The organism is Acinetobacter sp. YH12219, assembly GCF_013417875.1.
In the GTDB taxonomy this organism is placed as follows: Bacteria; Pseudomonadota; Gammaproteobacteria; order Pseudomonadales; family Moraxellaceae; genus Acinetobacter; species Acinetobacter amyesii.
Window position 1 is genome coordinate 1 of the sequence record NZ_VPDC01000011.1, and the last position, 115,343, is coordinate 115,343.

At 40.6% G+C, this 115,343-nt stretch carries 93 protein-coding genes, 3 tRNA genes and 4 pseudogenes (1 of these 100 running past the window's edge); 42 read left to right on the forward strand and 58 right to left on the reverse strand.

Annotated elements, in window-relative coordinates; translation table 11 throughout:
- Positions 1-200: pseudogene (locus FTV04_RS08175) on the forward strand (IS5/IS1182 family transposase); the annotation flags it as partial.
- Between the two features lie 228 nt (positions 201-428).
- Here the strand turns inward: FTV04_RS08175 and groL are convergent.
- From groL to FTV04_RS08195, 4 genes are all read right to left on the reverse strand, one after another.
- Positions 429-2,063: a chaperonin GroEL gene (groL, locus tag FTV04_RS08180; RefSeq protein WP_078192965.1), complete on the reverse strand. Its 1,635-nt coding sequence runs from the start codon at positions 2,061-2,063 to the stop codon at positions 429-431.
- Between the two features lie 60 nt (positions 2,064-2,123).
- Positions 2,124-2,414, reverse strand: a complete 291-nt coding sequence (groES, locus tag FTV04_RS08185) for a co-chaperone GroES (protein ID WP_078189876.1) — start codon at positions 2,412-2,414, stop codon at positions 2,124-2,126.
- Positions 2,415-2,598: 184 nt separating this feature from the next.
- A complete protein-coding gene (locus tag FTV04_RS08190; protein WP_180003948.1) occupies positions 2,599-3,384 on the reverse strand; it encodes a metallophosphoesterase in 786 nt (261 codons plus the stop codon).
- The gene (locus FTV04_RS08195; RefSeq protein ID WP_180089220.1) at positions 3,365-4,303 is read right to left on the reverse strand and encodes a diacylglycerol kinase family protein; all 939 of its coding nucleotides are present in this window, start codon (positions 4,301-4,303) and stop codon (positions 3,365-3,367) included. The genes FTV04_RS08190 and FTV04_RS08195 overlap by 20 nt, the downstream gene beginning before the upstream one ends.
- Positions 4,304-4,717: 414 nt before the next feature.
- Here FTV04_RS08195 and FTV04_RS08200 point away from each other — a divergent pair, with 414 nt between their 5' ends.
- Positions 4,718-6,550, forward strand: a complete 1,833-nt coding sequence (locus FTV04_RS08200; RefSeq protein WP_078189879.1) for a phosphoenolpyruvate carboxykinase (GTP) — start codon at positions 4,718-4,720, stop codon at positions 6,548-6,550.
- An 80-nt stretch (positions 6,551-6,630) separates the two neighbouring features.
- Here the strand turns inward: FTV04_RS08200 and glpD are convergent, their stop codons facing one another.
- Positions 6,631-8,148, reverse strand: coding sequence for a glycerol-3-phosphate dehydrogenase (gene glpD, locus FTV04_RS08205; RefSeq protein ID WP_180089221.1), 1,518 nt, complete (start codon positions 8,146-8,148; stop codon positions 6,631-6,633).
- A 356-nt stretch (positions 8,149-8,504) separates the two neighbouring features.
- Here glpD and FTV04_RS08210 point away from each other — a divergent pair.
- The 3 genes and pseudogenes from FTV04_RS08210 to FTV04_RS08220 all read left to right on the forward strand — a co-directional run.
- Positions 8,505-8,681: pseudogene (locus FTV04_RS08210) on the forward strand (alpha-ketoglutarate permease); the annotation flags it as partial.
- A 289-nt stretch (positions 8,682-8,970) separates the two neighbouring features.
- Positions 8,971-10,290 carry an MFS transporter gene (locus tag FTV04_RS08215; RefSeq protein WP_180089222.1) on the forward strand — a complete coding sequence of 440 codons (1,320 nt, stop codon included), beginning with the start codon at positions 8,971-8,973 and terminating at the stop codon, positions 10,288-10,290.
- A 198-nt stretch (positions 10,291-10,488) separates the two neighbouring features.
- The gene (locus FTV04_RS08220) at positions 10,489-10,917 is read left to right on the forward strand and encodes a hypothetical protein (RefSeq protein WP_078193296.1); all 429 of its coding nucleotides are present in this window, start codon (positions 10,489-10,491) and stop codon (positions 10,915-10,917) included.
- A gap of 65 nt (positions 10,918-10,982) precedes the next feature.
- Here FTV04_RS08220 and FTV04_RS08225 read toward each other — a convergent pair whose 3' ends face one another.
- Positions 10,983-11,651 carry a methyltransferase gene (locus FTV04_RS08225; protein WP_180089223.1) on the reverse strand — a complete coding sequence of 223 codons (669 nt, stop codon included), beginning with the start codon at positions 11,649-11,651 and terminating at the stop codon, positions 10,983-10,985.
- Positions 11,652-11,914: 263 nt separating this feature from the next.
- Positions 11,915-12,763 (reverse strand): bifunctional methylenetetrahydrofolate dehydrogenase/methenyltetrahydrofolate cyclohydrolase FolD, encoded by an 849-nt coding sequence (gene folD, locus FTV04_RS08230; protein ID WP_078192972.1) that lies wholly within the window; start codon positions 12,761-12,763, stop codon positions 11,915-11,917.
- A 152-nt stretch (positions 12,764-12,915) separates the two neighbouring features.
- Here folD and FTV04_RS08235 point away from each other — a divergent pair.
- Together FTV04_RS08235 and FTV04_RS08240 are read left to right on the forward strand one after the other, a co-directional pair.
- Positions 12,916-12,989: transfer RNA gene (locus tag FTV04_RS08235), tRNA-Cys, on the forward strand.
- 10 nt (positions 12,990-12,999) lie between these two features.
- A tRNA-Leu gene (locus FTV04_RS08240) sits at positions 13,000-13,085 on the forward strand.
- A 130-nt stretch (positions 13,086-13,215) separates the two neighbouring features.
- Here the strand turns inward: FTV04_RS08240 and FTV04_RS08245 are convergent.
- The 3 genes from FTV04_RS08245 to FTV04_RS08255 all read right to left on the reverse strand — a co-directional run bounded on the left by FTV04_RS08245 (position 13,216) and on the right by FTV04_RS08255 (position 15,692).
- Positions 13,216-14,121, reverse strand: coding sequence for a YafY family protein (locus FTV04_RS08245; protein ID WP_180089224.1), 906 nt, complete (start codon positions 14,119-14,121; stop codon positions 13,216-13,218).
- Positions 14,122-14,260: 139 nt separating this feature from the next.
- Positions 14,261-14,461, reverse strand: coding sequence for a hypothetical protein (locus tag FTV04_RS08250; RefSeq protein ID WP_004782944.1), 201 nt, complete (start codon positions 14,459-14,461; stop codon positions 14,261-14,263).
- Between the two features lie 238 nt (positions 14,462-14,699).
- Positions 14,700-15,692: an NAD(P)H-quinone oxidoreductase gene (locus tag FTV04_RS08255; protein ID WP_180089225.1), complete on the reverse strand. Its 993-nt coding sequence runs from the start codon at positions 15,690-15,692 to the stop codon at positions 14,700-14,702.
- Positions 15,693-15,821: 129 nt separating this feature from the next.
- On the opposite strand from FTV04_RS08255, the gene FTV04_RS08260 reads away from it, so the two are divergent.
- Both FTV04_RS08260 and FTV04_RS08265 read left to right on the forward strand, forming a co-directional pair.
- The gene (locus FTV04_RS08260; protein WP_180089226.1) at positions 15,822-16,262 is read left to right on the forward strand and encodes an N-acetyltransferase; all 441 of its coding nucleotides are present in this window, start codon (positions 15,822-15,824) and stop codon (positions 16,260-16,262) included.
- A gap of 24 nt (positions 16,263-16,286) precedes the next feature.
- Positions 16,287-16,637, forward strand: coding sequence for a co-chaperone YbbN (locus FTV04_RS08265; RefSeq protein WP_180089227.1), 351 nt, complete (start codon positions 16,287-16,289; stop codon positions 16,635-16,637).
- Between the two features lie 17 nt (positions 16,638-16,654).
- Here the strand turns inward: FTV04_RS08265 and FTV04_RS08270 are convergent, their stop codons facing one another.
- The 6 genes from FTV04_RS08270 to cysD all read right to left on the reverse strand — a co-directional run bounded on the left by FTV04_RS08270 (position 16,655) and on the right by cysD (position 21,120).
- On the reverse strand, positions 16,655-16,915 hold the full coding sequence (locus FTV04_RS08270; protein ID WP_180089228.1) for a DUF2798 domain-containing protein: 261 nt from the start codon (positions 16,913-16,915) through the stop codon (positions 16,655-16,657).
- Positions 16,916-16,933: 18 nt separating this feature from the next.
- On the reverse strand, positions 16,934-17,245 hold the full coding sequence (locus FTV04_RS08275) for a DUF3861 domain-containing protein (RefSeq protein ID WP_180002281.1): 312 nt from the start codon (positions 17,243-17,245) through the stop codon (positions 16,934-16,936).
- A gap of 9 nt (positions 17,246-17,254) precedes the next feature.
- Positions 17,255-17,770, reverse strand: coding sequence for a PadR family transcriptional regulator (locus FTV04_RS08280; protein ID WP_180089229.1), 516 nt, complete (start codon positions 17,768-17,770; stop codon positions 17,255-17,257).
- Between the two features lie 255 nt (positions 17,771-18,025).
- Positions 18,026-18,292 (reverse strand): hypothetical protein, encoded by a 267-nt coding sequence (locus FTV04_RS08285; RefSeq protein WP_180089272.1) that lies wholly within the window; start codon positions 18,290-18,292, stop codon positions 18,026-18,028.
- Between the two features lie 147 nt (positions 18,293-18,439).
- The gene (gene cysN / locus FTV04_RS08290; RefSeq protein WP_180089230.1) at positions 18,440-20,053 is read right to left on the reverse strand and encodes a sulfate adenylyltransferase subunit CysN; all 1,614 of its coding nucleotides are present in this window, start codon (positions 20,051-20,053) and stop codon (positions 18,440-18,442) included.
- Positions 20,054-20,205: 152 nt separating this feature from the next.
- Entirely contained in the window at positions 20,206-21,120 is a 915-nt protein-coding gene (gene cysD / locus FTV04_RS08295) for a sulfate adenylyltransferase subunit CysD (protein ID WP_078189893.1), read from the reverse strand.
- Between the two features lie 321 nt (positions 21,121-21,441).
- Between cysD and FTV04_RS08300 the strand changes: the two genes are divergently transcribed.
- The 3 genes from FTV04_RS08300 (at position 21,442) to FTV04_RS08310 (ending at position 24,977) form a co-directional block, all read left to right on the forward strand.
- Positions 21,442-21,984 carry a hypothetical protein gene (locus FTV04_RS08300; RefSeq protein WP_111884395.1) on the forward strand — a complete coding sequence of 181 codons (543 nt, stop codon included), beginning with the start codon at positions 21,442-21,444 and terminating at the stop codon, positions 21,982-21,984.
- 465 nt (positions 21,985-22,449) lie between these two features.
- Entirely contained in the window at positions 22,450-23,088 is a 639-nt protein-coding gene (locus tag FTV04_RS08305) for a YqiJ family protein (RefSeq protein ID WP_180007473.1), read from the forward strand.
- A 176-nt stretch (positions 23,089-23,264) separates the two neighbouring features.
- Positions 23,265-24,977: a flotillin family protein gene (locus tag FTV04_RS08310; RefSeq protein WP_180011015.1), complete on the forward strand. Its 1,713-nt coding sequence runs from the start codon at positions 23,265-23,267 to the stop codon at positions 24,975-24,977.
- A 1,014-nt stretch (positions 24,978-25,991) separates the two neighbouring features.
- Here FTV04_RS08310 and sucD read toward each other — a convergent pair.
- The 9 genes from sucD to sdhC form a co-directional block, all read right to left on the reverse strand.
- Positions 25,992-26,882, reverse strand: a complete 891-nt coding sequence (sucD, locus tag FTV04_RS08315) for a succinate--CoA ligase subunit alpha (RefSeq protein ID WP_180089231.1) — start codon at positions 26,880-26,882, stop codon at positions 25,992-25,994.
- Between the two features lie 13 nt (positions 26,883-26,895).
- Positions 26,896-28,062 carry an ADP-forming succinate--CoA ligase subunit beta gene (gene sucC, locus FTV04_RS08320; RefSeq protein ID WP_078192988.1) on the reverse strand — a complete coding sequence of 389 codons (1,167 nt, stop codon included), beginning with the start codon at positions 28,060-28,062 and terminating at the stop codon, positions 26,896-26,898.
- A 181-nt stretch (positions 28,063-28,243) separates the two neighbouring features.
- Positions 28,244-29,674, reverse strand: coding sequence for a dihydrolipoyl dehydrogenase (lpdA, locus tag FTV04_RS08325; RefSeq protein WP_078189903.1), 1,431 nt, complete (start codon positions 29,672-29,674; stop codon positions 28,244-28,246).
- A 60-nt stretch (positions 29,675-29,734) separates the two neighbouring features.
- On the reverse strand, positions 29,735-30,952 hold the full coding sequence (gene odhB, locus FTV04_RS08330; protein ID WP_078192990.1) for a 2-oxoglutarate dehydrogenase complex dihydrolipoyllysine-residue succinyltransferase: 1,218 nt from the start codon (positions 30,950-30,952) through the stop codon (positions 29,735-29,737).
- 16 nt (positions 30,953-30,968) lie between these two features.
- A complete protein-coding gene (locus FTV04_RS08335) occupies positions 30,969-33,791 on the reverse strand; it encodes a 2-oxoglutarate dehydrogenase E1 component (protein WP_180089273.1) in 2,823 nt (940 codons plus the stop codon).
- A 795-nt stretch (positions 33,792-34,586) separates the two neighbouring features.
- Positions 34,587-35,294 (reverse strand): succinate dehydrogenase iron-sulfur subunit, encoded by a 708-nt coding sequence (locus FTV04_RS08340; protein WP_078189905.1) that lies wholly within the window; start codon positions 35,292-35,294, stop codon positions 34,587-34,589.
- A gap of 14 nt (positions 35,295-35,308) precedes the next feature.
- Positions 35,309-37,207 carry a succinate dehydrogenase flavoprotein subunit gene (gene sdhA, locus FTV04_RS08345; RefSeq protein ID WP_180007470.1) on the reverse strand — a complete coding sequence of 633 codons (1,899 nt, stop codon included), beginning with the start codon at positions 37,205-37,207 and terminating at the stop codon, positions 35,309-35,311.
- Between the two features lie 12 nt (positions 37,208-37,219).
- Entirely contained in the window at positions 37,220-37,585 is a 366-nt protein-coding gene (sdhD, locus tag FTV04_RS08350) for a succinate dehydrogenase, hydrophobic membrane anchor protein (protein ID WP_078189907.1), read from the reverse strand.
- The gene (gene sdhC / locus FTV04_RS08355; RefSeq protein WP_078192993.1) at positions 37,585-37,983 is read right to left on the reverse strand and encodes a succinate dehydrogenase, cytochrome b556 subunit; all 399 of its coding nucleotides are present in this window, start codon (positions 37,981-37,983) and stop codon (positions 37,585-37,587) included. Before sdhC ends, sdhD begins: the two co-directional genes overlap by 1 nt.
- A gap of 1,027 nt (positions 37,984-39,010) precedes the next feature.
- On the opposite strand from sdhC, the gene gltA reads away from it, so the two are divergent.
- Positions 39,011-40,288: a citrate synthase gene (gene gltA / locus FTV04_RS08360; RefSeq protein WP_078189909.1), complete on the forward strand. Its 1,278-nt coding sequence runs from the start codon at positions 39,011-39,013 to the stop codon at positions 40,286-40,288.
- A 334-nt stretch (positions 40,289-40,622) separates the two neighbouring features.
- On the opposite strand, the gene FTV04_RS08365 is transcribed toward gltA, so the two are convergent.
- The 5 genes from FTV04_RS08365 to FTV04_RS08385 all read right to left on the reverse strand — a co-directional run bounded on the left by FTV04_RS08365 (position 40,623) and on the right by FTV04_RS08385 (position 47,396).
- A complete protein-coding gene (locus tag FTV04_RS08365) occupies positions 40,623-42,131 on the reverse strand; it encodes a flavin-containing monooxygenase (protein WP_373688125.1) in 1,509 nt (502 codons plus the stop codon).
- A 128-nt stretch (positions 42,132-42,259) separates the two neighbouring features.
- On the reverse strand, positions 42,260-43,126 hold the full coding sequence (locus FTV04_RS08370; protein WP_180089233.1) for an SDR family oxidoreductase: 867 nt from the start codon (positions 43,124-43,126) through the stop codon (positions 42,260-42,262).
- A 12-nt stretch (positions 43,127-43,138) separates the two neighbouring features.
- Positions 43,139-43,996, reverse strand: coding sequence for a metal-dependent hydrolase (locus FTV04_RS08375; protein WP_180089234.1), 858 nt, complete (start codon positions 43,994-43,996; stop codon positions 43,139-43,141).
- Between the two features lie 335 nt (positions 43,997-44,331).
- On the reverse strand, positions 44,332-45,771 hold the full coding sequence (locus tag FTV04_RS08380) for a VWA domain-containing protein (RefSeq protein ID WP_180089235.1): 1,440 nt from the start codon (positions 45,769-45,771) through the stop codon (positions 44,332-44,334).
- On the reverse strand, positions 45,759-47,396 hold the full coding sequence (locus tag FTV04_RS08385; protein WP_373688124.1) for an AAA family ATPase: 1,638 nt from the start codon (positions 47,394-47,396) through the stop codon (positions 45,759-45,761). The genes FTV04_RS08380 and FTV04_RS08385 overlap by 13 nt, the downstream gene beginning before the upstream one ends.
- 30 nt (positions 47,397-47,426) lie before the next feature.
- Here FTV04_RS08385 and FTV04_RS08390 point away from each other — a divergent pair, with 30 nt between their 5' ends.
- Positions 47,427-47,939, forward strand: coding sequence for a hypothetical protein (locus tag FTV04_RS08390; RefSeq protein WP_180089236.1), 513 nt, complete (start codon positions 47,427-47,429; stop codon positions 47,937-47,939).
- A gap of 374 nt (positions 47,940-48,313) precedes the next feature.
- Complete coding sequence (locus FTV04_RS08395) at positions 48,314-49,939, forward strand: NAD+ synthase (protein ID WP_180089237.1); 1,626 nt, start codon at positions 48,314-48,316, stop codon at positions 49,937-49,939.
- A gap of 266 nt (positions 49,940-50,205) precedes the next feature.
- Here FTV04_RS08395 and FTV04_RS08400 read toward each other — a convergent pair.
- Positions 50,206-50,282 (reverse strand) — tRNA-Met (locus FTV04_RS08400).
- A gap of 167 nt (positions 50,283-50,449) precedes the next feature.
- Here FTV04_RS08400 and FTV04_RS08405 point away from each other — a divergent pair.
- The gene (locus FTV04_RS08405) at positions 50,450-50,866 is read left to right on the forward strand and encodes a hypothetical protein (protein WP_180063456.1); all 417 of its coding nucleotides are present in this window, start codon (positions 50,450-50,452) and stop codon (positions 50,864-50,866) included.
- A gap of 293 nt (positions 50,867-51,159) precedes the next feature.
- Positions 51,160-51,600, forward strand: a complete 441-nt coding sequence (locus tag FTV04_RS08410; protein WP_078189919.1) for a universal stress protein — start codon at positions 51,160-51,162, stop codon at positions 51,598-51,600.
- Between the two features lie 109 nt (positions 51,601-51,709).
- Here the strand turns inward: FTV04_RS08410 and FTV04_RS08415 are convergent, their stop codons facing one another.
- The 3 genes and pseudogenes from FTV04_RS08415 to FTV04_RS08425 form a co-directional block, all read right to left on the reverse strand.
- Positions 51,710-52,027, reverse strand: a complete 318-nt coding sequence (locus tag FTV04_RS08415; protein ID WP_180011029.1) for an MGMT family protein — start codon at positions 52,025-52,027, stop codon at positions 51,710-51,712.
- 332 nt (positions 52,028-52,359) lie between these two features.
- Positions 52,360-52,792, reverse strand: a pseudogene (locus FTV04_RS16805) (transposase); the annotation flags it as partial.
- Between the two features lie 122 nt (positions 52,793-52,914).
- Entirely contained in the window at positions 52,915-54,414 is a 1,500-nt protein-coding gene (locus tag FTV04_RS08425; protein ID WP_180007461.1) for a sodium:proton antiporter, read from the reverse strand.
- 219 nt (positions 54,415-54,633) lie between these two features.
- Here FTV04_RS08425 and FTV04_RS08430 point away from each other — a divergent pair, with 219 nt between their 5' ends.
- Positions 54,634-55,191 carry a hypothetical protein gene (locus FTV04_RS08430; RefSeq protein ID WP_180089238.1) on the forward strand — a complete coding sequence of 186 codons (558 nt, stop codon included), beginning with the start codon at positions 54,634-54,636 and terminating at the stop codon, positions 55,189-55,191.
- Positions 55,192-55,248: 57 nt separating this feature from the next.
- Here FTV04_RS08430 and FTV04_RS08435 read toward each other — a convergent pair whose 3' ends face one another.
- The gene (locus tag FTV04_RS08435) at positions 55,249-56,154 is read right to left on the reverse strand and encodes a neutral zinc metallopeptidase (protein WP_180059509.1); all 906 of its coding nucleotides are present in this window, start codon (positions 56,152-56,154) and stop codon (positions 55,249-55,251) included.
- A gap of 58 nt (positions 56,155-56,212) precedes the next feature.
- Positions 56,213-57,127: a DUF808 domain-containing protein gene (locus FTV04_RS08440; protein ID WP_180089239.1), complete on the reverse strand. Its 915-nt coding sequence runs from the start codon at positions 57,125-57,127 to the stop codon at positions 56,213-56,215.
- A 202-nt stretch (positions 57,128-57,329) separates the two neighbouring features.
- On the opposite strand from FTV04_RS08440, the gene trpS reads away from it, so the two are divergent.
- Entirely contained in the window at positions 57,330-58,343 is a 1,014-nt protein-coding gene (gene trpS / locus FTV04_RS08445) for a tryptophan--tRNA ligase (RefSeq protein WP_180007457.1), read from the forward strand.
- Between the two features lie 668 nt (positions 58,344-59,011).
- On the opposite strand, the gene FTV04_RS08450 is transcribed toward trpS, so the two are convergent.
- Positions 59,012-60,475 carry a capsule assembly Wzi family protein gene (locus tag FTV04_RS08450; RefSeq protein ID WP_180063451.1) on the reverse strand — a complete coding sequence of 488 codons (1,464 nt, stop codon included), beginning with the start codon at positions 60,473-60,475 and terminating at the stop codon, positions 59,012-59,014.
- A 179-nt stretch (positions 60,476-60,654) separates the two neighbouring features.
- On the reverse strand, positions 60,655-62,181 hold the full coding sequence (gene lysS, locus FTV04_RS08455) for a lysine--tRNA ligase (protein ID WP_180003896.1): 1,527 nt from the start codon (positions 62,179-62,181) through the stop codon (positions 60,655-60,657).
- 461 nt (positions 62,182-62,642) lie between these two features.
- On the opposite strand from lysS, the gene FTV04_RS08460 reads away from it, so the two are divergent.
- The gene (locus tag FTV04_RS08460; RefSeq protein ID WP_180089240.1) at positions 62,643-63,149 is read left to right on the forward strand and encodes a YqiA/YcfP family alpha/beta fold hydrolase; all 507 of its coding nucleotides are present in this window, start codon (positions 62,643-62,645) and stop codon (positions 63,147-63,149) included.
- A gap of 93 nt (positions 63,150-63,242) precedes the next feature.
- Here the strand turns inward: FTV04_RS08460 and FTV04_RS08465 are convergent, their stop codons facing one another.
- Positions 63,243-63,788 carry an adenine phosphoribosyltransferase gene (locus FTV04_RS08465; RefSeq protein ID WP_078189930.1) on the reverse strand — a complete coding sequence of 182 codons (546 nt, stop codon included), beginning with the start codon at positions 63,786-63,788 and terminating at the stop codon, positions 63,243-63,245.
- 527 nt (positions 63,789-64,315) lie between these two features.
- Here FTV04_RS08465 and rubA point away from each other — a divergent pair.
- From rubA to FTV04_RS08490, 5 genes are all read left to right on the forward strand, one after another.
- Positions 64,316-64,480 carry a rubredoxin RubA gene (gene rubA, locus FTV04_RS08470; protein WP_005179369.1) on the forward strand — a complete coding sequence of 55 codons (165 nt, stop codon included), beginning with the start codon at positions 64,316-64,318 and terminating at the stop codon, positions 64,478-64,480.
- A 77-nt stretch (positions 64,481-64,557) separates the two neighbouring features.
- Positions 64,558-65,736 (forward strand): NAD(P)/FAD-dependent oxidoreductase, encoded by a 1,179-nt coding sequence (locus FTV04_RS08475; protein WP_180089241.1) that lies wholly within the window; start codon positions 64,558-64,560, stop codon positions 65,734-65,736.
- Between the two features lie 58 nt (positions 65,737-65,794).
- Positions 65,795-66,733: an alpha/beta fold hydrolase gene (locus tag FTV04_RS08480; protein WP_218945492.1), complete on the forward strand. Its 939-nt coding sequence runs from the start codon at positions 65,795-65,797 to the stop codon at positions 66,731-66,733.
- A gap of 11 nt (positions 66,734-66,744) precedes the next feature.
- Positions 66,745-67,650, forward strand: a complete 906-nt coding sequence (oxyR, locus tag FTV04_RS08485) for a LysR family transcriptional regulator OxyR (RefSeq protein WP_180007453.1) — start codon at positions 66,745-66,747, stop codon at positions 67,648-67,650.
- Between the two features lie 1,050 nt (positions 67,651-68,700).
- On the forward strand, positions 68,701-69,312 hold the full coding sequence (locus FTV04_RS08490; RefSeq protein WP_180089242.1) for a response regulator transcription factor: 612 nt from the start codon (positions 68,701-68,703) through the stop codon (positions 69,310-69,312).
- A gap of 85 nt (positions 69,313-69,397) precedes the next feature.
- On the opposite strand, the gene ppk1 is transcribed toward FTV04_RS08490, so the two are convergent.
- Both ppk1 and mtgA read right to left on the reverse strand, forming a co-directional pair.
- Positions 69,398-71,479 carry a polyphosphate kinase 1 gene (ppk1, locus tag FTV04_RS08495; RefSeq protein WP_180010107.1) on the reverse strand — a complete coding sequence of 694 codons (2,082 nt, stop codon included), beginning with the start codon at positions 71,477-71,479 and terminating at the stop codon, positions 69,398-69,400.
- A gap of 146 nt (positions 71,480-71,625) precedes the next feature.
- A complete protein-coding gene (mtgA, locus tag FTV04_RS08500) occupies positions 71,626-72,303 on the reverse strand; it encodes a monofunctional biosynthetic peptidoglycan transglycosylase (protein WP_078193019.1) in 678 nt (225 codons plus the stop codon).
- Between the two features lie 78 nt (positions 72,304-72,381).
- Here mtgA and FTV04_RS08505 point away from each other — a divergent pair, with 78 nt between their 5' ends.
- Positions 72,382-73,206 (forward strand): rhomboid family intramembrane serine protease, encoded by an 825-nt coding sequence (locus FTV04_RS08505; RefSeq protein WP_180007451.1) that lies wholly within the window; start codon positions 72,382-72,384, stop codon positions 73,204-73,206.
- A 129-nt stretch (positions 73,207-73,335) separates the two neighbouring features.
- Here FTV04_RS08505 and FTV04_RS08510 read toward each other — a convergent pair whose 3' ends face one another.
- Both FTV04_RS08510 and FTV04_RS08515 read right to left on the reverse strand, forming a co-directional pair.
- Positions 73,336-75,837: an ABC transporter permease gene (locus FTV04_RS08510; RefSeq protein ID WP_180089243.1), complete on the reverse strand. Its 2,502-nt coding sequence runs from the start codon at positions 75,835-75,837 to the stop codon at positions 73,336-73,338.
- The gene (locus tag FTV04_RS08515; protein ID WP_180024091.1) at positions 75,834-76,565 is read right to left on the reverse strand and encodes an ABC transporter ATP-binding protein; all 732 of its coding nucleotides are present in this window, start codon (positions 76,563-76,565) and stop codon (positions 75,834-75,836) included. The genes FTV04_RS08510 and FTV04_RS08515 overlap by 4 nt, the downstream gene beginning before the upstream one ends.
- A gap of 11 nt (positions 76,566-76,576) precedes the next feature.
- On the opposite strand from FTV04_RS08515, the gene FTV04_RS08520 reads away from it, so the two are divergent.
- Positions 76,577-77,206, forward strand: coding sequence for an arylesterase (locus FTV04_RS08520; RefSeq protein WP_078189940.1), 630 nt, complete (start codon positions 76,577-76,579; stop codon positions 77,204-77,206).
- An 83-nt stretch (positions 77,207-77,289) separates the two neighbouring features.
- On the opposite strand, the gene FTV04_RS08525 is transcribed toward FTV04_RS08520, so the two are convergent.
- On the reverse strand, positions 77,290-77,904 hold the full coding sequence (locus tag FTV04_RS08525) for a carbonic anhydrase (RefSeq protein ID WP_078189941.1): 615 nt from the start codon (positions 77,902-77,904) through the stop codon (positions 77,290-77,292).
- Positions 77,905-78,239: 335 nt separating this feature from the next.
- On the opposite strand from FTV04_RS08525, the gene FTV04_RS08530 reads away from it, so the two are divergent.
- Both FTV04_RS08530 and FTV04_RS08535 read left to right on the forward strand, forming a co-directional pair.
- On the forward strand, positions 78,240-79,280 hold the full coding sequence (locus tag FTV04_RS08530) for an alpha/beta fold hydrolase (protein WP_373423622.1): 1,041 nt from the start codon (positions 78,240-78,242) through the stop codon (positions 79,278-79,280).
- Positions 79,281-79,326: 46 nt separating this feature from the next.
- Complete coding sequence (locus FTV04_RS08535) at positions 79,327-80,334, forward strand: hypothetical protein (protein WP_180059517.1); 1,008 nt, start codon at positions 79,327-79,329, stop codon at positions 80,332-80,334.
- A 37-nt stretch (positions 80,335-80,371) separates the two neighbouring features.
- Here FTV04_RS08535 and FTV04_RS08540 read toward each other — a convergent pair whose 3' ends face one another.
- Positions 80,372-82,567 (reverse strand): TonB-dependent siderophore receptor, encoded by a 2,196-nt coding sequence (locus FTV04_RS08540; protein WP_180089244.1) that lies wholly within the window; start codon positions 82,565-82,567, stop codon positions 80,372-80,374.
- Positions 82,568-82,796: 229 nt separating this feature from the next.
- Complete coding sequence (gene nfuA, locus FTV04_RS08545) at positions 82,797-83,435, reverse strand: Fe-S biogenesis protein NfuA (RefSeq protein WP_078189947.1); 639 nt, start codon at positions 83,433-83,435, stop codon at positions 82,797-82,799.
- 158 nt (positions 83,436-83,593) lie between these two features.
- Between nfuA and FTV04_RS08550 the strand changes: the two genes are divergently transcribed.
- From FTV04_RS08550 to FTV04_RS08555, 3 genes are all read left to right on the forward strand, one after another.
- Positions 83,594-84,211 (forward strand): rhomboid family intramembrane serine protease, encoded by a 618-nt coding sequence (locus FTV04_RS08550; protein ID WP_111884441.1) that lies wholly within the window; start codon positions 83,594-83,596, stop codon positions 84,209-84,211.
- Between the two features lie 247 nt (positions 84,212-84,458).
- Positions 84,459-84,638, forward strand: a complete 180-nt coding sequence (locus tag FTV04_RS16810) for a hypothetical protein (protein ID WP_257220991.1) — start codon at positions 84,459-84,461, stop codon at positions 84,636-84,638.
- 219 nt (positions 84,639-84,857) lie between these two features.
- Positions 84,858-86,408 carry a hypothetical protein gene (locus tag FTV04_RS08555; RefSeq protein WP_180089245.1) on the forward strand — a complete coding sequence of 517 codons (1,551 nt, stop codon included), beginning with the start codon at positions 84,858-84,860 and terminating at the stop codon, positions 86,406-86,408.
- Between the two features lie 162 nt (positions 86,409-86,570).
- Here the strand turns inward: FTV04_RS08555 and FTV04_RS08560 are convergent, their stop codons facing one another.
- The gene (locus tag FTV04_RS08560) at positions 86,571-88,190 is read right to left on the reverse strand and encodes an inorganic phosphate transporter (RefSeq protein WP_180026505.1); all 1,620 of its coding nucleotides are present in this window, start codon (positions 88,188-88,190) and stop codon (positions 86,571-86,573) included.
- A gap of 479 nt (positions 88,191-88,669) precedes the next feature.
- Here FTV04_RS08560 and metH point away from each other — a divergent pair, with 479 nt between their 5' ends.
- Complete coding sequence (gene metH, locus FTV04_RS08565) at positions 88,670-92,359, forward strand: methionine synthase (RefSeq protein WP_180089246.1); 3,690 nt, start codon at positions 88,670-88,672, stop codon at positions 92,357-92,359.
- A gap of 142 nt (positions 92,360-92,501) precedes the next feature.
- Here metH and FTV04_RS08570 read toward each other — a convergent pair whose 3' ends face one another.
- The gene (locus FTV04_RS08570; protein ID WP_257220992.1) at positions 92,502-93,755 is read right to left on the reverse strand and encodes an RES domain-containing protein; all 1,254 of its coding nucleotides are present in this window, start codon (positions 93,753-93,755) and stop codon (positions 92,502-92,504) included.
- 89 nt (positions 93,756-93,844) lie between these two features.
- Positions 93,845-94,209 (reverse strand): annotated as a pseudogene (locus FTV04_RS17005) (endonuclease domain-containing protein).
- A gap of 292 nt (positions 94,210-94,501) precedes the next feature.
- On the opposite strand from FTV04_RS17005, the gene dhaK reads away from it, so the two are divergent.
- The 3 genes from dhaK (at position 94,502) to FTV04_RS08590 (ending at position 98,922) form a co-directional block, all read left to right on the forward strand.
- Positions 94,502-96,232: a dihydroxyacetone kinase subunit DhaK gene (gene dhaK, locus FTV04_RS08580; protein ID WP_180089249.1), complete on the forward strand. Its 1,731-nt coding sequence runs from the start codon at positions 94,502-94,504 to the stop codon at positions 96,230-96,232.
- 224 nt (positions 96,233-96,456) lie between these two features.
- Positions 96,457-97,134 (forward strand): DUF421 domain-containing protein, encoded by a 678-nt coding sequence (locus tag FTV04_RS08585; RefSeq protein WP_180089250.1) that lies wholly within the window; start codon positions 96,457-96,459, stop codon positions 97,132-97,134.
- Positions 97,135-97,734: 600 nt separating this feature from the next.
- Positions 97,735-98,922 (forward strand): ammonium transporter, encoded by a 1,188-nt coding sequence (locus tag FTV04_RS08590; RefSeq protein WP_180089251.1) that lies wholly within the window; start codon positions 97,735-97,737, stop codon positions 98,920-98,922.
- Positions 98,923-98,998: 76 nt separating this feature from the next.
- Here the strand turns inward: FTV04_RS08590 and FTV04_RS08595 are convergent, their stop codons facing one another.
- Positions 98,999-99,697 carry an HAD family hydrolase gene (locus FTV04_RS08595; protein ID WP_180089252.1) on the reverse strand — a complete coding sequence of 233 codons (699 nt, stop codon included), beginning with the start codon at positions 99,695-99,697 and terminating at the stop codon, positions 98,999-99,001.
- A gap of 172 nt (positions 99,698-99,869) precedes the next feature.
- On the opposite strand from FTV04_RS08595, the gene FTV04_RS08600 reads away from it, so the two are divergent.
- A complete protein-coding gene (locus FTV04_RS08600; protein ID WP_180089253.1) occupies positions 99,870-100,577 on the forward strand; it encodes a phosphatase PAP2 family protein in 708 nt (235 codons plus the stop codon).
- Positions 100,578-100,607: 30 nt separating this feature from the next.
- Here FTV04_RS08600 and FTV04_RS08605 read toward each other — a convergent pair whose 3' ends face one another.
- The 5 genes from FTV04_RS08605 to FTV04_RS08625 form a co-directional block, all read right to left on the reverse strand.
- The gene (locus FTV04_RS08605; protein WP_180089254.1) at positions 100,608-101,933 is read right to left on the reverse strand and encodes an ATP-binding protein; all 1,326 of its coding nucleotides are present in this window, start codon (positions 101,931-101,933) and stop codon (positions 100,608-100,610) included.
- A gap of 19 nt (positions 101,934-101,952) precedes the next feature.
- Entirely contained in the window at positions 101,953-102,621 is a 669-nt protein-coding gene (locus tag FTV04_RS08610) for a response regulator transcription factor (protein WP_180089255.1), read from the reverse strand.
- Positions 102,622-102,624: 3 nt separating this feature from the next.
- A complete protein-coding gene (locus FTV04_RS08615; RefSeq protein ID WP_180089256.1) occupies positions 102,625-104,295 on the reverse strand; it encodes a phosphoethanolamine transferase in 1,671 nt (556 codons plus the stop codon).
- A gap of 140 nt (positions 104,296-104,435) precedes the next feature.
- Positions 104,436-105,572, reverse strand: a complete 1,137-nt coding sequence (locus tag FTV04_RS08620) for a porin (protein ID WP_180089257.1) — start codon at positions 105,570-105,572, stop codon at positions 104,436-104,438.
- 127 nt (positions 105,573-105,699) lie between these two features.
- Positions 105,700-106,986 carry an MFS transporter gene (locus FTV04_RS08625; RefSeq protein WP_180089258.1) on the reverse strand — a complete coding sequence of 429 codons (1,287 nt, stop codon included), beginning with the start codon at positions 106,984-106,986 and terminating at the stop codon, positions 105,700-105,702.
- Positions 106,987-107,153: 167 nt separating this feature from the next.
- On the opposite strand from FTV04_RS08625, the gene FTV04_RS08630 reads away from it, so the two are divergent.
- The 5 genes from FTV04_RS08630 (at position 107,154) to putP (ending at position 111,926) form a co-directional block, all read left to right on the forward strand.
- The gene (locus FTV04_RS08630; protein WP_180089275.1) at positions 107,154-107,789 is read left to right on the forward strand and encodes a 1-acyl-sn-glycerol-3-phosphate acyltransferase; all 636 of its coding nucleotides are present in this window, start codon (positions 107,154-107,156) and stop codon (positions 107,787-107,789) included.
- A gap of 61 nt (positions 107,790-107,850) precedes the next feature.
- The gene (locus tag FTV04_RS08635; RefSeq protein WP_180024072.1) at positions 107,851-108,774 is read left to right on the forward strand and encodes a patatin-like phospholipase family protein; all 924 of its coding nucleotides are present in this window, start codon (positions 107,851-107,853) and stop codon (positions 108,772-108,774) included.
- A gap of 99 nt (positions 108,775-108,873) precedes the next feature.
- Positions 108,874-109,353, forward strand: a complete 480-nt coding sequence (locus FTV04_RS08640) for an NfeD family protein (protein ID WP_180089259.1) — start codon at positions 108,874-108,876, stop codon at positions 109,351-109,353.
- A 16-nt stretch (positions 109,354-109,369) separates the two neighbouring features.
- Positions 109,370-110,224 carry an SPFH domain-containing protein gene (locus tag FTV04_RS08645; RefSeq protein WP_078189969.1) on the forward strand — a complete coding sequence of 285 codons (855 nt, stop codon included), beginning with the start codon at positions 109,370-109,372 and terminating at the stop codon, positions 110,222-110,224.
- 211 nt (positions 110,225-110,435) lie between these two features.
- The gene (gene putP / locus FTV04_RS08650; RefSeq protein WP_180055351.1) at positions 110,436-111,926 is read left to right on the forward strand and encodes a sodium/proline symporter PutP; all 1,491 of its coding nucleotides are present in this window, start codon (positions 110,436-110,438) and stop codon (positions 111,924-111,926) included.
- Positions 111,927-112,122: 196 nt separating this feature from the next.
- Here putP and FTV04_RS08655 read toward each other — a convergent pair whose 3' ends face one another.
- The 3 genes from FTV04_RS08655 to prpF form a co-directional block, all read right to left on the reverse strand.
- A complete protein-coding gene (locus FTV04_RS08655; protein ID WP_078193048.1) occupies positions 112,123-113,031 on the reverse strand; it encodes a polyprenyl synthetase family protein in 909 nt (302 codons plus the stop codon).
- Between the two features lie 130 nt (positions 113,032-113,161).
- On the reverse strand, positions 113,162-114,139 hold the full coding sequence (locus FTV04_RS08660; protein ID WP_180089260.1) for a GGDEF domain-containing protein: 978 nt from the start codon (positions 114,137-114,139) through the stop codon (positions 113,162-113,164).
- A 207-nt stretch (positions 114,140-114,346) separates the two neighbouring features.
- On the reverse strand, positions 114,347-115,343 hold the 3' portion of the coding sequence (gene prpF, locus FTV04_RS08665; protein ID WP_180089261.1) for a 2-methylaconitate cis-trans isomerase PrpF. It continues 194 nt past the right edge of the window; only the last 997 of its 1,191 coding nucleotides appear in the window; its start codon lies beyond the right edge, outside the window; its stop codon occupies positions 114,347-114,349.

Sequence of the window (115,343 nt, forward strand, 5' to 3'; positions counted from 1 at the left end):
TAGGCAGGACATTATGGAAAAAATGGTCAGGCTATCATCGCCGCAGTTTGGTGGAAACCAAGATGCATTGCATCAAATTATTAGGCGATAAATTAATGGCAAGAAGCTTTCCTAGTCAGGTGAATGAGATCCATGCACGTGTAGCAGTCCTTAACAGATTTACGGAATTAGGTCGCCCACTTACCCAAGTTACGCCTTAAATTTGGATCAATTAGGGGCGCTTTGCATTTCAAATCTTTGTGCAACAAAGCCGTTTTATTCACAAAAAAAGGAGTTTAAATACATATTACACATTTAATGTGTAAATAAAAAATAGCTAGGTGATTTTGTCTTTTCATGTGTGCAATCTCTACATTACAAAAACTACGCCATAAAAAAAACCCCGTATCTGACGATACGAGGTTTTTGAAGTTTGGGTACGCTGAGGTTTACATCATACCGCCCATACCACCCATGCCACCCATATCTGGCATTGCTGGCTTGTCTTCTGGGATTTCAGTGATCATACATTCAGTTGTAAGCATAAGACCTGCAACAGATGCAGCATGCTCAAGCGCAGAACGAGTCACTTTAGCAGGGTCAAGAATACCCATTTCTAACATATCGCCATACTCTGAAGTCGCAGCGTTGTAACCGAAGTTACCTTCACCGTTTTTCACAGCATTGATTACAACTGATGGCTCATCACCAGAGTTTGCAACGATTTGACGAAGCGGTGCTTCAATTGCACGACGTAAAATGTTGATACCAACATTTTGGTCATCGTTAGCACCAGACACACCTTCAAGTGCTTTTGCAGCACGTACAAGTGCAACACCACCACCTGCTACAACACCTTCTTCAACTGCAGCACGAGTTGCATGAAGTGCATCGTCAACGCGATCTTTCTTCTCTTTCATTTCAACTTCAGTTGCAGCGCCGATTTTGATTACAGCAACACCGCCTGCCAATTTAGCAACGCGTTCTTGAAGTTTTTCTTTGTCGTATTCTGAAGTTGATTCTTCAATTTGAGCACGAATTTGAGTTACACGTTCAGCAATTTGCTCTGCAACACCTGCACCATCAACAATTACTGTGTTTTCTTTAGAAACAGTAACTTTATGCGCTGTACCTAAGTGCTCAAGTGTAGTTTGGTCTAAAGACATACCAACCTCTTCAGAAACTACAGTCGCGCCAGTTAAAATCGCGATGTCTTGAAGCATCGCTTTACGACGATCACCAAAACCAGGTGCTTTAACAGCACAAACTTTGATAATGCCACGCATGTTGTTTACAACAAGAGTTGCAAGTGCTTCACCTTCAACATCTTCAGCAATGATAAGAAGCGGTTTACCTGTTTTAGCAACAGCTTCAAGTACAGCAATTAATTCGCGGATGTTGCTGATTTTTTTATCAACAAGAAGAATGTATGGGTTTTCAAGTTCAGCTGTTAGTGTATCTTGTTTGTTTGCAAAGTACGGGCTGATGTAACCACGGTCAAACTGCATACCCTCTACAACATCTAGAGAATCTTCAAAGCCTGAACCCTCTTCAACTGTAATTACACCCTCTTTACCGACTTTTTCCATTGCTTGAGCAATAAGTTTACCAACAGTGGTGTCAGAGTTCGCAGAGATCGAACCTACTTGTTCAATGGCTTTAGAGTCAGAAGCAGGTTTAGCAGTCGCTTTAATTTCAGCAACAACAGCTTTAACCGCGATGTCGATACCGCGTTTAAGATCCATTGGGTTCATACCAGCAGTAACTGATTTGATCCCTTCATTTAGGATTGCTTGAGCAAGTACAGTTGCAGTTGTTGTACCGTCACCCGCGATGTCATTGGTTTTTGAAGACACTTCACGAACCAGCTGAGCGCCCATGTTTTCAAATTTGTCTTTTAATGTGATTTCTTTAGCAACAGAAACACCATCTTTAGTGATGTGCGGCGCACCGAAAGAACGGTCGATGACAACGTTACGGCCTTTAGGACCTAAAGTCACTTTTACAGCATCTGCAAGTACATTTACACCCGCGATCATTTTTGAACGCGCTGAATCACCAAATTTTACGTCTTTAGCTGACATGGTTTACTCCAAAATTTTTAATATATTTTTCAAATCGAATTTGGTTCGAAAGTTCTGAGATTAGCCTTCAAGTACAGCTAAAATGTCAGACTCTTTCATTACAAGAAGCTCTTCGCCGTCAACTTTTACTTTAGTACCTGCATAAGCACCGAAAAGCACGTTGTCACCAACTTTAACGTCTAACGCACGAACACCGTTGTCAGTTACTTTGCCGTTACCTACAGCAATGATTTCACCTTGAGCTGGTTGTTCAGCAGCAGAAGTACTCAAGATTAAACCGCCAGCAGTTTTAGTTTCTTTCTCAACACGGCGGATAACGACGTTGTCATGTAAAGGACGAATCTTGCTCATTTCTAACTCCATAGACATTTAAAATGTCATTGATAACGATGTGAAGATGACTTCTTATTTCCTAGGTCATCGACAAAATTTTGATATGACACTTTTGTGGGGATGGAATAAAACGCTTCAAGGGCAAATTCTAAATTTTTTCATCTTTTTGTATTTTTTTTCTTCAAAATTTAAATTTAAATGGTTAAAGCTCATCTAAAACATGAGTGCTGAGATTTTCTTCAAATATTTTTAACTTTGAATGATAAAAATAATGTCGCACATTCATCTGCTCATCAATGACATTAAAACTGTTGGCAAGGTTCTCATGTAGGCGATATGACGTCGCTGTGCCTGCATGAATATCCCAAACGGGATGATCAACGCCTAAAGCATAAATTTGATTGAGGTCATAGCTGGCTGGAACATGTAAATGTCCATGCAATAAACCATTCAAACCGTGTTGACTCCACTGTTCGAGCGCCAAACGCCCTTGAACAGGACAATCTTTCACACCATGCGGGTCATTGGGCGGCGTATAAAAAGGTTGATGCGCTATGATTAATTTCACTTTATTGGGCGGCGCATGTTTAAGTAACTCGTCGACATAATGTATTTGCTCGAGCGACACATGCCCTCGCGTATGGTAACGACGACGAATACTATTGATCCCAATTAAGTAGAAATGCTCGGTTTCCAGTACATTTTCCATGGCACCAAAAAATAGTTGATAACGTGCAAAAGGACTAAAAACACGGTTCCATAAATGATACAGCGGAATATCATGATTCCCTGGCACAACGATATAAGGCAGCTTTAAGCTTTCTAAAAATTGCTTACATGCATAAAACTGACGATAGCGCGCACGTTGGGTTAAGTCTCCACTGGCAACCACGGCTTCGATACGATTTTCACGACAAAATTGCTGAATCGCGCGCATACACTCTGGCTTTTCAGTGCCAAAATGCAGATCAGACAGATGCAGTATCATGTGGCACCCGTATCTTTAAGGCTTGTTTTTGCACTCGAATTTTAAGCGGCGGTTTCATTTCTACAATCTCACCATCCACAGCAACGGTCATTTTTTTTCGTTGAGTATGTATCGTGACTTCATTAGCGGCAAAACTATACACATCTGGCGCATTGTCGATATTGCCACGGATCAACTGCCATAAAATTTTAAATAAAGTTTTCTTATCACTTTTTGCGACCACCACACCTGCAACTTTACCTGCTGCTGCATCTTTAGCAATTTGCAAATTTAAATCGGCCAATTGCAATTGGTTATTACCAAAAAAGATCAAAGGCGTTTTGACTGGATAAATATGATGATCAACTTCGATTTCCAATTTCAACTCTTTACGATCTCGAATCAGCACATCCAAACCTGAGGTATAAGCATGCAATGGGAAACGACCAAACTTCTGATTATAAAACTCTCTTTTTTGTATAAATAATGGATACAAGCCCAAACTGGCATTATTTAAATAGATATGTTCGTTGATTTGCGCCACATGCACCTGTCGATTAGTGCCTGTCGCAATCACCTGTGCTGCTTGAATTAAATCGAGAGGAATATTGAGTACCCGCGCCACATAATTAAATGTGCCCAAAGGTAAGACCCCCATAGGAATATCGGTATGCATCAACTGATGAGCAACAGCATTTAAGGTTCCATCACCACCTGCAGCAACCACAACCCCCAAATTATCAGGGTCTTGATGGCGTGCAAATACCTTGCTCATTAAAGTATCAAAACTCGCTTCCTGCCCAAGCTCAAATGACTGTATTTCGAAATTATGATCGGATAATATCCGCACAAGTTCCTCGTAGACTTCATCTTTGTTTGCAGCATGAAATCCTGATTTTTTATTATAGATAATAGATAAAGGCTTGGCTTGTTTAATCACTTTTTATACATCTTGGCCGCTTAGTATTGTATTTTGTCGAATTTAAGAGCAAATAATAGCGCCTTTATGTAAAAATCGAATTACCACCATTTATTTAATCAATAATAATTCTCAAATACAAATTACATGCAACTTTTTGTTTTTATTAAAAATAACTATATAAAATATTGTCCATCACGTTAATAAATAAAGTTAAAATACACAATATAATATGTTAAGTTATTGTATTTTATCTATATTTAATATAAATAGCATTAACTACCAAAAAAAATCTACCACTTCTTTAGTCTTATTTTTTTTATGATTTTATGCTTTAATACAGCCACTTTTTTTTTCATCTTTTATCTGCATGATGTATCCCATGATGCAGATTATACTTTGTACGGTTAGTACATTTTTGAGATAGGCCTCACCATGACCCAAGTGAACGCACCAGAATTCGTTCGTCACCCTAAGCTAATTGCTTGGGTGGAAGAAATTGCCAAATTAACCAAACCAGCAAAAATCGAATGGTGTGACGGTAGCGCAGAAGAATATCAACGTTATATCGACTTGATGATCGCTAACGGCACTATGCAAGAACTTAACCAAGAAAAACATCCTGGTTCTTACCTTGCTAATTCTGATCCTTCTGACGTTGCTCGTGTTGAAGGTCGTACTTACATCTGTTCTGAAAAACAAGAAGATGCAGGCGCAACAAACAACTGGGAAGCTCCAGCTGAAATGCGTGCTCGTCTGAATGGTTTATTTGACGGTTCAATGAAAGGCCGTACTTTGTACGTAGTTCCTTTCTCTATGGGTCCTTTAGGTTCTCATATTGCTCACATCGGTATCGAACTTACTGATTCTCCTTATGTTGCTGTAAGCATGTCTAAAATGGCTCGTATGGGTAAAGCTGTTTATGACGTACTTGGTACTGACGGTGACTTCATTCCTTGCGTACACACTGTTGGTGCTCCGCTTGAAGAAGGTCAAAAAGACGTTGCTTGGCCTTGCAACCCTGAAAAATACATCGTTCATTATCCAGAAACTCGTGAAATCTGGTCTTACGGTTCTGGTTACGGCGGTAACGCATTGTTGGGTAAAAAATGCCTAGCTTTACGTATTGCATCTTCTATGGGTCGTCAACAAGGCTGGTTAGCTGAACATATGCTCATCCTTGGCGTGACTAACCCACAAGGCGAAAAACACTACATCGCAGCTGCATTCCCTTCTGCTTGTGGTAAAACAAACTTCGCGATGTTGATTCCACCAGCGGGTTACGAAGGTTGGAAAATTGAAACTGTAGGTGACGATATTGCTTGGATCAAACCAGGTGAAGATGGTCGTTTATATGCAATCAACCCTGAAGCTGGTTTCTTTGGTGTAGCACCTGGTACAAATACCAAAACTAACCCGAACTGTATGGCAACACTTCACAAAGACGTGATCTATACAAACGTTGCTGTAACTGACAACGGTGAAGTATGGTGGGAAGGTCTTTCTAAAGAAGCACCTGCTAACCTAACTAACTGGAAAGGTCAGCCACACGTTGCTGGTGAAAAAGCTGCGCATCCAAATGCTCGTTTCACAGTTTCAGCTGGTCAATGTCCTTCTATTGATGCTGACTGGGAAAATCCAGCAGGTGTTCCAATTTCTGCATTCATCTTCGGTGGTCGTCGTGCAGACACAGTGCCTCTAATTTCAGAAGCATTTGACTGGGTTGACGGTGTTTACAAAGCTGCAACTATGGGCTCTGAAACAACTGCTGCTGCTGTTGGTCAACAAGGTATCGTTCGTCGTGACCCATTCGCAATGCTTCCATTTGCGGGTTACAACATGGCTGACTACTTCTCTCACTGGTTAGAGCTTGGTGAACAAGTTGCTGCTAAAGCTGAAGCTGCTGGCAACAAACTTCCTGGTATCTACAACGTGAACTGGTTCCGTCGTGATGCTGAAGGCAACTTCGTATGGCCTGGTTTCGGTCAAAACATGCGTGTTCTTGAGTGGATCATTGACCGTTGTGAAGGTCGTGCAACTGCTGTTGAAACTCCAATTGGCCGCGTACCGACTTACGAACAATTGAACTGGACTGGTTCAGACTTCACTAAAGAACAATTTGATCTTGTAACTTCACAAGACAAAGAACAGTGGATCAAAGAACTTGAGAGCCACACTGAATTGTTCAACAAACTTGGTGATCGTTTACCAAAAGCACTTAAAGCACGTCAAGACGAGCTTTTAGAAGCTGTAAAAAAATCTGCTTAATCCGCCTTTAATTTCCCTCTTTTAAAAGAGGGATTAAGGAAGATTTAAAAGACCGCTTGTGCGGTCTTTTTTTATATCTACTAAGCCACATCTTGAGCTTTTTGCTTTATTCGAATTGCCATTAAGTATTCATTCAAAGCATCAACTTCAGCTGCACTGAATTGCAAATAGAACTTTGTTCGTCTTTGCAAAATATCTTCAGAACTTCTCGCCCACTCCTGCTCGACCAAATAATCCACTTCTTGAGCATACAATCCATGTCCAAAGTTTTGACCCAATTCATCAATCGAAGTTAAATGATTCAGCAAAATCCAGACACGGGTTCCATAAGCATGCGCCCAACGACTGGCTAGACTGATCGAAACCCCTCGCACTTTTTGTTGGATTTCAACTACCAACTGCTCTACCGATTCTAAATTTTCCGCACCAGGCAATGTTGCATCAGCAGTCCAAGGTTTGGATCGATGATGAAAAACCGTTTTAAGTTGATCTAGCGCCGCTTCTGCAAGTTTTCGGTAAGTGGTGAGTTTGCCACCAAAGATTGAAAGTAATGCAGCCCCTTCTACATCGGTCAGTGCCAAGGTGTAATCTCGCGTGACTGCGGCTGGATTATCTGACTCATCATCACACAGCGGACGCACACCTGAATAAGTTGAAATGATGTCCGTTTGCGTCAATTGAGTTTTAAAGTGATCATTTGACACATCAAGCAAGTAATCGATTTCTTCCTGGCTTATCTTTACTCGATTTGGGTCTGCGTGATATTCACGATCTGTCGTGCCGATCAGTGTAAATTGTTCTAAATAAGGGATCGCAAAGACAATGCGATGATCATCATTTTGCATAATAAAAGCTTTATCACTGTCAAAGAGCTTTGGAACAATGATATGGCTACCTTGTATCAGCCGTATACCATAAGGTGACTCTTGCTTTAACCCCTGTTTTATAAAGTCAGCAACCCAAGGACCTGCCGCATTCACCAATACTTTAGCCTGCACATTTTGCAAACCCTTAGCATTTTTTAAACATACCTGCCAAATACCTCCCTTACTATATGCATTTAAACATTCTGTTCGAGTCAGAATCTGTGCACCATATTCGCGTGCTTGTATCGCATTGAGTACAACCAAGCGTGCGTCATCCACTGCACAATCGGAATATTCGAACCCTCGGGTAAATTTGGATGCTAAAGGACTATTTTCCAAGTCAAATTCAATACCATTTGAGCCTGCAAGCTGTTCTCGCTTACCCAAATAATCATAAAAGAATAATCCAGTACGAATCAGCCAAGCCGGACGTAAGTGCGGTTCATGTGGCATGATAAAACGCATCGGTCGAATAATATGAGGGGCTTTTTTAAGCAGAACTTCGCGTTCTGCCAGTGCTTCACGTACCAAACGAAATTCTTTATGTTCCAAATAGCGCAGACCACCATGAATTAATTTGCTACTTGCAGATGAAGTATGGCTCGCGAGATCGTCTTTTTCACAGAGCAAAACACTTAAACCCCGCCCCGCTGCATCACAGGCAATACCAACACCATTGATTCCACCACCAATGACCACCATGTCATATATTAATTGTTGTTGTGTATTCATCGCTCCCTCCCGCTATGTCTTTTTATTCAACAATGCTTCGTTTTCTTTGCTTTATTATTTTTCTCATTGATCATGCTTTTTTGATCAAGTACCTATTTTGATCAAGATATCTGTACGCTGAGTTTTTTATATCCTTCAATAAATGAGAAGTTATATTTTAAATGTACGTTTAAAAGCTTGCTGGCTCAAGCATGAAATCAATCATTTTAAAGTCAGAACCTATATTCAAAGCAAACATAATTACAAGCAGTTGATTTGTATTTTTTTTTCAACCTAATCTTTTTTAAAATTTTATTTCAAGCTTTTATATATTGCATGTTCAGCTGCAGAAGCCTTCAGTTTTGATGTACCCCGTTTATGCACTTACAGATACCATCTTTGGTGGTACTGCAGAATTTTTTGCCCTAAGTTTCAAAGAAGCTGGCTATGAGACATGGTTCTTCATCTATGTAACCATCATGATTTTTATTTCATTATTGGTCTACGTCTTTATGAAAGACACCAAACACCATTCCAAAATTCAAGAGCATTAATTCTACCCAATTAAGCCTCGGAGTTATTAATCATACTGATTAATAACAGAATATATTTCAAAGCAAAGCCTCAATTGATGAGGCTTTGCTGTTTTCATTTAGTCGTGAAAAATCTATCTGGTCAAAAAATTCGCATCTTATAGACTAAAGTCGCATGATTTTCTGCGACAACAGGAGTATAAATTAAATAAATATAGTTCCATCTCCCATTTCGACAAAATATATTGATTTAAACTTTTCCCAAAGAGTTTAAATGGATATGTTTTGCATTCATTCCTTGGAGAATGATGTGTCAAACTCATCTGAGCCAGTTGTTCCTGAACAATTGGATAGAAAAACTCGTGTCAAATCTATCCTCGGCGGATCTGCCGGCAACCTCGTTGAATGGTACGACTGGTATGTCTACGCTGCCTTTACCCTTTACTTTGCACCGCAATTTTTCCCTGACGGTGACAATACTGTAAAACTCTTACAAGCAGCTGCAGTCTTTGCACTCGGTTTCTTAATGCGTCCAATCGGCGCATGGGTCATGGGTATTTATGCGGACCGTAAAGGTCGTAAAGCAGGTTTGACGCTGTCTGTATCGTTGATGTGTGTCGGCTCACTGATGATCGCATGTGCACCAACCTATGATTCTGTAGGCATGCTCGCACCCGCTATTCTACTTTTAGCGCGTTTACTCCAAGGCTTAAGTGTTGGTGGTGAATATGGTTCTAGTGCGACCTATTTGACTGAAATGGCAGGTAAAAACCATCGTGGCTTCTTCTCAAGTTTCCAATATGTCACACTGATTTCAGGTCAGCTATTGGCACTTTGCGTTTTAATTATCTTACAACGCAATTTCTCAGAACAAGCTTTAACTGAATGGGGCTGGCGTGTTCCGTTCTTCATCGGTGCATTACTCGCTATTGTGGTGTTCTGGATTCGTCGCGGTTTAGTTGAAACTCAATCCTCTAAAGAAGCTCAAGAACAAGCTAAAAATGGTGGTCCAAAATCAGGTGCTTTAGCGTTATTTACCAAATACCCTAAACAAGCCTTCACTGTGATCATGTTGACTGCCGGTGGTACTTTAGCGTTCAACACTTTTACCACATATTTACAAAAATATTTGGTCAACACGTCTGGCTTTGAAAAAACCACAGCAACTGAAATTACCACTGCTGCAATTTTCATCTTCATGCTTTTACAACCTGCTGTCGGTGCGCTTTCAGACAAAATTGGTCGTAAGCCAATTATGATTACCTTTGGCGTGCTTGGTGTGCTGTTTACCATTCCAATTTTCAATGGTATCGGTTCTACGACTAACCCAACCACAGCATTTATGCTTTGCATGAGCGGTATGGTGATTGTCACTGGTTATACTGCGATTAATGCTGTAGTGAAAGCAGAGTTGTTCCCTGCACACATCCGTGCCTTAGGTGTTGCATTGCCTTATGCCATTGCAAATACACTCTTTGGTGGTACAGCAGAACTTGTGGCTTTGAGCTTCAAAAATGCAGGCCATGAAAACTACTTCTTCTACTACATTACATTCATGATTGGTTTATCTTTAATTACCTATGTCTTCATGAAAGATACTAAAAAACATAGCATGATCACTGACGATTAATTCGCTCAGCCCTGCTATTCCACTTAAGCTCATCAAAGCCTATTTTGATGAGCTTTTTTTATCTGCATTTCCATCTATTTAACGTTTCATCTGTATCAAAGATTTAATCAAACTTCTTTGGCTTTCTTGGTTTTCGCCATCGAGTCGACAGACGGACTATGGCATACTGAACATACAAATACACACGGCGAATGAATGATGAAAAATATTTACAAAGTTTTAAGTTTGGGTATTGTTGCAATGTCGATGGCTGCTTGCCAAAGCACTCCACGTGCTTTTAATGGTCAAACGGGCTTTCAAATAGAGTCCAAATCTGCAGATAGCGCAACACTTGCATATACTTTAGCGGGTCGCCAAAACCAACAACTGGATGCCAATAAATTACAACGTGCTTGCCAAAAAGTATTAAATACGCAAAAGACCTATAAATTACAAATCTTAAGCGTGAACGAAATTGCAAATCCTGCTTTGGAAAATACCCAGTACGGCCGTCAAATTGGTAATACACGTGCGAACTTCGGTCTGTCAAATACCCCAGACCTTCGTAACTCTGAAAACTTAGGCGCACGCGATGCACTCGATGCTCGCCCTGCCACCTTACGTGTGGTTCGTTATACTTGTTCTTAATCAAATTTGCTGTTCAAAAGACAAAAAAAAGACGCTTTGAGCGTCTTTTTTTATGGGTTCAATATTTATAGGGTTTTATAAAAACTCACATTTCGAAACTCAGGTGATTCATCCAAATCAGGCCATGTTGTTGCGCTACGTTCATCGAGTTTTTCATATTTAGGATGACTAAAGTTTTTCACACGACTGTCTGCCACCCACACTTCTGGAGCAAACTTTAAAAACTCATCCAAAAAGAAACGGTTGCATTGGTCATATAGCACATCTGCAGCCAATAAAATATCGACTTGTTCGGCTTTATACAGATCGTCCAAATATTCGAGTTCAACATTATTCAACTCTGCATTGGCACGGCAGGCATCTAGGCTCACTTGGTCGATGTCACAGCAGATCACGCGTTTCGCCCCTGCCATTTTCGCGGCAATCGCCACCACGCCTGAACCTGCACCAAAGTCCAACACCACTTTATCTTTGACATGATGCGGCTCTGCCAATAACCACTGCGCCATCGCAAGACCAGAAGCCCAGCAGAAAATCCAATACGGTGTGTCACTCCATATACGGCGAATGACTTCATCATCCAATTTATCGGTTGGAAATACAGGCGGTATCAACCATAAAGAAATGGGGGTTTCAGGCAACTGTTGTGCATGTAATTCACAATGCGGAATGACTTCATGCAGTGCTTTCAGTAAATGTTCAGGGGCTTTGGGGAATTGGAAAGTACAGCTCATATTAAGCCTTGGAGATGATTTTATTTGAATTTATAAACGTATTAGATATGCGACATCGTCATCTGCTGCTGTGCGAGACAGACCTTAATCGAATGAACACTGTTTCTGCGATACCATTAATCAAAAGACTGATTCTGTCGAGTTCAGCAGATGACAAATGGTTTTGGTTACTTTTGCCGAAACAAAAGTAACATACGAGCTTCTTACATTTTAGTCACAACGGTAAGACTCCGTTGTGACTTTAATATCTTTTTATTAAAAGATTAACCCAACGCTTTTTCAGCAGCTTCAACAGTTTGACGAATCAACGTTGTAATGGTCATAGGACCTACACCACCCGGAACAGGTGTATAAGCAGAAGCAACTTCTTCAATACCCACCAATTGGATATCACCTACACCGCCGCCATCACGTGGATGAAAGCCAGCATCAACAACCACTGCACCTGGTTTGATCCAATCTTTTTGAATCAATTCAGCTTTACCTACCGCACCTACAATAATGTCAGCTTGTTTAACAAAGTCAGCCAAGTTTTGAGTACGTGAGTGGCACGTAGTCACTGTCGCATTTGCTTCAAGTAACATTGCAGACATTGGTTTACCCAAAATTGCAGAACGCCCCACAACAACCGCATGTTTACCTGCGATTTCAATGTTGTTTTCTTTTAAAATGGTCATGATACCTGCAGGAGTCGCAGAACCATACGCAGCTTCACCCATTGCCATACGGCCGAAACCTAAGCAGGTCACGCCATCTACGTCTTTTTCAAGCGAGATCGCATCGAAACAAGCACGCTCATCAATTTGAGCAGGTACGGGGTGTTGTAACAAAATACCGTGAACATCTGGATTTGCATTCAATTTTTCAATTTCAGCAAGCAATTGCTCAGTTGTGGTTTCTTTAGGAAGCTCAACTTTTAATGAATCCATACCAACACGGCGGCAAGCATTCCCTTTCATACGTACATAAGTTGCAGATGCACCATCGTCACCTACCAAAATAGTCGCAAGAATTGGGGTACGACCAGTTTTCTCTTTTAGCGCTTCTACGCGAGTCAACAAGTCAGCTTCAATTTTCTTCGCCAATGCACGACCATCTAAAACTAATGCCACGGCACTTCTCCAAGTGATGATATGAATCAATTTTGCACATAATACATGATTATTTTAAATTTTTTACCTTGTATGCTGCTTTTATGCTCATACAGATGAATCTGCTATTGTTTTTTTTTCAGAGCTTGCTAATATACGCATCAACAAGACGTGGCGGGGTGGCAGAGTGGTCATGCAGCGGACTGCAACTCCGTGTACGCCGGTTCGATTCCGACCTCCGCCTCCAATCTTGTTAAGCCCGAGTGGTGAAATCGGTAGACACAGGGGATTTAAAATCCCCCGCCCACAAAGCGTGCCAGTTCGAGTCTGGCCTCGGGCACCATTCTTCTTCTATTGAAGATGGTGTAATAAAGAACCCAGCGAAAGCTGGTTTTTTTATGCCTGTAATTTGCTAAATCTAATTCTCAATAGAATTCTATAAGCATTCGCCAACCTGCTCTGCTTTCAAAATATTATCCAGCAGAGCGTAAATAACCTTCCAGATCCTGTTCCAGTTTTTCCTGAAAATGAATCGGCTCAATGATCTTTACATACGGTAGCCAGTAACGTACCAGTGGCAATAACTGCATTTCATGACGAATCTGACAACTAATTAACAATTCTCCAGACTCTGATTCCTGTTCGATCTGCTGTTCCGGAAATAAATGGCGCTCTTTAAAAAACACCGTGACTTCAGGTTGCACCTTCATCAAAACCTGCTGTTTTTGCTGGCCAAACCAGATGCTGTCTTCATCTGCCAGCATTTTCAAAACTTCAGGATCATGCTCAAAGCTTTCATTTTCAAAAACCAGTTTGACTTCCTGCAACTGACTTAAACGATAGGTTTTGAGCTCAGCTTCAGTGACACCGGCCAGATACCAGATGCCATGATGATGAATCAACCGGTATGGCTGGATGATCCGTGTTTGTTCGGAATATTGCAGCTCAACCTGCTGCCGTTTATAGATCGCCCCTGCAAGCAGCTTGAAATGCTCGGCAAACTGTTTGGCATCTTCAAAATAATAACCTTTTGCCGAAAATACCTGATTTGCCCGCTCATCCAGCAATTCACGAATAAAAGACATATCCAGTGCCGGATACAAGTCACTGATTCCAGACAACTGTGCAAAATTCTGGATATCCTGTAACTTGAAACGCCCTAAATATGAAGGCTCAAGATAATAGCGTTTGGTATTTTCATCCTGTATGAGCGGTAAATACGCATTCAGACGAACAAAATCACGTTCAATAGTACGGGTGCTGACCTGAAATTCTCGTGCCAGCTCCTGTACACTTAACTGATGCCCTATATTAAGTTTGGTTAAAATATTTGCCAAACGGTCTGCGAGGCGCTCATGCGTTGACGCATTGCCCTTCATAAATACCCTCTTCGTGCCGCTTGTGCAGCACAATGATTCATCTGCTTAGAATTTTTAAATTATGGGAAAATTATACAGCCAAATAAAAACGAGATTAGAGTTATTCACTTCAACTTAAGGCTAATAGGCAAGGTGTTTTTTAAGATTTTTTACGACGTTTGTAATGAGGTTTCGGTGCTGAGTGGCTCAGCCGTTCCATATAGCGTTCCAGATGCAACATGGCTTGATACAGCTTGTGTAAATCGGAACGAAGTAACTGATTACGGATAATCGCTTTATGCAAACGCTTCAATGCACGAAAGCCATGTTCATGCGTATAAGGGGTGGACACTATCTTCATAATATACTTCCTTTTAATACGTGACATTTCATCTAATACCAAACAATTTAGTCAGATTATATTTAAGCGCTAATTTACTCCTCAGTTTTGACAGGTTGTGTCGAATAATCGACACTTTTTACCGTTTTTTAAAATTTATATCCCTATTTCAAGCAATTAATTTAAATTAGTTATCTTTTTTTTATGCAAAATAAAAGCCAACAAATGTTGGCTTTTAGTATTTCTATCACAAGAATAATTAGATGATTTCCACCACAATCTTACCGATATGTTCACCCGTATCCATCGCTGCATGCGCATCCTGAATCTGGTCAAACTTGAAAGTTTTATAGATCATCGGTAAACATTCGCCTTTTGCCCAGAGTGGTGCCACATGCTCTTTCAGACCTTGGGCAATTTCAGCTTTCTCAGCCGTATTGCGTGCCCGCATGGTAGAACCAGTAATGGTCAAACGTTTCATCATAATTTGACCCAATTTTACCTCCTTAGCCTTAGCACCGCCCAGGAATGCGATATACACCAGGCGGCCATCGCGACGCAGCAGATTCAGGTTTTTCTCCAGGTACGGTGCACCTACCATATCCAAGATCACATCTACACCAGCATTATCCGTGGCTTCATTGATGACCTGCTCAAAGTCTTGGGTCTTGTAATTGATTCCTGTGGTCAGATGTGAAATCGCCTGGATTTTTTCATCACTACCTGCTGTCGCAAAGGTTTTGATGCCTAATGATTTGCACAGCATTAAGGCCGTGGTTCCGATTCCGCTAGTTCCGCCATGAATCAGTACAGTCTCTCCTGCCTTAGCCTTACCCATCTGGAACACATTTGCCCAAACAGTGAAAAAGGTTTCCGGAATCGCCGCAGCCTGTACAAAACTCACACCTTCAGGAATGTTTAAAGTCTGGCTTTCAGGCACGACGCAATATTCTGCATAACCACCGCCATTGGTCAGACCACAGACTTTGTCACCTACTTTAAACTGGCTTACTTCACTCCCGACTGCAACCACTTCACCGGCAACTTCCAGACCCGGTACAGGAGTCACGCCCTTAGGCATTGGATACAAGCCCTGACGCTGCAAGATATCCGGACGGTTAATCCCGAAAGCATGTACCTTAACCAGCACTTCGTCTGCTTTAGGTTCAGGGATGGCAACCGTTTCATAAGCGAGTTTCTCTACACCACCCGGTTCTGTAATGATGACTTGTTGCATGCTTTGTTGCGTCATGGATTCTTTCCCTAATATTCACGTTTCATATTTTTCGAACTTATTTGAACATAGAAATGCTATGGATTGAAGCAGCATGGACTTATGTATAATCAGCTGCCTATTTAGTAAATTGATATAAGACCATTGATGACAATAATTATAAAAGCGAAAACAGAGGATATCGACGCTATTCTTGAGATCTGGTTCCAGGCTTCTTTAAAGGCACATGATTTTATTCCGGCTGATTATTGGAAAAATCAGCTGCTTCCAATGCGGGATCAATACCTACCTCTGGCAGAAAACTATGTCCTTAAAGAAAATCATACGGTGCTTGGCTTTGTTTCATTATTAAAATCGGAAAATATATTAGCTGCACTTTTCATTGATCCTGAGCAGCAAGGTGCTGGCTATGGCCGCCGTTTAGTTAATTTCTTAAAACAGCAATGTAATCAGCTGCATTTAAATGTCTATGCTGCAAATACATCAGCAGTTCATTTTTACCAAAAGCAGGGTTTTAAGATGATCAATCAAGGAATCGATGAGAATACCGGTCAGGCTGAACTCACTATGAGCTGGTTTAAATCTTAATTTTGAAATGATGAGAGCAAATTCATGTCAGCAGTCATCCCCTACAATGAAGATAATTACAGTAACTTCGAATGGTTTGAAGGCTTTGCTGTGATCCGTTTCTATGCTGACTGGTGCAAGCCTTGTGTACAGAATTTTCCGGTTTTTGAGGAACTGGCAGCACAATATGCTGGGCATAACCCAGAAATTAAGTTCGGTAAAATCAATGTCGATCAATCACCGATTTTGACCTTACGCTATAATGTCTATGGCTTGCCTTCCACTCTAATCTTTAAAAATAGCCAGATTATTCATCGTATTGCGGGTGTGAAAAGCTTGTCTGAAATGAAATCTATTTTGTCTCAAGTTCTGAATAAGTCATCCGATTCCGACTGATTCGAATAAGCAATTTCTTATTTAGCAGATTGATCTGACATCTGCACAAACTGCATCAGGAATTTGCGTACCAGCGGCAATACAAGCAGAATCAGTGGAAATGCCACCAGCCATGACAGCCCCCAAGCATGTAACCATAGCGAGATAAACGCATCGCTCCAACCTTTATTCAGCAGCATATTAAAGCAGGAAATCGCACCGCTCATAATGCCGAAAAGGATTAAGGGCATTAACCAGTTCAGATGTTTTGGGTGAAATTTTGGGAGATTCTTTTTCATAAATGACCTTTAGAATACTTACTGTTCTTCACTTTGGGCTTTCACTGTCTGTTTTAAGGATTTCATAAACTGGGCAAATTGCGGCATGAATTCCTTGAAGAGTGGCAACTCTTTATTTTCCAGCATGACTTCACTAAACAGTTTTAAGCCAATAACAAATGCTTTGGTACTTTCCTCATCTAGCAACTGACTGGCTTGAAGTTTTTCCAGTATTTTAAAGATGTCATCGTGATTACCCACCTGAAACTGTAGCTCCTCAGTATAGGTTGATGGATTACCTTGGGCATCAGCCAGATGTTGAACAGTCACTTCATAGAGATGTTGTTTCATGTCCTGCTCCTACAGTTGACGGATATTAATTGCAGCCTGTTCAATCTGGGCAGCAATATCACTGATCTGCTCTGGACGAAGTTCATTTTGCAGTTTGAATCGTAGTGAAGCTTTCAGGCTTTCCATTGAATTATGGATATCGATATAGCGCTCATCTTCTTGAATGCGGCGACGGGTTTCAAAACGGCTAAGAACTCTTTGTAGAGTTTCCTGATTATCTTTCAGATGCTCACGACCTTTATCAGTAATGTGATATTGCTTACGTTCATCCACACTCATGATCACTTGGGTATATTGCTGTTCTTCAAGATAGTTAATTGTTGGGCAGATCGTACCTGTACTCGGCTTATAGTTCCCCCCGACCAAAGCAGCAACATCTTTGATAATGTCATAGCTGTATTTGGGTGCTTGGGCAATAAAATGCAGCACAAGTAGTTTCATTTCACCTGCTTCAAAAAGGCGTTTACGAGGTTTTGGAGAGTTTTTTCGCTCTTCTTTTAATGCAGTATCAGAAGTTCTAGACATACAAAAGATATATCTTAAATTTAATTAAGATATATCTTATCATAGATAATATTGAATTTATTTCAAGTGAAGCAATAAAAGTTAAATTTAAGAAGAAAAAATAGGCACGAAATACTTGTGAAAAACATCCTTCCTTATAAAGCCATTTTCTCAGTTGAGATTACAACAATTAACTGGGAACCTTTTGTATAGTTACTGTCTTATCTAAATGTATAAAAATAGATGATTTATAATCTTAGTCCCTTAACTTAAATTTTAACTTTTATATTCTCGTACCATCCGATCACTGACATCTTCCGGATAGCAAAGTGGTGCATAACCTCCAGCACGGTTATAAGCACTACGCTTGCCGCAACGACTACCATTACGCGCTGTATTGTATGGACAAGGACAATTTCCCGGATAGCTTTCAATCGACTGTTGAATAATCTTCTGTTTAATTGCTTCCGCACTTTGGCTACTCTGCTTGGCTTCAGCTCCAAAAGCTGCACATAGTCCAACTAGTAAGAATAATTTTTTTATACATCCCCTCCACCTGCGGAGCATTGTATAAAGCTACATATAAATTGAAAGATCACATTTTGAATAACCGAATGATTTTCAAACAATCAAAATTCAGGCAATAAAAAACCCGCCTTACAGCGGGTTTATCTTAAAATCAGTCCAGTCTTATAGGCGAACCAATTCCACAATTTTCTCAGCCAGTTCTTCAACTGCTTCTTGCGCGTAAGTCACATCTGTACCTTCTGCAAGGTCAGTAATGACTACTACACCCGTTTCACGAACCAGTGTAACCTGTTCAGCAGTCAGACCCGCTTTCGCAATTGCAACCACACCTTGCTGAATCAACAAGCTTTCAATTGCTTGCGCATTTTCAAGGGCTTTTGCAGTCACAGTTACCGCAGCAGGTTTTTGACCTAAACGTGCAGCACGCGCTTCAGCAGTTACAGGTTCGTTGTGTGCAGTCCATTCAACCGCAGATTCAACCATACCCGCACCAACAGTCACGTTGCTTAAACGGTCAATAAAGATGAATGAACCTGTGTAACGACTGTCTTGGTAACGGTCAAATACCACTGGCGCATCAAACTCAATCGTTACATCTGCAATCGCATTCAGTTCAAGCTGTTCAACTTCCGTTTTTTCCAGTGTGTTTACATTGGTACGGTAGTTGATTTTCGCAACTTTCGCAGGAATGGTTTGTGTACCAAACTTCACGTTATACAGTTTACCAACCACTAAAGGCGCATCTGTCATCCATACCACAGAGGCACGTGCAGAACGTGAAATGAGTGGCTGTTCGCCCGCTTTTACCAACACGTTACCGCGTGAAATATCAATTTCATCATTCAGTGTTAAAGTCACCGCTTGACCTGCAACAGCATGGTCTAAGTTACCGTCAAAAGTCACGATTTCTTTAACAGTCGAAGACTTACCAGATGGTAATGCAGTAATGGTATCGCCAACTTTCACTTCACCAAGTGCAATCGTACCGCAGAAGCCACGGAAATCGAGGTTCGGACGGTTGACATATTGAACTGGGAAACGGAATTCGTGCTTGCTCGTATCATGCGAAATTTCAACAGTTTCCAAAGTCTCCATTAAAGTCTGACCTTGGTACCACGGCGTATTTGGCGATTTGTTTACAACGTTATCACCATTCAACGCAGAAATAGGCGTGAAGATAATGTTCGCAGGTTTACGGTCGCCCAATTGGTTTACGAACTCATTGTACTCTGCTTGAATTTCATTGAAGCGCGCTTCAGAGAATTCAACCAAGTCCATTTTGTTCACTGCAACCACGATATTACGAATACCTAAAAGGCTCGCAATAAATGAGTGACGACGAGTCTGGGTTTGAACGCCATAACGCGCATCAATCAAGATAATCGCTAAATCGGCAGTAGACGCACCAGTTGCCATGTTACGTGTGTATTGCTCATGCCCTGGGGTGTCAGCAATAATGAACTTACGTTTTTCTGTAGAGAAATAACGGTAAGCCACGTCAATGGTAATACCTTGTTCACGCTCTGCTTGTAGACCATCGACAAGTAAAGCCAAGTCAGGTGCATCACCCGTTGTACCGACTTTTTTAGAGTCACGAGTCACGGCTTGCAATTGATCTTCATAAATCAATTTTGAATCGTAAAGTAAACGACCAATTAGAGTCGATTTACCATCATCCACATTACCGCAAGTCAGGAAACGTAGAAGGTCTTTATTTTCGTGTTGTTTTAAATACGCCAAGATGTCTTGGCTAATTAAATCTGATTGATGAGACATTGCTCAAAGCTCCACATATTCTTTTGAAATCGGTTTCTGAATCTTTTTAATCCCTCTAAATCTCCCTTTAAGAAAGGGAGACTTTGCTCCGTTCTTTCTCGGGAGTTCCCCCTCTTTCGTAAAGAGGGGGTTAGGGGGAGATTATGAGATTCTTAGAAGTAACCTTCCTGCTTTTTCTTTTCCATCGAACCTGCTTCGTCATGGTCGATCATACGACCTTGACGTTCAGATGTGGTGGCTAAAAGCATCTCTTGGATAATTTCCGGTAAAGTTGTTGCAGTTGATTCAACCGCACCTGTAAGTGGGTAACAACCTAAAGTACGGAAACGCACCGATTTCATTTGTGGCACTTCACCTTCGTTCAAACGCATACGCTCATCATCAACCATGATCAGAGTACCGTTACGCTCAACCACTGGACGTTCAGCAGCCAAGTACAAAGGAACCAATTTAATATTTTCGAGGTAGATGTATTGCCAAATATCCAACTCAGTCCAGTTAGACAATGGGAACACACGAATACTTTCGCCTTTATTTACTTTACCGTTGTAAAGATTCCAAAGTTCAGGACGTTGGTTTTTAGGGTCCCAACGGTGTTTGGTATCACGGAATGAGTAAACACGCTCTTTAGCACGAGATTTCTCTTCGTCACGGCGCGCACCACCGAAAGCCGCATCAAACTGATATTTATCAAGTGCTTGTTTTAAGCCTTGAGTTTTCATAATGTCAGTATATTTTGAGCTACCGTAATCGAACGGATTTACACCTGCGTCTTTACCTTCTTTGTTTTGATGCACGATCAAATCAAAGCCATGCTCTTTTGCCATGTTGTCACGGAAAGTAATCATGTCTTTAAATTTCCAACCCGTGTCTACATGCAGTAGTGGGAATGGAAGTTTGGCAGGATAGAATGCTTTTAAAGCAAGATGCAGCATGACCGCTGAATCTTTACCGATTGAATACAGCATGACTGGGTTTTCGAACTCAGCAGCAACTTCACGGATGATATGAATACTCTCAGCTTCAAGCTGTTTAAGATGAGTAAGTCTTTCCTCATTTAATGACATGGACAACACCAGCTTAGAATATGTGTACTTATTACACTTTTAAAGATATATATACATTATAGTGATTAAGCTTTCATAACGATTGCTTGTTTTGTGATATTGATATTCTTATTCGTCATATACAAATTGTCTGATACTGCTTATCAATTTTAATTAATTTAATACAATAGACTTATCAATTTCATTATTATTCTAGTCCGAGATCCGTAATTTTACGCAATTTTTTATCAATTAACTAATCGCTAAATCCTCTAAACAATCGGTATTCAAACTCGCTCAAAGTACCTAAAGTAGCTATATCACTCTCCAATAGTTATTGATATGCCATATAGTCACTATACGCTTGAAACCTTAAAGTCGCTGATTGAAGCAGCAGGTCTTGCTGGCTATATTTATCAGCATTCTTCACACATGCTCGTGCTCCAAGAAGCCTTGAATGATGACGGCAGCCCGCTGAATAACTTTATACAACATGAGCTGAGTGCTGACCAAATTGGCCTTCAGTTCGGCCTACGACTTTTGGACAATAAACTCGAGTTTTTGATTGGGGTGACTCACAGTAACCAAGATCGCGGCTACGAAATTGGCGCTGGCAATTTAAAGGCCGATCAACGTGCATTTAATCTGCTCTATGCTTTTTATAATTTTCCCAAAGCATTTCACTTAATCCATTTCCCGCTCGCAGCCAATAGCACCCAGTTAGAAGAAGAGATCGAAAAACAATTGTTTCAACTTGAAAGCATGGGCTTTTTAGACACTGCGATTAAAACCAATCCGATGGGCGAACAAGTGAAGTGGATGAAAACCTTTATTGTTCAAGCGGCTTTAGATATGAAAGTACGCATTCAAACTTCATTGTTATAAAAAGGGTTAAAGCTTACTAAAAAGCGCTCTATTGAACGCCAGTTCAAATCTTCATATGACATCGAAAGTCACGGCAAAGCCCTCAGCACTGCCGTGACGGTTATAAATTTACATTTCCTAACATTGTTTTCTGTGCCGTTTAACAGGCCATTTCTCTCCCTTGAGCACAACCACTTATATATCTGCAATTAGACTGAAAATTTGATTGATCACAATGACTTAAATCTTAAATGGGTAAAGCAGAAATACTATTAACTTTAGATTTAGATAATCCTGATTTAATTGATCAACTATTTTTAAAGAAAAACTTAGTAATAGCTCACATAAAAGCCGACTTTTTGTTAATCTGATCTGTAATTTTTTTACACAATTTCGACAGATAATGTTATTTTATTTACTGAAAAAAATTCAGCCAGAATTATTTTTTTTTGATTTTTTATAAGCATAAATATAGAGATAAATATAATGTGGGAATTGTTTACTCACCCGTCTAATATCGTGTTTAGCATCAGTCTCTGCTTAATGTTCTTGTTTGGACTTTTTGAGATTGTGTTAACAATTTTAGGGGGTGGTTCTCAAGGCTTCTTAGATCAATTCCTACCTGAGGATGTTGGTCATAATGCAGAGCTAGGTGTAGATGCCGATGCAGGTATCGTGACACGTGTGCTCGATTGGTTGTATTTGGGTCGTATTCCACTGTTTGTATGGCTCATCATTTTCTTATGTGTCTATAGTTTATTGGGCTTTGCTATTCAAGCCATCGTTAACCAAATGACCAGTATGATGTTCAGTGCATGGATTATTGCACCAGCCTGTATTTTTCTGTGCATGCCCTTCGTACGTTTTAGCGCAATGCTCATTGCCCGTATTTTACCCCAAGATGAAACCACTGCCATTTATAGTGATGAATTGATCGGTAGAACGGCCACGATCATTTTGGGTGATGCACGACCCCAGTCTCCTGCTCAAGCCAAAGTCAAAGATCAACACGGCTTGACCCATTATATTTTGGTTGAACCTGAACAAGATGAAATTTTCAGCCAAGGTCAATCAGTGGTTTTAACCCAAAAAACAAATGTAGGCTTTCAAGCCACCATGCTCTAAATTTTGAATGAATTGATGCTCGATCAGTTCTTCAAACAACATATAAATACATTTAACGCGTCATACGTTCAGCAAATCTCGAAGTCATGATGAGTCAACAAAATACTGATTTTTAAACCAAACTTGTTAGCACTTTAGAGGGTTAACTTGAACTACAACAAAAGAGATAAACGTCCATGTTAGACATTATTCCAAGCGGTATCCTTGTTTCAGTCGGGATAATTTTTGCCGCACTTATTTTTATTGGTTTTATTATTGCTCGACTTTATCGTCGCTCAAGTAAAGAAATTTCATTTGTGCGTACAGGCTTCGGCGGTGAAAAAGTGATTTTAGGTGGCGGTGCTATTGTGCTTCCTGTGCTGCATGAAATTATTCCAGTCAATATGAACACCCTACGTCTTGAAGTACGCCGTGCAGATGACCAAGCGCTGATTACACGTGACCGTATGCGTGTCGATGTGATGGCGGAGTTCTATGTCCGTGTGAAACCAACCGCAGATTCGATTGCTACCGCAGCACAGACTTTAGGTCAAAAGACCATGTCGCCAAATGAGTTAAAGAATTTGGTCGAAGGAAAATTCGTTGACTCTCTACGTGCAGTTGCCGCAGAAATGGCGATGGAAGAGTTGCATGAAAAACGTGTCGACTTCGTACAAAAAGTTCAGCAAGTGGTGTCTGAAGATTTACATAAAAACGGTTTGGAACTTGAAACCGTTTCATTAACTGGCTTAGACCAAACAGGCTTTAAATACTTCAACCCACAAAATGCGTTCGATGCTGAAGGTTTAACTAAACTGACAGAAACCATTGAAGACCGTCGTCGTAAACGTAATGCGATTGAGCAAGATGCAGATCTTGCAATCAAGACCAAGAACTTAGAAGCAGAACAAGCACGTCTACAAATTTTGCGTGAAGAAGAATATGCAAAACTGCAACAAGAACGTGAAATTTCAGTTCGTCGTGCAGAACAGCTTGCAGAAATTGCATCACAAGAAGCTTCGAAAAAACGTGAAGCCGAAGAAGCGCGTATTGCTGCTGAACGTGAAGTTGACTTAAAGCGTATTACTGCTGCACGTGACGTTGAAAATCAAAATATTCAAAAGTCACAAATTATTCAGCAAGCCCAAGTGGAACAAAAGAAAACCATTGAGTTGGCTGAGCAAGACCGTGCCATTGCTATTGCAGAAAAATCTCGTGCTGAATCTGAAGCTAAAGCGCATGCCGATCAAGCCCGTGCTCAAGCGGTAAAAGCCGAAGAAGAAGTCATTACCGTTCGTCAAATCCAACAAGCTGAACGTCAAAAAGCTGTTGAATTGGTCTCTGCGAAAGAAAAAGCGGAGAAAGATGCGATTGCCATTACTGTCGCGGCAGAAGCAGGTAAACAAGCAGCAGCAGATGATGCAGAAGCTATCCGTATTGCAGCTGAAGCCGAAGCTGAAAAAGTTCGCTTAAAAGCCAAAGGTGAAGCTGACGCAAAAGTTCTCTTGGCTCAGGCGATGGAAAAACAATACCAAGTTGATGCTGAAGGTACACGTGCAGTGAACGAAGCAAACAACGTATTGTCATCTGAACAGGTTGAAATGCAAATTCGTTTAGCGATGCTGAAATACTTACCTGAAATCATTCGCGAAAGTGTGAAACCAATGGAAAACATTGATGACATTAAGATTTTGCAAGTGAATGGCCTAAATGGTGGTCATGCAGGTTCTTGCCAAGGTGATGCTCACCACGAAGGCAGCGGTAATGTTGCCTTGTCAGACCAAGTGGTGAATAGTGCCCTACGCTACCGCAGCCAGGCCCCACTGATTGATAGCTTGATGAGTGAGCTTGGTATCCAAGGTGGCGATATTAACGGTTTAACTCAGAGCTTAAAAACCAGCAAAAACTAAGTTTTTGATTGAGATAGGGCTCCATCAAATCTCTTTATTCAGAAGTGATTGCTTGAGCAACACATTCTAAATGAATTAAAAAAGCAGTGTCCGCACTGCTTTTTTTATGGCTTAGATACTTGTACTTATGGGCATACAATCTCCCAAAGAAATGAACAACATTTTCTGTCTTATCAGAGCGCTTTTAATGGTTTCTGACATTTATATTTCGCATCACAGCCTGATGTTAAATCAATGAACAAATGGCGTATTTCATAAAAATACTCATTTAGAAGCTATAGAGCAAACAGCATAAAATTATGAAACAAAATATTTAAAATCAATTAATTGATATATCCTTCTCATCTTACAGAATAAGATATTTACTTCTATATATTCAGCTCGATAACATTTTGTTCTATCTATTGTTTTTATAAAACTTGGAAATTGCTTATTAAATTGAAAATAGGGCCTAACAAGGTTTTTGCACTTCAAACCATCAACTAAAAAATAATAGCTGACTATAGATGTATATGCTCATGTAGATTTTCTTAAAAAAATTTCATCACTGAGATAGCAAATTTCACCAATTTTAAAGCTCCCCCTTCTCATATTCCTGATCTACCATCCTTTGTATAAGGCTTGAGAAAATTACAAATAAAATAATTTCTATTGAAAATATTAGGCTTCATCCAAGTAAAAAAGCTCTTTGATGATAAAGATCCATTAAAAATCTCAATTAAATTAGTTATTTTCCCTAAAATCAATATACTGCACGCTATACGAAATTATTTTTAAAAATCATAAACCTATGACCATCCCCACAATCATCACATATTCGGATTATTATGTGTTCTTTACATTTCATAGTTATTGAACAACCAATATTCCATCCGTTTATGCAGCGTCACTGCACCCCAAAGCAGAACACATAGCCATGCCCTTATGGCTTTTGCATAGCGGCTGAAATACGCTTTTTTTGCGTAAAAAAAAAAGAGAATCCGAAGATTCTCTTTTGATGTTTAAGTATGGCGATTAAACCAAACCTTTGCCTTTCAGCACTTCGTACATGGTCGAGCCTAATTCTGCTGGGCTACGGGTATAGGCCATACCAGCTTTTTCAAAGGCTGCGAATTTCTCTTCTGCTGTGCCTTTACCACCCGAAATGATCGCCCCTGCATGTCCCATACGTTTACCTTTAGGTGCAGTCACCCCCGCGATATAACCGACAACAGGCTTGGTTACATTCGACTGGATATATTCAGCTGCTTCTTCTTCTGCTGTACCACCAATCTCACCAATCATAATAATCGCTTCAGTTTGCGGATCTTCTTGGAACAACTTTAAGCAATCAATTTGGTTCATCCCCGGAATTGGGTCACCGCCAATACCAATACAAGTTGACTGGCCTAAACCCAGCTTGGTCGTTTGCGCCACAGCTTCATAAGTCAAAGTCCCTGAACGCGAGATAATCCCTATTTTACCCGGTTGATGAATATGCCCCGGCATAATACCGATCTTGCACTCGCCCGGTGTAATAATTCCTGGACAGTTTGGACCAATTAAACGTGCATTATTGCCATAGGTTTCTAGATAACGTTTAGCTTTTAGCATATCGAGTGTAGGCACACCTTCCGTAATCACAACGATCAGCTCAACACCTGAATCAATCGATTCAATAATTGAATCTAGGACAAATGGTGCCGGTACATAAATCGAGGTTGCCGTTGCACCCGTTTCACGTACCGCTTCTTTCATGGTATTGAATACGGGCAGATTCAAATGTTGTGTACCGCCTTTACCCGGCGTCACACCACCGACCACTTTTGTGCCGTAAGCAATAGATTGTTCTGAATGAAATGTGCCGTTTTTACCGGTAAAACCTTGTACCAATACTTTAGTGTCTTTATTAACTAATACGCTCATGATCTCTACTCCCTTAGCCTTTTACCGCAGCAACAATTTTTTCTGCAGCATCAGCCAAGCCATTTGCAGAAATCAATTTCAAACCTGATTCATCAAGTAATTTTGCACCCAACTCTGCATTGTTCCCTTCTAAACGAACAACCACAGGTACAGTCACATTTACTTCTTGAACCGCTGCAATAATTGCTTCAGCAATCATGTCACAACGTACAATCCCACCAAAAATGTTGATTAATACACCTTGTACAGAACTATCGGCCAAAATGATTTTAAAGGCTTCAATTACGCGTTCTTTGGTCGCGCCACCGCCTACATCTAGGAAGTTTGCAGGTTGACCACCATAGAGTTTAATGATGTCCATGGTTGCCATCGCTAGGCCAGCACCATTGACCATACAACCAATATTGCCTTCTAAGGCAACATAGTTCAAATCAAATTCTGATGCTTTCAGCTCACGCTCATTTTCTTGCGTTTTATCGCGTAGTGCTGCGATTTCTGGTAAACGATACAAGGCATTCGAGTCGATACCAATTTTTGCATCCACACATAAAATCTCGCCATTTTCACGTACGGATAACGGGTTAATTTCAAATAAGGCAAAGTCATTTTCAATGAATGCTTGATACGCAGCAGACATGATTTTGACAAATTGATTCACTTGACCATCTTTTAGGTTTAAAGCAAATGCCACTTCACGCGCTTGGAATGGTAATAAACCTACTAAAGGATCAACTTCAACTTTAATAATTTTTTCTGGGGTTTCTTCTGCAACTTTTTCAATTTCCACACCGCCTTCAGTCGATGCCATAAAGGTCACACGGCGGCTAGAACGGTCAACCACAGCACCTAGGTACAATTCACGCTCTACAGGATAGACATCTTCAGACACCAAAATACCACTGACTGGCTGACCTAATGCATCTGTTTGATAAGTAACTAAGCGTGAACCGACCATTTGGTTCACATAATCAGTGGCTTCTTGCGCAGATTTTACCACTTTCACGCCGCCCGCTTTACCACGACCACCTGCATGGACTTGGGCTTTTAAAACTGCAAACTTACCACCCAGTTGCTCAAAAGCTTTGACTGCTTCTTCTGCGGTTGTTACAAATACGCCTTCTTGGACTGGCATACCATATTTTTTTAATAACGCTTTAGCTTGATATTCGTGTAGATTCATTGAACAACCTTTTACTCTTTTTTCGCTTTGTTATGACCCATTAAAGCCCAGACATCCGTCAAAGCAGCTTTAACCTTTTTTAAATCTTAAAATATTTCTTATCTTTATTTTTAGATGATTATTCAAATTAAAACAACCATCAGAAACAAAAAAGAGCGGCCTAAGCCGCTCTTTTTACATCTTATTTACGTTTACGTTGAATCGCGTGAATCGCACGTCCATCGACTGCAAGCGCAGCTTCGTGAACGACTTCAGAGAATGTCGGGTGACCGAAAGTCATTAACTGAAGGTCTTCAACACTTGATACAAACTCAAGTGCAATCATACCTTGGTGTACGATATCAGACGCTGCAGGTCCAATGACATGCATACCAAGTAGACGATCCGTTTTTGCATCAGCAACAAACTTAACAAAGCCTGCGTTTTCACCAGCAGCCATTGCACGACCATTCGCAGCAAAGCCAAATTGACCAGTCTTCACTTCATGGCCTTTTTCTTTCGCTTGCTCTTCTGTTAAACCAACCCACGCCGCTTCTGGGTGTGTGTAGATTACAGAGATGATTGTGTCGTAGTTCACTTGAGCAGCGTGACCGTGCATACGTTCAACAGCCATTACGCCTTCTTCCATTGCTTTATGTGCAAGCATTGGACCACGTACCAAGTCACCAATTGCGTATACGCCTTCAACCGAAGTTGCACACCAATCGTTTACTTCAACTAGACCGCGTTCAGTGAGTTTAATGCCTGAATCTTCAGCCAATAAACCTTCTGCATATGCTTTACGGCCAACACAAACGATCAATTTATCGAAAGTTTGAGTTTTGTCTTCGCCACCTTGCGTATACTTAACAGTAACTTCACGGCCATTTACTTCTGTACCAGCAACTTTAGCGCCAACACGGATATCAAGACCTTGTTTAGTCAATACTTTTTGGTAGTCTTTTGCCAAAGCTTTATCAGCCATTGGTAAGAATGCATCCATTGCTTCAAATACAACAACTTCAGCACCTAGACGACGCCAAACAGAACCAAGCTCTAGACCAATGACACCCGCGCCAATTACGCCAAGACGTTTAGGCACTTCTGGGAACTCAAGCGCACCAGTAGAGTCAACAATAATGTCTTGGTCTACAGGAGCAACAGGAATATTTACCGGTACAGAACCCGATGCAAGGATTACATATTTAGGTTCTAAAATTTGAGTTTCACCTTCGTGAGATACAAACTCAACTTTCTTACCTGCAAGTAATTTACCTGTACCTTTTAACCATTCGATACCATTGCCTTTAAGTAGGCCATCAATACCCATCGTCAATTGGTTAACAATTTTGTCTTTACGATCAAGCAGTTTTGCAAGATCAAATTTCACTTCACCTGTTGTAATACCGTGGTCATCTAAGTGATGAACGGTATCTTCATAACGGTGCGATGAATCAAGTAATGCTTTAGATGGGATACAACCCACGTTTAAGCAAGTACCACCTAAAGATGGTTTACCTTTATGAATACGTTTTTCAATACAAGCTACTTTAAAGCCTAATTGAGCAGCGCGGATAGCAGCCTCATAACCACCAGGACCGCCACCAATAACAACTAAATCAAATTGAGACATGTGTATCTCCAAAAATGGGCTTAGAGGATCGCTCTAAGCCCATTGCATTATTCTGAAGTATTAAAGATCAAGGATTAGCTTAGCTGGTTCTTCTAACAATTCTTTGATTGTTACAAGGAAGCCGACTGCTTCTTTACCATCGATTAGACGGTGGTCATAAGAAAGCGCTAAGTACATCATTGGCAAGATTTCAACTTGACCATTTACAGCCATAGGACGTTCTTGGATTTTATGCATACCCAAAATCGCAGTTTGTGGCGTATTTAAGATAGGTGTAGAAAGCAATGAACCAAAAGTACCACCATTAGTAATAGTGAAAGTACCACCAGTCATATCTTCGATACCCAATTTACCATCACGCGCTTTACCAGCGTATGCACGGATACCGTTTTCAACTTCAGCATAGTTCATGCGGTCAGTATCACGAAGAACTGGAACCACTAGACCACGGTCGCTTGATACAGCAACACCGATGTCGTAGAAACCGTGGTAAACGATGTCATTGCCATCAATCGAAGCGTTTACAGCTGGGTAGCGTTTAAGTGCTTCAGTTGCCGCTTTAACGAAGAATGACATGAAGCCAAGACGTGCACCATGACGCTTTTCAAAAGCATCTTTGTATTGCGCACGCATTTCCATGATTGGTTTCATGTTTACTTCGTTGAACGTAGTCAACATTGCAGTTTCTTGAGTTGCAGCAAGTAAACGTTCAGCAACACGCTTACGAAGACGAGTCATAGGAACACGTTTTTCGATACGTTCACCAACAGCAACGCTTAATGGCGCAGCAGCAGGAGCAGCTGGTTTAGCTTGATGGTTTGCAACATCTTCTTTAGTGATGCGACCGCCACGGCCAGTGCCAGCAACGTCAGCAGCAGCAATGCCAGACTCAGTCAATGCTTTACGCACTGCAGGAGCTTGATCAGCAACAGGTTGAGCACGTTCAACAACAGGAGCAGCGCCCGCTTGAGTTTGCGCAGCAGCTTGTTCTACTTTCTCTTCTGATTGAACAGCTTGAGTTTGAGCAGCGCCAGAAGCAGCACCTTCTTCAAAAGTCGCAATCACTTCGTTCGATAAAACTGTATCGCCTTCGTTTTTAACGATTGCAGAAATCGTACCGTCAGCAGGAGCTACAACTTCTAAAACAACTTTATCTGTTTCAATATCACAAATCACTTCGTCACGTGATACTGCTTCACCTGGTTGTTTGTGCCAAGTTGCAACTGTACCGTCAGCAACTGACTCTGGGAATACCGGTGCTTTAATTTCGGTTGCCATTATTAAGAATCTCCTGTTATTCAGCTACGATAGCTAAAGCATCATTTACGAGCTGAGCTTGTTGTTTTGCGTGCAAATATGGTGAACCACAAGCCGGTGCAGCAGAAGCTTCACGACCTGCATAACTAATACGAACTTGTTTGCCCGCTTTCATCACGTCGTCATACAGACGCGGAGCGATGAATAACCATGCACCTTGGTTCTTCGGTTCTTCTTGAGCCCAAACCAATTCTTTAACGTTTGGATATTGTGCAAGAACTTCAGCAAGACGTGCTTCTGGGTACGGATACAATTGTTCAATACGAACGATTGCTGTGTTGTTCAATTCTTTTTCACGACGTTTTTCAAGTAAGTCGTAGTAAACCTTACCACCACAAAGCACTAGACGAGTTACGTCTGATTTGTTGATGTTGTCGATTTCATCAATCACAGTTTGGAATGAACCATTTGCAAGTTCTTCTAATGTAGAGGTTGCAAGTTTGTGACGAAGAAGAGACTTCGGTGAAGTCACGATCATTGGTTTACGGATTGGACGAAGTGCTTGACGACGCATCGCATGGTAAATCTGCGCTGGTGTAGTCGGTGTGATCACTTGCATGTTTTCTTCAGCACATAGCTGTAAGAAACGCTCTAAACGAGCTGATGAATGCTCAGGACCTTGACCTTCAAAGCCGTGTGGAAGAAGCATAGTCAGACCGCATACACGTTCCCATTTCGTTTCGCCAGACGCGATGAACTGATCGATTACAACCTGTGCACAGTTTGCGAAGTCACCAAATTGCGCTTCCCAAATGACAAGGCTCTTTGGAAGAGTTGTTGCATAACCGTATTCGAATGCAAGAACCGCCATTTCTGACAATAAAGAGTCATAAATTGCAGTACGCGGTTGGTTTTCTTTCAAGTTACATAATGGAATGTAAGTTGAACCATCTACTTGGTTATGAAGTTTTGCATGACGGTGTGAGAATGTACCACGACCAACGTCTTCACCTGTTAAACGAACAAGGAAACCTTCATCTAGAAGAGACGCGTAAGCTAATGTTTCAGCAGCACCCCAGTTCAATGGCATTTCACCAGTCTGCATTTTCAGACGGTCATCAATCACTTTAGCAACCTGACGTTGCATCACGAAGCCTTCAGGAAGCTCGCGCATTTTCGCACCAAGCTCTTTTAGACGTTCGATTGGGAAAGTCGTATCCCATTTGTCTGTGTATTCGTGGCCTAGGTAAGGTTTCCAGTCCACAAACATTTTTGTATTTGGCTCAAGTACCAACGCATTTGCAACGTGTTTTCCTGCTTCAAGGTCAGAACGATACTGTTCAACCATTGCATCAGCAGAAGCACGATCAAGAACGCCTTCTTGTACAAGTTTGTCAGCATAAAGCGTACGAGTAGTCGCTTTTTTATTGATGATTTGATACATCATTGGCTGAGTTGCAGCTGGCTCGTCGGCTTCGTTATGACCACGACGACGGTAGCAGAACATATCGATTACAACGTCTTTACGGAATGTATGACGGAAATCGTGTGCCAATTGAGAAACAAATAATACAGATTCAGGATCATCACCGTTCACATGGAAGATCGGTGCTTGGATCATTTTCGCGATGTCAGTACAGTATTCTGTAGAACGCGCATCACGTGGGTCAGACGTTGTAAAACCAACTTGGTTGTTCACGACGATATGAACTGTACCACCCACGGTATAACCGCGAGTTTGTGACATTTGGAAAGTTTCTTGGTTTACACCTTGACCTGCAAATGCAGCATCACCGTGAACAATGATTGGTAATACATCATCACCACCGATATCTTTACGACGTACTTGACGTGCGCGTACAGAACCTTCTACTACAGGTCCAACGATTTCTAAGTGTGATGGGTTAAACGCTAATGCCAAGTGAACTTCGCCACCCGGAGTCATGACGTTTGAAGAGAAACCTTGGTGGTATTTAACGTCACCAGAGCCTTTTTTATGCAGAGATTTACCTTCGAACTCACCAAATAGGTCAGCTGGGTTTTTACCCATGATGTTTACAAGAAGGTTTAAACGGCCACGGTGAGGCATACCGATAACCACTTCTTTACAACCTACTGAACCCGCGCGTTGAATAAGTTCATTCACCATAGGAATGAAAGATTCACCACCTTCAACACCGAAACGTTTCGCACCAACGAATTTGTTACCAAGGTATTTTTCTAGGCCTTCAGCTGCAGTTAGACGTTCAAGGACGTGTTTCTTTTGGTCTGCAGTGTAGCCGAATTGACCACGAGTACCTTCAAGGCGTTGTTGAATCCAACGTTTTTCTTTGGTATCAACAATGTGCATGTATTCAACACCAATCGAAGCAGTATAAGTTGCTTCCATTGCTTGAACCATTTCACCAAGAGTTGCTTCAGATTTACCGATTGCAAGGTTACCTGTATTAAATACAGTGTCTAAGTCAGACTGAGTTAAACCGTGCGCAGCAAGATCTAGATCAGGTACGATTTCACGTTTTGCAAGACCTAGTGGATCTAATTTTGCGTTTTGATGACCACGGTTACGGTATGCAGCGATCAACTGTAATACACCGATTTGACGGCGTTCATGCTCAGAACTTACTGCACTTTGCACTACTGGCTGAACACGGCTTGAATTACGGCCTAATAATAGGAATTGCTCACGTACATTGCTGTGTGGTTGATCACCTTTCGGGAATTTATCGAAGTATTCACGCCAATCAGCCTCTACTGAGTCTGGAGCCGTTAGATACTGCTCATAAAGTTCTTCAATATACGCTGCACTGTCAGCGCTAAGTTCAGTGTCAAGACGCAGTGCGTCAGCAACTTCTTGCATTTGTGGACCCATTTCCTATTGCAAAACATTTCAGGATGCTTTTTAAGCGAACCCATGATTAGTAATGTCAAATTGGTAATATGACATTAGTCCCCATTAGGCTTAAGCCTTGAGGCGTTATCACTACATTAGGATTACCCAATGTGATTAATGAACAATAACGCCCTCAGCGGCATCATTACTCATTGAGAAATACCCGACATAAATCGGGCAATTTTTGCAAATCGTCTTAGAAAAAATAAAATTTGCACCATTATCTTTTCTAAAGCGACTTTATTAACATTTATATACCGTCTACAGCGCTTAAATTGTAGAAAAAATGTACCTAATTCAAAGTCATTTTTTACATATAGTGATGCTTTAAATGCTAACACGTTCGAGCATTTTCAATTGATTTTTTTGACACATACCTCTCATAAATTAGCGAAATACACTGTTTGTATTTTCATCTATGATATGGTGCTACATATAAAATGATCTTTCAATTAAGACAAAAGTCTACGTTCGATTTTTCCCTCATCTCATATACAAAAACAAAAGAGAGCTGACATTCCTATCCTCTCTCTTTTTACTACGTTACATAATAACATCTTCTAATCCTTTTGACAGACTTGAACGAGCGTTTCATCAATAAATAACCATTTATCTATCGCTTTATACCTTTAATTCACTACGTTTCTATTAAATCCATTTAAAGCAGTCAGCAATGACAGTGAATAACTTTCACTATCATCACTTTTATATATGACAAAAAAAGCGCACCCAATGGTGCGCTTCTTTTAACTGCTAAATCTATTAACCTAGATCTAAAAGCATATTACGGATGTGACCGATTGCTTTAGTTGGGTTAAGACCCTTAGGACATACAGATACACAGTTCATGATACCTTTACAACGGAACAATGAGAATGGGTCGTCAAGACGAGCCAAACGCTCTTGAGTTGCTGTATCACGAGAGTCAATGATGAAGCGATATGCGTTCAACAATGCTGATGGACCCAAGAACTTGTCTGGGTTCCACCAGAATGATGGGCATGAAGTTGAACAACATGCACAAAGAATACATTCGTACAAACCATCTAAGTGTTCACGCTCTTCAGGAGACTGCAAACGCTCTTTAGGAGGCGCAGGCTGATTGTTGATTAGGAACGGATGGATTTTATTGTACTGATCGTAGAACTGATTCATATCTACAACCAAGTCTTTAATAACTGGAAGACCTGGAAGTGGACGAATTGTAATCACTTCTGGTAAGTCGTTTAGGTTCCAAAGACACGCTAAACCATTTTTACCATTGATGTTTACACCATCAGAACCACAAATACCTTCACGACATGAACGACGGAATGTTAATGATTCGTCTTGTACTTTTAATGCTAGAAGCGCATCAAGCAACATACGGTGCTTGTCAGTCAACTCTAGTTTAAAAGTTTGCATGTACGGAGCTGCATCCTTATCAGGATCGTAGCGGTAGATATTAAATGTACGAGTACCTCTACTCATCTTACTTCTCCCAATTAGAATGTACGTGGTTTAGGCGGAATAGCATCTACAGATAAAGGCTTGTAACGTACTGGCTTGTACTCAAGACGGTTATCTACAGAGAACCATAAAGTGTGTTTCATCCACTCATCATCACGACGACCGTATGGGTAGTCAGCATGATCAGGTGGTAATTCAAAATCTACCACTGTATGCGCACCACGACATTCTTTACGTGCAGCCGCAGAAATCAGTGTCGCTTTCGCAACTTCATACAGGTTTTCAACTTCTAGAGCTTCAACACGCGCTGTGTTAAATACTTTAGATTTGTCTTTCAAGTGAATGTTACGTACACGTGGTTCGATCGCAAGAATCTGTTTCACACCCTCTTCAAGAAGTGCAGATGTACGGAATACACCAGCGTGATCTTGAACGATGTCACGGATTGCATCTGCAACTTCTTGAGCATTTTCACCAGAAGTTGATTCATCAAGATGACGAACACGATTCAAAGTTTTTTCAAGAACAGTTGTAGGAAGCGGTGCATATTCATCACCGTGGTGTTTAGTTACATAGTCAACAATATGTTCACCAGCAGCTTTACCAAATACAACCAAGTCAAGCAATGAGTTTGTACCTAGACGGTTAGCACCGTGTACAGATACACATGAACATTCACCAATTGCATAGAAACCTTTCACTGGTTTAGTGAAATCACGGTCACCCGCATTGTGTGAGTACACACCAGTTTCTTTATTGTAGTTCGCAACCAAAGCTTCAGTTTCACGAGATACAGGAACAACCACTTGACCATGAATATTTGTAGGAATACCACCCATTTGGTAATGGATTGTAGGTACTACAGGAATTGGCTCTTTAGTGATGTCAACGTTCGCGAATTTCTTACCAATCTCAAATACAGATGGAAGACGTTTCATGATTGTTTCAGCACCAAGATGCGTCATATCAAGCAAGATGTAGTCTTTCTTAGGACCACAGCCACGACCTTCTTTAATTTCTTGGTCCATTGAACGTGATACGAAGTCACGAGGTGCCAAGTCTTTAAGTGTCGGAGCATAACGTTCCATGAACGGCTCACCAGCATCGTTACGAAGGATCGCACCTTCACCACGACAACCTTCTGTCAACAATACGCCTGCGCCCGCAACACCTGTTGGGTGGAATTGCCAGAATTCCATATCTTGCAATGGAATACCTGCACGAGCTGCCATACCAAGACCGTCACCAGTATTGATATAAGCGTTAGTAGATGCACGGTAAACACGACCAGCACCACCAGTAGCGAACAATGTTGCTTTACCTTGGAATACTGCAATTTTACCTGTTTCTTGGTCAATTGCTGTCACACCAAGCACATCACCCTCTTCATTACGGATCAAATCAAGTGCGATCCATTCAACGAAGAATTGAGTACCCATTTTCACGTTGCTTTGATAAAGCGTATGAAGAAGTGCGTGACCTGTACGGTCGGCAGCAGCACATGCACGTGGAACTGGTTTTTCACCATAGTTCGCAGCATGACCACCAAACGGACGTTGGTAAATTGTACCGTCAGCGTTACGGTCAAATGGCATACCTAGGTGTTCAAGTTCATATACAACTTGCGGCGCTTCACGAGTCATGAACTCAATTGCGTCTTGGTCACCTAACCAGTCAGAACCTTTAACTGTGTCGTAGAAGTGGTAGTGCCAGTTATCTTCTTGCATGTTACCAAGAGATGCACCAATACCACCCTGCGCTGCAACAGTGTGTGAACGAGTTGGGAATACTTTAGTCAGTACAGCAACTTTCAAACCAGCTTGAGCAAGTTGGTAAGAAGCACGCATACCTGAACCACCACCACCAACGATGACTGCATCGAAAGTTTGGTGTGGAATATTTGTGTAATCTTCTTTAGGGGTTATAGCGCCCATGATATCTTCCTATCAATTTGCCCAAAAAATCTGGATCGCCCAAATCGCGTATGCAAATACTGCAACAATCACTGCAGAAGTCAGCACTAAACGCAGACCGTTTGCTGAAGGACCCATTTGACGAGTAGTCACATAGTCAGTGAATACTTGCCACATACCAATCCAAGCATGCGCAACAAGAGATAAGACAGACAATAAAGATAAAATCTTCATTGGTGTTGTCATCATAAAGCCATACCATTGCTCAAAAGTGAATCCGCTATTGCAAAGGATCCAGCCCAGTACAACAATAGTATAAACAGCCAATACAACGGCACTTACACGTTGGATAAACCAATCGCGTGAACCTGATCCTGTTAAACCTGTAGCACTTTTCATTAGAGAACAATCCATACAAATGCTGCAACAATACCGATTGCAGACAAGATCAATGAAATAGTAGCTGCGATACGACCACTTTGAAGTTCTTCAGCAACGCCAAGATCTGCAAATAGATGCTTGATACCACCGATAAGGTGATAAATTAAGCCGGCTACAAATACCCATACGACAAAACGCACAATAAAGCTATCAAACACAGCTTGAACTTGCGCAAAACCTTCAGGTGAAGATAGAGATTTGTCTAAAATCCAAAGAAGGACCGGTACGAGTAAAAATACGATAACACCTGATAGACGGTGTAAAATTGATGCAATAGCCACAGGGGATTTTAAGTTTACGTCTAAAACTTGACCCATGGACAAATTGACAGGTCTGTTGCTTTTCACAGCGGGCATCCTGTAAGTAAAAACTCCATCCGGAGTTTGTTGGAATTAATTCGTAGGAAAGCTAGCATAGTCAGACATTACAATATAATAAACTCTGCAGCTGTCTGATCTTATAAACGACAGGGAATTATAAAACGTGAACTTTCAAAACACAAACGAAGACAATTAGGAATTTTGCAAAATATCCTTAAATAAGAATCATTAACAATAACTTTTCTAAAAACAAATACCTTATTTATCTAAGAAAATCAGACTATCTTGTTGGTTTTAATCAGTTAAATGTAAATTTAACTTATTGTTTTTGTGTGTATATAGCGATTTAAACTTTTAGACTAAAGATGAACAAATCTAAATCTTTCTTTTCCCACTACATTTTAAAATCTTCCAACACATTCGCCAAGCCATAATCATAAAAATAAATGTGCATCATTTTCTCAAATGATAAAACTCAAAGATCATGAAACGAAATAAGAACTTAGTCTGTGCATAAAAATCTCAGCAACAGCAAATCTGTTTAATAAAACGCCATTTTTTACCTTTCAAATGACAAAAATGATCATTTATTAAGCTTTTAAAGGCGTTTAATTAACTATTTTTTAACCAAACGAACTTTTTTTTAAGGGCGATTAAGTCGTTTTAATTATGAATAAGAAAACAGCAATTTAGAGCCACAGATGTATGTAAGTTACGAAAATTATAATAATTTAATGAAATAGCGGTCTTGTAATTCATATTTGTTTCAGAGTTTTTAAGAATTAAAAATTGCTTACAATTAAGGCAATAGGCTTTTTTTAATCTGCACCTCCCCTGCAATTTGACTTATTATACTGCGTCGGCACTGTGATTTTACTCATTTTTTAAGCGGATGAATTGTGCTTCATTCCAAGGAATGATCCTCAATTTATATCCATAAGTATAATTGACAAAATTTCAGTTCCCTCTAATCTTAGAGCAAATTTTTGATCTGTCTGATTCTCGCATTAAAAGATTAGTACTGAGTCAGATAAAACATTCACCAGGACAGGAGATCTATTGAATGTCTGAAGCAACTGGCAAAAAAGCCGTTTTACAGCTTGATGGCAAAGAAATTGACTTACCAATTTACAGTGGCACTCTAGGCCCAGATGTAATTGACGTTAAAGATGTGTTGGCCGCAGGTCACTTTACTTTTGATCCTGGTTTTGTCTCAACGGCTGCTTGTGAATCTAAAATCACTTTCATTGACGGCGGTAAAGGTGTTCTTCTACACCGTGGCTACCCAATCGACCAGCTTGCTACTAAAGCAGACTACTTAGAAACTTGCTACCTTCTTTTGAACGGCGAGCTTCCTACTGCTGAACAAAAACAAGAATTCGATGCTAAAGTTCGTAACCACACTATGGTTCACGATCAAGTTGGCCGTTTCTTCAATGGTTTCCGTCGTGACGCTCACCCTATGGCGATCATGTGTGGTGTTGTTGGTGCGCTTTCTGCGTTCTATCACAACGGTTTCGATGTTGAAAACATTGACCACCGCGAAATCACTGCTATTCGCTTAATCGCTAAAGTTCCTACTTTAGCTGCTTGGACTTACAAATACACAGTAGGCCAACCATTCGTTTACCCACGTAACGATTTAAGCTACGCAGAAAACTTCTTGTACATGATGTTTGCTACTCCTGCAGACCGTGATTACAAAGTTGACCCTATTCTTGCTAAAGCAATGGACCGTATCTTCACGCTTCATGCTGACCACGAACAAAACGCGTCTACTTCTACAGTACGTCTTGCTGGTTCTACTGGCGCTAACCCATACGCATGTATCGCTGCGGGTATCGCGGCTCTATGGGGACCTGCTCACGGCGGCGCGAACGAAGCTGTTCTTAAGATGCTTGATGAAATCGGCACTGTAGAAAACGTTGCTCCGTTCATGGAAAAAGTGAAAACTAAAGAAGTTAAACTTATGGGCTTCGGTCACCGAGTTTACAAAAACTTCGATCCACGTGCGAAAGTAATGAAAGAGACTTGTGACGAAGTGTTAACTGCACTTGGTATCAACGATCCACAACTTGCTTTGGCTATGGAACTCGAACGTATTGCGCTTTCTGACGAATACTTCATCAAACGTAACCTATACCCTAACGTAGACTTCTACTCAGGTATCATCCTTAAAGCGATTGGTATCCCAACAGAAATGTTTACAGTAATCTTCGCTCTTGCACGTACTGTTGGTTGGATCAGCCACTGGTTAGAAATGCACAGCGCACCTTACAAAATCGGTCGTCCTCGTCAGCTTTACACTGGCGAAACTCAACGCGATATCCAAGGTCGTTAATTCGAAAGAATTGTGCGAATCTAAAAACCGTCCCTTTGGGGCGGTTTTTTTATGCAACTAGATTTATTTTGCGCTATTAAACACCCCCATCTGACTGAATTTTCCAACTCAATCATTAGATAAAACGATGCCTCACAAGCTATAAAGTATGGTGTTTATTGCTGAATGTATTTTAAATCGCCATTTTCTAGAAAGCCTCACACTGTTTCATCAGACATCATCATAAAAAAAGCCTAATTCCACGTAGAAATTAAGCTGTAAACAAAAGGTTTAAATATTGATGATGCTTTATTTTAGCTTATTAAGTTAAGTAACTTTTATTAAGCAACCTTCTCTAAGCAACCGTCTCATAGTCTGTCAAGTCCACCTGTTTTAGACGCTGCTTTAACTGTTTTAGTGACCACGGCCAAGCTGCAAAATTACGTCCATTGGCATCTAAGTAATAGCTCTTACAACCGCCACTATTAAAGACAGTAGTCTGTAAATGCGTCTGTACTTTTGCATTGTGATAGGCCAATACATTTGGCTTAATTTCAAGCCGTTGTATCTTCTCTTGTTTCATTTTTACTAAAGCATCAACGATATACCCAACCTGTGCTTCTGCAATCCCAATAAATGAGTCATAAACCAAAATATTTGGCCCAAGCACCAAGAAGGCATTAGGTACTTGCGCGATACTGGTACCCAAAAATGCTTCAGGAGAACTGTTTTTCCAAAGTTCTGACAATAACTCCCCTTTGGCATTTTTTACACGCTGCCCAATCGGCGGATGAGAAACTTCAAAACCTGTGCCCCAAATAATGACATCGACTTCATGACGTTCACCATTCGCAGCAATAACAGTATTACCTTCTATTTCAACTAAACCATGTGGTACAAGTTCGACATTGGCTTGCTGCAAAGCAGGATAATAGTTATTGGCAAATAAAAGACGCTTACAACCAATAGAAAAGTTTGGTGTAACTTTTTCACGTAATTCAGCATCTTGAATTTGTGTTTTTAACAACTGACGACCCAAATAATTCACAGGCTCTAAAAGCGAAGGATTACGTAGTCCTAAATTAATACCATTTAATATACCGGCCACACTTTTGCGCCAAGTTTCTTGTACTGTTGGAAAGCGGGTAATGATGCCTTTCGCACGGTCATTCAGTGGCAAATCTGCTTTTGGCAATACCCATGGTGCGGTACGTTGAAACACCACCACATTTTTGGCAATAGGTTGAATCTGAGGAATAAACTGAATCGCAGATGCCCCCGTACCAATCACCGCAATACGTTTATCTTTTAAGTCATAGGCATGGTTCCATCGCGCAGAATGGAACATTTCACCTTCAAAGCTTTCAATACCTTTAATTTTTGGAATTTGAGGTTCAGTAATCGGCCCAGTGGAAAAAATTACCGTTCTCGCCGCATACTTACCTTTGCTCGTCTCCAATTGCCATTGCTTTAATTCCTCATTCCATTCCGCTGCAATCAATTCACAGTTGAACTGAATGTTACGATAAAGCCCATGCTGCTCTGCCACATCCTCTAAGTAGTTCAGAATCTCAGGTTGCTTGGCAAATAAATGACTCCATTTATGACTCGGAGCAAATGAAAAAGAATACAAAGCCGAAGGAACATCACATCCACAACCTGGATAGGTGTTGTCTCGCCATGTACCTCCCACGCGATTGGCTTTTTCTAAAACCACATAATCTGTATAACCCCGTTTATTCATTTGATGAGCAGCAGCTAAACCTGATATCCCAGCACCAATTACAATGGTATCGTAGACACGCACTTGATTTTCTACGCTTGGTTTTTCTAGGCTAGGCTCTGACTCTGATTGATCTTGTATTGCTTTTTTTGCTTTGGCAGAAGACGTTACAGGACGACGTACATTAGTTTGCGTTGTTGCCTTTTTAGTTTGTGTTTTCTCTTGATCTAATGCTTTTACATCTTCATCATGTAATTGTGTCGGCATGTTCATGCTTTTGCTCCCGACTTTTTAATATAGTTGTTAAATATGGGATAACCCACCCCCAATAAGCGGGTATAGGTTTGCGGGGATAAACGCTTTAACCACCAAAATAATTTGGCATCAGGTTGCGGAATGGTATACAACTTCCCTGCATCTAAATTATTCAATGTCAAATTGACCACATCATGGCTCGTCGTAAATGCATGATTCATCAGCAATTGATCAGCTAAGCCTGAATATCGATTGGGCAAGCGTCCATTTTTCATAATATTGGTCGGCACCAAGGTTGGGCACAGCACATTCACACGGATATTTGCCGATCGGAGCTCTGCCGATAAAGTTTCAGACAATGCCAGCACACTCGACTTCGTCACGTTATATGCTGTCATTTCTGGTGCAGCGGTATATGCCGCCGCAGAAGCAACATTAATAATCGCACCGCCCTGCTTATTTTGCTTCAGCTTGGGTACAAAATAATGGCAGCCATGCACCACACCCCACAAATTGACATGCATACACCACTGCCAGTTGTCTAAACTCAGCTCATCAAATTTACCACCCAACCCGACACCTGCATTGTTGATCACCAAGGTCACAGCATGTCCCATCAACTGCTCGGCTTGCTCTGACAGCGCTTTAACTTCTTCAGCTTTACCGACATCACACTGCACCGCATAAGCATTTGATGAGGTCATGGATTGAATTTGATCCACCGTTTCTTGCGCTGCATCTAAATGAATATCTGCACAGACCACTGTTCCGCCACGACGTGCCAACTCCAAAGCGAAACTTCGTCCAATACCACTGCCTGCACCTGTGACCACCGCATAGGCGTTTTCACTTGGCTTGTTCTTTTTTCCAAATAGACCCATAGTTGTGTCCTTTTATCGTTTTAATGCTGGTGTAAATTCTTTGACGAAATAAGGTGTCAACACACCATCAACAGGGTTCAGCAAACGCTTTTTGTAATATTCAAGAAATGCAGAAGTGTCATGATCATTTGGGTGAAAACTTGGTCGTAGATAGTCAAAAATATGCCCGAGGCTGCTGCCATAAACACCATCTCTTAGCCCAAAAATCAGTTGGAAACTGCGCGGAACATCTTTCCAGTAGCTTAGGCTAATCAAATTTGATGGCTTTCTGTAGAAAGGGACAATCGATGCACCAATTGAAATCAAACCCAAAATGGTAATTAATGCAGGGAAAAAGCCAGCAATACGTAAAGCATAATTACCTGATAATTCTTGATAAACATCATAGGCAATGTCTTTGTGTTCAGACTCTTCCAACATATGCCACATCCAAATAGCGCGCTGCTTTTCATCTATTGAATTAAAAAAGATTTCTTCATGATTCATCATGTATTCCGCAAGCACTGCGGTGAAATGCTCAATTGCTGCCATTAAGGATAACTTCATTGGCTGTGGCATACGTTCAAAACCATAGGCAAAGACGTAGTGTTCTAACTTTCTAAAAAATTGCACAGGCAGATTTCTTGCGCGATACGCTTCATTCATTTCTTCATGCATACGTGAATGAATGGCCTCTTGCCCAATCAACGACGTGACACGTTGTCTTAATACAGGATCTTGAATAAAGTCGCGATGATATCGAGCAGTATCAATCACCAAATCTTCGCCACGGGTTAAGAAAATAGATAAAGATGCAAAATAGGCACTGGCCAATTCTGCATTCATATAAAATTTTGGATCAATTTTTTCTGGTTCGAAATCAAATTTCATATGACGAATAGGAACAACGGCAGACTGTTTTGTTGGGTCAAAGACAGGGCCTGCAAATACGCGTGCTAAAGTTTTTTTATCGGTTGAAAAGCGCTCATGATTTTGCTCTCAATTTGGGTGTTTCCCCTTCATTGACTTCATGTCGATTGAAGGAAAAACACATAGATTGAGGATCAAATTAAGTGAGATAGATCACTAGACCATTAGCAAAACCGACCTCTCGATTTGCAAAAATGCTCAAATATTTTCTTTGTCAGACAATCTTTAAAACATCGATGCTGTATGGCTCAAAAGCTTGTCATTAAAGGTCATGGCGTATTTTGAGTGAGTGATGATTATTGGATTTTTTGCACTTCACCGGTCGCAGATTGATAGACCCATTGATGATCAAACAGGCTGTCGTCTAAATGATCCAGTTTAAAATTACCAATCGCCACAGCATAGAATCCATTGCCCTGCTGCTTCAAATGTGTGATCTCTTGCATGAGTTCTTCAGTCAGTTGCCCCATGATAAAGTCTGAAATTACCACCACATCAGCATGTACAAAATTCGGTTGTTTCAACATGTCCACGGCATGATTCATCGCAGGGATAATATCCGTCCCCCCATGAAATGACTGCCCTAAAAAGTGAATGACATCATCCAAAGCACTATTATGTTGTAAATTCAGCGCGGTTAAATTGGTCGAGAAATTTACCAAATACATCGCTCGCTTTTCTTTTAACGCTCGAATGGATAAATATAGACAAATTGCTTTGGAAATCAGTTCAGGTTGTCCATTCATTGAGCCACTGGTATCTAAGCAGACAATCATCGGGCCTTTTTGTCCGACTCGACGCTGCGTATGGCGTGGGTCTTCGATCACTCGTCCCTGTTGCTGATCTTGTCGATTAAAACTCATCAGGTTAGATTCTAAATATTTCAAATCAAATAAAACCTGCAAGTCTGGATCGGCTAATAGCGCCAACTCGCTAGGTAAAGCCATACTGAGTTCTTGTGCCAATTTAATTCCAGTAATTTCCTCTTGCGCCATCGGGGTGTGAATAAGCTGCTGCGGTTCTTGTTCTAACTGAGCAGAAATCCGCTTACGTGGCATATTCGGCTGTGCGCTTCCGATCATTTGGCATAGACGTTTAAGCGCCCGATCTTGCTCGAGATAATTGGCCCATTGCTCAAAGTTTTGTAAGTCTTGCGCAGTTAATTGCCCTTTGGAATAGTCTAGAAAAATCCCAGTTTCAAACCCGACACTGTCATGGTGCTTGACCATTTTCGACAATGCTGCAAGAAAATCTTTGATTTCATCTAAAAAGGCATCGCGTTGTAAACGGAGTTGCTCAAACTCCCAATGCGCAATAGCTTCGGTCAATTTACGTTGCCATTTGCCTTTGAATAGCTCAATGTGTAATTGACGCTGCTGCTCGGTCTGCAACGACTGTTGGCTCTGTTGCCACATTTCAGTAAATTCTGGAATCCCCAAGGTTTGCATAAAGGCGGCATATTCAGTGTGGAATTGAACAAAATCGCCCTGTTCCCAATGCTTTAACGCAAGCCAATGTTCCAATTGCTGCTGCGCCACTGCATAGGGATGCTGCTGATCTAAACTCGACTTTGCCTGAAAGGCCCATTCCTGAATTTTTTGATCGAGCTTTTTTGCAACTTTATGATCATCCAACCAATGTTTTAAACTGGATTGTTTTAATTCATCATAAAGTTGTGAACTTAATTCATCGAGTGCCGATTGAGTTTGATGTCGTGTCGGTTTTAATTGCGACATAACTGTTCCAGACGCTCACAATCTTGCAACTGCAATTGATATCTTGCCAATTGCTGCTCAATAGATTGAATTAAATGTTGAATATCCTGTTCAGTGACAAAGACCGATTTAAACTGATGTTTTTGACTGTTAAAGCGTTCCGTCAACAGATCCAATTCTGTTTGAAACAGTGCTTTGAGCTGTTGAACCTCGTGTAACAGCTCATATTGGCTTGGTGCTGAAAGTGCACTGCGTGGACTGCCTTTGGTATGTTTTATATACGGCGTCACCACTTCCTCTAAGCCGTAATATCCACCTTTTAACGTACACACTCTTGAACCATTAAAATTACATACGATGCCACGCACTTCTTCACCGGTATCATCTAAGGCAAAGAAGTCCTTTTTCGTATCCATTTTATCCAGTTCGAGATACAACACTTTATCTTTATAGTGTCGATCTAGATTGGTCACTGCACGCAAGTAATCAGTGCCATGAATTAAATAACTCTCATAGACATCATCGGTATAATAAAAATGATTGAGCACCCGCTGTTCAAGTGCATCCTTCTCTGCCACATGCTGTTCGAACTGCAACCCATAATTTAAGCCATTTTCAGCCAATACGTCATCTATCTGCTGTGAAACAAAGGCAATGTCTTCAGGCTGATTCCATAAGCAATGTTTTAAAATTAATAAATCACTCAAAATCACCGATGGACGATCATTTAAAAATGCACAGGCTTTGACTAAATAAGCCACACGTTGCCAACGACGGTCAGAGACATAGACCACGTGATCTTCAAAGTTATGGTTGAGTCGAGTTTTAAGTTGATCAAACAGATTTAAAATCGAAGCGGGTAATTCCACCTGATATATCTGTTCCCGCCAATCTTGCAACTCGGCTTTTTTTATTTTTAAGGTCGCATCGACTTCAACACTGACTTGACTCGGCTTGGCCTGTAATAGTGCATGAAAGTTTTCTGCAACAGCAATCGGCGGCACTTCTAAGCGCAAAATAAAACGATCATACAAGGCATCTAGACCTTGATTTGGTTCGGGAATTTCATTCGATGCACTGACCAAAACATTCAATGGAACTTTTTGGACAATGTCACCATTTTTAAAACTCCGCTCATTCACCAAGGTCAGTAAAGTATTTAAAATCGCAGGGCTGGCTTTCCAAATTTCATCTAAAAATGCAAAATCTGCCCGTGGTAAATAATGTTCTGTTTTACGAATGTATTGATCTTCTTTTAAGGCTTTAATCGATACTGGGCCAAAAATTTCTTCCGGCGTACTGAAACGATTCATCAAATATTCAAAATAGTCATGGACTTCAAAAGCAGAGGCGATTCGACGTGAAATCAAACTTTTTGCAGTGCCAGGCAAACCATATAAAAAGGTATTCATACCCGCAACACCAGCCAACAAACTCAAAGCAATAATCTGCTCACGTTCATACATATTTTTGCTGATTTCAGAAATTAAAGTATTGATCCGTGCTTGCATCTGACTATCTGTTTGACCGAAAACTAAATTGTAACGCCCTAACCGATTTTTCGCTGTAGCAGATGCAAAAATATCGCTTTTTAAATACAGCGCAACAGTGCGATATCTTTTTTTCAGGTTATAGTTAAACTGCACATCCCTTTAGAGATTTAGACACCTTTCATCATGTTGCCCTTTTTTCACACACTCATTCGACTATTAAAACTTGAAGGTTTTAAATATCGATCCCTCACGGCAGGTGAAATATCCATGTGTCGCAGTGTGTTTGGTGATTTGATTCAATATGAGCAAGTGAAAGTGATGAATCACCCTTTTTTGCCTTGGCAATCTGCGCAAGTGGTCATGGCGCCTCAGGGGTATATCCATGCACGAAATTTACTGTTTAAAGCGGACTATGCCAAAGCGTCCTTAGGATATCGCGCCCTGTTTATTCATGAGATGGCCCATGTTTATCAATACCAGCAGCAGATCAATGTTTTGGGTCGGGGTGCTGTTTTACAGATGGCGTATTTCTTTAGTTTTAAAAAATATAATCCTTACCGCTATACCCTCAAACCACACAAGGCATTTTTTGACTACAACATTGAGCAACAAGGTGACATTGCTCGTGACATCTATTTAAAGCGAATTAAAAATATTATTTTATATCCAGAACTTGTTCATCAAATTGAGCTGTAAAGCGTCAATGCTCTTTGACGAATATTTATAGATAAATTGAATATCGCCAGATCATTCTATTTCACGCTATTGCTCGACCATTGACGCTATTTTAAGTACAAAAAAACAGCATTAATATTTACTTTATGGCACATAAGCTCAGCTAGGCTTTTAAAAGCTATGAATACCTCTAGTATCTCGCTTAAATTCAGATAAAATAGGTTCACCTTATTTTTTTGCTTTGCATCAAAACAAGTGAATTATCATACGATGATGGTGTTTTGTTTTCGCCTTTCGGCAGTATTTTTCGTATCTAAATACACTCGCTGAATAATCACAATAATACAAATCAGTGTGTTAAGTGTATTCACCTATAGGAATAGGATTTAGTTGGAATGAATAGTTTTAAAATTGCACTTGCTCAGTTCTCTCCGCATATTGGTAACCTAGAATCAAACGCAGCAAAAATGCTTCAACAAGCCAATGCTGCAAAAGAACAGAATGCAGATATTATTGTTTTTCCGGAACTTTCTACAGTTGGTTATCCTGCTGAAGATTTATTATTACGTCCAAGTTTAAATAAACGTACACAGCAAGCTTTTGAACAATTGGCGAGCGTTAAGGACATCGTTTTAGTCTTTGGTTTTGTGAATCAAACTGAAGATGGTCAGCGCTATAACTCTGCTGCTGTCATGAAAAATGGTCAAGTTCTCGGGATTTACAATAAACAAAATCTTCCAAACTATAGCGTTTTTGATGAAAAACGTTATTTCAGTGAGGGTCATCAACACCTTGTCTTTGAATATTTAGGTCATAAGTTTGGTGTGTTGATTTGCGAAGATGTTTGGGCATTACCAACTGTTCAACAGCTTGCTCAGTTAAATGTTGAAACCGCTTTGGTGTTGAATGCTTCACCTTATGAAGTTGGTAAACCACAGCATCGCATTGAAACCATGGCTGCATTGACCAAACAATTGAACATCAATCTGGTTTACTGCAACCAAGTGGGCGGTCAAGACGACCTTGTCTTTGATGGCACAAGCTTTGTGATGAACAATTCAGGTGAAGTTGCGTTGCAAGCACCAAGTTTTGTTGAAGATCTATATATCGCAGAATACGATGCTGAACAAAAAGCCTTTAAAACAGGTGCAATCACGCCTGTATTAAATACCATGGCTGAAATCTACCAAAGCCTTGTAATCGCAACCCGTGACTACGTAAAACGTTCAGGCTTCCCTGGCGTGATTTTAGGTCTATCTGGAGGTATTGACTCAGCATTAACTTTAGCGATTGCTGCCGATGCGATTGGTGCAGATAAAGTTCAAGCGGTCATGATGCCATATACCTATACCGCGCAAATCAGCGTTGAAGATGCTGCTGAACAAGCCAAGAATATGGGCGTAACTTTTGGTATTGCCGAAATCAATCCAATTGTGAATGGCTTTATGCAAACCTTATTCCCTTTCTTTGGCGATGCACCGACTGATGCGACTGAAGAAAACCTACAAGCGCGTTCTCGTGGTACGTTGCTAATGGCCTTATCGAACAAGTTCGGCAATTTAGTCCTTTCTACAGGGAACAAGTCTGAATTATCTGTTGGCTACTGTACATTGTACGGTGACATGGTCGGTGGCTTTGCGGTTCTTAAAGACGTCTATAAAACGATTGTATTTGAACTAGCAAAATACCGTAACAGCATTTCAGAAACACCAGTGATCCCTGAACGTGTAATTACTCGTCCACCTTCTGCGGAACTTCGTCCAGATCAGAAAGACCAAGACTCATTACCTGAATATGATGTATTAGATGCCATCTTATATGCGTATATCGAAGAAGACATGAGCCAAGATGACATCATTGCCAAAGGTTTTGATGCTGAAGTGGTGAAAAAAGTCATCCGTTTGGTTGATCTAAACGAATACAAACGTCGCCAAGGTGCGATTGGTCCACGTATCAGCTCACGTGCATTTAGCCGTGAACGACGCTACCCAATCGTGAATGGTTGGAAACCGGGTATCTAATTACTTGATTCAAATCAAAAAAGCCCAGTTCTATAACTGGGCTTTTTTATAGGCGCAAAAAACACAGCAGTAAATATAAAAAGTAATTGAGATGTGTATTTCAAAAGTTAGGACATCAATTCATAACATCAAAGATTTGAGTTCTCTTTTATTTCTACATTAACATCGTAAATAGATTATTTTATTAGTGCTGTAATTATTTCAATCTATTTGACTTTTTCTAGACACAAAAAAAGAGACCAAGCTGAGAGCTTGGTCTATAAAAATGGTGGCTATGACGAGACTTGAACTTGTGACCCCCGCATTATGAGTGCGGTGCTCTAACCAACTGAGCTACATAGCCGTAAACTGTGGTGGCATTATCTAGATTTCACACATTATCGTCAAGCATTTTTGTTTGCAATTGTTCAGAGTTTAAACAAGCAAAGTTCAAGATGTTACTATTTAAGCAAATTATGCTATTTTTAGCCCTATTTACTATATTTTTTGATTAAAAATTAGAGTTTTATCATGCAATTCAATTCGATAAAAAAAGCCTGTCTGACCCTCAGCCTTGCCGTCATGACCTTAACGGGCTGCCAAATCGTCTCACCTATTTTTGTTGACTATAATGGTGTGCGACGTGATGTGGCGACTTGGATTAATAAACAGCCTTTACTGAGCATGCAACAAAAGCGCAGCATGGCTCAACTTAGCCGAGCACAGCAGCCTATCATTCGTCTCGACTTCAATGATCAGGAGAAATTAGTCAGTGTTGCTCGCGCCAATGAAGCTGCAATGTATTGTGCCAATCAGCATTTATCAGCACGACAGATTCAACGCCTGCAAAAACAGATCTTCCCTGAAGATGCGTTGCATAAATTAAGCTTGCTTGAGCAACAAACGTTGCATATTACCCTGACAGAGCAAGAAAAACAGTGTGATTGAAACCAAGTCAACTGATGGATGAATTATCTAGGCTCAATTTTTTCAGCACCAAATTGTCTTACAATCTAGACATAGCTGCTTACATTATTGAGCATTTTTGCTATCGCTAAGCATGGTGAAAACAAGTCCATATTTTTGCAATATTTTTATTACTAATTTCGCAATATCCTTATGAATTTACTTGGTTTTATTCCTAAATAAAAAAGCGTATGATGAAACTATGATCAATGTAAGTAGCGCTTTTTTTCAGGTTTTTCCATCCAAATTCAATTGATCAGATAAGGAGAAATAAGATGGCTTTAAATAATATTTTAGTTCCAGTGGACGGTTCAGAAACTTCTTATGCTGCGGTGGCTAAAGCTGTCGAGTTTGCAAAAACTTTTGGCAGTAAAATTACTGTGGTTCAAGTACTGACGCTCGATCCATATATTGCTGCAGAGTATATTTCAGCAGCGCAAACCAATGATTTAATTGAACGTGCTCGTGCATCGATTTTAAATACACTTGAAGAAGCAAAAGCGAAATTTTCAACTGAAGGTGTCACTGTTGAAACTCGCTTACTTGAAGGTCAAGTGGTGCATACTGAACTGGTTAAAGCTGCAGAAGAAACACATGCGGACTTGATTATTATTGGTTCACATGGCCGTACAGGGATCAAAAAATTCTTCTTGGGCAGCGTAGCTCAAAGCGTACTAGGTGCTTCAGACATTCCTGTTTTGGTTGTACGCAAATAAGCCATTAGATTTATAGCGTGAAATAAAAAGCCTTCTGATCCTAGAGGGCTTTTTATTGACTACTTCATCAATTATAAAATTATAATTCTATGTTTAAGGCAAGGATTTTTTAGGGTAACCATTGATATTGTTTCAATGAGATGCGTCCATTCACCACAAAGACATTTTCAGCTGCCAATTTCAATTGCTGGATATTTTCACCTTTTTCATTGCAACGCTGCGTGCTGATTTTTCCCTGAGCATTCACCACCCGATGCCATGGGATCGTTGATGTTGTATCTAGATGCTTTAGTACATAGCCAACCAGTCGTGCATGTTTCGGTAAACCCGCTAATTTGGCAATTTGTCCGTAAGTGGCAATCTTCGCCTGCGGTATCAATTGAATGACCGACAAAATTTGCGTTGCCAATTCATCACTCTGCTTCATCTGATCTCCTTTGAGCCGCATAAAAAAGAGAACCCGAAGGTTCTCTTTGATTAATACTTAATTTTGACAGATTAGTACAGTAATTGGTTGTGATCGATTAGATCTTGTAAAGTCACATCGGTATTTTTCAAAGTGAGTAATTCAACTTTATCGACACATTTGGGCTATGACAACCATTTGTATAAATATCGCCCCTTGGTAGAGAGCGCATTTATGCAATTAAAAACATGGCGAGATATCGTATTTCTTATGCAAAAAGACAGCGTCATTTAAAGCAGAACTTCAAATAAACTTTATCATGATGTGACTAAAAGCTTCATGACGGCACACCTTACACGTCGGACTGTCTTTAAGAATTCATTTCTCCCCAAAGCCACAGTTTTTTGTCTTTTCATGGTTTCGCATTTTTTCTTTGAGGAATGACTAGAGTGCTTATAAATCTGAAATGATATGCCTACAGCATTTTGTGTCATATGCGCCATCGGTATAGCTAGAATTCATTGGCTCACTAGGTGAAATTTATGCAAGTAAGTTTTCTAGTACTTATGAACTGCTGACATTGTTGTCATGAGCTGAATTGTCCATGTTTGCAATGTTTTCAGCATCTATACCAATACGAAGTTTACGCCATTGTCGTCGACCTTCAGACTGATGTTTATTAGGTTTCGATTCACCTTCAGCTAATAACTTCAAACCTATAGAGTCAACAAGTAGATGTAGTCCATCAGAACTTTTTTGATAGCTAATCGCAATATCAATATGTTTTTATCTCCTGCTGAATGACCAGTCATAATTTCCCACATTTTGCTGTTTCATGATGGAACACAGCTAGAAATAAAAAAAGGAAATGCTCAAGCATTTCCTTTTTTTAAATCGAACAAAGCAATTTAGAAGTTTTCGGGATTTTCTAATCGACGAACTTCTTGCACTTTCTCTGGATTATGTACAGCAGCAACACCATCATCCGCTTTGGTATCTATTAATGCTTCTGGGTTATATACCGTGATGGTTTCATTACCATGTATATCTTCGCCCACGATATATTGGAAACCCTTTTTATTCATTTTATGGCACATTCTTTGATACCAACCTTTGAAACCTTTGGTTTCTTCATTCGGGTTGTAATAAAAAGCATTCATCACAGCGGGTAAACCTAGGCCACACACGAGGCCCGACATTAAGACTGCAATAAATGTATATCCAATCAAAATACTGCTGTATTCACTGAGTTCAGGAATATTGGCAACAGCAAGGATTAAGGCCAATGAAATACCGCCACGAACCCCACCCCACGATAAGATGGCAAGGCTACCGTTGTAACTTTTTTTGCGGAAACTTGGGAAGAATGCAAAAGATAAATAGTTTGCTGCAAAGCGCGATGCATGCAAAATGATAAACGCCACCATACCGCCTAAAATTAAGCTGATACTTAAATCTAAGATAAATAACTCGAGACCGATCAGGGTAAATAAGAAGGAATTGATGATCCCTTCCACCGTATGCCAGAAATGGTTCACTTCCCTGATTTCTCGGTCTTGGAGGATTTCTTTCCATTTATTCCCAACGATCAGACCACCAATAACACATGCAATTGGTGCAGATGCATGTGCGAATAAAGCGACTAGATATGAACCACTTGCCAATAATGCTGTGGTTAAAATCAAGGACTCCATTTCATGTTTACCGCGGAGTAAACGTAAAATCCCTAAACCAAATGCCCAACCAATAATGACTGCAACAACAATTTCATATAACAGTGTTTCAAGCGTACCAATGACGGTAAAATGTTCACCTTGCAAAACATTGAGTAAAGTCATAAACACAGCAATACACATGGCATCATTAAAGAGCGATTCGCCTTCTAATTTCACCATCAAATGATGTGGGGCACGTACAGAACTTAATACACCTTTAACCCCAATTGGGTCAGTCGCACCTAAAGCAGCGCCTAATAATAACAACACCAATAAATCAACATGATGACCAATTAAGAACTGATAACCATATAAAGCAACACCAAAAAACACCGCACAAAGCACCAAGGCAATACTGGCCAAAATACTGATCGGCTTCCAATGTAAACGTAAATCTGAAACTTTAAATTTCAAGGCTGAAGAGGTCAAAATAAAACAAATCACGCCATTAATTAAAAAGTCATAAAAGTCGATATGACGAACTGCCTCTTCAATATTGTGCAAATTAATCGTCACAAATTGATTGCCATTGAGTAAACTCGCACCCCATTGCAAAATAAAGACAAAAATTGCAGAAACAATGGGAACACCTATGGCTTGTGGAAAAGCCAAGATACGTTTATTAAAAATGGTGGTTGCAATCGAAAGTGCAAAAATAACGGTAAAAACCTGTAGAAAAAAATAATTTCCCATTTCGTTCCCAATTTTGGTGCTGTGTCGCCTACAGAGTGAGATATAGGTATTTTAAAAATAAATACTAAATTATTTGGTATTTAAAAATAAAATATTTTAACGAATTTTATCTAAATACCGTGTATAAATTCAGTTTTTTTCACATCTTTTATCAAGATCATTTAACATAGCAAGCCTGCATCGATTTTATGCATTTTTATCCTCTAATTTATTTCTCCTATGCATCAGACCATTAAAACTATTTTTCGACTCTTTTTTGCTGCTGTGATCTTTATCATTACTGCAGCGCTGATCCTGACTTGTTTTAGCAAGACACAGGAAATTTTACGTGCTGAGCACTATTTTAGTCAGGCAAAAAAGGTTTCACTGGATTCAACACCCAAAGAACAATTGGTTTTGGTCTCCAATAATGAATCACCCGATCGTGCGATTTTTATCATGCTGGCGAATAATGGTTATCTTGCCAAACTGAATTGTGAAAACTATGCACAAGATATTTGTCTCGATGAATTTAATCAGCAACACACCCGACAAATTCAACACCTCGATTTACTAAAAATTGGACAATTTAAATATATCCAAAATGTGAGTTTCACCAATAGCCGCACTGGACAAAAACAACAATTACGCTATAGCGATGCCCAATTAAAACAGTTCTATCAAAACGATATTTCAGGCCTTAAATATACTGTTTTTGGCGTGGCTTTATTCGCATTTGCCGCATTGTATGTCAGCTATCGTATTGTTCGAAACTTTAAATCATTTCTTAATAAATAAGTTTCAATCTATTTTTCAATGAAAAAAAGAGGATGTTTGCATCCTCCTTTTTTTGTTTTAAATGGTTTGGTTAAAGGTATCACAGCTATTGATATTGCCTGATTTCAACCCTGTCTGGAACCATTTCATACGTTGTTCACTGGTGCCGTGCGTGAAGCTATCTGGGACCACTTGCCCAGTTGCACTTTTCTGTAAATAGTCATCACCAATCTTATGTGCAGCGTCCATCGCTTCTTCTACATCACCCTGCTCTAAAAATTGGGTACGCTGTTGATTATGATGCGCCCAAATACCCGCAAAGCAGTCTGCTTGTAATTCTTGCATGACCGAATAACGATTACCTTCAGCTTTAGACGCTTGCGCACGCGCCTGCTGGACTTGCTCAGAAATACCTAAAATCGTTTGGATATGATGTCCAACTTCATGGGCAACCACATAGGCTTGCGCAAAATCACCCGCCTGATCTTGACGACTCAATTCAGTTTGATTTTGTTCACCCGTGATGCCCATTTGCGTACGCATATCTTTAAAGAATGCAGTATCAATATAGACCTTCTGATCTGCTGGGCAATAAAACGGCCCCATTGCAGCTTGTGCTGTACCACAACCCGAGTTGACCACACCATTAAACATGACCAATTTAGGCGCTTTATACTGGGCATTTAACTGTTCTTGGAAGACTTTAGTCCATGTATCTTCCGTATCGGCCAAAACCGTTCCAACAAAATCCATCGCTTCTTGTTGTTCAGGTGTTGGATTATCCAAACCTTTGACTTCAGCCGTTTGACCCTGTGAAGTCACTTGTTTAGTCGCCTGATAAGCTTGCTGCGGATCGACACCAAAAAACTTCCACGCAACAAATGCTACAACCAAACCGAGAATACTGATACCACCCGCTTTTGCACCGCCACCACCGCGACGGTCTTCTACGTTTGAACTAACTCTTCGACCTTTCCAGCGCATAGTGATCTTCCTTATATAAAATAGTTGATATCCGTGCGTTTACAGATTAATCCTTTTGCTACTTTGGCCATACTTTTTGAACTAAAGACACGACGCACAGCACGATTAAACCTGCAATAAAACCTGTCACTAAATTGATTAAAGTCGGTGTTAATGCACCCACAATACTGCCAACTGTAGGAATATGTTCTGCATAATCCACAGAGCCTTCAATAAAATGGTGTAGCAGAGGCACACCATGGGTAATGATGCCACCACCCACTAAAAACATGGCAATCGTACCAACAATGGTCAATGTCTTCATCAACTTAGGTGCAAATGCTAACAAACCTTGTCCAACGGTCTTTTTAAATTGTGATGCTTGTTGAGTGAGATAAAGCCCTAAGTCATCAATTTTGACAATCATCGCAACAAAACCATAGACACCAACGGTCATTAATATTGCAATCACCGAAAGTACCATGACCTTGGTCCCAAATGCCGCAGTTGCAACCGTACCCAATGAAATCACCACAATTTCAGCAGATAAAATAAAATCGGTCCGGATGGCGCCTTTGACTTTTTCTTTCTCAAAAGTCACCAAATCCGTTTCAATATGAGTCATCTCTTCACGAGCAACTCCTTCTGTTTTGGCTTTTTTATGATGCAAACTATGCAGAACTTTTTCCACACCTTCATAACATAAGAACAAACCACCAATCATCAATAGTGGTGTAATCAGCCAAGGTGCAACCACACTGATCAATAAAGCAGCCGGAACCAAAATTAATTTATTAATAAAAGAACCTTTGGCCACAGACCAAACAACTGGAAGTTCACGATCTGAACGGACACCACTGACTTGTTGCGCATTCAGTGCTAAATCATCCCCAAGGACACCCGCTGTTTTTTTGGCTGCCATCTTACTCATAACAGCAACGTCATCCAGCACAGTTGCAATATCATCAAGTAAGATTAATAAGCTATTCGCCATTATTTTTATCCTTTAGGCATTTTTTAATATTCTAATTCTATTTAACGCTAAAATTGTATTTAGTTTTTTAATAATTAACAAAATATTCACCCATTTTTCAGTCAATTGTGCTGTGTCAGTAACAATCAAAAATAGAATGCCGTACAATGGGGACATTCTTTGAAAATCAGCCGTAGCTTTGACTACCACTTTGGAACAGATAATGAGTACTCAAGATAATCGTCCAGTGATTTTGACTGGCGACCGTCCGACTGGACAATTACATTTAGGTCATTTTGTAGGTTCTTTACGTTCACGTGTAGGTTTACAAGATTCGCATCATCAACATCTTCTTTTAGCTGATGCTCAAGCCTTAACTGATAATGCCGATAACTTCGAAAAAGTTCGTCGCAATATTATTGAAGTCGCAACCGATTATCTTGCTGTAGGAATTGACCCAACCAAAACCACGATTTGCGTTCAATCATGCTTACCAGCATTAAATGAATTGACCATGTTGTATTTGAACTTTGTGACGGTGTCTCGCTTAGAGCGTAATCCAACCATCAAATCTGAAATTCAAATGCGTGGATTTGAGCGTGACATTCCTGCAGGTTTCTTATGCTATCCAGTAGCTCAAGCTGCCGATATTACAGCGTTTAAAGCATCTGTCGTTCCTGTCGGCGAAGACCAAATTCCAATGATTGAACAAACCAACGAAATTGTTCGTCGTTTAAACCGTCAAATTGGTCGTGACGTACTTCCTGAATGTAAAGCTTTACTCTCTAATGTCGGCCGCTTGCCAGGTTTTGATGGTAAAGCAAAAATGTCTAAATCTTTGGGCAATACCATTGTGCTTGACGCGACTGATAAAGATATCAAGAAAGCTGTTAATGCAATGTATACTGATCCAAATCATTTACGTATTGAAGATCCAGGTCAAGTTGAAGGTAACGTGGTCTTTACTTACCTTGATGCATTCGACCCTGATAAAGACGCTGTTGCAGAACTGAAAGAACACTATCGTCGTGGTGGCCTAGGCGATGGTACTGTAAAAAAACGTCTTGAAGGTGTGCTAAAAGAGCTGATCGGCCCGATCCGTGAACGCCGTTTAGAATTGCAAAAAGATCCTGACTACATCATGGATATTTTAAAAACCGGTACCGATAAATGCCGTGATATTACCCAACAAACGTTAGATGAAATTAAATCTGGACTGGGTGTTTTCCACTTCTAAATTTAAAAAATTCTATAAAATTAAGCCTTTCCAATGTGAAAGGCTTTTTTATAGGCACTTTTTGTGAAGGTATTCACAAAATCTCCTTAGTTTTAACGTTAGGTAACATCACTTAACGTGAACACCAATGAAATGACTGACCGTTCACTCTATTATCTATCTATGTTTTAGGAATACCTAAATTCATAACATTTCTCCTTTACCGAACCTGTGAAAACAGATTCGTTGTTATACGCAATGAACACCCCAATCATTGCGTATTTTTTTGTCTGAAAATTGGCAACTACCAATATCCAAAAGTCCACTATAAGCGGACTTTTCAATGAATACATCATTTTAAAAATGAATATAAATTAGTAACTGATGTTACGCAGTAACATCAGAAGCGCAATTTTCTTCAAATAAAAGAACGATACGCAGTAACGTCATCCGCAACTGTTCGAGGCAGGACTACTTCTAATCAAAAAAGTTTTTGCGATACTTTGAGTAATTTGACGCTAGTAAACGAGTTTTGCGGATGACAATGGTTTTGGGTACTTTTGCCGAAACAAAAGTACCTCCAGCCGAAGGCTAATCCCTTTATTCAAACCCTAGATGCAAGACTCCGTCGAATAGACTTAAAAAAACATTTTAAAAATGCGTAATTACTTTTACGCGCGTAACATCAGTTAGTAATGAAATAAACGGTTATCTAATGGTAGTTCAATTCCAATTGACACTCCACCATCATTACCATTTAAATCTGAGTCACTTACCCAACCGTTAATTTTTAAAGGCATATCTGGACGTAAATAATGTGTCCAAGTTAAGTCTAGAGCTTTCAATTCATCTTTTTCAGGAAATGCTGCGTTGTTCAAAGCAGCACGCTCTGTTTCAGAAACTTTTGCAAACAGTACACGACCATTTAGACGGTTTAGTTGATCAATACGTATATTTCCACCCACTGAAACCATTTGAGCATCACCACCTAAGGCATGACCTAGTGGATAGCCATGTTGATAGTAGCCATCTGTATATATGTGGTGGTTATAAGAAATGCCTTTAGCATCACCATTGGTTCGAGTATCGACCCATTCAGTATAGAGTTGATAAGGCATATTTTTCACACTTGAAGAATAATCAACCCCAGCAAGATACATGCTTTTTGCAGGCAAACCACCTGCTTCATCTTCACCAATATATTGGCCATACAGACTGGCTGGAACTTGCAATAATGGTTGTAAATTCAAACGCGCATCAAAACCAGCCAATTGATTTGAGGGATTTCCTTCACCCGCGCAACCCGTATCTGTACATTCATTATCTTTGCCAATGAATGCATTCCAATACGCCTTAGCACTTCCTGGTTGCCCTTCCCCATCAATTTGGAAAGTACGTGAAGCCCCTAACTCAAGATATGGTAATGGCTGTGCTGTAAGTCTAAAACCAATTAAATTCGTATCTGGAACCGCAGCATAGTCATCTAATCGACCAGCAAAAGCTTGATACTGCCAAGGGCCGATCCAAGATAACCACGGTGTTTCAAAAGCATTCTGTTCTGCACGCTGTGCAGTAAAACCATACACAGGGCGACTCGCATCACCACGGATTAAACTACCGTCATGACCAGGCCCCCAATAAGTCGGAATCTGACCTGCAATTAACCATTGGTTCCAAAGCTTCCCGGCAATGTATGTGCCTTCTACATTTACATCTTGATCATTATTAATTTGTTGTTTATCTTCAGCATTTACACGTAAACGACCATCCCAATTTTCACCACCAACGTTCAGTTCAAGTGCACCTTGATACTGCGCTTTTTGATGATCACCAAAATTTTGCGGTAAATTATTTTTATCTGACTCAGCAAATAATTCGGCTTTTAATAGTGTATTTTCAGCAGTCAATTTATTTTGAATGTTTTGTAATACTTTTTGCTGTACAGATGTCGTCGCTTTTGCAGCAGATAAAGCGCGCTGTATTTCATCACCACTCATCGGCCATGTTGAGGTGCTAATTTGAATGACGCCTTGCTGATTTAACCAATTTAAATCTGCGCGTAATTCTTCATTATTTAATACAATCCCCTGAGCAAAAACAGGAACTGATAATCCAAACAGTACAGCAGCATAGAGTGACTTTCTTAAATACATGCTCTTTTTCTCAAGTTTAATTCACAGCCCACCTTAGATTTTTCAACTCATTTATTCAAGGGCGAAACTGTATCTACCCTAATTTTTTATCATTTCGATTAAAATGCTCAATAAAAGCACAAAATAAAAAACCCGCATTAAGCGGGTTTTTCATTTCAAAACTTAATTAGTTTTTATGATTAGTTTTTATGACGCATATGTGGGAACAAGATCACTTCACGAATACTTGCAGCATTGGCAAATAACATCACCAAACGGTCAATACCAATACCCTCACCCGCTGTAGGCGGTAAGCCGTATTCAAGCGCTTCAATGAAGTCTGCATCGTAATGCATTGCTTCATCATCGCCTGCATCTTTTTCGGCAACTTGAGCTTGGAAACGTTCAGCTTGATCAATTGGGTCATTTAACTCTGAGAAACCATTTGCCAACTCACGACCACCGATGAAGAATTCAAAACGATCGGTAATATGTGGATTATCATCATTACGACGTGCTAATGGTGAAGTTTCCGCAGGGTATTCTGTGATGAATGTCGGTTGACGAAGTTCAGTTTCAACAGTTTCTTCAAATACGATGGTTTGAAGTTTACCTAAACCAAAACCAGGTTTTACTTGCTCTTTCAGTTCATTTTTAACGAAGTTAGCAAGGAACTCACGGTCAGCCACATTTTCAGCAGTGAACGTTGGGTTGTGTTCAAGAATCGCATCAAACATCGAAATCTTCTTGAATGGACCTTTGAAGCTATACACTTCTTCACCATAAGGCACATCCGTCGAACCCAAGATGTCGATCGCCAATTTTTCAAGCATATTTTCAGTCAAAGCCATCAGGTCTTTGTAGTCTGCATACGCTTGATAGAATTCGATCATGGTAAATTCTGGGTTATGACGTGTTGATACACCTTCGTTACGGAAGTTACGGTTAATTTCGAACACACGCTCAAAACCACCGACAACCAAACGTTTTAAGTAAAGTTCAGGCGCAATACGTAAGAATAAAGGCATATCCAATGCATTGTGATGAGTTTCGAATGGACGCGCAGATGCACCACCCGGAATCACATGCATCATTGGTGTTTCAACTTCCATGAAACGCTCATTGCTCAAATATGAACGAATACCTGACACCACTTTTGCACGAATTTCAAAAGTTTTACGTGTTTCTTCGTTCATGATGAGGTCTAAATAACGCTTACGGTATTTAACTTCAGTATCAGTCAAACCATGGAATTTGTCTGGAAGAGGACGAAGTGATTTGGTTAAAAGCTCAAAATGTTCAATATGAACATACAGGTCACCTTTACCAGAACGACCAATATAACCTTCGATAGCAATAATATCGCCCAAATCGAGTGCTTTAATGGTCGCAAGAACGTCAGCATCCAACTCTTTACGTGGTACATAAAGCTGGATACGACCAGTCATATCTTGGATTACGATGAATGAACCGCGGTTCAACATCACACGACCAGCAACTTTTACATAAACCTTTTCGCCTGCTTCAATTTCTTCTTTTGATTTTTCAGCGAATTGGTCTTGTAAATCTTGTGCATAGTGTTCACGCTTAAATGTGTTAGGCCACGGGCTAACACCTGTTTCCTTGGCGTGCTCTTTGATGTGCTCTAACTTGGCATGACGCTGTGCAATTAAATCGTTTTCGGAAATGGCTTGTTCAGAAGTCGATTGAGCGTTATGTTGCGTCATCTCTGTCTCAAATAGTTAAAAAACGGAAGTTGCATAGCATAGCAGATTTCCTTTGAATTGAGCAGTAAGCAATGTGCGCATTTTTTCAATAAGTTGAAATTTATCAAAGTAAGATGTTTTGACAGCTATACCTTCAGGTCTGCTTAATCCATACCTTTCAGATATGCACGAGATAAAAGTTAAATATTTAAACTTAGCAAGCCAATATTTAGCGATATTACAATGACAACTACGTACTTTAAAATATTTATAACTATCAGTATATTGAAATATATTTTAATAGCTTAATTCAACCTTTTAATCTATTTTCTTTAAGACTAAAGTCTTTTAAATGCCTAGAAATTAGACCAAAAGCTAAATTCTCTTTTTGACAATTCTCTCTACAATGAAGCCATAAAATTGTTGAAAAATAAAATATTCAACACATCCAAAAATGTTTGAAAACAGTGTGTAGAAAAACAATGACTTCCTGCTTATCGAAAATTCTGTTTTTACATGGATTGGATTCTTCCCGTGAATCTACGAAGTTCCATGCCATCAATGCAAAACAAAAATTCTGCATTGAAGTGGACTATCGCAACTTAAATTTTCAAACTGTTGCGGATTTTTACCACGAGAGTATTGAAACCATTAAGCCCGATATCATCGTCGGGCATAGTCTCGGGGCATATTGGGCATTAAAAATGTCGCTGTTTCATCGTATTCCGTGTGTAATTGCCAACCCGAGTCTGCATCCAGACTTTCGCAACGACTACCCTGCAATTAATGAAATGGATTTGGATCACGATATTCCACAAATTGCATATATCGAACGTGGCGATGAAATCTTAGATATGTATGAAGCAGAACAACAACTCGAAGACTATATGCAAGTTCAAGTGATGGATGGCGGACACCATCGTCTACAATGCCCTGAAAATATTAATGATTTAATCCAACATCTCGAATTAAACTATTTAAAAAAATAAATCATAAGATTAATCATAAGTAGCAACGTCTTTTTTATCAGACATAAAAAAGCCTTGTCATAGACAAGGCTTTTTACATTTTAAAACTGACGCTTAAGCTGCATCTGCTTCAGGACGTGTTTTATCATCTAAAACAGACCAAATATTTAGTCCTAAATCTTTATGCAAGTCAGGCAAATCTAAGAAAATGCTTGCGCCTAAAACTTGGTGTTTACATTTTTCAGCCAATTGTTTCACTGCACGAAGCGTACCGCCCGTCGCCAATACGTCATCTACAATAATCACTTTTTGTGATTCGATTTCAGCCGACATTTCAAGACGATCTAGACCGTATTCAAGGCTGTAACCAACACCGACCACTGGTGGTGGTAATTTGCCGGCTTTACGCACCAAGACCAAACCTTTGCCAGTACGCTGAGCAAGTAAACTTGCCAAAACAAAACCACGCGCTTCAACCGCAATAAAGCTATCTACTTCTGCCAATTGCTCAGCTGGAATACTTGCAATTAGGGCATCAGTTAACGATTCGATGTTATTCATAAATAACGGCGTAAGGTCAAAGAAACAAATTCCTGGTTTTGGAAAATCTTGGACAGTACGAATGTTAGACCACAATGCCGCAGCAGTAGAATTACTCATAATAGGAGAAAATAAATTAAGGAAGGAATGTGTGAATTTTAACGCGATTTGAGAGAAAAGAACAGCTAACCCCCTACCAAAATGCATATTTAAGATACAGTAAATTTACATAAGTTATTGATTATTAATGTTGTATTTATTTAAAAAATATCAAATATATATTTTCCTAATCATAAAATAAAAGATTTTAGAGTTTTTTTCTGCAAGACTTTAGTCTATGAATATAGAAAAAGCGGTATTTAGAACCCAATTCACGGAAATGAATTCCAATATAGCTTTCAATAGGCATAAATATTGTCAGACAATTTTTCCCAGATCTGGGGTTTTGATGATATTTATTGTCCCTCACTGCCATTCTGCTTTTAATTTCACTCATTAAACTCTTAGCCACTTTACTTTATCGTTAGAACTGCGTAAAAATTTAACATAACAGTCTACTGTATAAGGCTAATTAACCTTAAGGTATAAACTTATACAGTTATGAAGTATTTACTGACTTAATTTTGTGTCAGTTTTTGGAGAATGGAATGAAAAAGTATCAGTGCATCGTTTGTGGATGGATTTATGACGAAGCAGAAGGCTGGCCACAAGACGGTATCGTGGCAGGAACAAAATGGGAAGATATCCCGGATGATTGGACTTGCCCAGACTGTGGCGTCTCAAAAGTAGATTTTGAAATGGTTGAAATCTAATAAATAGAATCTAAGGCCATCATCGTTATGGTCTTTTTTTTGTCTTTAAAAAATATGAAATGTGTTTGGAGTTGAGTATGCACCCTATTGTCATTATTGGTTCTGGTATGGCGGGATATGCCGTTGCACGTGAATTTCGAAAGTTAAATACTGAACTAGAACTTATTATGATCTGTGCGGATGATGCCATTAACTACGCTAAACCGACATTATCCAATGCGCTCGTTGGTAATAAAACTCCTGAGCAAATCCCTCTAGGGGATGCCGAAAAAATGTCGGCTCAACTCAATATGCAAATCATCAATAAGAGTTGGGTTAAATCCATTGATGCAGCAAAACATGAGCTTACTATTGAAAGCCAAAATGGAACTCAAACACAACTATATTCAAAACTTGTTTTAGCAGTCGGCGCAAATCCAATTCGCTTAGCTATTTCGGGTGATGGCAGTGAAGACATTCACGTCGTCAACAATTTAGATCACTACAAAGCTTTCCGTAAACAGCTTGCAGCACGTGAACATAAACGTGTGGTGATTTTAGGGGCAGGCTTGATTGGCTGTGAATTTGCCAACGACCTCCAAAATACTGGGGCGAAAGTATCGGTGGTCGATTTAGCTCCGCAACCTTTGGGTCGCCTACTGCCGTCTCATGTTGCAGCTAAATTCCAAAGCAATTTAGAAGAAACGGGTATTCAATTCGTTTTAGGTACGACAGTCGACAAAGTATCACGTATTGAAAATGGTGACTATGAAGTGAGCCTTGCCAATGGTCAAAGCTTAGTGGCAGATGTTGTGTTGTCTGCGATTGGTCTACAGCCTGAGATTAACTTAGCAAAACAAGCCGGTATTCACACCAGTCGTGGCGTACTAACCAATAAAAGCTTAGAAACCAACTTGGCAGATATCTATGCTGTCGGTGACTGTGCTGAAGTCAATGGTACCCTTCTGCCATACGTGATGCCAATCATGCAACAAGCGCGTGCTTTGGCAAAAACCCTCAATGGTGAACATACCGCAGTGCATTATCCAGCCATGCCTGTAGCCGTTAAAACACCTGCTGCACCTTTAACTGTCCTTCCTGCACCTATTGATGTTGAAACCCAATGGGAAACAGAGGAGCTTGAAGATGGTATGATTGCACGTGCAGTCGATCAAGATGGCGTATTACGTGGATTTGTACTGCTCGGTGCAACTGCTGGGAAGCAACGCTTAACTTTGACTAAGCAGGTTCCGGACTTGATTCCCGCTTCAGTTTAAGGTTTAAATACAAGGACGTCCCGATAATAATAGACGTCCTTTTTAAAGGAAAATAAAAATGAATAGTGCCCTTCAGTTTAATATTTCACCTTATGCCTCTTTTATGCATGAAACTCGCGTAGAGTTAGGCAATGGCATTGAACTTCATGTCGAGGTGGGTGGTCATCCTGAAGATCCTGCAATCTTACTGATTATGGGACTCGGCGCACAAATGTTGTATTGGCCCGATTTCTTTTGTAAGTCCCTAATAGATCAAGGTTACCGAGTTATTCGCTTTGATAATCGTGATATTGGTCTGTCGAGTAAAATTCGTAACCCAGGCCCACGTCTCAATACCTTTAAATTGATGGGACGTTTTGCCTTAGGTCTAGAGAATCAAGGTGCGCCCTATGACCTCTACGATATGGCAGACGATGTTGCACTATTAATTGATCGTATGGGACTGGATAAAGTCCATATTTTAGGCGCTTCGATGGGCGGCATGATTGCTCAAATCGTGGCGGCACGCTATCCAGACAAAGTTCATAATTTAAGTTTACTTTTTACCAGTAACATCCAACCCTTACTTCCACCGCCATTTCCAAAGCAATTATTTAGTCTAATTGAAAAACCTGAATATAACGATGAAGATGGCATTATTAACCATAGCCTGAAAGTTTTTAATATTATAGGCTCTCCAGGCTATATTAATCAGCTTGAAGTGATACAAACTGCACGTAAACTCTATAAGCGGAGTTATTACCCAGCGGGTGTACTTCAACAGTTTTTAGCAATATTATGTACAGGTTCCCTGCTGCAGTTAGATAAACAAATTCAGCATAAAACCATTGTGGTTCATGGAGCTCGTGACCGTTTGCTGCCGCCAAGCCATGGTAAGGCCGTTGCAAAGGCTATTTCAGGTGCTAAATTTGAATTAATTGATGGAATGGGGCATGATATCCCACCGCATTTTATTCCATATCTTAGCGGTTTGTTTGCTGATCACTTTAAATCATAAATTAGGACACTATGGCTGCATTACCATCCTTAAGACAGCTGTCATATCTAGTAACACTGTCAGAAACGCTACACTTTACTGAAGCTGCGCGTCGTTCTTTTGTCACCCAGTCTACTTTGTCTGGCGGGATCATGGAACTTGAGCGTTTACTAGGTGGCGTATTGGTAGAACGCGACCGTCAAAACGTGCGTTTAACTCCTCTTGGTGAACAAGTTGTCGGAAGAGCTCGAGTTCTATTGGCAGATGCGCAAGACCTAATGCGTTTAAGTCGTGAAATGAGCGAACCTCTAACGGGTGATTTACATCTAGGGGTCATTCCTACTATTGCGCCATTTTTACTTGCACCATTATTAGAAGAAGTGCATAAGCAACTACCAAAAATTCAATTGCATTTACATGAAGCACAAAGTGAAAAAATTGTTGAGAAACTCGAGCACGGTAATCTAGATATCGTATTACTTGCTCTTCCTTTCGATACACGTAGCTTGAAAGTTGCAGAAGTAAACAAAGAAAAATTGTTCTTGGTGTACAACAAAGCTGACCAAAATGCAGCTCAAGCGAAATCTTTAGACGACCTAGATTTATCTCGTTTAATGTTGCTTGAAGAAGGCCATTGCTTACGTGATCATGCTTTGAGTGCTTGCCCGATTGGTGAACGTAAAAATGACCATCGTTTAAAAGCAAGCTCTTTACCAACTTTGGTTGAGATGGTTTCCGCAGATTTAGGCTTTACCTTATTGCCTGAAATTGCAGTTCATACCAATATGATCAAAGCCAATGAAGATTTGGCTGTAAAAGAAATTGAAGCAAGTCCTACACGCACATTGGCATTGGTGACGCGTAAGAGTACGCCGCTTCAAAGTGAATTTGATGTATTGCTTCAAATCTTGCAGAAAATCACCAATAATCTACACTAATCAATAATCAATCCGTGAATATCAAAGAGAGCACATGGCTCTCTTTTTTATTGTGCAGAAGTTAATATTAATTTAAAAACTGATGTTACTCACGTAAAAGTAATTTCGCATTTTTAAATCTATTCGATGGAATCTTACATCTAGGGATTGAATAAAGAGATTAGTTTTCGGCTGGAGGTACTCTTACGAAACGTTGTTTCTTCATTCGGCAAAATGAGAAGTGCGCTTCGTAAGAAAACCATCTTGCAGAGCAATGCTCCTCACCGCAAAACTCGTTCACTAGCGTCTACTTATTCAAAGTATCGCAAAAACATTTTTGATTAGAAGTCATCCTGTCTCAAACACTTGCGGATGGCCTTACGCATATCGGTTTTTATTTAAATCAAATCGCGCTTCTGATGTTACTATATAACATCAGTTAAAAAATGAAATACAGCATCTAGAAAAAAGAAAAGGCTAACCCAAATAGGTAGCCTGATAAGGTAATATATGACTTGATGTATATCTCAATTCATCGCCTCGATAATATCTTCACACTAGCCAGATAAGTAAGAAGATAAATACATCTTATTAAAATATAACCTTCGTTAAAATCACTAGTTTCAGGTATTTTAGATAAAGTAGGCGAATTGAAAATAAGGTCCTATAGAATAAATGTTGACTAAAAATCAATCACATTATTTTAAATATTTACTACGCTTTATATTTAAAATAACTAAGCAATAGATAGAAATAAATTCATATCGGAAACAGTCCAATTTATCCGTTGTCAAAATACGATATTCACATTTCGATTATTTTTTTCAATCCGAATACAAATTTAATTGTTATTTAACCAATAAATCTAAAATTAAAAACAAAAAACCATAAATCTTTTCATTCAAAATAATGAAAAACACCAAAAATATACGCTATTTAAATTCTATTAAATCACAATAACTTAATTATATTTTGATGTATAAATCCCAACTTCTAGGTATATTTTTATGATTCGCATTCGTGCAAATTATGGAAATGCAATTTGATTAAAATAATAAATGAGCGAAATGTATGATGAGTGAATTTTTATTACCAGTACCCGTTTTGATTATTGATCATCAATCGATGACTTCAAAAACAGTGCTGTTTAACATCTTAGGAGACCTCGGTTATCCTGAAGACCTCATTACATTTTCAGAAAATTTAGCAGATGCGGAACAGCAAATTTTCAATCAATTGCCCAATTTAATCTTTTTAGTGGTCACTCAACAGTCTGATATCTCTTTCATCCATAAAATTAAGAAAATCTATCCTTCAAGTAATCTCATCATTTTAGTCAATGAACAGTCTGCCGATTTAACTTTACATGCGATTCAGTTAGGTGCAACTGCCTATATGTTGATTCAACAGCCAATTGAAGACACTTATAACCAGCTGAAAACCATTTTAAGAGGTGGCGCTGCCCTGCACCCAAGTTTTGCAAAATTTTTATTGAGTGAAACTTTTAGTCCGCAAAATGTAGCGCCGAAACAGCTCAGTCTAAATCCAGCTGAATATCAAATTTTAGATATGGTCAGCCATAGTGCGACTCAAGAGCAGATGGTGAATGAATTAAAACTTTCTACTTATCAAATTGATGGTTTTGTCAAAAATATCTACCGAAAAATTTGTAGCTACAGCTAAATTTAGCTGAGATAAAGGATTCAAAAACAATCTATAAATTTAAAAAAATAAAGGGGGCATTGCTCCCTTTATTTTTTCTGTACTTTTATTTAAATGCGTCTAAAAGCACATGCTGTGAATTATGCGCTTCCTCGCCCTCTTGAACATGGGTACGAATCCAACGTCCATCACTTTGGAGCAACCAAGCTTGCTGATTATCTTTTAGATAATTCACTAAACCTAATTGATAAATACGCTTTTTCAAGGCTGGATCTTCAATTGGGAAACAGGCTTCAACACGGTTAAATAAATTACGATCCATCCAGTCTGCACTTGAACAGTAAATCCGTGCATCGCCATTATTACTGAAATAATAAACTCGGGTATGTTCTAAGAAACGGCCAACAATAGAACGTACGCGAATATTTTCAGACAGCCCCGGTAAACCTGGACGTAAACAACAAATAGAACGAATAATTAAATCAATCTGCACACCCGCTTGTGAAGCTTCATACAGTTTATTGATCAACTGAACTTCAGTTAATGCATTGACCTTGACAATGATTTGCGCAGGCTTACCTGCTTTTGCATTGGCAATTTCATTATCAATATAATTGATCAGTTGAGTATGTAAGGTAAATGGCGCATGCAGCAGTTTTTTCAACTTCGCCATTTTGCCCATTCCGGTCAGTTCTTGGAAAATACGATGTACATCCTCACAGAGTTCTTTATCGGTAGTTAACAGGCCATAATCGGTGTAGATACGCGCATTGCCCGCGTGATAGTTACCCGTACCTAAATGTACATAACGCACCAATTTATTATTTTCACGGCGTACCACCAAAATCATTTTGGCATGGGTCTTATAGCCCACGATGCCATACACCACCACTGCACCCGCTTCTTGTAATACATTGGCTACAGCAATATTTGATTCTTCATCAAATCGTGCACGAAGCTCAATTACAGCGGTGACTTCTTTACCATTACGTGCTGCTTCCGCTAAAACTTGCACAATCTCCGAATCTGCGCCACTTCGATAAAGCGTTTGTTTAATGGCCAAAACTTGTGGATCACGTGCAGCTTCACGCAGTAAATTAATTACCGGTGCGAATGATTCAAAGGGATGGTGCAGCAAAATATCTTGCTTTTGCATCGCACTAAAAATGTTTTCAGATTTTTTGAGTACTTTCGGTATAACAGGAATATGCGCGTCATAACGTAGATGTGGACGTTTAAAGTTTGACAGTAAACGTGCAAGGTTAACTGGTCCATCTACTTTATAGAGTTGCTCTTCTTCTAAATCGAACTCATCAAGCAAATATTCATAAATATGCTGCGGACAATTTTCTGTCACTTCCAAGCGAACGGCGCGACCAAAACGACGTGAATTCAACTCACCTTTCAGAGCTTTGGCCAAGTCTTCAACATCTTCATTCAAAGCCAAATCGGCATTACGCGTCACGCGGAATTGGTAGCAACCCGTCGCCGTCATACCGGGGAACAAGTCAGAGACATGTTCATGAATAATTGCCGATAGCATCACGTGATGTTCTTTTCCACCGGTTAATTCATCAGGGAGTCGAACGACACGTGGCAGCGAACGCGGTGCAGGTACAACGGCTAAGTCAATCTGACGACCAAACGCATCCTTCCCTTCTAAAGTCACAATAAAGTTCAGCGACTTATTCACCAAGCGAGGGAATGGATGTGCAGGATCTAAGCTAATTGGCGTTAAGACCGGAGCAACTTGTTCTTGGAAATACTTTTTTACCCATGCCGACTGTGCAGGGGTTAATTCACCACGACGTAAGAAGCAAATGTCTTCTTCACGCAGTTTGGGTAAAATTTCTTGATTTAAAATACGATACTGGCGCTCAATTGCCGCATGCGCTGTCGCAGAAATTTCATCTAATACTTGTTTTGGTGTTAAGCCATCTGGACTGCGGCTTTCATTACCTAAGTCTAGCTGTTCCATCATTCCTGCAACACGAATTTCAAAAAATTCGTCTAAGTTACGTGAAAAGATCAGCAAGAAATTCATGCGTTCAAGTAATGGATGTATCGGATCAACCGCTTGTTCGAGCACACGCAGATGAAAGTCGAGAATCGATAACTCTCGATTAATATAACGATCATTATAAGTATATTCAGTAGGTACTTGCGCGACTTCAGCTGCGGTATTCATCTCAAACCCATATAAAAAAATGTGTGCTGTACTCAGTTTAGTATGCTTCAAATTTATGACAATTTCATAAAAAAAGCCCATAAAGATGAGCTTTTTGTTGTAATTCAAATCGCTACCATGCCATTTGACGGGTGTTTAGATCGTTTTTAATCTGGGATATGGCTATAACGCATATATTTTTGGATCATGCGCTTACGATAATTTAGCTTACGATCTTGTCGATTTTCATCATAATATTTTGGATTAGGTAAAATAGCCGCAATAAACGCTGCTTGTTCTCGACTCAAACTCCGTGAACTTTTACCAAAATAGTGCTGTGTTGCAGCTTCGACGCCGTAAATGTTGTCCCCAAACTCAACCGAGTTGAGATATACCTCTAAAATACGTTGCTTCGTCCACATGCGTTCCATCATCCATGTTGCAACAGCTTCCTGCCCTTTTCGAATAAATGACCGCTTATTATATAAAAATAAGTTTTTTGCCAATTGCTGAGAAATGGTCGATCCACCTGCAACCACTTTGCCCTTATCTTTATTGCGTTCTAAAGCATTTTGCATGCCTTCCCAATCAAAACCTTTATGTTGTAAAAACTTGCCATCTTCCGCGGCAACAACAGCATGTTTGACATAATCACTGATTTGGTCGTAATCACGCCATTCGTGTTTAATCGGTTTGGATGGCTCAGACCAATAATCTAAACGCATCATCATCGTCGATTCCACAGGATGCGTACGCCACCACACCAAACTACCAAAGATCCAAAGCTGCACCAAAAGTACAAGACTGACAAGAATTAACAATGTACGAACAATAAAGGCTTTCATGTCAGTGTGTTACTCCAGAAATTCTGTTTTTTCATGTTAAGCTTATTTTTAAATATTTTGACACAGTACAAGAATAGCATGTCTGAACTCAGCCCTCCTGCTGTATCAACCCGCAAACTGCAAATCCAACTGTGGTGGATCACGGCACTCTTAATTACCATCAATGTTGGACTCTTTGGCTGGCAAGTGTTGCATGGAATGAACGTTAGCCAACCCGACACACTGGATGCTTTGCGTTGGGGTGCTGATTATGCACCTTTAACCTTTTTAGAGGAACCCATCCGCTTATTCAGCAGTATGTTTTTTCATTTTGGCCTGATTCACCTGATGTTGAATATGTGGGCTTTGTATATTTTTGGCAGTGTTGCCGAGCAAATGTTAGGTCGTTTCTACTTCCTCGGTCTGTATGTTTTAGCAGGACTGATGGGAAGCTTATTGAGTGGGTATTTAACCATTCAAGACAGCTATGCTTTATTGGCCGAAGGTGCAGCCAATCAGCAGCTTTTCCCGAGTATTGGTGCAGGCGCATCGGGTGCAGTGATGGGACTGGGTGCCGCGCTGACGATTATTTCGCTGCTTCCCATGTTACCTAAACAGCAATTTTATCTGGATAAAAAAACCTTATTGATGGTGATGGGCATTAACCTCGCGATGGGCTTTATGATCAGTGGGATTAATAATGCCGCGCATATTGGCGGCATGTTGATGGGCGCTGCCTTGGCTTTCATTTGGTATGTGGGACAAAAATTACATCAATCCCTGCTCATTCAAATGATCGGTCTAATCGCCGCAGCTGTCGGATGCTATCTGTTTTATCTGCATTGCCAACAATTAATCCAACCGATTTTACCGCTTTGGGAACACTTTATCCTGCTGATGAAGCAATCTCTCGCAGCACGTTAAACAATGGAAGGAAACCAGTGGCTATCAACACTGACATGTTGAAAACACATCAAATCATGTCTAAACCTGAACTAGGTACTGGGTTCCTGCTCCACTCTTAACTTGCTCAGCTGTTAACCATTTCCACCCTTAACTATTTAGTTCACGCAAGCTTTCTAAGGGTGGAATATCGCAAAGATAACTTAAGCGATAACGTCCGATCAAAGTACAGACTAAGGTCATTACCAATGGTAGGATCAACCAAATCTCTGCATGCAACTGGATGACCAGTTCCATTTTATAACTGACAATCGCACTGATCACTTCAGCAAAAATACATGCCACAACACCCGAAATTAGCCCCATCAAACCAACTTCCAAACTGAGCATCGACTTTAACTTTTGCTTGGAACTGCCGAAGGAACGCAGTAATGCCACTTCTTTTTTGCGTTCATCCATAAATAAATTCAAACATGCAACCAAGACCAAAATGCCTGAAATACTGACCAACATCGCCAAGATAGTAATAATCTGAACCAATACGCTGACGATGCGTTTGATCTCATCCAAAATCAGACTGACATCAATAAACACGGTATTCGAAAACTGCTGAATTAGACCAATCAATTGATTTTTATCTTGCGGTGGAACATAGAAACTCCCCAAATAGCTGCCGGCATTTTCATCCATGGTTTGGGGAGAAAAAATAAAGAAAAAGTTTGGACTAAAGCTTTCCCACTCCACACTACGAAGGTTGATCACCTTGGCTTGTAAAATCCCTTCAGGAAGGCTAAAACTCAGTCGATCTCCAATTTGAATACCCAGCTCTTGTGCGGTTTTCACCTCTACCGATACTTCATTAACCTGTTGAAACTGCTGACTGCCCGCGATGATTTGATTATCTTTCGGAAAAGTTGCAGCCTGCGTAAGATTCAATTCACGGCGTAATGAATTATTGCTTTTAATTAAGGCATCCGAAAAAGGGAGATCATTTTTGGCAACTAATCGTCCACGAATATTCGGGTACATCGGCGTCCCTTGCCAGCCATGCTGCTTGAGTTGTTGATTAAAATCCTGCAACTCAAATGGCGGTAATCCATAGACAAATTGGTTAGGTGTCCCTTGTGGTAATTGTTGTTGCCAACGTTCCAGCAAATCTGTACGTAATACCGCTAAAACCGTAATCAGACTTAGACCCAATGCTAATGCGGTAATTTGAAATGCCGTTTGATACGGTGTGCGTATATACGCTGAGATTTTCGTCCCCCAACTTTTCAAAGCCTTTAAACTGAGCCAGACCATCATATATAGGCCAACACACAGGAAGATGATGGCGCAAATCAGCCACAGGGTGAGTTGTAAATTTTCAGTTAATACCCCACAAAACACCACCAAACTGAGTGTGCCGAAACTGAGCATCCAAAGTATGGAACGTACAGAACGCTCTTGTTGTCGTATCACCCGTGCTGGCGGTGTCCCTAATAATTGCCAAAGACTTGGAAGAACAAATCCTAATAGCACAATCGCACTGGTGAATATTGCAATTGGAAGCGGGCCAAGCAGCATAGACAGGGCTGAAAACTCTAATTGTAAATTTGGAATCAGCTGTAGCATCAGTTGCAATAAACCATAACCCAATCCCAGACCAATCAAACTTCCAAACAGGATTGAAAGCCCGAGTACAACCAACAGTAAAGCTAGATAAGCACTTAATATTTGCTGTTTGGTCGATCCAATACAGCGCATCAGCGCAATGGCATCCTGATTTTGTTGGACATAACGCTGGCTGGTTAATGCGATGGCGATGCCACAAAGTAGAATAGTTAAAATATTCGCCAGTTGTAAAAACGTTTCTAGGTTGGCTATCGGCTTCATCAAGCGGGTATTGCCTTCACTGGCATTTCTCAATTTCAAACTGCTTTGAGCCGCATCCTGAACCTGCGCATGATCTGAGTTAGCGGAAAGGTCTTCGCTTTGATCACCAAATTTCTGCTTATACAGTTTTTCAAAGCGCTGGGTATTTTGTGCATCTCCAGCCATTAACAGACGATATTCAATCCGACTCCCGACTTGGATGGCATTGGTTCTCGCCACCTCAGACTGCGCAATTATAACCGTCGGTGAAAAACCACTGAAGCCGAGCTCCTGATTGGTGTCATGAATGATTTTGGCACTGACTTGAAAAGCAGCATCAGCAATATTGATCTGATCTCCCACTTTTACGCCCAACAAATCCATAGCACGCGGACTTAACCAAACCTCACCTGCTTGTATGGAGCGGTTTAGTTTCGGTTCTGTTTCGAGTTCACCTCTTAATGGAAATGCAGCATCAACGGCTTTGACATTGACCATGACAAATTGCTGATCGGTGTGTGCCATACTGCTAAATAGCGTGACATTCGATTGTTTTAATTGCTGTGTTTTGGCTTGTTGTTGCCACTCTTGTGGAATTGGTTCATTGGCTGTCAGCACCAAATCTGCTGCCAACATTTCAGCAGCTTGTAGCGCTACAGCATTTTGAATTTGTACATTACTAAACTTTAAAGCCGTGGTGGCACTGATCGCCAAGGTTAGTGTGATCAATAATAAATACACACCCGTGGTTTTAAAACTCAGCTGTAAGAGTGGTCGAAACAGTGCCAAAAGATTCATGCAGCATCTCCTGTTCGATGCTCAATCAATTGACCATTGACCAATTCAAAATGGCGCTGACATTGACGGGCCAAATCGGCATCATGCGTCACCAATACCAAAGTGGTTCCCATTTCACGATTTAACTGAAATAACAGTTGTTCAATTTCCTGTGCCGTTGCACTGTCTAAATTACCTGTCGGTTCATCTGCAAAGATCAGATCGGGTTCACTCACCAAAGCACGGGCAATCGCAACTCGTTGCTGCTCACCACCGGATAAAACTTTAGGGGCTTGATGCGCTTGGCGTTCTAGTCCGACCTTTGCTAACAGTTTTAATGCTTTTTCTTCGGCAGCTTTGACCTGAAAATTTGCTTGTAACCGTAGCGGCAGCATGACATTTTCCAGTGCCGTTAAATGTGGCAACAACTGGAAAGACTGAAAGACAAAACCAATATGGGCCAAACGGACTTGAGCACGCTGTTCTTCATTTAATAGATGAATGTCCTGACCACAGACCCGTAACTGTCCAGAACTGGCCTGATCTAAGGTCGCCAAAATCCCCAACAAGGTGGATTTACCTGAACCAGAGCGACCAGTGATCGCAACTTGTTCCCCGGCAAAGATTTCAAGATCGAGGTGTTCAAAGATCGATAACTGTTTTTGTGGAAGTTGTATCTTTTGTGTCAATTGCTGTGCAGAAATAATCGCCTGTGGCATGATGTCAACATCTGTCGTGAGTTGGGTCATATCTTCCCTATATGCAAAATCGCATTCAAAATAATCGTCTATTGAGTTACTTGCTGGCTATTGCACTGATGTTCTGCCCGATGCTGCTCTCTGCCAAAACCATTATGATTTTGGGCGATAGCTTAAGTGCAGGTTACGGTGTTTCAGTGCAGCAAGGTTGGGTCCACTTATTACAAAAACGTCTAGACCAACAGTATCCGAAACAACATAAAGTGGTCAATGCAAGTGTCAGCGGTGAAACCACCAGTGGTGCTTTGGCACGACTCCCCAAACTATTGCAGACCCATCGTCCAGACCTTGTGGTGATTGAGTTAGGTGGTAATGATGGTTTACGCGGACAGCCCCCTGCACAAATTCAAAAAAACTTAGCGCAGCTGATTCAAAAAAGCCAACAGGCTAAATCGAAAGTGATTTTATTTGGAATGAAAATTCCACCGAATTATGGCAAGGCATATAGCCAAGCTTTTGAAAATAACTATCAAGTGTTGAGCCAACAGTACAAAGTCAAATTATTGCCTTTCTTTATGCAAGGGGTTGCGGGACATAAAAACTTAATGCAACAAGATCAGATTCACCCGAATGCCAAAGCGCAACCGATTTTGCTGAACAATGCATATCCATTGATCAAAGCAAGCTTATAAATTTAGTGGGTGAAAATGGATTCGTTAAAAAAGGCGCATCATTTGAGCGCCTTTTTTTAAATCTTGTATTTACTGTAATCTGCTTAGAAATCGTAGAAGCTCACTTCACCCGTTTCGAGTGAATACTCAGCGCCCACCACTTTTAATTTGCCTTGCGCAATTAAGTTTTCGAGGACTGCTGAACCATGACGAAGTTGATTCACTGATGCAAAAACGTTTGAACGTACTGCATGCATTGAAAGTTTTTCAAGGTCATCTTTCAATTCAGTTTGCATAAGTATTTCTACAGATGGACGAACGCGGTTCACAATCGACATCAAGTTTGCTGATGGAGGTGTCGCAGGGTTAGTTAAAGCTTCAATCGTAGAATGAATCGCGCCACAGTGTGTATGACCCAATACAATGACCACAGGACATCCAAAGCTTTCTGCTGCAAATTCCACGCTACCGACTTGAGACGGTGCCACAATATTACCTGCAACACGAATCACGAATAAATCGCCCAAGCCTTGGTCAAAGACCATTTCAGCAGGAACACGTGAGTCTGAACACCCTAAAATAATCGCAAAAGGTTCTTGGCTTTCGGCCATTTCAGCACGTTGTTGATGCGTCAAAAGCTTCGGGTGATTCGTTTCACCGTTTACAAAACGTTGATTCCCTTTTTTTAAACGATCTAAAGCTTCTGCTGCTGCTAGCATGTTCTAATTACCCTTATCCGAAGTTGCAATATTTTAATCCCAGTCGAATCGATTGTCACTTGCAAAAACAATTGCTGTGAATTTTTTCTACGACGATGCAACTTGATAGAAAATGCTAGTCTACATTCATCAAAAAAAAAATATTTTTTCTGTAATGGTTCACATTATTAAAACGCAAGTTTAACCACGTCAAAAAAGCAATGGATGACAAAGGTCATTTTTAATTTACAATATATTTCATAAATATACGCTTTTGCTATTTCAGCCCATTCTGATAATAGTCATATAAATGATCTAAAAAATATATCTATTCGATTTAACTGGGGTAAACGTCAATGAAAGGACATCATTCACGCGTTTTTGACTTTTTCAAGCTAGCAACAATTTGCTGTATGACGTTTACTGCCAACCATGCTTTGGCTGCAAATCCGTCTCCCATCAGCAAAAACCTGGCTGTACCCTCTATCGTGCAAAACTATTTGAGCCAAGAACGTAAAGCGGCTGGTTTAGTTACACATAGCGTTCAAGTCGGCAATGTGAATTGGAGTTATAGCGAAGGCGGTCAACGCTCTAAACCTACCATTTTGCTGATTCATGGTTTAGGCGGCACACGTGATAATTGGAATCGTGTTGCGCATTATTTAACACCGAACTATCACGTGATCATCCCCGACCTTCCGGCCAATGGCGATACCCATGTCCCTGTCGATTTTGATGTCTCAGTGCCGAATGTCACGGAACAACTACGCCAGTTTGTCCTTAAAATAGATATTGAAGATAAACTGAATGTTGCAGGTCACTCATTGGGTGGTTCCATTGCCACGGTATATGCCTCTCAATATCCTTTTGATACCCAAAGTTTATTTTTACTCAACAGCGCGGGCATTTATAAACAGGCCAATACCAGTTACACCCGCGACCCGTATAAACTTAAAAATTTAATCGTTTCAAAACCGGGGGATTTAGATGATGTTATGCATAAACTCATGCAAAATCCGCCCAATGTTCCAACACAGCTCAAAGAAGCGCAGGAAAATATCTTAATTGCGCGTGCGCCCTTCACCAGTAAAATGATCGATCAAGTCGTCACGCTCAATCGAATCTACACCCCTGAAACTTTTGCCCGATTAACACGAACGGTGGAAGCACCAACCCTGATCCTTTGGGGCAAACAAGATAAAATCTTTAATGTTGAAGTGGCTGGGGAACTCAAGTCTTTACTGAAACGTGCAGAAACCCCTGTGATTTTAAATAACGTCGGTCATATGCCAATCTTAGAAGCTGAACAACAAGTTGCAGACCATTACTTGCCTTTCCTTGCGAAAAGTCAAAAGTTTAAAAACCCTTTGGTAGATAAACTGATTCAGTTAAACTGAGCATTCGCCATTTTTAGATACCCATCACTGGGACTTCAGGGAAAGTATGCAGAAAAACCCGATGATTGAGCAGTTGATTGACGCTCAACTGAACTTTTTAGATCAGAGCTTTTCACACAATGATACCGTAGCCACTGAATTCACCCATTTTTATCAATGGTTTCGTAAACAATCTTTGCAGCAAATTTGGAGTTTTGATCAAATCAATGCCTTGTTGCAGAAACAAATTTTAAATACCCCTGCAAGTCAATTTCTAATTGAGCAAATTGCTGAACATATCAAATTTGCACTGATTCACCCTGCAAATGACAGCACTACGATTGCCGAAATCATTCCAGTGTTGACCATCGATAAAATTGCACAGTATGTGGCAAGTAAACAGGGACATCGTCAGCGTTTAATTCATACCATGGTCAACAATCCTGCATTTTCAGCCATGATCAGTCAATTGATTCAACATGCGATACAAGATTATTTAGACAACTCAGTGATTGCAAAATCTGTACCCGGTGTTTCACGATTTATGAAAATGGGGAAATCGGTACTGGAAAACGTCACAGATACCAATTTAGATAATGCGGTCAGTAAATATTTGCAAAAGAATATTTTAAAGCTCAGTCAAATGAGTGAAACCGTGTTAAATCAGCACTTTGATGATCATAAGCTGTACCATTTTCAAGCCAATTTGTGGCATAAAATAAAAGCGCTGCCAGTTTCGGTATTAAAGAACTATGTTGAAGTTCAGGACTTGCCGCAAACAGTTGCCATGGGCCATGAAATTTGGGACTTTATGCGACAGTCTGAGTATATGAAACAGCAAGTGCATGATGGCGTATACGCTTGGTACGTGCGTAATGCAGAACGCCCTTTTGATTTATTGCTGCGTGATTTAAATATTGATGAAGCACTGATTCAGCATGAACTTCAAAACTTACTCAATCCTATCGTGCAGCAAATGATTGAGTCAGGATATATACGTGAGCGTTCCCGTCTGTATTTAGAACAGTTTTACTACTCAAGTGAAGCACTGAAAATTTTAAATATCCAAGCATAAAAAAAGCCGCGTTAAGCGGCTTTTCTTTTGGACATACTTAGAACTGGTATTTCAAACTTGCATAGTAAGCACGACCCGGCTCGTTATATGTTTGGTTGACCGTTTTATCACGCAGTTTCTGCTCATCAAATAGGTTATTCACACCGATACGAGCACTCAAAGCTGCATTAAATTTATAACCAAAGTTAATGCCTGCAATGCCATAACTTTTCACGCTATCCATCGCCAAGCCATCTTTGCTTTCAAGACTGGTTTCTGCATATTGACGTGGTTTTTGACGACCATATTGGGTATAGACAAAGTTACTGTCTAATCGATCCGTGATGTTGTAGTTCAAAATAGAGTTCAGTGTGTAATTCGGAATCACTGAAAGCGGATTGCCAGTACGTTTATCTTCAGAGTTGATCATATAGGTAACGTTATTGGTCCACGTGATATCACCCCAATCTAAAGAAATACTTCCTTCAACACCTTCCACCAAAGCTTCCGGCGTATTCATCCAACGCAGTACATTATACGTTGTACCATTTACTTCTAGTTCTTCCAAACGTGTATCCCCCGCAACGATCTTATTTTTATAATCATTACGGAACCATGCAAAGCTTGCATTCACGATGTCTTTTTCGAACTGCACACCTAACTCTTTATTCACTGAAGTTTCAGGTTTGAGATCGCCATTACCTTGTAATAGACATTGGCTCAGCCCAATCGGACAGCCATTACCGCGAGTACTTAACAGATAACCTTCCGCATTTTGGTACATATTGGGTGCTTTATACGCCTTAGCCACACCACCTTTTAATGTCCAATAGTCGCCAAGCTTTTGCGTAATATTGAGACTTGGACTCCAGCTATCGCCTGATTTGCTATGATTATCATAGCGTAGTGCCAAAACGACATCGGTGCTTTCGCCCAAGTTCATATTGTTTTCAATATAGGCCGACGCAATCCGTGAATCCATTTGTGAACGGTCACCTGAGGTCAACACATCACCAAAACCGCCTGTGCCAGCTTGTGTATTAACCGTATCGGTAAAGTCATCTTCAACCCATTCAGCGCCTAAAGTTAATACTTGTGGAACATACCATTGGAACGGCAGATTGGCTTCTGCATTAAAGCGAATGGTTTCTAGATATGACGTTTGTTTATTTTCAAGATTATTAATCTGTCCCTCAGTACTACCGCCTGTTCCTTCAGGTAAGCGCTTATTTTTGGTTTTGTCATATTGCGCAATGAGTTTACTATCGCCCCAACCCCACGTACCTTCATGGGTTAATGCAAAACTATCACGATAAATGGTATTGGTTTCTTCACCAATTAAAGCCGATAGAATAGGCGCTTTGTTTGGATCGGCTGGATCAAATACACTGTTTTGACTGTCACCTGCAAAACGGTTGCCTTGGCGGCCAACACTTGCGTCAAACATCAAGACTTGTTGATCGTTCAACTGCCAAGCCAAACGCCCTGCAATATCTTTATTTTCAACGCCTTCTCGACCCGCCATACGCGCGCCATTGTCCATTAATGCATTAATATCCGCAGCATCTGAATCGGTTTTGTTATAACTACCGTATAACCGATATGAAAGGACATCTTTGAGAATTGGCCCGCTTAAGTTAAAGCTTTCACGGTGACTTGCGCCCTCTTTAGCGTCTTCAGGTTGATTGGTAAAAACTTCCACAGAGCCATGCACGTCGTTGGTCACTTTCTTGGTTTTAATATTGACCACACCACCCATCGCACCTGAACCATAACGCGCTGCTGCTGGACCACGCAGCACTTCAATCGATTCAATAGCATCCGCAGGTACCCAGTTCGAATCACCACGTGTATCACGCTCACCGCGCCAGCCATAACGTACTGAGTTTCTCGAATTTACAGGCTTGCCATCAATTAAGATCAACGTGTTTTCAGGCCCCATACCACGGATATCAATCTGACGGTTATTACCACGTTGCCCGGTGGCACTGTTACCAGTCAAATTCACACCCGGCATACGGCGCACATACTCTGAAATATCATTCACAACCGGCATTTTTTCTAAATCTTCTGCCGTAATTTTTGAAGCACCTAATGATTGTTTAACCTGTTCTGCTGCAGTAACAACAATGGTTTCCATCTTCGTTACGGATTCATCTGGTACTTCAGTGTGCACGTCTTCTGCATGCGTCAAACTTACCAAGGCACAGAGTATTGAAAGTGTAAGCGTTGATTTTAATAGTTGTTTGGTCATTGAGTGCTTCCAAATAAACGTATTTATGGAGAAATCTAGAATAATGTGTTGCACATTGTAACCACCACAAACAATATTGCAATTAATTTTAATAATCATTCTTATTTATATTTGTGATATCGCTTATCATTTTGATGTAAAAACCCTAGAAATATCTGAAAATCTTCGTTTTTTTGATTTAGACAATAAAAAAGCCGCAACGTTGCGGCTTTTTATAAAAATACTGAACTTATTTGAAATAAGCACCTTCAGTATTACTGTGATCCGTTTGGTCAACAACACGCATTAACTCAGGTACATGCTGCTTCAATGTTGTTTCAACACCTTGTTTCAAGGTTAAATCGATTGAAGAACAACCTTGACAACCACCACCGAATTTAAGCACTGCAGTTAAACCATGTTCTGCATCTTCAACCACTTCTACCAGTGCACAGTTACCACCATGACCTGCAAGGCCAGGGTTAATTTCTGACTGTAGAACATAAGTGATACGCTCTTCTACAGAGGCATCTGGACCCACACGTGGCACTTTTGAGTTTGGTGCACGGAATGTTAACTGACCACCAAAACGGTCTTTGTTATAGTCAATCACCGCATCCAAAAGATATGGAATAGACGGTGTGTCAATAAATGCAGGGAAATCTGGATAGTCTTGTTTATAGTCTGTAGGCACAACTTCTTCTGGTGCACTGTAAGCCATACAACATTCAGCACGTGGCGTACCCGGATTTTCCACAAAAACACGTACACCAATGCCCGGTGTATTTTGTTTATCCAAAAGATCTTTCAAATACTCTTGGGCATTTGGAGTGATCAATAGGTTTGGAATTTCTTCAGCAACTGCTGTGCTGTTGTTCTCAGTCGACATTACAATATTTCCTCAAGCTGAAGTCGCTATTTTAACTTAAGATGCGGGGCATTAGAAAAAAATCAACTAAAATTGTCGGAATTATTCTGAAAGTTCACGCTTTAAGCCGTTTTAATGGCATTATTGAGCATAAATTTTAACAAGTAGAATAGTCATATATGTTGGGCCTACCCTTTAACCACACCGTGACCATTATCCTGATTACGGTGGTGATTTCACTGATTGCATTTTCAAATCAGAAAGTGATGAATCGTTTGTTATTTTGGCCGCCAGCCCTCAGTCGTGGCGAGTATGACCGATTTATTAGCCATGGTTTTATTCATGCAGATGGTGCGCACCTATTATTCAACATGATTACCTTATTTTTCTTTGGTAGCGTGATTGAAAGTTTTTATCGCCAATATTTTTTCGACATGGGCTTTGTGCTGTTTTATTTAGGCGGTTTGATCGCTGCGATTATTCCGAGTTATTTAAAACATAAGCATGATACCCATTGGGCAAGTTTAGGGGCTTCTGGGGCAGTATCTGCAGTACTCTTTGCTTATATCTTGTTTGAACCGTGGAAACTGATTTTTGTATTCTTTATTCCTGTTCCTGCAATTATTTTTGCCGTGCTTTATGTGGCTTATAGTATCTGGTCAGGTAAACGTGGCAACAGCAACATTAACCACAGCGCACACCTTTGGGGCGCAGCGTATGGTGTAATCATGACGATTATTCTTGAACCGAAACTCATTCCACATTTCTTAAGTCAGTTATTAAACGTTCCTTTCTAAACGTTAAGTCTAAAAAATCAGCCTAATTTAAGCTGTAAAAATGATAGCCTAAACCGTTTCAGTTTAGGCTTTTTTATTGCGCCGAGTTTAACCTCATGACCATTGATCTTTTCTTTAGCCAATTTCCCATATCTACAACACCGCACTTTGAATATCGAGCTATACAATTTCACAGCAGATTGAAACGCTATCTACCCATGCCCTGATTTAAACTGAAATGACACAGAATAAAAAAGGGAAAATTCCAATGAAAAAAGTCCTGATGTTCTCAAGTTTGCTGTTGACCTGCGTGTTGAGTGCTTGTGCCGTTCACACCCGTGAAGGCAGTATCGTCGTCGACCCAGATCGTAATCACTATCCTTACAATTACCCAGATCGACACGGCGACTTTTGCCCGCCCGGACAGGCTAAAAAAGGTCGTTGTTGATTTGCCGTTATTGATTTAATGCCCTCTTCTTTTAAGCCTTCAAACCGAAGGCTTTTTCAATTCCGACAATAAAAATTGACGCTGTATATTCTACGAAAGTTCACAAAAGCACATGACAAATCATATAAATCTGGCACTTTATGCCACCCTATTTTTTAATTTGGCATAGATAATGTATACATCTGTATATTAATTACAAAATTAGCTGAGATATTTTGCATGTCGAGTTCAACTGAAGGTCTTCAATTTCCCATTTTGGCTTCAAACCAAAAGCCGAGTACATCTAAAACTGGTCGTGAAATTATTGCTGAAGCCTTAGCTGCAGTTGACCATCACTCTTCTGTACGAGCAAAACAAGAAAAAAACTGGCGTAAAAAATATCCTGAATATTTTAAAGCCTTGGTTGAACAAGGGATTCAATCATCTGAAGCTGCGATCAACATTGCTGAGCAAGGTTTAAATAAAGCGCATCACGTCTTTGAGTTTTATCGTGATCAAGAAAAGCATACGCTCAAAGATGCAGTAGCTTTAACTGCACATCCGCTGCATACCGTGAAGTTAAAAGGTGAAAGTGACGCAGCGCCTGAGTGGTATGTGCCCTATCATGGCCAAAAACTGCAAGGTGAGGCTTTACTGGCTCAGATTCAAAAATGGCAAGATGCTGGCATCATTGAAGCCAGTCATGCAGACGCATTACGTGAAGCCATTGCACACCCAGAATGGTTCGATTTGTCAGATCGGACTATGGTGCTTTTTGGTGCTGCCTCCGAAGCTGGCCCTCTGACGTGGTTAGCAAAATGGAAAGCCAATATTGTGGCAATTGACCTCAATAATGAACGTGTTTGGGATCGAATCTTAAGCACGGTTCAGGCCGGTAATGCCACTTTATATGCGCCAAGTCTCGACGCTGTGCATGAAGACACACCCATTCAAGAACTAAAACACAAATTGGGTGCCAATTTACTGACACACATTCCTGAAATTGCACAATGGCTTGCACAAAGTGAACATCAACTAGATCTAGCTGCAATTGCCTATTTAGATGGTGAAAAGCATGTTCGTGTTGCAATGGCCATGGACAGCATCATGGCCTATGTCAGCCAGCAAAAAGCCGACACCAGCTTGATGTTTATGTGTACTCCGACCGATGTCTATGCGGTGCCAGAAGAGATTGTTACGGCAGCGCAAGCCAAATTCCAAAACCGTGCGTCTGCACAAAAGCTTTTGACGCAAAGCATTGCGAAAGTCACAGGTCAGCATTTCTTTAAGCAAAATAATGAGCAAACCACCACAGCAGACAATGGAAAATCCTATGGTATCGCTGACTGTTTGGTGGTGGAACAAGGTCCTAACTACGCACTTGCAAAACGTATTCAACAATGGCGTGCAACTGTGGCACGTCAAAATGGTCAGCGGGTTAGTATCAATATTGCGCCATCCACCACAACCCGCTCAGTAACGAAGAACCCATTATTAAAGGCGGCATTTAATGGTGCGAGTTTATTTGATGTGGAATCGTTTCAACCTGAAACCACCAATGCACTCATGGCTGCATTATGGATTCACGACTTGAGAAATCCTCAATCGGTTGCTAACCCTGAGACAGTGCTGGATCATCCTTTAGAACTCATGATGCATGGTGCCAACCATGGTGGCTTATGGCGTGTGGCTTATTTGGCGCGTACCGCCTTACCTTTTGCGGCGCTGTATGGTTTTGCTGAAGATAAATTGCCCGTGAAAAAGGTATTGGGTCTGTTTAAAAAAGCATAATTGCATTGGTTTAAATCATTACTGAACTTTTCAAAGCTTCAACTTGCTACTTTGATTGTTCCTATTCAGCTCAGTTATCCCATTAAAATCGGTGATATCTGAGTTAGAGCCAAAAAAAACGCTGCCGAAGCAGCGTTTTTTTATATCTGGAATTTGAGTTGCTTAGAACACTTTCAAGAATAACCAGTACAAGCAACCTGATAGACAGATCGTTGCAGGTAAAGTGAAGACCCAAGCTGATAGAATGGTTTTCACTGTTGCAAAGTTCAGACCCGATTTATTCGCGACCATGGTACCTGCAACCGCAGAGTTAAGTACGTGTGTAGTCGATACTGGCATACCAAAACCATCCGCAGCAGCAATCGTTGACATAGCAACAAGCTCGGCAGACATGCCCTGACCATAGGTCATGTGGTTTTTACCAATACGCTCACCTACAGTCACGACAATACGTTTCCAACCCACCATGGTTCCAAGACCCAGTGCCAATGCAACAGCGACTTTCACCCATGTTGGAATGTACTGTAAGAACGAATCTAAGTGACTACGATATTCCTTCACTGTCTTTTGTTCAGCTTCTGCCATTGCTGGTAGTTGTTCAGCTTTATCTAGACGTTTAAAAGCAGTGGTACTGAGGTACATGTCATTACGAATCGAAGATACTTCTTGTTCAGGAATATCTTTTAAGTCGCCATACTGTGCAACACGCTCACCTAAATGATCGGTCAAACTTGCTAAAGCTGGCACAACTTCTGGGCTGACTTCTTTGGTTTGAATGTATTTGGTGAGTACATCACGCGCTTGTGCATCAGGAATATCCTTATGCTCTGCGTAGATCGCCGTTGCAGTTTGAGCAGATAACTGATGGAAAGATTGAATATGTTGATTATCTAAGTTCTTATTCAATGAATAAGCCAATGGCACACATCCGATCAAAATCAGCATGATCAGCCCCATACCTTTTTGACCATCATTTGAACCGTGCGCAAAACTTACACCTGTACAGGTAAAGATCAAAATTGCACGAATCAGTGGTGGTGGCGGCTTATTGCCTTCTGGTGGCTGAAACAGTTCAAGCTGTTTGCGGAAAATACGCTTCACCAACAAGAAAACGAGAGCTGCAAATGCAAAACCAATCAGTGGCGAGAACAATAACGCCTTACCGACTTTAAGCACCTGCTCCATATCTACACCGCTCGCACCACCGCCTGCATTTAACAGGTAGTTCATGATGCCAACGCCAAGAATAGAACCAATCAAAGTATGCGAACTAGACGCAGGGATGCCTAAGAACCAAGTTCCTAAATTCCACAAAATCGCTGCGATCAACATAGCGAAAACCATGGCAAAGCCAGCACCTGAACCGACATTCATAATCAATTCAACAGGTAATAAAGCAATAATGCCGTAAGCGACCGCACCACTGGCAACCATTACGCCTAGGAAGTTACAGAAACCCGCCCACATTACCGCAACCGGTGCTGACAAGGCGTTGGTATAAATCACTGTTGCTACTGCATTTGCAGTGTCATGGAAACCATTTACAAATTCAAAGCCAAGTGCGATGAATAAGGCTGTGCCCAATAAAATCATTGAATAAAGACTTAAAGGCGGAACATGCGCTAAATCGGCAGTCACCTGAAAACCAATATAAATCAACGTTGAAATAATCACCGTTAAAAATACCGGCATAAAGAATTTCGGTGTAGGCACATGAACATTCGTAGACTTTTGAGTAGTCGACGTGTGCGCTGAATCTACGGGAGTTTGTTTAGAATTCATGCAGGCAGGAATAGAGGATTTTAAAATCCCCATATTGTTCAATTTAATTATGACAATTATATGACAAAGCGGTGTCATATAAAGCAATTTTTCATGCTTTATTTGTTTTTTTTAAGCGTTAAAAACCGACTTTTATACTCTACTTTCATAAAGTAAATCAGTCATTTAATCTGCGTATTTAAACTTTATTTTCTTTAAAACCCAATGTTTCAACTTATATTTCATCTGTTATGTTTTTTTGTCATATTGCATAGCCCTGCTGGATGTTTTTTAATCTTGCCTGAGCAATATTACAAATTCATGAAGCTTTCCATACATTTATATGAAATTGGTATATGAAATTAGCAAGTTGCAATATTGCTCATTAATTCAACAAGCTAATAATTGCGCGCTGTGAAGATGATTGAATATCAATAAAACTGCAATGAATTCTGTTAATATATTTGCCGATTTTATATTCCATCGGATTGGGGTTATTTATGTCCACGCTTGCCACCCTAAAAGAGCTGCTCGCTCAACGGATTCTGATTATCGACGGTGCAATGGGCACCATGATTCAGCGTCATAAACTCGAAGAAGCTGACTACCGTGGTGAGCGTTTTGCAGATTGGGCATCTGACCTCAAAGGCAATAATGACCTATTGGTGTTGACTCAGCCGCAAATCATTCAAGGCATTCATGAAGCCTATCTCGATGCTGGTGCAGACATTATTGAAACCAACAGCTTTAACGGCACAAAAGTTTCAATGTCTGACTACCACATGGAAGATTTGGTATCAGAGATCAACCGTGAAGCAGCGCGTATTGCCAAAGCCGCTTGTGAAAAATACTCAACACCTGAAAAACCGCGTTTTGTGGCAGGTGTGCTTGGGCCGACTTCACGCACTTGCTCGATCTCGCCAAATGTAAATGACCCAGCATTTCGTAACATTACTTTTGATGAGTTAAAAGAAAACTATATTCAAGCTGCGCATGCCCTGATTGAAGGCGGTGCGGATATTCTACTCATTGAAACTGTATTCGATACCTTAAACTGTAAAGCTGCCATTTTTGCAGTGAAAGAAGTGTTTAATCAGCTTGGCTATGAATTGCCATTGATGATTTCAGGCACGATTACCGATGCCTCTGGCCGAACTTTAACTGGCCAAACTGCTGAAGCGTTCTGGAACTCTGTGCGTCATGGTGACTTATTGTCAATCGGCTTTAACTGTGCCCTAGGTGCAGATGCCATGCGTCCGCATGTAAAAACCATTGCTGACGTTGCTGATACTTTTGTTTCGGCGCATCCGAACGCTGGCTTACCAAATGCCTTCGGCGGTTATGATGAAACCCCTGAAGAAACAGCTGCCTTTATTAAAGAATTTGCAGAAAGTGGCCTGATTAACATCACTGGCGGCTGCTGTGGTACAACGCCGGATCACATCCGTGCTATTGCCAATGCCGTAAAAGACATTAAGCCACGCCAAGTGCCAGAAACCAAACCCGCTTGCCGTTTAAGCGGTTTAGAGCCGTTCAACATTACAGAAGATTCGCTGTTTGTAAACGTCGGTGAACGTACCAACGTGACAGGTTCTAAAAAATTCCTACGTTTAATCCGTGAAGAAAACTTTGCCGAAGCTTTAGAAGTTGCACAGCAGCAAGTTGAGGCCGGTGCTCAGATTATCGACATCAACATGGATGAAGGCATGCTGGATTCAGAAGGCGCAATGGTGCACTTCCTGAATCTTGTAGCCTCTGAACCTGAAATTTCACGTGTGCCGATCATGATTGACTCATCTAAATGGGAAATCATTGAAGCGGGCTTAAAATGTGTACAAGGTAAAGCGGTTGTTAACTCGATTTCCTTAAAAGAAGGCTATGACGAGTTCGTTGCAAAAGCGCGTTTGTGCCGTCAGTATGGGGCTGCCGTGATTGTGATGGCCTTTGACGAAAATGGTCAGGCCGATACAGCTGCACGTAAAAAAGAAATCTGTAAACGTTCTTATGATGTATTGGTGAATGAAGTGGGCTTCCCTGCTGAAGACATCATTTTTGACCCGAACGTGTTTGCAGTGGCAACAGGTATTGAAGAACACAACAACTATGCTGTGGACTTTATTGAAGCGACAGGCTGGATTAAACAAAACTTGCCGCATGCCATGATTTCAGGCGGTGTGTCGAACGTATCGTTCTCTTTCCGCGGTAACGAACCCGTTCGTGAAGCGATTCACTCTGTGTTCTTGTACCATGCCATCAAGCAAGGCATGACCATGGGTATTGTCAACGCTGGTCAAATGGCGATTTATGATGATATTGATGCGGAATTGAAAGCTGCGGTTGAAGATGTGATCTTGAACCAAAACCAAGGTGAAAGCCATCAAGAAGCAACAGAAAAGCTGCTTGAAGTTGCTGAAAAATACCGCGGTCAAGGCGCTGCGCAAAAACAAGTGGAAAACTTGGAATGGCGTGAACTTCCAGTTGAAAAACGTCTTGAGCATGCTTTGGTGAAAGGTATCACAACGTTCATTGATGAAGATACTGAAGAAGCACGTCTGAAAGCTAAACGTCCTTTAGATGTAATTGAAGGCCCACTCATGGACGGCATGAACGTGGTAGGTGATTTGTTCGGTTCAGGCAAAATGTTCCTGCCGCAAGTGGTGAAATCTGCACGTGTCATGAAGCAAGCCGTAGCTTGGCTGAATCCGTTCATTGAAGCGGAAAAAACAGCTGGCCAATCTAAGGGTAAAGTCCTGATGGCAACCGTGAAAGGTGACGTACATGACATCGGTAAAAATATCGTGGGCGTGGTGCTGGGCTGTAACGGCTATGACATCATCGACCTTGGCGTGATGGTGCCTTGCGAGAAGATTCTGCAAACTGCGATTGATGAAAAAGTCGACATTATTGGTCTATCTGGCCTAATCACTCCATCTTTGGATGAAATGGTTTTTGTTGCGAAAGAAATGCAGCGCAAAGGCTTTAATGTTCCATTGATGATTGGCGGTGCAACCACTTCTAAAGCGCATACGGCAGTGAAAATTGATCCGCAATATTCAAATGATGCAGTCATTTATGTTGCCGATGCTTCACGAGCTGTGGGTGTTGCAACAACTTTACTTTCTAAAGAAATGAAGCCAAAGTTTGTAGCAGAAACCCGTGCGGAATATGAAAAAGTGCGTGAGCGTATTGCTAACAAACAGCCGAAAGCAGCGAAACTGACGTATGCTGAATCGGTTGAAAATGGTTTAAAAATTGACTTTGCAGCCAATGCACCTGTGAAGCCAAACTTTATTGGTACGCAAACGCTGACCAATTATCCATTGGAAACTTTGGTTGAATACTTCGACTGGACACCGTTCTTTATTTCTTGGAGCTTGGCGGGTAAATTCCCTGCAATCCTGAAGGATGAAGTGGTGGGTGAAGCAGCCACTGACTTGTATGAACAAGCGCAGACCATGCTGAAAGACATCATTGATAACAAACGTTTTGATGCTCGTGCTGTGTTTGGTATTTACCCTGCTAACCGTTCTGCAGCGGATTCGGTTGAAGTGTATAGCGAAGATTGTCAATCGGTTACGCATACCTTCCATCACATTCGTCAACAGTCTGACAAAGTGACCGGCAAGCCGAACTTGTCATTAGCGGACTTTGTTGCGCCTAAAGGTGTTGCGGAAGATTACTTGGGTGGTTTCACGGTATCCATCTTTGGTGCGGAAGAAATGGCAAATGAGTACAAAGCTAAAGGCGATGACTACTCTGCAATTCTTGCGCAATCTTTAGGTGACCGTTTTGCGGAAGCGTTTGCGGAGCATTTGCATGAGCGCATCCGTAAAGAGTTCTGGGGTAACCAAGCGTCTGAAACGTTAAGCAATGAAGAATTGATTAAAGAGAAGTATGTGGGCATCCGTCCTGCACCGGGCTACCCTGCTTGTCCTGAGCATTCTGAAAAAGCGCCGTTGTTTGATTGGTTAGGTTCTACCGATAAAATTGGTACGCAATTGACGACGAGCTTTGCAATGTGGCCGCCTTCATCTGTCAGCGGTTTCTACTATGCCAACCCTGAAAGCCAATACTTTAATGTGGGTAAAATCGCAGGCGATCAGCTTGAGGATTATGCGAAGCGTAAAGGCTGGACTTTAGATGAGGCGAAGCGTTGGTTAGCGCCAAATTTGGATGATTCAGTTCAATAATTTGCATTAATAAAAGCCCTCACTGTGAGGGCTTTTATTTTTTAATCCCCCTAAATCCCCCTTTTTCAAAGGGGGACTTTGTCATTTGATTACATAAATTACGTGACAACTCCTCCCTTTTTTAAAGGGAGGTTAGGAGGGATTAAATCCAATCACTATATTGTGTATGCCTTGGATGAGGTGATCCAAGTTCAATTTCAGTTGTAATAGAAATTTCCTTTACTCTAGAAATATTTAAGCCGTATATAGAATCTTTATTCCACTTAAAATAAATTGGACTCTTATTAATACACTCAGAATGATCTATACCCTGTGCAGTTATTTCAGGAAACAAAATAATATTATCAGCAGAAGGTAATTGTACCGACTTTAAAAAAATTCCATGAATCTGATTTCCAAACTTTACTCTTAAGTACTCAAAAAAGTATTGGCTTATCAAATAATCAAACTTTCCACTCTCAAGCTTTGGTTTTGATACACTCGCAATTAATTTTTTAAAGAATACATAAACATCCAACTTTTCTAAATAGCTTTCATCTAAATGATGAGGTGATAAGCCATCAGCTAACTTATTTAGATTTAACAATTTTAGCTCTGCTCTGTTAGAGAATTGAGCAATACCTACATATTGCCCAACTAAAGCTCTAATTTCTGCTACACATGCTATTTTATTTGTCGATAAATATAGCGCAGATACTCCAAAGGGTGTCATTCGTTGGTCACTAGCCAATAAAGGCGGTACTAATCCAAATTTATCTTGAATATTTTTGGCTATTTCTTCATATTCTTCTTCACATTCAAATGCTAAATTATCTTTATTAATTTCTTTCATTAAAATATTAAAACTATCAAAACTTCTGCCACGATATAAAATCGTATTAGGTATTATACTATTTACAAGTGATGATTTGATATTTCCACTATCAAGTAAATATTCGAATGTATGATCTAAGAAATTTTTTAATTTTGAATTAAAAAACCTAAATTCATGCTGAAAACTTGTTTGAATATGTTCCCATTCAATTTCGCTATCACAACCCTCATACTCTTCTAAAGAATCATCATAAAGTACTAATAACTCATTACCAAATTTCTCACTTCCATCTTCTGCTAATTTTTCCGTTAAATCTTCACCTAACTCTAATGACTCTAATAAACTATAGAATTCATCCACCCCATCTTCATCATTTGCTTCATAAAACCAACCTGCCCTCCACGGCAAATCACGCAAAAATCTATAATTAGTAGATATCACATCAAATAGCTTATTTTTAAAAAGCTCATAATCTAAATGAGGATTTTCACCTTGACAAACCTCACAAAAATGACTTTCAAAATTTACATTATCATAAGTATATGGAGGTGTTTTTTCCTCTATACAACCTTTACAAATCAACAATTTGACCAACTTTTCTATTAAAAAATTAGATTAATAGAAAATAACTTAATTTTACATAAATCTCTATTCAAAGAATAAAAAATTTATCAGGATTCTCCTGAGCAAAATCTATAAATCATCACTACAACATCATTAATCTGTCCCACTACCTCTCCATTATCAAATCTCAGCACCTTTAGCCCAAGCTGAGTCAAAGCTTCATCCCTCACCCGATCTGCCTCTAATCCTTCAGACGTATAGTGCTGACTACCATCGCACTAAAGCCTACATTCAAGCCCTCACCCCAGCCCTCTCCCAAAGGGAGAGGGAGCACCATCTAATTTAATAATCAGGTTAATTCAATAGTGAAAGTTCCCTCTCCTCTCAGGAGAGGGTTAGGGAGAGGTAAATCAGTCATGTTATTGCGTAAATCACGCGAGGCTTGTTTTAAATTTTTATTGTAGGGTTTCATTTTATTCTTCTATTTTAATATTTTTAATCCCTCCTAACCTCCCTTTAAAAAAGGGAGGGACTATCACGTAATTCATTTAATCACATGAAAAAGTCCCCCTTTGCAAAAGGTGAGAAGCGTAGCTTCGCAAGAGGGGGGATTCTATCGAAGAATATATACAACTGAGACGTCAATTTTCCACCACACTCATCGATCAACTGCCCTTTTTTACACTTTTATGTCAGACACCACGCCAATTTCCTTATAATAATCACTTTAGATCTCCCCAAATTCATAACCCATTGGTGCATCAATGAAAAAACTCATGAACAACGCAGAACACCTCGTTGTCCAAATGTGCAAAGGACTTGTACTGGCTCATCCAGAGCTTCAATTTAATGAAACCTATAAAATCATTTCACGTAAAGAAAAACACAACAACGTGGCATTGATCAGTGGCGGTGGTAGCGGTCACGAACCTGCCCATGCAGGTTTTGTCGGCACAGGTATGCTCGATGCTGCCGTATGTGGTGACGTATTTGCATCTCCTTCGCAAATTCAGGTCTATAAAGCCTTACAGCAAGTCGCGACTGATAAAGGCGTGCTGATGATCATCAAAAACTATTCTGGCGATATGATGAATTTCCAGAATGGTGCAGCCCTTGCAACTGAAGACGGCGTCAAAGTTGACTATGTCAAAGTGGCAGATGACATTGCGGTCAAAGACAGCCTCTATACAGTCGGTCGTCGTGGTGTTGCAGGCACAGTATTTGTACATAAGATTGCAGGCGCAGCGGCATCAAAAGGTTTAGAACTTGTCGAAGTAAAAGCGATTGCTCAAAAAGCTGCAGACAACGTCATTAGCCTTGGTTTTGCTTATAGCTCATGTACCGTTCCTGCTAAAGGTACGCCAACCTTCACATTGGCTGATGACGAAATGGAATATGGCGTCGGCATTCACGGTGAACCCGGCATCCGCCGTGAAAAAATCTTGCCCTCTAAAAAAATGGCACAGCGCATCGTAGATGATTTATTCCTTGACCGCCCTGACATGAAAGAAGTTGCAGTTTTGGTCAATGGTTTTGGTACGACACCATTACAAGAACTGTATGTGTTTAATAACGATGTCTGCCAACACCTTGCCAATAAAGGCATTAAAATTTACCGTACATTTGTTGGCAACTATATGACCAGTATCGACATGAATGGTGCATCTGTGTCATTACTTGCTGTCGATGATGAATTGAAAACTTACCTCAATGCAGCAGCCAATACCCCTGCATTCAAAATGGATGGTTCAGCAGCACAGCCTTTAACTTTCACGACCAAAGATTCTGCCACCGAAGCTGTGGTAAATACCCAAGTTGAAACACAGCCTGAACATGCGGTGATTAGCAATGAACAATTCACCATTGAAAATATGCGCTATGTAGTCGATGTCATGTCTGCCTGTATCATTAGAAATGAAGTGCCATTCTGTGAATTGGATGCCCATGCAGGTGACGGTGACTTTGGTATGAGCGTGGCGAAAGGCTTTAAACAATTAAAACGTGAATGGCAAAGTCTGATTCAAGCACAGCAGATGGATGAATTCATGCTGAACTGCTCAATGATCATTATGGAACATTGTGGCGGTGCGTCTGGCCCAATCTGGGGTTCAGCATTCCGTGCAGCAGCGAAATCAATTCAAGGCAAATCAGTTTTAACTGTCGCTGATTTCGCAGAGATGCTGCAAGCAGCGGTGAAAGGCATTCAAACCACAGGTGAGCGTTCATTTGGACGTGGCGCAGTGGTGGGCGATAAAACCCTCATTGATGCTTTAGTACCATGTGCAGATTCTTGGTCTGCCCATACCGATAAATCATTTAAAGAAAACTTTGTACTTGGTGCAAAAGCGGCGGTTCAAGGCGCTGAAAATACCAAAGAGATTGTAGCGCGTATGGGACGTGCGGGAACTGTAGGCGACCGCAGTCTTGGCTATCCAGATGCAGGCGCACATGGTTTAGGCGTGATCTTTACGGATATTGCGGAACATATTAAATAACTGAACATCTAAAAATATTGCCAACCCACATCAAAAGCATCGATTCGTCGGTGCTTTTTTTATGGCTATTTTAAAGTACTTTTTTTCATCAAATATCTCATGCATACAATACCGTTAGCATGAAATCCATTTTCAAATAATGCTTAAAAATTAACACAATTGAGCTGCTTTATCGCCTAGCGCTTTGCTAAGTTAAAACATATAACGATAAAAAAGGATGAGACATGGATTTAAATCAAATATTCATCCATGACACTACATGGACTTTTGCTGCCGAAGTGATTTTGCGTAGCGTCATTATGTTCGTTTTAATCATCGTATTCTTACGCCTAACAGGCAAACGCGGCGTACGTCAGTTATCCATCTTTGAAGTTGCCATCCTCCTTGCTTTGGGTTCTATTGCAGGCGACCCAATGTTTGAAGAGGAACTCCCCCTCTTACAAGCGCTCATTGTGATGACGGTGGTAATTGGTTTATACCGCGTAATCACTTGGCTCATGATGAAATACCAACCCTTTGAAGATTTAATTGAAGGCAAAGCCCTCTACATTGTTGAAGATGGTGAATTGGTTTTAGAAAAGATTAAACAAGGTAAAATGTCACATGATGAATTTTTCTCTGAAATGCGTCAGCAAAATGTGGAGCATCTTGGACAAGTTCGAGTTGGTTTATTAGAAAGTGATGGAAAATTTAGTATTTTGTTTTATCCACCTGAACAAGTGCGTTATGGGCTGCCACTATTTCCGAAACCCTATAAAGCGGTTCGAGATATCAAAATGCATCAACTGTATGCCTGTACGCACTGTGGCAAAACCATGTACATTTACGGTGCTCAGGATACCTGCCCGCGCTGCGGATGTTGTGACTGGGCTGAAGCGATTAATACACAGCGTTTAGCTTAAGCATTCAAGGCTAAAACTTTAAAATTCTTTGCCGCTTCAATTAAACACGTCATCAAAATACAGTAAGATCCAACGACCATCACCACAGACCCACCCTTGAATGTTTTTCGCCATCTAAAAGTGCAGCAGCAGAGATTTCATTGGTTAATATATGTGCATTATTTCAGTTCAGGCAAGCCATCCAGCTTTCATCTTTTGAAGACTACAAGATGCTCAGACAGACTCCCAAAAATGTATCATTCGTCAATTTTCAGTTCCATTATCGCGCTAACATCTATCAATCAGATAAAAATACAAAATAATGAATTGCCCTGAATTAACTCAGAAATGGCGCAATTTGTTTTTCATTTTTTAAACAGATTCTAAAAACATAGTTTTTCACTTAATAATCATTCATTTAATTTTGTCATTGCAAATCACCATTGCACTATTTTAGTGCATTGTTGTCATACTCATGCAAGTCTTTGCTTTATATCGAGTCTTCTACATTTTTTAGTTTTTTTAATCAAAATTTCCCTCGCTCACTCCTCTTTTCGAAATTATTCCGCTCGATATACTGAACTTCTTTTCGTGAACTAGCGCACTAAACTGGAACACCTTATGCAAAATATAGATCTCCTCTTTCTCCTTCTTGGTGCAGTCTTGGTTCTTGCCATGCATGCTGGCTTTGCATTTTTAGAATTGGGTACAGTACGACATAAAAATCAGGTCAATGCGCTGAGTAAAATTTTGACTGACTTTTCTATTTCCGCAATTGCATACTTTTTTGTGGGTTATTACATCTCTTATGGTCAGCACTTTTTTCATATTGGGGACACTTTAGCAGCCGATCATGGCTACAACTTAATGCGTTGTTTCTTCCTGCTGACTTTTGCCGCAGCCATTCCAGCGATTATTTCAGGTGGTATTGCTGAACGTGCAAAAATGCGGACTCAAGCGATTGCCACATTATTATTGGTCGCTTTGGTCTATCCATTTTTTGAAGGCATGGCATGGAATGGTAATTTTGGATTACAAGGTTGGTTAGAACGCACATTTGGCGCAGCATTTCATGATTTTGCAGGTTCGGTCGTTGTACATGCGATGGGCGGTTGGATCTCTTTAGCTGCAGTACTTTTACTTGGCGCACGTCATGGACGCTATAAAAAAGACGGTCGTATCAGCGCTCACCCCCCTTCAAGTATTCCATTCCTTGCCTTAGGTTCTTGGATTTTAATCGTCGGCTGGTTTGGCTTTAACGTGATGAGTGCGCAACGTTTGGATGCCATTTCAGGACTGGTTGCAATTAACTCTCTCATGGCAATGGTGGGCGGCACGCTTGCAGCAAACTTTATGGGTAAAAATGACCCCGGTTTCTTACATAATGGTCCCTTAGCAGGTTTGGTAGCGATCTGTGCAGGCTCAGATGTAGTTCATCCTGTCGGTGCGTTAATTATCGGCGCTATCGCAGGTCTGATCTTTGTCAAACTATTTACATACACTCAAAACAAACTCAAAGTCGATGATGTACTTGGCGTATGGCCACTACACGGTGTTTGTGGTGCTTTCGGTGGTATTGCAGTGGGTGTATTTGGACAAAAATGGTTGGGCGGTTTAGGCGGTATTTCAATGATCTCTCAATGTATCGGTACGCTGCTCGCGATCGTGATTGCATTGGCTGGTGGATTCATCATTTATGGTCTACTCAAAGTAACGATGGGCATTCGCCTAGATCAAGAAGAAGAATTCCGTGGTGCAGACTTAAGTATTCACCGTATTTCGGCAAACTCTGAAGAAAACATGTTCTAAACAACACAATCTAAAGCGGCATTTATGCCGCTTTTTTTTACCCAGAACTTCGCTTAAAGCTTGAGTTTAAATCACCTTATTTTAGAAAATCTAAGACCTGATCCAAATGCTGAATTTTATTCGGAATGCTGTGCTGTTGTTCAGCACTTAAAGTATGAAAGCCTTCAAGCAATACGGCAGACATCCCTGCTTGGCTCGCACCATAAATATCATTGACAGGATGATCACCAATAAATAAACACTCGGTTTCCGTCACGCCCAACTCACGACAACTGTACTGAAATATTTCAACTTTGGGCTTACTGATGCCTGCACTTTCCGAGCTGATGATCTGATCAAAATACGATGCAAAACCTAGTCCATTCAAAATATTCAGGCGTGTGGCATGTCCACCATTCGACACCACCGCCAGTTTATACTGCTGCTGTTTTAGTTGCTGCAGCAAGCTCAATGCCCCAGGCATCGCCACGGCAAACTGACCGAAGTGCTGAAACCAAAATTGTGTGAGCTCATCAATATCAGGGCGTTGTATCCAATCTAGCTCCGTTTGTAGTGCATAAGCGACAGATGCCCCAATACTCGGATGTGTAAGGAGTTCTTTTTTCGGATATCCCCCATTATCTATACGGTTAATAATACGTTTAATCTGTACAAGGTCTACCTCCGCCAGCGTCGACTGATAAGACTCGGCTAAATACTGCGTATAGGCCTGAACGCTGTGATCTCGATGAGTCAAAGTATTATCTAAATCAAAAAGGACTGCACGTATGCTCATAAATCTTTATTACTGAGTTTTCAAAAACTTTAACACAATGCCCGTTTTGCTTTATGCACCTTCTTCACTATCGATATCAATACAGTTCACATAGCCGATTAAGTCTGATTTAAGTTTTGTGGTTTCAAATAGCAGCATTCAAACAAAATAATTTCAGCACATCACACGACTTATGCTCTCGAACCGTTCCATTTTATTACGACAAGCCCTGCTGCTCACACTCAGTTTGGTTGGCCTCCTTTATGTTTTCCCCGTCGGTGGTTCGCTCGACCAAGCTTTTATTCAGCCTTGGGTCGACCTACATGGTAGTTTTCCTCATCGTAATGATTGGGCACTTGCTGTGCTGAACCATCGCTATATCAAGAATATCGTCATAGGCGTTTATGTCCTGTATATCGCAGCATGGATATGCAGTTTTAAATATCCTCATCTGAAAGCACGTAAGTTTGAATTCGGTTATTTTATCGTAGTGGCTCTATTCAGCACGGCAATGATTGGTTTACTCAAATCACAATCTGCACATGCCTGCCCTTGGAATATGACCGTCGCCACAGCCCAAGGCTTTTCTTGGGATTTTTCAGCACGCCAAGGACACTGCTTCCCCGGTGGCCATGCTGCGACTGGTTTTGCCTTAATTACGGGATATTTTGTTTATCGAATACATCGACCTGCCCGTGCATATTTCTTTTTATCTGCTGGGCTGATTTTAGGCTTTGCTTTTGGCTGGGCGCAAATGATGCGGGGTGCGCATTTTCTGAGTCATAACCTTTGGACCGTATGGATCATTTGGGCCTTTAACACAGTCATTTATACATTTGGCTGTCGTTATCTACCCACAGAAAAAATCAAAACTGCCTATAAACACTTTGAATGGATATAGGCTTTATTCGCAAGGAGTAAATTAAAATAATTAGGAGTTTAAAGGTCTTAGCGGAATCTGAATCGTTACTTTCAACCCACCCAGCGTTTCACTTTTCGCAAAATCTAAACGTGCACCAATATGCGCAGCGGCTTTATCCACGATTGCCAAGCCTAAACCACTTCCAATTTCTTCATGATTATAAATTCGATAAAAGCGTTTTCGAATTTGCTCATATAAAGCTGGGTCGATGCCAGGCCCACTATCTTCAACCTGTACAACCGCCTGCCCCGCATGTTCAAAGACGTAGACATTAATCATGCCCTGTGCAGGGGTATATTTAATGGCATTATCAATCAAATTAAAAATGATTGAATGTACCGTTGGCTCAAGACTATATAAGGCAATGCTTTGTTGTTGCTCCATGCCAAGGTCAATATCTTTTTGCATAGCCAAATGTACCAGTTGCTCCACGCAATTGGTTGCGACTTGCTTAAGATCAAAATGTTGTTTGCGCTCAAGTTCAAAGACCGAGGCGTCTTGTTTTGCCAAACTCAATAATTGACTGACCAAATGCTGAATACGAATTAAACCTTTACTCAAATTTTGTAGAGCGTCATCTTGTGGAAATTTTTGTAGCAAAATCTGCATTTGCAAATTCAGTGCGGTAATCGGGGTCCGTAACTCATGCGCTGCGTCAGCAATAAACTGGCGCTGTTCCTGCTGCGACAACGAAATTCGTTCAAACAACTGGTTCATTTCAATAATGGTTGGTGCAATTTCCTCTGGATACGGCATTTGAGAGATTGGAGAAAGTTCAAAGGCATCCCTTTTTGCCAGTTCTTTTTTAAATTTTTCCAGTGGGTTTAAGCTGCGTTGAATCAACCATCCCAAAGCGATTAATGCAAAAGGTATAAAAACCAAATAGGGAATAAACATACTACTGGCCAATTCTGCTGCAAGATGCTGCCGAACCGACTCTTGCTGACTGACCTGAATTTGCCGATCTGTGAGTGGCAAAATATAGGTATGCCACTCATCCTGTTGGGTACTGTGGGTATAAAAACCGGCTTTGGGCTGAGGCGCGACCAATAATTTTAATTGATGGGTTTGATGTGCATTGGATTGATAGGTCCACACATCAACAAATAAATCTTCTTCGTGATAATGCTTATGTTGATCAAATTCACTGCGAATGGGCTGCGGATCATGCTCTGCAACACGTTCCGCCAAATTTTGCATTTGCGCATCTAAAATTTCATTAATTTCTTCAAGTGCAATTCGATAAGCTGAAAACACCAAAAGACAGCCCAAAAACATACTGAAAACAGACACATAAATAATTAGTCTCTTTTTCAGAGAATAAGGCTGCTGCATGGTTGATAATTCCTTTGCCTTAACCGAGTCGATAACCTAAACCACGAATGGTGCGAATAAAATCTTTGTCTAATTTTGTTCTGAGATGATGCACATACACTTCTATGGTATTACTACTGATATCACTATCAAAATCATAAAGCTTATCTTCTAAATTGGCTTTCGAAAAAATCTTATTCGGATGCGTCACCAGTGGAATCAATATGGCCCATTCACGGTTAGATAAATCAACATATTGCCCCTTATAGCGTGCAAGATGCTGCTCAATATCTAAAATCAATTCACCATGTTTTAAAATTTTCTGTGGTGCTTCGACTGAACTCAGCCCTGTGCGTCGAAGGAGCGCATGAACCCGTGCAAGTAATTCATCAAACTCATAAGGCTTAATCAGATAGTCATCTGCCCCATGGTTTAAACCATCTACACGATTTTGTAATTGATCACGTGCCGAGATGATTAACACTGGCAATTTAGGCTGCATTTGACGAATTTGTTTCAGGACTTGCATACCATCCATCATCGGCAAACCCAGATCTAGTAAGACGATATCAATCCCCCCTTGCATTATGAGCTTTAAGCCATCGATACCATTATTCACCCACTCGACTTCAAACTGTTGATAGTTCAACAAGGTTTTAGTCGATTCGGCAATCATGAAATCATCTTCAATAATAAGTATTTTGTGCATGGCTTAAGTCCTGCGCTGTACTGAAGTACATTGTTGCAACATATTGTTTTTTTCATCAATCACTTGAGTCTGCACATCGAGCAAACTCAATAGCGATGGAAATAGATTATCCTGACTTAATTTTTGGCTTTTTTGTGCCATTAAACAAGTATATTGCGCTGAATTATTTTTTTGCCACGCCGGTGAAAACCACATCAACATCGGTACATGGGTTTGCTGTGACGGTGCAATTGCGTATGGAGAACCGTGTAAATATAAGCCATGTTCACCTGTCGACTCGCCATGATCGGACAAATACCACAGTCCTGTTTGATAGTTGTCAGCCACTTTTAAAGTGTTAATCAATTCACTCAGCACATGGTCGGTATAGACAATACTGTTGTCATAACTATTTATTAATTCTGTCGAGCTACATCCCTGTATGGCATTACTATTACAGGTTGGCTTAAATTTTTGAAACGCTGTGGTACTTCGTTTGAAATAGGCAGGGCCATGACTGCCCATTTGGTGTAATACAATTAAACGAGGTGTCTGATCTGCTTTGGGAATCGAAGCCAAATATGCCTTCAAACCATCCACTAAGATTTCATCATGACATTCGCCATCGGCATCACACCACTTTTTCTTCAGCGCTTCAGGAAATTCATATTTTTCAACACGTGTGCATGTACCCTTACAGCCTGAATTATTATCTAGCCACGTCACCTTATAGCCTGCACGCTGTGCAATATCGAGTAAACCTTCGCGATGACTTGCAAGCTGTTCATCATATTCGGTTCTCGGCATACCCGAGAACATACAAGGAACAGACACAGCGGTTGCGGTGCCACATGAGCTGACTTGGCTAAAATTGATAATATTTTGCTGACTGAGTTCAGGATTGGTATTTTTAGCATAACCATTCAGTGAAAAACTTTCCGCGCGCGCAGTTTCACCAACCACTAAAACCATCAATTTTGGTAAGCTTTTGGCGCTTACGTTTTCAACCATATGTGCATCTTCACCATAGTTCAGCAATGGCAAATTCTGTTTCGGTGCTTTTTTGTGATAATAGGAAAATGTCGAAGCGATACTGTTTTGTGGTGAGAGCATGCCTTTTAAGTCACGATGCTCACGAAAGATCGCAGCATAATCGACAAAATAAACAAACAGCAAAGCACCCAAAAGGATGAGCGATAGCACTATATGTAGACCCTTTTTGGCTACCACCGTGCTTAGGGCTTCTTTATGCAGTGGCAAAAGCCAGATCAATAGCACTGGCAAAATAACCAGTCCAAAGACCCAGATAAAAAATTGTGGCGAGATTAAATCCTGCACTTCCTTTACATCTGTTTGCATCATGTTCTGCACTTGGTCAGATGTAATGGTCACGCCTAAACTATTGACGAAATAGGCACTCAAGCCACCAATGATCAGCAAAACACTCGCCAAAAGTTTTGAATTCCATCGCCATTGCAGGAGTTGCATCAGCACATTATAAAGTGCCACTACCACCAATACGGTTGCCGCTAAAAATAGTCCGGCCTTCAATCCCGTATAAGGTGTGAGCTGCTGGATGTGCTGATAAAACGCGAGGTTCAAAACCACCCCAAGCCATAAGGCAAGCACGAGGTTAAATTGACTTAAACTAAGTCTTGGAATTTTTTGCTGTATTTTAGCTATGACCTGAAGCATATTGGCATCAATTATTGATCTTTGATGCCCTAATCTAAAAATTCAAACTTAAAAATCACTTAAAACTGATCAAAACCATGCAAGAAAAATAAAAAAAGGCGATGTAAAACATCGCCTTTTGAACAACTTAAATCAAGGTCTTAGAATTTAAATTCTAGGCCTGTACCCAATACAGGTTGTTCGCTTTCATCTGGACCTTGTTCAAGTGCCAAGTAACCCGCATAACCATAAGCTTTCACTTGTTTGCTAAATGCATAATCCGCACCTGCAATGAATTGCTGAGCTTCGTAATCATCACCCACTTTATAGGTCGTAGTATTTTGACTATATTGTGCTTTTACTGTCCAAGCTTTTGCAGAAGGTAGATTGTATTCTGCACCGACTAACCAACCTTGAGCATCATCAATATTTGCTGCTGCAACATCATTACCTTTAGCAGCCTCAACCTCTGATGTTTGATACAGTGCTTTGAGTGCCAAACCGCCCTCAAGATTTACGCGACCAATCGCACGAATTGTATTTGCAGCAGCAAATACTTTGGTTCCAGTTATTTCAGAATTTGAAACAACTTTATCATTCACGGTATATGTACCACTATTTAGCGTCCCTACGCCACCAAAGTTCGATGGAATGGCTTTGTCATAGGCTAAACCTGCGACAACAACGGGGCTGTCATAGACAACAGACGCCGACCAAGCATCGCCAAGACCACGACCTGCAGTTTTTACTACACCTTTGTCGCTCTTGATTCCTGAAGATTCACCTGTTGCAAGCAATGCATTAACTTTAATTGCACCTTCAGCAATTTTAAATGCTGGTGATTCATAGACAACAACGTTATCTACACGGTTTTCACCCGTCATGATGCCTGTAACATCAGCACGGTTACCCACGTAGTTATTGAATGTATCAACTGGACTAGACAATTGTTTTAATGGTGTATCGTGTGCACCGACTTTCAATGTACCAAGTTTCGCATCTTTCAAACCAACGAAGCGGTTACGCTTAGACCAGTCATCGCCTTCGCCGTCTGAGTTAAATGCCCATTCAATTGCATAAACTGCGCTTAAACGCTCAGTCAGTTTTTCATCGCCCTTTAAACCCAAGAAAGAACTGTTTGAACTGATTTCAACGACATCTTTGTCTGAAACACCCGTTTTATTATCTTCAGGTAAATAATCAACTGACGCATCAATTTCACCGTAGAAGGTTGGTGCTGCAAAGGTTGACCCAGCCAAAAGGCTCAATGCGATAGCCGCTGCTAACTTAGTTTTCATCAAAAATTTTCCTTAAATTATTTTGTAACAGATATTACACACGCGAAACATATTACAAAATTATTAAAATAATATTTGCATTGCTCTTTTAGTGCTTTAGCTGATAAAAAACAACCAAAATCATGATTTAGAAGTGATTTTGGTCATTTTTTAATGCTTTTTCCCAAAATAGAATCGGGACTAAGCTCAATGCAGCCAAACCTGTGATCCAAAATAAATAAGTGCTATAACCCAACTGATCGGCCACTATGCCACTGATGCTATACAGCCCCCCACTCACCGTAGCCATAATGGCAACCTGAAATGTAAAGTCCGTTGATGCAAATGCTTTACGACTATATTGCATCACCAAAGTCAGCATGATCACAAGCAGCATGGCTGAAATCATGTCTTCGGCAGCATTGATCCCATAGATCAGCCATTCATGGACGGGCCGTTTTGCCTCGAACTGCAAAGCCAGCCATGCATAGGTCAATAAATTGAATATTTTCAATACCGAATAGAAAACCAAGGCCTGTGCCCGAGAAATATACTTCAAGCTAAGACCTGCAAGCCCCGCCCCAATTAAAGCAGCCACTGCACCTAGCATGGTGACATACAGACCAATTTGACTAAAACTCAATCCTAAATCGACCATCAGTGGCTTAAGTAAGGGTCCTGCTAGACCATCTGCAAGCTTAAAACTCAATAAAATCATCAGCCACAGTGTGAGAGTTTTAGTTTGAGTAAAATAAGTCAGATACTGGCGAATGGCGTAGAACAAGCCTGAAGTATGTTTATGGTTGTTATCATGCTCTTGAGAGGATTTTATATTGAGCTGTGGCTTTGAAGGTTCTCGATAGAGAAAAATAGGAATCGTATTCATGAACACCAATGCCGCTAAAAACAGAAAGGTGGCTTGCCAATCCAACCAATCCAAGGCCCAAAGTACAGCACCACCGCCCACGATAAAGCCGAGTCTTGAACCAATCACCTGAAAGGTATTGCCCCAGTGCTGTTGGTCAGTTTTTAAAATATTGACGGCCAAGCCATCGGTTGCGACATCTTGAGTTGCACCGACCAAATTCATACTGAGTAAAGCCACAAAAAACAGCAGCAAATACATTGGTTCATTCAAGCTTTGGATCGGCAAAAAAGACAGGAAGACCAAGACCACCACGGACAACAACTGCATTGGAATAATCCAACTCCGATAGTGCCCTTTGGACCTTGAACCATGTCGATCAATCCACGGTGCCCATAAAACTTTGATCGACCATGGCAGCATGAGTAATCCAAAGCCACCAATATGCGCCAACGACACACCTTGCGCTCTTAAAATCACCGGTAAAGCATGTGTCATAAAACCGACAGGTAACCCTTGCGCCCAATATAAGGAAAACAGTAAAAGATAGAGCTGACGAAGCTGGATCATAAGTTCCTAAATGTTGAATGCGCTGAAGTTACATTTAGAGTAGTCAAAATACGGCTATTTTGCCAATGATCTAAAAAAATCATCGACCTAAGATAAGGTCAATGCTGATGCCGTATTTTTAAAGTGCATCACGTCGAAAATGGATTTCACTTATATAAGAATATGCAATAAATCAAAAGACTCAATTATTTCCAGTTTTGCCCGATCAAGTTCCATCACGAGGCTCCCCCTTGAGCCGCGCTATTTTTAAAAAACTTTTTTTGGCACAAGGATGGAAATTTGACGGCGAATTTCCCAACCTTGCCAAAGCTGTAGCGATCATCTCACCGCATACCTCTAATATTGATGCATGGCATGGTTTTCTTGCCTTGCTTGGAATCGGGATAAAAATCACCATTTTTGGTAAAAACACCCTTTTTGATACTCCCTTAAAACCACTTTTGGATTGGGTCGGCGTGATCCCTGTGCAGCGTGAAAATCCATATGGACTGACACGTGAAATTGCTGAGATTGTCCAAGCGACAGATCAAATTTGGATTGGAATGGCACCTGAGGGAACACGAAAAAAAGCCGATAAAATCCGCAGTGGTTTTTACTATATTGCCTATGAAGCACAGATTCCTATCGTGATGTTTAGCTTTGATTATGCAAAGAAAACCATTCATTGCTTAGGTACTTTTGAACCGAGTGGAGATTTTAAAACTGATCTTGAAAAAATTTTGATGATTTATGACGGGAAATTTTCCCCGAAAAATCCCGAATGGTTGGCCTTGCCGTTACAAAAGCACTGGAAAAAGCCCTAGTCAAATGGCTATTTTTTTGATGTGATGTGCACTTTGTATATTTAACCATCAGATTTCACCCATGAAACTTTTGCAATACCTGATTCCTAGCCTCTTCGTATTGGCACTCACTGGCTGTGATTCTGCAACCAAAACGCCTGCGACCACGACACCTACACCAGCCAAAGCACGTGAACCGGTGATCGCGATTGCGCTCGGTGGTGGCGGTGCTAAAGGTTTTGCACATATTGGTGTGCTTAAAGTGCTCGAATCACACGGTATTAAACCTAAGATTGTGACTGGGACCAGTGCGGGTAGTTTTGTCGGTAGCTTGTACGCCAGCGGTAAAACGCCTTATCAAATGCAGCAATTGGCCCTGAACTTTAAAGAGTCTGATATTCGTGACTTAACCTTAAATAGCCAAGGCATTATTCAAGGGCAAAAATTGCAAGACTTTGTCAATAAAAACGTCGGCAATAAATCAATTGAACAGTTTCCAAAGCGCTTTGCTGCTGTAGCCACCCGTTTGGATAATGGCAGTAAAACTGAATTTAACCGTGGTAATGCCGGCCAAGCGGTACGTGCATCGTGCAGCATTCCGAATGTATTTGTACCTGCAACCATTGCAGGAGTGAAATATGTCGATGGTGGCTTAGTCAGCCCAATTCCAGTGAAAACCGCACGTGATATGGGTGCAGATATCGTGATTGCGGTGGATATTTCTGCGCGCCCTGATGGTAGCAAAGCCGTAAGCATGTTTGGTTTACTCGATCAAACCATTAACATCATGGGACAACAAAGTATTAATGAAGAACTGAAAAATGCTAATTTCGTGATTCAACCTAAAGTGGGACATATCGGCACACTCGATTTGAAGTCGAGCAATGCGACGATTTTAGAAGGTGAAAAAGCCGCACAACTCAAAGTGAATAGCATTATTAAGGCGATCGATAACTTTAAACAGTCCCCTGCGGCCTTTAAACCAGCACCAAAAGCGAAAATATAATTCAACGATTTTTTTTATATTCATTGAGTTATACATCTGCTACATTGATATAGATACTGGTTCATCTATATCAATTCACCCTTATATAAGAGTAGATGTATGGAATTTATTTTAGAACCTTGGCACTGGTTTGTATTGGGCGTCGCTTTGATGCTTTTTGAACTGATTTTGCCGTCTTTTGCTGCGCTATGGTTTGGCGTTTCTGCAATTTTGGTTGGGATCTTATATTGGATCTTTCCATCCATGGACTTTAATGTCCAAATTGTGGTTTGGATTATTTTTGCCGTGCTCTGCACATTTTTGTGGTTCAAATTTATTAAGCCTTTATCCATTGATAAAACCAAAGCAGGTCTGTCCCGTGAAGCGACGATTGGCCAAGTGGGTATGGTGATTCAAACCCAGCTCAATCATGGCAGCGTTAAAGTTCGCTTCCCGATGCCTGTTTTAGGTTCAGACGAATGGCATTGCCGTACCCAAGATGCACTTCAAATCGGTGATCGTGTTCGCGTGACCGATATTTTAGGCAATGATTTAGTCGTCCAACTGCACAGCAGCAACCACCCCACTGACAATCCATAAATAAGTGAGAAATGACATGTCTGGTGTTTCTATTGTTTTTTTAGCGCTCTTAGTTTTTGTAGCCGTCACCATTTTTAAAGGTGTCCGTATTGTTCCCCAAGGTTATAAATGGATTGTTCAGCGTTTAGGTAAATACCATACAACGCTCAATCCGGGACTGAACTTTGTGATTCCGTATGTCGATGAAGTGGCTTATAAAGTGACAACCAAAGATATCGTGTTAGATATTCCTTCTCAGGAAGTGATCACACGTGACAATGCGGTACTGCTGATGAATGCTGTGGCTTATATCAATTTAACCACGCCTGAAAAAGCAGTTTACGGTATTGAAAACTACACATGGGCGATTCAAAACTTAGTTCAAACCTCTTTACGTTCTATTGTCGGTGAAATGGACCTCGATGATGCACTTTCATCGCGTGATCATATTAAGGCTAAACTTAAAGCTGCTATTTCTGATGATATCTCTGACTGGGGTATTACGCTTAAAACTGTAGAAATTCAAGATATTAAACCTTCTCATACCATGCAAGCAGCAATGGAAGAGCAAGCGGCAGCGGAACGTCAACGTCGTGCGACAGTGACCAAGGCAGACGGTGAAAAACAAGCGGCGATTTTGGAAGCAGATGGTCGTTTAGAAGCCTCTCGTCGTGATGCAGAAGCTCAAGTGGTACTGGCAGAGTCTTCTCAACGTGCAATTGAAATGGTGAGTTCAGCCGTCGGCGATAAAGAAATTCCAGTTGCATACTTACTCGGTGAACAATACGTCAAAGCCATGCAAGATATGGCTAAATCTAATAATGCCAAAACTGTGGTATTACCTGCGGATGTACTTAACACCATTCGTGGTGTGATGGGACGTAATAACTAAATCTTCGCATTAATTAAAATGGGTCGTGACATACGGCCCATTTTTATGCCCAAAACAAAAAAGAAGGCAAAGTTTGAGAATTTATGTTTAAATTTCACGTTATTTTTTTGACGTTTTAGGACTTATCGTTCGATTTCACCTACTTGGCGTAGGCAAATCCCATTGAGTCCCCTAATTAAACGCAATTGTCCAACGCCAAAGCGGATACCGTATGAGCTCCCTGAATCCCACCCTAATTACCTTTCTTTTTTATATTGTCGCCATGGTCGTGATCGGTTTACTTGCATACCGTGCGACCAGTAACTTTTCTGACTACATTTTAGGTGGCCGCCGATTAGGGAGCTTTGTCACTGCCCTTTCTGCAGGTGCATCAGATATGAGTGGTTGGTTGCTCATGGGTCTTCCGGGTGCGATTTACCTTTCAGGTTTATCTGAAATGTGGATTGCAATTGGTCTGATCATCGGTGCTTGGCTCAACTGGCTACTTGTTGCAGGTCGTCTCCGGGTACATACCGAAGTTCAAAATAATGCCTTGACCCTACCTGACTATTTCTCAAATCGTTTTAACGATCAAAAGAAAATCTTACGTATCGTGTCTGCTGTAATTATTTTGATTTTCTTCGCAATTTACTGTGCTTCAGGCATGGTTGCAGGCGCTCGATTATTTGAAAGTATGTTTGGTATGTCGTATAGCACTGCGCTTTGGATCAGTGCCATTGCAACGGTGAGCTATGTGTTTATTGGTGGCTTCCTTGCTGTCAGTTGGACCGATACCATTCAAGCGGGCTTTATGATTTTTGCCTTGCTACTTACCCCTATCGTGGTCATGTTGTCATTCTCTGATTTAAGCCAGTTCACTCTGGCACTAGAAGCAGCACGCCCTCAAGCGATGAATGTATTTGCTGACTTAAGTTTTGTCGCAATCATGTCTTTATTGGCATGGGGCTTAGGCTATTTTGGTCAACCGCATATCTTAGTCCGCTTCATGGCAGCAGATTCTGTTAAATCGATTCCCAATGCACGCCGTATTGGTATGACATGGATGACGCTCTGCCTCGGTGGCGCAGTTGCAGCAGGCTTCTTCGGTATTGCTTATTTCCAACAGCATCCAGAACTGGCAGGTGTCGTTACAGCAAACCCTGAAACGGTCTTTATGGAATTGACTAAAATTCTATTTAACCCATGGGTGGCAGGTATCGTATTGGCTGCGATTTTAGCTGCGATCATGAGTACCTTAAGCTGTCAGCTTTTAGTCTGCTCAAGTACATTAACTGAAGACTTTTATAAATCATTCTTACGTAAAAATGCTTCACAAAAAGAATTGGTTTGGGTCGGCCGTATCATGGTGTTAATGATTGCGCTTCTTGCGATCTATATGGCGGGTAATCCTGACTCTAAAGTTCTTGGTCTCGTAGCATATGCATGGGCAGGCTTTGGTGCTGCATTTGGCCCACTGATTATCATGTCATTGTTCTGGAAACGTATGACATTGAACGGTGCTTTAGCCGGTATGGTGGTTGGAGCAGTCATGGTCATTCTATGGAAAAACCTCTGGGGCGATACAGGCGTTTATGAAATTATTCCGGGCTTCATCTGCTCACTACTTGCAATCATCATTGTGAGCTTAATGGGCAAAGCACCATCTGCTGAAGTCACTGAAAAATTTGAAGAAGCAGATCGTATCTATAAAGAAAGTATTTAAGACCAATAGCACTTAAATTTAAGCTCTAATTTTTAATATCTGCAAAAAAGGACGCCTAGCGTCCTTTTTTGTTTTTATCATTTCATCCATTTAGCTATTCCGTAGATGGTTTATTGACTTCTGTTCCAAATATACAAAATATAAAAAAGCCCACAACATGTTACATGTGTGGGCTGAGGTCTTTTACTGCGTCATATTAACTTTGACGTTTTAATAAAAACTGCGTGATCTTGTGTAATTCTGCCGCATCTTCTGCAAAATAATCCAAAGCTTGAAGCGCTTGAGCATGTAATTCTTCTGCATAAGCTTGCGCTTGCTCGAGACCCATCAACGCAGGGTATGTGGATTTATCCACTTGTTGATCTTTACCTGCTGTTTTACCCAATGCTTCAGTGTCAGCAATAATATCTAAAATATCATCTTGCACCTGAAAAGCTAAACCAATCGCCAGACCAAACTCACGGAGTTTAGGAATGGCTTGATCTGTGCCATTAAATATCGTCACTGCAGCCATCATGATTGCAGCAGAAATTAAAGCGCCGGTTTTATTTCGATGAATATTTTCCAGTTCATCCTGACTGACGTGTTTGCCTTCCGCTTGTAAGTCTAGGACTTGTCCATTGACCATTTTTGAAGTTGCAGTCGCTAAAATTTGCATTTGCTTCAAGATGATCGGTGCTTCAACGGCTGGGCCTTGATCAAAGAGACGGCTGCCTAAAACTTCAAAAGCCATCGATTGTAAAATATCGCCAGCAAGTAAAGCCGTATCTTCACCAAAAGCCACATGACAGGTGGGTTGACCGCGACGAAGTAAATCATTGTCCATACACGGCAAATCATCGTGTGCCAATGAATAGCAATGAATAAATTCGATCGCCACCGCAGCACGGCGTACGGCTGCAAAATTGGTATTGGGTTTTAACGCTGCTGTTGCATAACAAAGTGCCGGCCGAACGCGCTTTCCACCCAACATCACAGCATGATACACCGCCCCTTTTAAGGGTTCTGGAATTGAAAATGCATCAAGTGCTGTCAGTAAATCCTGCTGAATACGCTGCTGCGCTTCTGTCAGGGCATGTGTGGAAACGTCTGTTAAAGAAGACACATTCACCTCAAATACTTTAAATATTTAACTGCTTCGTGCATTAGCAAATCGACTGCCAATGTTTTCTGTCAATTTTGACCTGTTGCATCATACTGCTTTCTCAAATCTTTCTCTATGTTACGGCCTAAATCTATGTATTTTTCCCACAGTCTGATGGTTTTTTAAATGTTGTTTCCTCAAATAGCGCCACATTTTGTCCATCATTAAAACAGGTACAATTTTTCGAGCCTTTCTTGGCTTGATATAAAGCCTGATCGGCACGTGCCAATGTTTCAAAAAATGACTCCGTACCATCCCACAAGGCCACTCCGCATGAGATACTCAGTTGTAGAGCTTTATCCGCATAATTCATCGAAGAAGTATAGATTTGCTCACAACATTGTTGTGCAATCGAACATGCAGTCGATATAGCCGTGCGTGGCAAAATCATTGCAAACTCTTCCCCACCCATGCGATATATTTGTGCATCTGCGTGTTGACTAATTTGCATCCTTAAAAGCTGCGCACTTTTTCTTAAAACTTCATCGCCAAACGCATGACCGTAGATATCATTGATTTGCTTAAAATTGTCTAAGTCGAGCATCATCAAACAAATTTCATCGGCTTGTTCAACCGCGAAGCTTTTTTGCCACTGAGAAAGGTCTAAATCAAAACCTCGTCGATTTTTTATCCCTGTCAGATAATCAAAATAAACTTGTTGTTCGAGTTGTTGGTTATGTTTCAACAGCGATAATTCGAATTGCTTTAAATTTGTAATGTCCGCACAGCACAACAACACATGTTCCAAATCGCCACTTTGTTGAAACTTTGGTTTGAGCGTGAACCAATAATGCCGTTCGTTTTCACTATACATAAAGGGTTCAATGCTATCGTTCTCAAAACAGCGTAAATCAAACTCAGAACTTGTGGCTTTGGTCTTTTGCTGCATCTCAGACACGTGATTTAATACGATCTCTTGTAAGTCTGACTGAAATCGATGTTTAAATATTTGATTGGCGCATATCAGCTCAGCTGTCGCAGAAAATAATGCAGCAGGCATTGGCAACGCTTCCAATACAGCCAATTGTTCAGTAGGTAGATCCGATTTTATTAAGTCTGTTTTAAGCATGGTTTCGCTACTTTTTTTCAGGGTAAAGCTACGCAAAATGCTAACAAAATTAATCTGGCATAAATCACAGAAACTTTCTAATATTAAATGCAGTTCATATTATATAAAAAGATATACCAATTCATGATTTGCTTATTCATATAAAAGATAAAGGCAAAAAAAAGCCCCTGCAAAGCAGAGGCTGATTTCAAATGAGATGTTAAATGCTTAATCCAAACTATCCGCAGGAATACGCACCCAACCTTCCATTAAGACACGCGCACTTCGGCTCATTACGGCTTTTTTAACGACCCACTGACCATTTTCATAAATCGCTTGCGCACCTACACGTAACGTCCCAGATGGATGTCCGAAACGCACGGCTTCTCGCTCCCCACCACCCGCGGCTAAGTTCACAAGTGTCCCCGGTATCGCAGCTGCTGTACCAATGGCAACTGCCGCTGTGCCCATCATGGCATGATGCAGTTTCCCCATCGACAAGGCACGAACCAATAAGTCCGTATCTTGTTCTGAAATTTGTTTAGAACTCGAAGATGTATAAGCTTTCGGTTTTGAAACAAATGCAATCTTTGGTGTATGTTGACGTTGCTCTGCTTCAGCAATATCTGAAATCAAACCCATTTGCTGCGCACCATAAGCACGGATTTTTTCAAAACGGGCCAATGCCTTAGCATCACCGTTGATCGCATCTTGCAGTTCAGTGCCGACATAACCAATATCTTCTGCATTTAAGAAAATCGTTGGAATACCTGCATTAATGAATGTTGCAGGGAAACTGCCTTCATCGGGTACGGTTAAGGTATCGACCAAATTCCCTGTAGGGAACATAGCGCCGCCATCTTCACCATCATCTGCGGGGTCTAAAAATTCAATTTGAACTTCGGCTGCTGGGAAGGTCACACCATCTAGTTCAAAATCACCGGTTTCTTGTACTGCACCATCAGTAATAGGTACATGCGCAATAATGGTTTTTTGAATATTGGCTTGCCAAATACGAACCGTACACAAGCCATTTTCAGGAATACGTGATGCATCAACCAGACCATTTGCAATGGCAAATGCACCAACAGCTGCCGTTAAGTTTCCGCAGTTACCACTCCAGTCGACAAATGCTTTATCAATCGATACTTGTCCAAATAGATAGTCTACATCATGCTCAGGCTGTGAACTTTTTGCCAAAATCACGGTTTTACTGGTACTTGAA

Coding starts and splice junctions, on each gene's coding strand:
- FTV04_RS08610 (WP_180089255.1), bottom strand. CDS start 102,621: ATGCACAAAATACTTATTATTGAAGATGATTTCATGATTGCCGAATCG.
- FTV04_RS08540 (WP_180089244.1), bottom strand. CDS start 82,567: ATGACCAAACAACTATTAAAATCAACGCTTACACTTTCAATACTCTGT.
- FTV04_RS08620 (WP_180089257.1), bottom strand. CDS start 105,572: ATGAAAACTAAGTTAGCAGCGGCTATCGCATTGAGCCTTTTGGCTGGG.
- FTV04_RS08380 (WP_180089235.1), bottom strand. CDS start 45,771: ATGTCGCAATTAAAACCGACACGACATCAAACTCAATCGGCACTCGAT.
- gltA (WP_078189909.1), top strand. CDS start 39,011: ATGTCTGAAGCAACTGGCAAAAAAGCCGTTTTACAGCTTGATGGCAAA.
- FTV04_RS08220 (WP_078193296.1), top strand. CDS start 10,489: ATGAAAAATATTTACAAAGTTTTAAGTTTGGGTATTGTTGCAATGTCG.
- FTV04_RS08465 (WP_078189930.1), bottom strand. CDS start 63,788: ATGAGTAATTCTACTGCTGCGGCATTGTGGTCTAACATTCGTACTGTC.
- dhaK (WP_180089249.1), top strand. CDS start 94,502: ATGAAAAAACTCATGAACAACGCAGAACACCTCGTTGTCCAAATGTGC.
- FTV04_RS08440 (WP_180089239.1), bottom strand. CDS start 57,127: ATGGCGAATAGCTTATTAATCTTACTTGATGATATTGCAACTGTGCTG.
- FTV04_RS08555 (WP_180089245.1), top strand. CDS start 84,858: ATGTCGAGTTCAACTGAAGGTCTTCAATTTCCCATTTTGGCTTCAAAC.
- FTV04_RS08190 (WP_180003948.1), bottom strand. CDS start 3,384: ATGATACTGCATCTGTCTGATCTGCATTTTGGCACTGAAAAGCCAGAG.
- sucC (WP_078192988.1), bottom strand. CDS start 28,062: ATGAATCTACACGAATATCAAGCTAAAGCGTTATTAAAAAAATATGGT.
- FTV04_RS16810 (WP_257220991.1), top strand. CDS start 84,459: ATGAAAAAAGTCCTGATGTTCTCAAGTTTGCTGTTGACCTGCGTGTTG.
- FTV04_RS08595 (WP_180089252.1), bottom strand. CDS start 99,697: ATGAGCATACGTGCAGTCCTTTTTGATTTAGATAATACTTTGACTCAT.
- FTV04_RS08305 (WP_180007473.1), top strand. CDS start 22,450: ATGTGGGAATTGTTTACTCACCCGTCTAATATCGTGTTTAGCATCAGT.
- FTV04_RS08525 (WP_078189941.1), bottom strand. CDS start 77,904: ATGCTAGCAGCAGCAGAAGCTTTAGATCGTTTAAAAAAAGGGAATCAA.
- FTV04_RS08415 (WP_180011029.1), bottom strand. CDS start 52,027: ATGAAGCAGAGTGATGAATTGGCAACGCAAATTTTGTCGGTCATTCAA.
- FTV04_RS08265 (WP_180089227.1), top strand. CDS start 16,287: ATGTCAGCAGTCATCCCCTACAATGAAGATAATTACAGTAACTTCGAA.
- FTV04_RS08645 (WP_078189969.1), top strand. CDS start 109,370: ATGTCTGGTGTTTCTATTGTTTTTTTAGCGCTCTTAGTTTTTGTAGCC.
- FTV04_RS08310 (WP_180011015.1), top strand. CDS start 23,265: ATGTTAGACATTATTCCAAGCGGTATCCTTGTTTCAGTCGGGATAATT.
- sdhD (WP_078189907.1), bottom strand. CDS start 37,585: ATGAAAAGTGCTACAGGTTTAACAGGATCAGGTTCACGCGATTGGTTT.
- FTV04_RS08560 (WP_180026505.1), bottom strand. CDS start 88,190: ATGAATTCTAAACAAACTCCCGTAGATTCAGCGCACACGTCGACTACT.
- FTV04_RS08590 (WP_180089251.1), top strand. CDS start 97,735: ATGCAAAATATAGATCTCCTCTTTCTCCTTCTTGGTGCAGTCTTGGTT.
- FTV04_RS08550 (WP_111884441.1), top strand. CDS start 83,594: ATGTTGGGCCTACCCTTTAACCACACCGTGACCATTATCCTGATTACG.
- FTV04_RS08475 (WP_180089241.1), top strand. CDS start 64,558: ATGCACCCTATTGTCATTATTGGTTCTGGTATGGCGGGATATGCCGTT.
- FTV04_RS08460 (WP_180089240.1), top strand. CDS start 62,643: ATGACTTCCTGCTTATCGAAAATTCTGTTTTTACATGGATTGGATTCT.
- oxyR (WP_180007453.1), top strand. CDS start 66,745: ATGGCTGCATTACCATCCTTAAGACAGCTGTCATATCTAGTAACACTG.
- nfuA (WP_078189947.1), bottom strand. CDS start 83,435: ATGTCGACTGAGAACAACAGCACAGCAGTTGCTGAAGAAATTCCAAAC.
- FTV04_RS08335 (WP_180089273.1), bottom strand. CDS start 33,791: ATGCAAGAAGTTGCTGACGCACTGCGTCTTGACACTGAACTTAGCGCT.
- sucD (WP_180089231.1), bottom strand. CDS start 26,882: ATGAGCGTATTAGTTAATAAAGACACTAAAGTATTGGTACAAGGTTTT.
- groL (WP_078192965.1), bottom strand. CDS start 2,063: ATGTCAGCTAAAGACGTAAAATTTGGTGATTCAGCGCGTTCAAAAATG.
- FTV04_RS08275 (WP_180002281.1), bottom strand. CDS start 17,245: ATGAAACAACATCTCTATGAAGTGACTGTTCAACATCTGGCTGATGCC.
- FTV04_RS08625 (WP_180089258.1), bottom strand. CDS start 106,986: ATGATCCAGCTTCGTCAGCTCTATCTTTTACTGTTTTCCTTATATTGG.
- FTV04_RS08615 (WP_180089256.1), bottom strand. CDS start 104,295: ATGCTTCAGGTCATAGCTAAAATACAGCAAAAAATTCCAAGACTTAGT.
- cysD (WP_078189893.1), bottom strand. CDS start 21,120: ATGTCATTAAATGAGGAAAGACTTACTCATCTTAAACAGCTTGAAGCT.
- FTV04_RS08660 (WP_180089260.1), bottom strand. CDS start 114,139: ATGCTTAAAACAGACTTAATAAAATCGGATCTACCTACTGAACAATTG.
- glpD (WP_180089221.1), bottom strand. CDS start 8,148: ATGAATACACAACAACAATTAATATATGACATGGTGGTCATTGGTGGT.
- lysS (WP_180003896.1), bottom strand. CDS start 62,181: ATGACGCAACATAACGCTCAATCGACTTCTGAACAAGCCATTTCCGAA.
- mtgA (WP_078193019.1), bottom strand. CDS start 72,303: ATGAAAGCCTTTATTGTTCGTACATTGTTAATTCTTGTCAGTCTTGTA.
- FTV04_RS08395 (WP_180089237.1), top strand. CDS start 48,314: ATGAATAGTTTTAAAATTGCACTTGCTCAGTTCTCTCCGCATATTGGT.
- FTV04_RS08635 (WP_180024072.1), top strand. CDS start 107,851: ATGAAACTTTTGCAATACCTGATTCCTAGCCTCTTCGTATTGGCACTC.
- FTV04_RS08435 (WP_180059509.1), bottom strand. CDS start 56,154: ATGCGCTGGAAAGGTCGAAGAGTTAGTTCAAACGTAGAAGACCGTCGC.
- FTV04_RS08405 (WP_180063456.1), top strand. CDS start 50,450: ATGCAATTCAATTCGATAAAAAAAGCCTGTCTGACCCTCAGCCTTGCC.
- FTV04_RS08530 (WP_373423622.1), top strand. CDS start 78,240: ATGAAAGGACATCATTCACGCGTTTTTGACTTTTTCAAGCTAGCAACA.
- FTV04_RS08480 (WP_218945492.1), top strand. CDS start 65,795: ATGAATAGTGCCCTTCAGTTTAATATTTCACCTTATGCCTCTTTTATG.
- lpdA (WP_078189903.1), bottom strand. CDS start 29,674: ATGTCTCAATTTGATTTAGTTGTTATTGGTGGCGGTCCTGGTGGTTAT.
- FTV04_RS08585 (WP_180089250.1), top strand. CDS start 96,457: ATGGATTTAAATCAAATATTCATCCATGACACTACATGGACTTTTGCT.
- trpS (WP_180007457.1), top strand. CDS start 57,330: ATGAGTACTCAAGATAATCGTCCAGTGATTTTGACTGGCGACCGTCCG.
- ppk1 (WP_180010107.1), bottom strand. CDS start 71,479: ATGAATACCGCAGCTGAAGTCGCGCAAGTACCTACTGAATATACTTAT.
- FTV04_RS08250 (WP_004782944.1), bottom strand. CDS start 14,461: ATGAAGATAGTGTCCACCCCTTATACGCATGAACATGGCTTTCGTGCA.
- groES (WP_078189876.1), bottom strand. CDS start 2,414: ATGAGCAAGATTCGTCCTTTACATGACAACGTCGTTATCCGCCGTGTT.
- FTV04_RS08245 (WP_180089224.1), bottom strand. CDS start 14,121: ATGAAGGGCAATGCGTCAACGCATGAGCGCCTCGCAGACCGTTTGGCA.
- FTV04_RS08535 (WP_180059517.1), top strand. CDS start 79,327: ATGCAGAAAAACCCGATGATTGAGCAGTTGATTGACGCTCAACTGAAC.
- FTV04_RS08255 (WP_180089225.1), bottom strand. CDS start 15,692: ATGACGCAACAAAGCATGCAACAAGTCATCATTACAGAACCGGGTGGT.
- FTV04_RS08490 (WP_180089242.1), top strand. CDS start 68,701: ATGATGAGTGAATTTTTATTACCAGTACCCGTTTTGATTATTGATCAT.
- metH (WP_180089246.1), top strand. CDS start 88,670: ATGTCCACGCTTGCCACCCTAAAAGAGCTGCTCGCTCAACGGATTCTG.
- FTV04_RS08605 (WP_180089254.1), bottom strand. CDS start 101,933: ATGCAGCAGCCTTATTCTCTGAAAAAGAGACTAATTATTTATGTGTCT.
- FTV04_RS08200 (WP_078189879.1), top strand. CDS start 4,718: ATGACCCAAGTGAACGCACCAGAATTCGTTCGTCACCCTAAGCTAATT.
- FTV04_RS08370 (WP_180089233.1), bottom strand. CDS start 43,126: ATGGGTCTATTTGGAAAAAAGAACAAGCCAAGTGAAAACGCCTATGCG.
- sdhA (WP_180007470.1), bottom strand. CDS start 37,207: ATGGGCGCTATAACCCCTAAAGAAGATTACACAAATATTCCACACCAA.
- sdhC (WP_078192993.1), bottom strand. CDS start 37,983: ATGCCCGCTGTGAAAAGCAACAGACCTGTCAATTTGTCCATGGGTCAA.
- FTV04_RS08410 (WP_078189919.1), top strand. CDS start 51,160: ATGGCTTTAAATAATATTTTAGTTCCAGTGGACGGTTCAGAAACTTCT.
- FTV04_RS08280 (WP_180089229.1), bottom strand. CDS start 17,770: ATGTCTAGAACTTCTGATACTGCATTAAAAGAAGAGCGAAAAAACTCT.
- FTV04_RS08510 (WP_180089243.1), bottom strand. CDS start 75,837: ATGAATCTTTTGGCACTGTTTCGACCACTCTTACAGCTGAGTTTTAAA.
- FTV04_RS08640 (WP_180089259.1), top strand. CDS start 108,874: ATGGAATTTATTTTAGAACCTTGGCACTGGTTTGTATTGGGCGTCGCT.
- FTV04_RS08260 (WP_180089226.1), top strand. CDS start 15,822: ATGACAATAATTATAAAAGCGAAAACAGAGGATATCGACGCTATTCTT.
- cysN (WP_180089230.1), bottom strand. CDS start 20,053: ATGTCTCATCAATCAGATTTAATTAGCCAAGACATCTTGGCGTATTTA.
- FTV04_RS08520 (WP_078189940.1), top strand. CDS start 76,577: ATGCAAAATCGCATTCAAAATAATCGTCTATTGAGTTACTTGCTGGCT.
- FTV04_RS08600 (WP_180089253.1), top strand. CDS start 99,870: ATGCTCTCGAACCGTTCCATTTTATTACGACAAGCCCTGCTGCTCACA.
- FTV04_RS08390 (WP_180089236.1), top strand. CDS start 47,427: ATGTTGCCCTTTTTTCACACACTCATTCGACTATTAAAACTTGAAGGT.
- FTV04_RS08375 (WP_180089234.1), bottom strand. CDS start 43,996: ATGAAATTTGATTTCGAACCAGAAAAAATTGATCCAAAATTTTATATG.
- FTV04_RS08450 (WP_180063451.1), bottom strand. CDS start 60,475: ATGTATTTAAGAAAGTCACTCTATGCTGCTGTACTGTTTGGATTATCA.
- rubA (WP_005179369.1), top strand. CDS start 64,316: ATGAAAAAGTATCAGTGCATCGTTTGTGGATGGATTTATGACGAAGCA.
- FTV04_RS08225 (WP_180089223.1), bottom strand. CDS start 11,651: ATGAGCTGTACTTTCCAATTCCCCAAAGCCCCTGAACATTTACTGAAA.
- FTV04_RS08515 (WP_180024091.1), bottom strand. CDS start 76,565: ATGACCCAACTCACGACAGATGTTGACATCATGCCACAGGCGATTATT.
- FTV04_RS08340 (WP_078189905.1), bottom strand. CDS start 35,294: ATGAGTAGAGGTACTCGTACATTTAATATCTACCGCTACGATCCTGAT.
- FTV04_RS08430 (WP_180089238.1), top strand. CDS start 54,634: ATGCATCAGACCATTAAAACTATTTTTCGACTCTTTTTTGCTGCTGTG.
- FTV04_RS08300 (WP_111884395.1), top strand. CDS start 21,442: ATGCCATATAGTCACTATACGCTTGAAACCTTAAAGTCGCTGATTGAA.
- FTV04_RS08425 (WP_180007461.1), bottom strand. CDS start 54,414: ATGGGAAATTATTTTTTTCTACAGGTTTTTACCGTTATTTTTGCACTT.
- FTV04_RS08505 (WP_180007451.1), top strand. CDS start 72,382: ATGTCTGAACTCAGCCCTCCTGCTGTATCAACCCGCAAACTGCAAATC.
- FTV04_RS08270 (WP_180089228.1), bottom strand. CDS start 16,915: ATGAAAAAGAATCTCCCAAAATTTCACCCAAAACATCTGAACTGGTTA.
- putP (WP_180055351.1), top strand. CDS start 110,436: ATGAGCTCCCTGAATCCCACCCTAATTACCTTTCTTTTTTATATTGTC.
- odhB (WP_078192990.1), bottom strand. CDS start 30,952: ATGGCAACCGAAATTAAAGCACCGGTATTCCCAGAGTCAGTTGCTGAC.